Genomic DNA, 82,267 nt, shown 5'->3' with positions numbered 1-82,267 from the left:
TGAGGTTTCGTCCCATCCGTCACTTGCGCCTCGGCGCCGGAAGAATCGACCAACTGCCCGCCTCATAGCGACAACGGGCTGGCTCGCGCAGAGCCGGCTCGTGCCGCCTCTCGCAGGCTCAGTACGCGCTGATGGATCCGGTGCTCGGTGGATCGCGGGATGGACCGCGGCGCGTACCGGCCGCGGCCCACGCGCCTTACCCTTTCTCGGGCCATTTCCCATCGCAAGGCGTCCGAAATCACCTTCGACGCCCTACCGCTTACGCAAAAGCCCTGGGCGGTGAGGGCCTCGATCATTTCGCTGAGAGTCGCCGGTCCATTGTGTGCGAGGTGCATCGTCAGCACGTAACGCAGTTCGATTCCCTGAAGGTTCATCGTCGCACGATCGCATGCCGGTATGACATTCCGCCGTTGTCGCTAGGAGGCGGGCAGATCGGCGCTTCCTCCGGGACGAAGACGCCTGTGGCCCCTGTGACGTACCACGCGCAGGCCTGCTCCGTTGTCGCTAGGAGGCGGGCAGATCGGCGCTTCCTCCGGAACGGAGACGCCTGTGGCCCCTGTGACGTACCACGCGCAGGCCTGCTCCGTTGTCGCTATGAGGTGGGCAGATCGGCGCTTCCTCCGGAACGGAGACGCCTGTGGCCCCTGTGACGTACCACGCGCAGGCCCGCTCCGTTGTCGCTATGAGGCGGGCAGATCGGCGCTTCCTCCGGAACGGAGACGCCTGTGGCCCCTGTGACTCACCCGGCGATCGACAGCACGATGCCGTCCAGGATGTCGTGCTCGCTGACCGTCAGTTCGTCGATGCCGGCGCGGGCGCGCAGCTCGCGCGCCAACTCCTCGACTACGATCGCGCCGCCGCCGATCACGTCGGCGCGCCCCTCGTGCATCGGCCCCAAAGCAGCGCGCTCGGAGCGCGGCATGGCGATCAGTCGCTCGCACACCGCCAGCAGGTCTCGGCCCGAAACGCGCGAAAGATGAATGGCCGCAGAATCATACGTCGTCATGTTCTGGGCCAGCGCGGACAGCGTCGTCATCGTCCCGGCCAGCCCTACCCAGGTTCGCGCCCTCTCGACGGGCACCACGCCCAGCGCGACGTCGAGCCGCTCGCGCACCACCGCACGGGCCGCCGCCACCTCGTCGGGTGTCGGTGGATCCGAGTGCAGGCAGCGTTCGGTCAGCCGGACGCAGCCGATGTCGGCCGAGTAGCTCGCCGCCACGGTGTCCGCGCCGAGCACGATCTCGGTGGAGCCGCCGCCCAGATCGACAACGACGAAAGGACCTGAGGCAGGGTCCAATTCGCCGACGGCCCCGCGGAATGAAAGCGCGGCCTCCTCGGCGCCTGTGATCACCTCGGCGACCGCGCCCGGCACCACGGCGCCCAGCACGTCGGCCGTCATCGCGAAGAAGACGTCCCGATTGGCGACGTCGCGGGCCGCCGACGTCGCCACCATCCGCACCCGCTCGACACCGTGCCGCTGCAGCAGCGCGGCGTAATCGGCGAGCGCAGCGCGCGTCCGGGCAATCGCCTCCGGCGCGAACTCCCCCGTCGCGTCGACCCCCTGACCCAGCCGCACGATCCGCGTCTCGCGGTGCACGTCGCGCAGTCGGCCGTCGCGCACATCGGCGATCAGCAACCGGATCGAGTTTGTCCCGCAGTCGATTCCGCCGAGCCTGCTCACCACAGATCCGCCACCAGGATGCCGGCCATGGCGGGCTCGGGGGCCAGGATCGCGAGCGCCTCGTCACCGAGCGGGTTGCAGCCCGGCCCCTTGGCCAGCGAGTGCGCGATCAGCACGTGCAGGCACTTGACCCGGTCCGGCATCCCGCCACCGGAAAACGTCGTCCCCAATGGCTCGATCGCATCCCGTTCGGCCAAGTACGATTCGTGCGCCCGCCGATACGCGGCCGCCAATTCCGGGTCACTTCGCAGCCGCTCGGACATCTCGCGCATCAACCCGGTCGTCTCCAGCCTGCTCGCGGCCGCGGTGAGCACCGGATGCGTCAGGTAGTACAACGTCGGAAACGGTGTGCCGTCAGGAAGTTTGGGTGCGGTCTTCACGACACCGGGCTCGCCGTTGGGGCAGCGATACGCGATCTCGAGCACGCCTCTTGGCTCACGCCCGAGCTGACGCGCCACGGCCTCCAGGTCGGCACGATCAACCACCGGGCGCCGTAGGGCTCGGCGGCGGAACAGCGCCGGCGGGGCCCGGTTCGGGCGGCGGCACGTTGGCCGGCGGCAGGTGCGGCGCGTCGGCGATGGTGTGCCACAGCGACGTGTACCAGGGATCGGTGCTGGCGGGTTTCGCCCCCTGCCCCCCCGGCTCGGTGGGGGTCGCCGCCGTCGGCGGAAGCTGCACCTGGAACGGGATGTCGCCCGGCTTCACGAAGCCGAGCCGCTCGCGGGCCTGCGCCGCGATGTAGGCCGGGTCACCGAGTTTGGCCTTCCTCTGCTCGAGGTCGGCGATCTGGCGGCGCAGCGCGGCTTCGCTTGCGGTCAACTGATTCATCTCGGTGCGCTGGGCGAAATAGGTGCGTACCGGGCCGGCGATGGTCAGTGTCAACACGCAGACGACCGCCGCCAGCACCGCCGCCCGCCGAGCGGTGAAACCGAGCCGTTGCTCGGACCGCTGTTCGACCGACTCCGCGGCCTGGCGCTTGATGGGCTCGACGACATGCTCGAAAACCGTCCGGGGGCTGGCCTGCTTCGCGGTGACGGACGGCTTGGAAGACGGCTTGGCCGTGCGGCGGCGCCGAACCGGATCACCGGCCTTCCCCGGACGCGATGCCGGGGAGCGCCGTTTCGGATCCGGCTTGGCGGGCAAGCTATTTGGCCTCCGGCGCGTAGCGCGGGAAGGCCAGATCGCCGGCGTACCGGGCGGCGTCCCCCAACGCCTCCTCGATCCGCAGCAGCTGGTTGTACTTGGCGACGCGCTCGCTGCGGGCCGGGGCGCCGGTCTTGATCTGCCCGCTGCCGACGGCCACCGCGAGGTCGGCGATCGTGGTGTCCTCCGTCTCGCCGCTGCGGTGGCTCATCATCGTGCGGTACCCGCTGTGGTGGGCGAGCGCGACGGCGTCGAGCGTCTCGGTCAGCGTGCCGATCTGATTCACCTTGACCAGCAACGCGTTTGCGACGCCCTTCTCGATGCCCTCCTCGAGGCGTTCGGGATTGGTGACGAAGATGTCGTCGCCGACGATCTGCACCCGGTCACCGATCGACGTGGTCAGGGCCGCCCAGCCCTCCCAGTCGTCTTCGGAGAGCGGGTCTTCGATGGACACCAGCGGGTACGAACCGAGCAGCCCGGCGTAGAACTCCGCCATCTGCTCGGCGGTGCGGGTGCTGCCCTCGAAGGCGTATCCGGTGCCGTCGGTATAGAACTCGGTGGCCGCCGCGTCCAGGGCCAGCGCCACGTCGACGCCGAGCTTGAACCCGGCCGACTCGATGGCGCTGCCGATCAGGTCCAGCGCCGCGGTGGTGCCGGCCACGTCGGGCGCGAAACCGCCCTCGTCGCCCAGGCCGGTGCTCAGGCCCTGCTTCTTCAGCACCGACTTGAGCGAGTGGTACACCTCGGCGCCCCAGCGCAGCGCATCGCTGAAGCTCGGGGCGCCGATCGGGGCCACCATGAATTCCTGGATGTCGACCGCGGTGTCGGCGTGCGCGCCGCCGTTGAGGATGTTCATCATCGGCACCGGGAGGATGTGCGCGTTCGGCCCCCCGATGTAGCGGAACAGCGGGAGCTCGGCGGAATCGGCGGCGGCCTTGGCGACCGCCAGCGACACACCGAGGATCGCGTTGCCGCCCAGCCGGGACTTGTCGGGGGTGCCGTCGAGGTCGACCAGCGCCTGGTCCACCAACCGCTGATCGTCGGCGTTGAGCCCGATCACCGCCGGGCCGATCTCGTCCAGGACGGCCTGCACGGCCTTGTGCACGCCCTTGCCGCCGTACCGCTCACCGCCGTCGCGCAACTCGACGGCCTCGTGCTCGCCGGTCGACGCCCCGGACGGCACCGCCGCGCGGGCAAACGTCCCATCGATCAGGGCGATCTCGACCTCGACCGTCGGGTTGCCGCGGGAATCGAGGATCTCGCGGGCCCCGACCTGCTCGATAATCGGCACTGAGTTTCTCCTTGTGTTCCTAGCTGGTGCCGGCCTCGGGCCGCCGTTAGTAAAGCCTGCTACATCCTGCTACAGCGGGTGACCCGCCGCATAAGCGGTCGCCCAGTCGCGCACCGCACGCGCGTAGACGCCCGAATTGTTGTAGGCCCGCAGCGCGGTGATCCAGCCGCGCGGAGTCCCCAGATCCTTTCCCCGCCAGCACAGATAGCCCGCCGCCGCGAGCGCCGCGTCGTCGATGTTGTCCGGGCTGACGCGGCCGTCGTTGTGGGCGTCGACACCGTACAACCGCCAGGTCTCGGGGATGAACTGCATCGGCCCCATGGCCCGCACCACGCCGTCGTCGTCGGTCACCTGTTCCTCGCTGTCGACGATGCGCAGGGTGCCGCCGCTGCCGTCCAGCCGGACACCGCGGATCGGCGGGCTCACATCCCCGTTGGGCGCCAGCCGGGCGCCGCGGTAGGTGCCGTGATGGCTCTCGACCTGCCCGATGCCCGCCAGGGTGGTCCACGCGATATGGCACTTGGGGTTTTCGACCTCGGCGACCCGCGCCGCGTACGCGTACGCCTCCAGCGCGATCACGGGAATCTCGAGCGTCGCCGACCGCTGTTCGGCCCAGGCCCGCAGCTGGTCCGCGGGGCGGCCGCTGGCATGGGTGTCCACCGGCGGCACCGGAGCGCCCGCGGGCGGCGGCACGCCCTCCGGGATGAAGAGGCTGAGCTGCCACGTGCAGCTGGAGGCCATCAGCATCGCGGTCGCGCCGATCACGGCAGCCGCGCGCAACCAACGCCTCGGCGACACCATGCTGGTTAAAGCTCCCTCAACTCCCCTGCACCAACTTCGCACAACCATCGTCCCATGTGTTCCGGAGTTGCCCGGTCGCGTCGGGGCTCCCGGCGCAGGATTTCGGTTAATTATCGGTTAGCTGAAGCAGCTTTCGCGGTCAGACGCCCTCGGCCGCGTCGTCCGCCGCGGCAACACCGCGCGGCGCGTCCGATGGCCAGTGCTCCCGCCACTCCTCTTCGGTGACCTCCCCGAGGGGCGCCACGTCGAACTCCTCCGGGACGCCGCCGCCGCGGCGCGCCGCGGCGATGGCCCGTTCGACCACCCGGACCGTGTCGACGAACTCCAGAACCGCCGAGCGCAGCGCACCTTCCGCGTCACCGTCGGCCGACACCGAGATGGAGGTGATGTCGGCGGGTACGAGGTCGGCGGGCAGGCCGGCCTTCTCGGCACGCTGAATCACCTTCTGCGCCAGCGCCAATGCCGGCTGCCCGGTATGCACGTCGTCCATCACCGATTTCCGGGGCTTTTCGGCGGCCTTGCGCTCCTCCCACTGGGCCAACTGCTCTTCAAGTGAAATGGTTTGGCCCGCAAGCACACCCGGCACCCGATTGCCCAGCTTCCGCATCAGCGTGGCCGCGACGTCGTCGATGGTGAAGGGAAGCTGCGGCGCGTCCTCGGCGATGCGCGCATGAAAGAGCACCTGCAGCAACACGTCACCGAGTTCTTCGCGCAGCGCCTCCGCGCTGCCACTGCGAACCGCGTCCAACAGTTCGTAGGTCTCCTCGAGCAGGAATCGGCGCAACGAGTCGTGGGTTTGCTCGCTCTCCCAGGGTCCGGCGGTGCGCAGTTTGTCCATCATCGCCACGGCGTCGACCAGTCGTTCGCCGCGCGGGGTGTCCGGCGCCGAGATCAGCCGGGCCCCCGCCGCCAACCGGGCCGTGACGGCGGGATGGTCGGGGTCGGAGGACAGCAGGACCGGTGCCGGATCGTCGGGGTCCCCGGCATGCACCGGACGCGCCGCCGGCAGCGACCACGGCACCGCGACGGGCATCTCCTCGGTGTACTGCACCTCGCCGCTGAGATGCTCGATCGCTTCCACGGGGACCAGCGAGGGGCGGCGGGGGTCGAACAAGACGACGATGGAAGTCATCGCGCTCGTCGCTCCTCACTTCTCGCGGGCTCTGAGCTCGTTATATCAATGTCCGTCTGGGGCTTACCTTGCAGCGCCGTCACCAGGTTGGCCACCATCTGCACCAGCTCGACGTCACGGATGCGGGCCGCCCCGACGCCGCCGTCCCGCGGGATGGGAACCTGCACGGTCGAGGTCGTGGCGCGGTAGCTGGCCGCCGGATACATCCGCTTGAGCCGCACCTGGGCCGAATCGGGCAGCGTCATCGGCGACAGCCGTACGGTCGCCGCCGACGGGGCGGACACCTCGGTGATGCCGGCGGCGCGGCACAGCAGCCGCAATCGCGCGACCGCCACCAGGCGCAGGGCCGGTTCGGGCAGCGCGCCGTAGCGGTCGACGAGCTCGTCGATGACGGCGTCGACGGCCGCGTCGTCAGCGGCGGCCGCCAGCCGGCGGTAGGCCTCCAGCCGCAGCCGGTCGCTGGCGATGTAGTCCGGCGGCAGGTGCGCGTCCACCGGGAGGTCGATCCGCACGTCCTTGGGCTCCTCGGCGGTCGTGACGGTCTGGCCGTCGGCGGCCGCGCGGTAGGCCTCGACGGCCTCGCCCACCAGCCGCACGTACAGGTCGAATCCGACCCCGGCGACGTGTCCGGACTGCTCGACGCCCAGCACGTTGCCGGCGCCGCGGATCTCGAGATCCTTGAGCGCGACCGCCATGCCCGCGCCCAGCTCGTTGTTCTGCGCGATGGTCGCCAACCGGTCGTAGGCCGTCTCGGTCAGCGGCGCGTGCTGCGGATACAGGAAGTAGGCGTAGCCGCGCTCGCGGCTGCGGCCCACCCGGCCGCGCAGCTGGTGCAGCTGCGAGAGCCCGAAGGTGTCGGCGCGCTCGACGATCAGCGTGTTGGCGTTGGAGATGTCCAGCCCGGTTTCCACGATCGTCGTGCACACCAGGATGTCGTACTCGCGGTTCCAGAACCCCTGGACGGTGCGTTCCAGCCGGTCCTCGGGCATCTGGCCGTGCGCGACGACGACCCGCGCCTCGGGCACCAGCTCGCGAACGTGCGCGGCGGCACGGTCGATCGAGCTGACCCGGTTGTGCACGTAGAACGCCTGCCCGTCACGCAGCAGCTCACGGCGCAGGGCGGCCGCGACCTGCTTGTCGTCGTGCGGGCCGACATAGGTCAGCACGGGGTAACGCTCTTCGGGCGGGGTCAGGATGGTCGACATCTCGCGGATCCCGGCCAGGCTCATCTCCAGCGTCCGCGGGATGGGGGTGGCGCTCATGGTCAGCACGTCGACGTGGGTGCGCAGGCTCTTGATGTGCTCCTTGTGCTCGACGCCGAACCGCTGCTCCTCGTCGACCACCACCAGGCCCAGGTCCTTCCAGCGCACCCCGGTCTGCAGCAGCCGGTGCGTGCCGATCACGACGTCCACCGAGCCGTCGGCCAGACCCTCGATCACGGCGCGGGATTCGGTGTTGTCGGTGAACCGCGAGAGCCCCTTGACGGTCACCGGGAACCCGGCCATCCGGTCGGTGAACGTCTGCAGGTGCTGGTCGGCGAGCAGCGTGGTGGGCACCAGCACCGCGACCTGCTTGCCGTCCTGGACCGCCTTGAACGCTGCGCGCACCGCGATCTCGGTCTTGCCGTAGCCGACGTCGCCGCAGATCACGCGGTCCATCGGGATCGGCTTTTCCATGTCCGCCTTCACCTCGGTGATGGCGGTCAGCTGGTCGACGGTCTCGGTGAAGCCGAACGCATCCTCCATCTCGGCCTGCCACGGGGTGTCGGGGGAAAACGCGTGGCCGGGGCTGGCCTGCCGCTTCGCGTAGAGCGCGACAAGCTCGCCGGCGATCTCGCGCACCGCGCGGCGCGCCTTGGTCTTGGTGTTGGCCCAGTCGCTGCCGCCCAGCTTGGAAAGCGCGGGCGCCTGCCCGCCGACGTACCGGGACAGCTGGTCCAGGGAGTCCATCGGGACGTACAGCTTGTCCGAACCCCCGCCCCGCTTGCTGGAGGCGTACTCGAGGACCAGGTACTCGCGGCGGGCGCCGCCGACCGTGCGTTCGGTCATCTCGACGAACCGCCCGATCCCGTGCTGGTCGTGCACCACCAGGTCGCCGGCCGTCAGCGCCAGCGGGTCGACGGTGTTGCGGCGCTTGGCCGCCAGCCGCTTGCCCTCGACCGCGGTGGCCCGGCTGCCGGTCAGGTCGGTCTCGGTGATGACGACGAGGTTGGCGCCGGGGATGACGACCCCGTCGTGCAGCGGACCCTTGAGCACGCTGACGATTCCCGGTTTGAGCGTGGTGTCCGCCGCGTCCGGTTCCAGCATGGCGGCGGGCGTGTCGGAGTCGGCGAGCCGTTCGACGACCCGGTGGGCGGTCCCGGCGCCCGGGGCGACGACGGCGGCGTAGCCACCGGTCGAGACGTGCGCGCGCAGCATCGCGAAGATGCCGTCGATGTCCTGCTGGTGCCCGCGGGCCGACGGCGACGGCCGCACGTCCAGCTCCACCGCGGACTCGTCGGACAACTGGCTCAGCGTCCACCACGGGTGACCGGACTTCGCCGCCGCGGCGCGCACCTCGTCCAGCTCGGCGAACCCCGATCCCCCGAATTGCGCCACGTCGACGGGCGCATCGGTGCCCAGCGCCGCGACCGACCACGACGCCTCGAGGAATTCGCTGCCCGTCTTGATCAGGTCGGCGGCCCGGGTGCGCACCTTCTCGGGGTCGCACAGCAGCACCGGCGTGCCGGCGGCCAGTTGGTCGGTCAGCAGCACGTGTTCGCCGGGCCGCAGCACCGGCAGCAGCGCCTCCATGCCGTCGACCGCGATGCCCTCGCCCAGTTTGGCCAGCATGTCGGTGACGCTGCCGGTGATGGCGGGCTCCGTCCCGGAGTGCCGGGCGGCGAGCGCGGCGGCCCGTTCCCGCACCTCGTCGGTCAGCAGCAGCTCACGACAGGCCACCGCGATCACCGTGTCGACCTCGATCTCGGGTATCGAGCGCTGGTCGGCGACGGCGAACATCCGCATCTCGCTGACCTCGTCACCCCAGAATTCGATGCGCACCGGGTGTTCGGCGGTCGGCGGGAAGACGTCGAGGATCCCGCCGCGCACCGCGAACTCGCCGCGCCGGCCGACCATGTCGACCCGGGTGTAGGCCAGCTCCACCAGCCGGGCGACCACTTCCTCGAAGGCGATCTCCTCGCCGACGCGGAACGTGACCGGCTCGACCAGGCCCAGCTCCGGCGTCATCGGTTGCATCAGAGAGCGCACCGCGGTCACCACGACTCGCAGCGGCGGGCCCAACCGCGCGTCGTCGGGATGCGCCAGCCTGCGCAGCACCGTCAACCGGGCGCCGACGGTGTCGACGCCCGGCGACAGTCGCTCGTGCGGCAAGGTCTCCCAGGACGGAAAAGCCGCCACGGCATCGCCGAAGACCCCGCGCAATTCGGCGGTCAGGTCGTCGGCTTCGCGCCCCGTCGCGGTGACCACGAGCAAAGGCCCCAACCGCGCCAGCGCGCTGGCCACGAATAGCCGTGCGCTGGCTGGACCCACCAGGCGAAGCTCGGCCGGTCGCTCGGCCGCGCTTTCGATCAATTGCTGGAAGGTCGGCGCGGTGAGCGCCAATTCAACGAGCCCCGCGATCGGGGGTTCTGGGCGAGCAGGCCCCGGTGCGGTCATGATGAATCCATTCTAGGGGCGCCAAGATTCGTCAATATTGAGCCCGGTGCCGTCAAGGGTTCGTAAGGAAGACGCACCCCACGGCAAGTCGCCGAGCGTAACCACGCTGCGAAAAATCCAGCCAGATCTCGCAGTGGGCTTACGCTCGCGCAAGCGGCCGGTGCACCATCGGCATCAGCTGTCTTGCAGCCGGGGATCGGCCTCCAGATGGGTCAGCCCGTTCCACATCAGGTTGACCAGGTGCGCGGCGACCACTTCCTTCTTGGGCTCCCGGGTGTCCAGCCACCACTGCGCCGTCATCGACACCGAGCCCACCAGCGCCTGCGCGTAGAGCGGCGCCAGCTCCGGATCCAGGCCGCGGCGGGCGAAGTCGCCGGCCAGGATCGAGCTGACCTGGTTGACGGCGTCGTTGAGCAGGCTGGAGTAGGTGCCCGAGCTGATCGCGGCCGGTGAGTCGCGGATCATGATGCGGAAGCCGTCGGTGCGCTCCTCGACGTACGTCAGCAACGCCAGGGCGACGCGCTCGACCCGGACCCGGGACCGGTTGTTGGTCAGCGACGAGGTGATGCCGTCCAGCAGCGCCGACATCTCACGGTCGACGACGACGGCATACAGCCCTTCCTTGCCGCCGAAGTGTTCGTAGACGACCGGCTTGGACACGTTGGCGCGCAACGCGATCTCTTCGATCGAGGTCCCCTCGTAGCCGCGCTCGGCGAACAGCGAGCGCGCGATGCCGATGAGTTGTTGTCGGCGCTCGGTACCGGTCATCCGGGCGCGCGGCGCGCGGGCCTCCTTGTCCGGCTCCTTGTCGAGAACAGCCACGTCAATCAGCGTATAGCTTCGCCAGGGCCAAACCGGCCGTCTTTCCCTCGGCGCCGCGATCGGCCCGCGAACCGTCTAAAGTCTCTTGGTGGCGCGGGCCGATTGGCTTTGCGATCCGTCGTGGTGTAATCGGCAGCACCTCTGATTTTGGTTCAGATAGTTCAGGTTCGAGTCCTGGCGACGGAGCTCTGCTCCCTGAGGCGAGCGCGGGGCCTCCGCACGAATTCGGCGCGGTTGCAGTCCGCGGGCGCCCCGGTCGGCGAGTCGGATCGAAGTGGTCTTTGCGTCGACCTCAGGTGTGGTGCCACGCTTGACGGCGTGTCGTCGCAAGGAGACGACGGTCAAGCCGGGTGAGGAGAGTTGATGGCGTCTCGTGGTGATACCGCGGTCGTGGTGCTCGCGGCCGGGCCCGGCACCCGGATGCGGTCGGACACCCCCAAGGTGCTGCACACGATCGCCGGGCGCAGCATGCTGTCCCACCTGCTGCACGCGATCACCAAGGTCGCCCCGCAGCACCTGGTCGTCGTCCTCGGTCACGACCATCAGCGCATCGCGCCGCTGGTCGCCGAGTCCGCCGACGGCCTGGGGCGCGCCATCGAGGTCGCCCTGCAGGACCGGCCTCTCGGCACCGGCCACGCCGTCGGATGCGGCCTGTCCGCGCTGCCCGAGGACTACGCCGGCGTGGTCGTCGTCACCTCCGGGGACACGCCGCTGCTGGACTCCGACACGCTGGCCGACCTGATCGCGACGCACAACGCCGGATCGGCCGCCGCGACGGTGCTCACCACGACGCTCGACGACCCCACCGGCTACGGCCGCATCCTGCGCAACCAGGACAACGAGGTCACCGCGATCGTGGAACACGCCGACGCGACGCCGTCCCAGCGGGAGATCCGCGAGGTCAACGCCGGCGTCTACGCCTTCGACGTCGCGGCGTTGCGTTCCGCGCTGAGCCGGCTGAGCTCGAACAACGCTCAGCAGGAGCTGTACCTCACCGACGTCATCTCCATCCTGCGCGGCGACGGGCGGGCCATCCACGCCCAGCACGTCGACGACAGCGCGCTGGTGGCCGGGGTGAACAACCGGGTGCAGCTGGCCCAATTGGGCGCCGAACTCAACCGCCGGATCGTCGCCGCCCACCAAATGGCCGGCGTGACGGTGGTCGACCCGGCGACCACCTGGATCGACGTCGACGTCACGATCGGTCGGGACACCGTCGTCCACCCCGGCACCCAGCTGCTGGGCCGCACGCGACTGGGCGCCCACTGCGTCGTCGGCCCCGACACCACGCTCACCGACGTCACCGTCGGTGACGGCGCGTCGGTGGTGCGGACCCACGGCACGTCGTCGTCCATCGGTGCCGGCGCCACGGTCGGGCCCTTCACCTACCTGCGGCCCGGCACGGTGCTCGGCGACGACGGCAAGCTCGGCGCGTTCGTCGAGACCAAGAACTCCACGATCGGCACCGGCACCAAGGTTCCGCACCTGACCTACGTCGGCGATGCCGACATCGGCGAACACAGCAACATCGGAGCGTCCAGCGTCTTCGTCAACTACGACGGCACATCCAAGGCCCGCACCACCATCGGCTCGCACGTGCGCACCGGGTCGGACACCATGTTCGTCGCCCCGGTGACGGTCGGCGACGGGGCGTACACCGGAGCGGGAACCGTGGTGCGCGACGACATCCCGCCGGGCGCGCTGGCGGTGTCCGCCGGCCCGCAACGCAACATCGAGGGCTGGGTGCAGCGCAAACGGCCGGGCAGCGCCGCGGCCGAAGCGGCCGAAAAGGCGGCGAAGACCGACCAGGACACATCCGGGCCCGAATAGACATTGTGATTTTGCTATCTGGTAACCCGGCCGCATTTCCGTACCATTCGCTACGTACGATTGGCCATCCAATTTCGATCCGAACGGCGAGGGCAGTGCGTTGAGCCACGACTGGACCGACAACCGCAAAAACCTGATGCTCTTCTCCGGCCGCGCGCACCCGGAGTTGGCCGAGCAGGTCGCAAAGGAGCTCGACGTCCACGTCACCGCTCAGACGGCGCGGGAATTCGCCAACGGCGAGATTTTCGTCCGGTTCAACGAGTCGGTCCGCGGGTGCGACGCCTTCGTCCTGCAGTCGGCCCCAGCGCCGGTGAACGACTGGCTGATGGAACAGCTGATCATGATCGACGCCCTCAAGCGGGGCAGCGCCAAGCGGATCACCGCCGTCATGCCGTTCTACCCGTACGCCCGGCAGGACAAGAAGCATCGCGGCCGCGAACCGATCTCGGCGCGGCTGGTCGCCGACCTGCTCAAGACCGCGGGCGCGGACCGGATCGTGACCGTAGACCTGCACACCGACCAGATCCAGGGATTCTTCGACGGGCCGGTCGACCACATGCGCGGGCAGAACCTGCTGACCGGGTACATCCGGGACAACTACCCGGACGGAAACATGGTGGTCGTCTCCCCCGATTCGGGCCGGGTGCGCATCGCCGAGAAGTGGGCCGACGCGCTGGGCGGCGTCCCGCTGGCCTTCATCCACAAGACCCGCGACCCGCGGGTGCCCAACCAGGTGGTGTCCAACCGCGTCGTCGGCGAGGTGCAGGGCAGGACCTGCGTGCTGATCGACGACATGATCGACACCGGCGGCACCATCGCCGGGGCGGTCAAGCTGCTGCGCGACGAGGGCGCCGGTGACGTGATCATCGCGGCCACCCACGGCGTGCTGTCCGACCCAGCCGCGGAGCGGCTGGCGGCCTCGGGCGCACGCGAGGTGATCGTCACCAACACCCTGCCGATCGGCGAAGAGAAGCGTTTCCCCCAGCTCACGGTCTTGTCCATCGCGCCGCTATTGGCCAGCACCATTCGCGCCGTCTTCGAAAACGGCTCCGTCACGGGGCTGTTCGACGGAGACGCCTAGATGGCCCATACCGTCATCTACCACAACCCCAGGTGCAGCACGTCGCGCAAGACGCTGGACTTGTTGCGCGACAACGGCGTTGAGCCGACGATTGTCGAATACCTGAAGAACCCGCCCTCGCGTGCGGAACTGGTGAAGATGATCGACGACGCCGGGATCGACGTGCGGACCGCGGTGCGCAAGCGTGAATCGCTCTATGCCGAACTGGGCCTGGCCGACGCCACCGACGACCAGCTGCTGGACGCCATGGCCGAACACCCGATCCTGATCGAGCGGCCGTTCGTCGTCACACCGAAGGGCACCCGGCTGGCCCGGCCGGTCGACGCGGTCCGCGAGATTCTGTGAGACGTGGGTACGCGGCCGCGGCCATTGCGCTGACGCTGTCCGCGGTGGCGTGCGGCCCGAAAACACCCGATTATCAATCGATCTGGTCGACGACTCCGACGACGACCACCACCACGACGCGGGTCGAAAAGCCGGTGCCCCTGTCGCAATATCTGCAGAACATCGGCGTCACCGGGCAGCAAGTGGCGCCAGGCAACCTGCCCGACCTGACGGTGTCGATCCCCACGCCCCCGGGCTGGTCGGCGGCGAGCAATCCGCACATCGCGCCGGAGACGCTGATGATCTCCAAGGGCAACAAGTATCCGACCGCCCGGCTCGTGGTGTTCAAGCTGAACGGCGATTTCGATCCCGCGCAGGTGATCCAGCACGGCAACGACGACGCCCAGCTGTTCGAGAACTTCAAGCAGCTCGACGCCTCGACGACGCCCTACAACGGCTTTCCGTCGTCGATGATCCAGGGCAGCTACGACTTGGATGGCACACGGCTGCACAGCTTCAACCGGATCGTCATCGCCACCGGGTCGCCGCCCGCCAAGCAGCGATACCTGGTCCAGCTCACCATCACCGGCCTGGCCAACGAGGCCGTCGCGCAGTCCACCGACATCGAGGCGATCATGCGAGGGTTTGTCGTCGCGGCGAAGTGATTTCAGGCTATGGTCGGCGAGATTGCCCCCATGGTCGTGATCACGGCCCGAACCACAGCCCTGACGGCAATCTCGGCGCCATCAGGTGCAGTGCTGGTCCTTGATGAGCTGCACCCGCACGCGCAACGGCGACCGGCACCACGGCGGGAATCGTGATCGGTGCGAGGTCGACGTACCACTGCCCGTCGGGGAAGCGGTCGCTGAGATCGGAAGTGATCTCGATGGCAAGCCGCGTCTTGCCCACGCCGCCCGCCCCGGTCAGCGTCACCATGCGGTTGTCCGCCACGATATGTCGCAACTGCTCGATTTCTGCTTCGCGCCCAATGAAACTCGTCAATTGGGTCGGAAGATTGTGCGCGGCAACCGGATTGCCCACCCGCAGCGGCGGAAACTCGTTGACCAGGTCGGGATGGCACAGCTGCACGACTCGCTCGGGGCGCGGCAGATCGCGCAGCGGGTAGCTGCCCAGTTCGGCGAGCCATACGCCGTCGGGCAGACGATCCACCACCATCGATTCGGTCGCACCGGACAACACCGTCTGCCCGCCGTGCGCGAGATCGCGCAACCGCGCCGTGCGATTGATGGTCGGGCCGGCGTAGTTGGCGTCGTCGCGCAACTGGATCTCGCCGGTGTGTATCCCGATTCGAAGCCGGATGGGCGCCAGCGGGGCGCGCTGCACGGCCAGCGCGCACGCCACCGCGTCCGATGCGCGGGAAAATGCCGCGACGAAGCTGTCGCCCTCGCCCTGCTCGAGTGGGCGCACGCCGGCATGCGCATCGACCGCGTCGTTCACCGTCTTGTTCAGCCGGGCCAGCGCGGCGGTCATCTGCTCGGGCTGGGTTTCCCAGAGCCGCGTGGAACCCTCGACGTCGGCCAGCAGCAACGTAACCGTGCCGGTAGGCAGCAACTCGCTCACGCCCAACTCGTTCCAGTTCAGCGACGGCATCTCCGCGTGTTGGCTCATGGTAGCCAGCATCGCGGCCGCGAACCACGCAAACATCGGCCAGTGCGCGTAGATCTTCGCCGGGCATTGTGCGCGAACCTACGCGATGGGCCGCGCACATTTACGCGCTACGGCGGATGGTCTGGAGTCCCCGGCGCCGGATAGTCGACTGCCATGACCACTTTGATCAGCGACTGCCCGAGCGTCTTCGACGCCGGACTGCCCACCGTCGACTACGACCAGCTGACCGATCCCGACGAGGCGCACCGAGTGCTGGCCGACGCGCGAAGCCAGGCCCCGATCGCGATGGGCCGATTCGGGCCCGAGGTGCTGAGCTACGAACTGGTCCGCACGGTGCTGCGCGACAACCGGTTCGTCACCGCGCAGGGTCTCGGCCTCGACGCGCAAGGCGTCACCTCGGGTCCGCTGTGGGACCGGGCGACCGCCAATATCCTCGGCCTCGACGGGGCCGTGCACCATCGACTGCGCCGGCTGGTGTCGAGGGCCTTCGTCCCCCGCGCCGCCGAACGACTGCGCGACCTCGCCGCCGAAGTCATCGACGGCCTCGTGGACCCGTTCACCTCGACCGGGCGTTGCGACATCGTCGCCGACGTCGCCCAGGGCTACCCGACACCGGTCATCTGCGCACTGCTGGGCGCCCCGGCCCGGGATTGGCAGTTGTTCTCCAGCTGGGCCAACGACATCAAGAAGATCTTCGAATGGAACATCGCCGAGGACGAGCCGCTGATCCTGAGGGCATGGAGTGAGCTCGACGCCTATCTCGAAGGCCTGATCACGCGGCGCCGCGCGTCGCTGACCGACGACCTGATCTCCGATCTGATCCGCGCCGAGGACCCCTCTTTCCCCGGCGACCGGCTCACCCACGCCGAGCTGGTGATGCTCTGCGGCACGCTGCTCGGCGCGGGCACCGACACGACCCGCAACCAGCTGGCCGCCGCGGTCGAGGCGCTCTGCGCCCACCCCGACCAGTGGGCGCTGTTGGCCCGGCAGCCGGAACTGGCGCTGGGCGCCGTCCACGAGTTGATGCGTTACCGCCCAATCATTTTCGGAACCCTGCGGCGAGCCGCCGAAGACGTCGAGCTCGCCGGTGTGCGCATCCCGGCCGGCACGCTGGTGGCGGTCAACACCGCCGCCGCCAACCGCGACGCGTGCGTCTACGACGAGCCGGATCGGCTCGACATCACTCGTCGTGACGCCGCACCCATGCTGAACTTCGGTGGCGGCGTGCACTATTGCCTCGGCGCGCACCTGGCGCGGCTGGAACTGACCGAGGCCCTTCGGGTCATCACCGCCCGCATGCCCGACGCCCGTCAGACCGGCCCGAGCCCATGGCGGGGCATGGCCGGGATCACCGGACCCGTGCGCCTGCCCCTGGAATTCGAGCCTGGGCACTAGAGCACACTGGGGACCATGACGAACTGGACCGCCGCAGACCTGCCCTCGTTCGCCGGGCGCACGGTGATCATCACCGGGGCCAACAGCGGGCTCGGTGCCGTGACCGCCCGCGAGCTGGCCCGCCGGGGCGCGACCCTGGTCATGGCGGTCCGCGACGTCCGCAAGGGCGAGAAGGCCGCGCTGCAGATCCGGGGCACGCAGACGGGCCCGGTCGAGGTGCGCCCACTCGACCTGCAGAATCTGGCGTCGGTACGCGAATTCGCCGAGGGCGTCGACAAGGTCGACGTGCTGATCAACAACGCGGGCATCATGGCCGCCCCGTACGCGCAGACCGTCGACGGCTTCGAGAGCCAGATCGGCACGAACCACCTCGGGCATTTCGCGCTCACCAACCTGTTGCTGCCCAGGCTCACCGACCGGGTGGTCACGGTGTCGTCGATGGCGCATTGGGCCGGTCGGATCAGCCTCGACGACCTCAACTGGAAGACGCGGCGGTACTCGCCCTGGCTGGCCTACAGCCAGTCCAAGCTCGCCAACCTGCTGTTCACCAGCGAACTGCAGCGGCGCCTGGATTCGGCCGGCTCGACGCTACGCGCGCTGGCCGCCCACCCCGGCTATTCGCACACCAACCTGCAGGGAGCCTCGGGCCGCAAGCTGGGCGACGCGATGATGTCGGCGGTCACCCGCGTGGTGGCCACCGACGCGGACTTCGGCGCGCGCCAGACGCTGTATGCGGCGTCGCAGGACCTGCCGGGCGACACGTTCGTCGGGCCGCGGTTCGGCCAGCTCGGCCGCACCCAACCGGTGGCCCGCAGCCGGCGGGCTCAGGACCCGGCGACGGCCAGGGCGCTCTGGGAGCTGTCCGAGCAGCTCACCGGCACCAAATTCCCGCTCTGATACCCGGCGCCGCGCCGAGCGCCCGGCCGGCCGGGCACGTGACGCAGACCGCCGCAATTTCCGCTCTGAGGTGCGCATGCGTTAACCTGGCCGGGCGTCACGGCGAGGGTGGCTGGCCAGCCAGCACCGTTATCGACGGAGACCGACGAAACTGTCGCGACCCTGGCCGTGCCCCCACTGAACAGCACACAGGAGCGACACAATGGCCAAGTCCGCAGGCAACCAGCTCACCGCCACGGTGCGAACCGAGACCGGCAAGGGCGCGTCCCGCCGAGCCCGCCGCGAAGGCAAAATTCCCGCCGTCCTCTACGGCCACGGTTCCGACCCGCAGCACCTGGAGCTGCCCGGCCACGACTTCGCGGCCGTGCTGCGCCACGCGGGCACCAATGCCGTGCTGACCCTGGACATCGAGGGCAAGGAACAGCTGGCGCTGACCAAGGCGCTCGACATCCACCCGATCCGCCGCACCATCCAGCACGCCGACCTGCTGGTCGTGCGCCGCGGTGAAAAGGTCGTCGTCGAGGTCACCGTCGTCGTCGAGGGCGACGCCGTACCGGGCACCCTGGTAACCCAGGACACCAACACCATCGAAATCGAGGCCGAGGCGCTGTCGATCCCCGAGCACGTCACCGTGTCGGTGGAGGACGCCGAACCGGGCACCCAGTTCACCGCCGGCCAGATCGCCCTGCCACGGGGAGTCAACCTGATCTCCGACCCGGAGATGCTGGTGGTCAACGTGGTGGTCGCGCCGACCGCCGAGGACCTCGAGGAAGAGGGCGCGGGCGAGGTCGCCGAGGGCGAGGAAGCCCCCGCCGAAGAGGCCGGCGAGGCCGAGGCCCCCGCGGACGAGTCCGAGTAGGCGGACCGCAAGGTGGCCGAGCCGTTGCTGGTGGTCGGCCTGGGCAACCCCGGAGACAACTACGCCCGCACCCGGCACAACCTCGGGTTCATGGTCGCCGACCTGCTCGCCGACCGACTGGGCTCGAAGTTCAAGGTGCACAAGCGTTCCGGCGCCGAGGTGGTGAGCGGCCGGATGGCCGGGCACTCGGTCCTGATCGCCAAGCCGCGCTGCTACATGAACGAGTCCGGCCGCCAGGTCGGCCCGCTGGCGAAGTTCTATTCGGTGGCGCCGGCCGACATCGTCGTCGTGCACGACGACCTCGACCTGGACTTCGGCCGCATCCGCCTGAAGGTCGGCGGCGGCGAAGGCGGCCACAACGGGCTGCGCTCGGTGGCGGCCGCATTGGGCACCAAGGAGTTTCAGCGTGTCCGTATCGGGATCGGCCGACCGCCCGGCCGCAAGGACCCGGCGGCCTTCGTGTTGGAGAACTTCTCCGCGACCGAGCGAGGCGAGGTACCCACCATCTGCGAGCAGGCCGCGGACGCCACGGAGCTACTCGTCGAACTGGGGCTGGAGCCGGCGCAGAACCGCGTCCACGCCTGGTAAACGTTCCCGCCGCGTGGCGGTCGACGCGGCCTAGGTGACCAGGGTGGCGGAGTGCGACCGGCGCAGCTTGCCGGACGGCGTCTTCGGAATGGTGCCCGGCCCGAGCACCACCACGTTGCGTGGCCGCATGTCGACCTCCGACACCACCTCGCGGGCGACCTGGTGCTCGATGCGGCGCACCTCGGCCGGGTCCTGCCAGGCGTTGGACTCGACGGCGACGGCGAACGTCTCGCGGGAGTGGCCGGCGTCCAGGCGCACCGCCACCGCGCAACCGGGCCGCACCCCCTCGACACGGCAGGCGGCCCGCTCGATGTCGGTGGGATAGATGTTGCGGCCCGCCATGATGATGACGTCCTTGACGCGGCCGCACACCACGATGTGGCCCTCCTCGGTCATGTAGCCGAGGTCACCGGTGTCGTACCAGCCGTTCTCGTCCTGCGCCGGGATGAAGCCGCCCATCGTCAGGTAGCCCGGCGTCAGCGACTCGCCCCGCAGCTCGATCACGCCGACGCCGCGGGCGGGCATCACGTCGCCGTTCTCGTCGATGATGCGCGCCTCGAGGTCCTGCAGCAGCGGGCCGAGAGTGGCCAGCCGGCGGGTGTTGCCCTTGGTGGCCGGCACCGCGCGGCGCAGCGCCGCGAGCAGGTCGGCGTCGACCTCGTCGACGACCAGGCCGGCGTTGCATTCCGAGAACGACACCGCCAGCGTGGTCTCGGCCATGCCGTAGGCCGGCAGGATCGCCGACGGGCGCAAGCCGAACGGCTTGCCCGCGTCCAGCAGGTCCTCCACGTCGGCGGGCTCGACCGGCTCGGCACCCGACAGCGCGAAGCGCAGGGTCGACAGGTCGAAGTCGCCGGGCTTGGCGTTGCGGCGCAGCCGCTTGGCCAGCAGCGCGTAGGCGAAGTTGGGCGCCGCGGTCATGGTGCCCTTGTACTTGTCGATGAGCTTGGCCCACAGCAACGTGTCGCGCAGGAAGTCCATCGGCGTGACCTTGACGAGCTCGGCCCCGAAGTACATGGGGATGGTCAGGAAGCCGACCATGCCCATGTCGTGGAAGCAGGGCAGCCAGCTGACCATGACGTCCTTGTTGACGTCGTACTGGGCGCCGATGAACATCGCCTCGGCGTTGGAGTAGATGTTGCGGTGGGTGATCTGGACGGCCTTCGGGGAGCCGGTGGACCCCGACGTCAGCTGCATCAGCGCCAGGTCGTCCTCGCCCACCTCGACGGGGTCGATCGGATCCGACGCCAGCAGGTCGGCGACGGTGAGGACCTTGATGCCCTTCTCCTCGAGAACGGGGATCGCCACCAGGAAGGGCTCGGAGACGATCACGGCCTTGGCCTCGATCATCCCGATGACGTTCATCGTGTCTTCGGCCCACACGGCCAGGTCGGTGCGCGGCGTGGGCTGGTGCAGCATCGTCAGGCTGGCGCCGCGCATCCACAGGCCCTGCGCGGTCGGGGCGATCTCCACCGGGAAGCCGGCGAGGACACCGACGGCGTCGCCGAGGCCGATGCCGCCGGCGGCGAGGCCGCCCGCGATGCGGCGGGCGCGTTCGTGAACCTCGCCCCACGTGTGGCGGACCGGTTCGTGGGGTTCACCGGTGACCATGCCCGTCGAAACGGTGCGGGCATTGCGGTACATCTTCTCGGTAAACCTGCTCACACAAACCTCCTCGGTTCCGGCGCTTCCCCCAACGCCCGAGATTTCATATTCCGCCCACTGGGTGGCACTTCGCAGCAGGCTCGCAAACACAGTCGAGCAGCGGTTAGGTCTCGAATCGGCGATGAGCCGGCAACCCCGCGTGCGGTCGCCCGATATGCGCGCACCGGACCCGAAAAACGCCGGTGGGCCCGAAGCATCAGTCGTCCGCCGGGGACTCCGGCGGACGACGAAATTATGTGGTCTTGCTCAGCGCTACCCGTCACCGCGCATTATCTTAAACTCCTCTTAGGGAACAGCCCAAACGAATGCGTGTTTTGGGGCGATTTTCACACTTCGGTGGGGGCTGGAACGACGCGCGCCCCGGCCACCGGCCCGGTGGCGACCCGCACCGTGCGGCAGACACCCGCTCCGGACACTTCGGTGCCCACGTCGACGGCCGAGGCCGCCGAGGAGCACAGGAAGGCGCACGTCGGGCCCGAGCCGGACACGATGCCCGCCAAGGCTCCGGCCTGGACGCCCGCGCGCAGCGTGCGGCGCAGCTTGGGGTTCAGGCTCACCGCGGCGGCTTGCATCTCGTTGCCCAGCAGCGACGCCAGTTGTTCCGCGTCGCCCGCGGCCAGGGCCGCCAACACCGGTCCCGGCCCGGCGAACCGGGGCGGGTCGCCCGCCGTCCGCAGCCGGTCGAGTTCGGCGAACACCGCGGGGGTGAGCAACTCTCCGTCGGCGAACGCCAGCACCCAGTGGAAGGTGTTGCGGGACAACACGGTGGCCAACTCCTCGCCGCGGCCGGTGCCCAGCGCGGTCCCGCCGTGCAGCGCGAAGGGGACGTCGCTCCCCAGCCGCGCGGCCAGCATGCGCAGGTCGCGGCGGGGCACGTTGAGTTCCCACAGCGAGTTCATGGCGACCAGCACCGCCGCCGCGTCCGCGCTGCCGCCCGCCATGCCGCCGGCCACGGGGATGGACTTGTCGATCATGATCGAGACGTCGGGGGCGCGGCCGACGTGTTCGGCCATCAGCTCGGCGGCCTGCCAGGCCAGGTTGCGTTCGTCGGTGGGCAGTTTGTCGGCGCCCTCGCCGACGAGCTCGAGCGACAGCACGTCGGCGTTGCGGACGGTCACCTCGTCGAGCAGGGAGACGGCCTGGAAGACGGTGGTCAGCTCGTGATAGCCGTCCTCGCGGCGGTCGCCCACCTCCAGGTAGAGGTTGACCTTTCCGGGCACCCGAACGGTGACCGACCCGGTGGGCACCCACTGGGCGGCGGTATTGCCGTCAGACATGCCAGGCACCGCAGCAGACTATCGCTGCCACCGGCCAACCACACGCAGCGGCGCCGACGGTGCGGCGATCAGCTCGGCGATGCCGGCTGCTCGGTCGTGGTGTCGGCCGGCTCGTTCGAGCGTCGCAACAGGCGGACGAAGTCGTCGATGGACAGCGTCTCACCGCGGCGCGCCGGGTCGATGCTGGCCGCCAGCAGTCGGCTCGCCGACTCGTTGCCCGAGCCGGCCCACTCGACGAACGCGTTGCGGGCGGTCTTGCGCCGCTGCGCGAACGCGATGTCCACCAGCTCGAACACCTGGCGGCGGAAGGCGTCGTCGGTGGGCCATGGCGGAGTGGCGTGGCGGTCGATGCGCACGAGCCCGGAATACACGCGGGGAATCGGCCAGAAGACGGTCGGCGAGACCATGCCGCACCGGCGAACCGATCCGAAGTAGCGGACTTTCACGCTGGGCACGCCGTACTCCTTGCCGCCCGGCTCGGCGGCGAGGCGCTCGGCCACCTCCGCCTGCACCATGACGGTCACGGTCTGGATCGAGGGGAATTCGGCGAGCAGATGCAGCAGCGCGGGCACCGCGACGTTGTAGGGCAGGTTGGCGACGACCGCGTTGGGTTGCGCGGCCAGCTCGTCGGAGCGCAACGTCAACACGTCGCGGTTGAGCACGGTGAACCGCTGCACTTCGCTGTTCGAGTGCTCGGCGACGGTCTGCGGCAGCCGATCGGCGAGCACCGGGTCGATTTCGACGGCGGTGACGGTGGCGCCGCGATCCAGCAGCGCCAGCGTCAGCGAGCCCAGGCCGGGTCCCACCTCGAGGACGTGGTCGGACCGGCCGACCCCGGAGGTCGAGACGATCCGGCGGACCGTGTTGGCGTCGTGGACGAAGTTTTGGCCGAGGGATTTCCGTGGTCGAAGGTCAAGTTCTTTGGCAAGCCGCCTGATCTCGGTGCGACCGAGCAGCCGGATGGTCAGCTCGCACCAGCTCTTCCGCTGCACACGGGCCACGCGCCCCAACCCTGACGCTCGCGCGTCACCTCGGCGACCGCGATCTGCTCTTCGCGGGTCGCCAGGTCCGCGCGCGCGGCGAACCTCAGCCCACCGTTGCGCTCCCAGGTGCCCTGGTCGAACTGCACACCGCCGTAGTAGCCGTTGCCGGTGTTGATCGCCCAGTTTCCGCCCGCCTCGCAGCCCGCGATGGCGTCCCAGATGGAGCCGTTGGTGACCGGCGGCACGTCGGTGCCGGGCTTGGTGCCCACCCGCACCACGGCATCACGGGCCGGGGTGATGACCGTGTTGGCGATCGGCAGCCGGCCGGTCTCAACGCCGTTGACGGTGGCCACGGCGAACGTGACGTCCTGGGTGCCGGGGCTGCCCGGGTCTTCCACCACCTGGCGGCTCATGTTCATGTCCGGGTCCTCGACCCGACGGGCGTTCGGCTGCAACGGCATTCGCTCGGTCACCCGCTCGATCCGGTTGCGGGTCACCTGGATCTCCATGCCGTCGACGATCGGGGACGACGCGCTCGGCGTCGCCTGGTCGCCTTCCAGCAGCGGGGCGCCGGCGGCGCTCAGCAACGCCGCGACGTTGGGCGCGGGCAGGTGCACCGTGCGGGTCGCGCCGCCGTCGGTGATGCGGACCGTCTTCGCGCTGACGACGGGGAGCGCCATCCCGGCCAGCGGGACCCGGCTCCCGCGCGAGGCCGCGGCCGGGGCCGTGTCGGTCATGGCGAGTTGGGCCAGGGCCTCGTCGACGGTCGACGCCGTGGTCCAAACCTGCTTGGTGTCGTGACCGTCCAGCGAAATCTGCAGCGGCCGGCTGCGGCGCAACACGATGTTGGCGGCGTCGTGCACCTTGACATCCCCGGCCGGGGACAGGTCGTCACGCTCGTCGACGGCGAAGCCGTTCTCCTGCACGATGTCGATGACTCGCGACTTCATGGTCGTGACCCGCATCGCGATGCCGTCGACGGTCAGCGTCACCGTCTTGCATGCGGAGACCGCGAATCCGCCCGCGAACGCCAGAACCAGTAACAGTCCTCCGACGATGAGCCGCAACATCGGCGACGGTGTCTGATGAAGTTTTGTTAATACAGTCAACGTGCGTCTATCCCGACCACAGCAAGTACTCCAACGACCTAATCAGCACCTAGCGACAAATAAGGGCCCGTAGGCCCCCACCCTTTCGATCACAAGACGGTAACGAACCGGCCAAAGTTGAGCAACTCCGGCGCGAATTGGTTAACGCAATCGTCCCGTGCGGCGAGTTAACCGGGAGCCAGCCCGTAGACCCGCCGAGCGTTGCTCGTCGTGGCCTGCGCCAGCTCTTCGGCGGGACGGCCCACCAGTTCGGCGACCGCTCGGACAGTATAAGGAAGGCAATACGGCTCGTTCGGCGCGCCGCGGTACGGGTGCGGCGTCAAGAAGGGCGCGTCGGTTTCGACCAGCAGTTGTTCCAGCGGTATCAGCGGGACGGCTTCCCGCAGGTCGCGGGCGTTACGGAAGCTCGCGGTGCCCGACAGGCTGAGCAACCACCCGGCGTCCACGCAGCGGCGGGCCATCGCGGCGTCCGACGAGAAGCAGTGGAAGATCACCGTGTCGGGAGCGCCCTCGGCGGCCAGCACGTCGAGCACCTCGGCGTCGGCCTCCCGGTTGTGGATCATCAACGGTTTGCCGCACCGCTTGGCCAGGTCGATGTGCCAGGCGAAGGCTTCCCGCTGGGTGTCCGGCTGCGCGCACCCGTCGAGGTGCCCGGGCCAGTACAGGTCGAGGCCGGTCTCGCCGACGGCCACCACCCGGGGGTGCGCCACCAGCCGCTCGATCTCGCCGCGGGCGGCGTCGTCCAGCGCGTCGGCCCGGGTCGGGTGCAGCGCCACCGCGGCGTACACCCGCGGATCCCATTCGGCTGCCCGGGTCACCCAGGCCGCCGAAGCCAGGTCGTCGGCGATGGTGACCACCGTCCCCACCCCGACCGCCGCGGCGCGATCCACGATGGCGCGCACGTCGCCGGCGTCCCGCGCGCCACACGCGTCGAGGTGGGTGTGGGCGTCGACCAGGGGCGCCAGCGGCTCGGGTGCGGGCGGCACTTCGCGTTCACGGCGTTCTCGCGGTTTGGAGCTCACCGGCACACAATAAGGTGGACTCTCGATGAGGCCCTTCTACGTCACCACCGCGATCACGTACCCCAATGGCAATCCGCACGTCGGGCACGCCTATGAGTACATCGCCACGGACGCCATCGCGCGGTTCAAGCGGCTCGACGGATTCGACGTGCGTTTCCTGACCGGCACCGACGAGCACGGCCTCAAGATGCTCGAGACGGCGGCGGCGGAGGGCCTCCCGACCGCCGACCTGGCGCGGCGGAATTCCGATGTGTTCCAACGCCTGCAGGAGAAGCTCAACATCTCCTTCGACCGGTTCATCCGCACCACGGACCCCGACCACCACGAAGCGTCCAAGGAGATCTGGCGGCGGATGGACGCGGCCGGAGACATCTATCTGGACAGCTATGCCGGTTGGTACTCGGTGCGCGACGAGCGGTTCTTCGTCGAATCGGAGACCGCCATCGTCGACGGGACCAGGGTCGCCGTCGAGACCGGAACGCCGGTGACCTGGACCGAGGAGCAGACCTACTTCTTCCGGCTGTCGGCGTACACCGACAAGCTGCTGGCCCATTACGAGGCAAACCCGGACTTCATCGCCCCCGAAGTGCGCCGCAACGAAGTGGTCAGCTTCGTCTCCGGCGGCCTGCGCGACCTGTCGATCTCGCGCACGTCGTTCGACTGGGGCGTGAAAGTGCCCGACCATCCCGACCACGTCATGTACGTCTGGGTCGACGCGCTGACCAATTACCTGACCGGGGTGGGCTACCCCGACACCGATTCACCGATGTTCCGCCGCTACTGGCCCGCCGACCTGCACATGATCGGCAAGGACATCATCCGATTCCACACCGTGTACTGGCCGGCGTTCCTGATGTCGGCCGGGATCGAGCTCCCGCGCCGCGTTTTCGCGCACGGGTTCCTGCTGAATCGGGGCGAGAAGATGAGCAAGTCGGTGGGCAACATCGTCGACCCGGTGGCGCTGACCGAGACCTTCGGCGTGGACCAGTTGCGCTATTTCCTGTTGCGGGAGGTCCCGTTCGGCCAGGACGGCAGCTACAGCGAGGACGCCATCGTCACGCGCATCAACACCGACCTCGCCAACGAGCTGGGCAACCTGGCCCAGCGGTCGCTGTCCATGGTCGCCAAGAACCTGGACGGGGTGGTCCCGACGCCCGGGGAATTCACCGCCGACGACGCCGAGCTGCTGGCGACGGCCGACGGCCTGCTGGACCGTGTGCGCGCCGCCTTCGACGGTCAGGCCATGCACCTGGCGTTGGAAGCGATCTGGCTGATGCTGGGCGCGGCGAACCGATATTTCTCCGCCCAGCAGCCGTGGGTGTTGCGCAAGAGCGACTCGGAGGCGGACCAGAAGCGCTTCGCGACAGTGCTTTACACGACGTGCGAGGCGGTCCGCATCGCGGCGCTGCTGATCCAGCCCGTGATGCCCGAGTCGGCGGGCAAGCTGTTGGATCTGCTCGGCCAGGCGCCCGACGAGCGCAGCTTCGACGCGATCGGCAAGCGACTGGCCCCCGGTACGGCGCTGCCGGCGCCGACCGGGGTCTTCCCCCGTTACCAAGCCGACTAGCTGCCCCCGAGGCGGCCGCGAACGGTGACGCGGCCGTTGGCGGCGCGGTGCGCGACGGCATGCCCGGCCCGCTCGACGCTGGCAATTTTCCCGTCACCCTTCAGATGAAGATCGCCAGGCACAGCGCCGTGACGGCCAGGCCCTGCAGGGCGGCCCTGGCTGTGATTACCCCGTCCCAGTTGCGTTGCAGCGCACGAGCATCCGTCGGCAGCTCGGGCTGATCCGCGCCGGCGATCAGTTGGCGGTTGATCGGCGCGCTCACCCGCAGGTAGATCAGCAGCCACACCACCAGCACGACGACGGCGGCGCCGGCCGCGCCGGCTTGCGCCCAGCGGCCGGACGCCGCGGCGAATCCCGCGCTGATCGCCGCCGCCGCGATGCCGAGTACCCCGGGCACGGGCATCCTGGCGTCCCCGTAGCGATGGATGTTGCCCGACACCGAGAGCAGGGCCCGGTCGTCGACGCGGGCGAGCGCGGGCCTCAGCACCATCGCGCAGAACACGTCGGTGCCGTAGACCACGCCGGTGCCCAGCACCGCGATGACCGCGAACAATGTGGCGACCATGATGCACACTCCCGTCTCCGTAGGTGTTAGCAACGCTAACCCACGACGGGGCGGGCGTCAATAGCAACGCTATTTTCGTGTGCTGTCGCTAACCTTAGCGTCCATCGCGACCGACCGGCCCGCCGCCGGCCGATCACCGCCACGGCGCGCGCAAGCTTGCCGAAAAAGAGTGTTTTGCAAGGCGCCGACGACGCCGGTCCGAATATGTGAGTGGGAAGCCTCCGGCGAGCGAGGAAACGAACCGTGGCGCCAATCCGCGACGGGCATCTGCGCGAAGACCTGTGTATAGCCTATGTTATGCGCCATAATCGGCCGGTGGACCGACGACGCAATCGGCAACAGGGTGACTCGCCGATGACGACCCTGAAACAGCTGCCCGCACTTGTTGTGCTCGAGCGGATCCCGATCCCGGTGCTGGCCATCGAGAATGACGGCACCATCCTGTTTTCCAACGCCGCCTTCGCCGAGATGATGGGTTACGACCGCGAAGAGGTGCTGGCACTGAAGTTCCACCAGATCTTCCACCAGGCACCGGCCTCCGATTCGTTGTTATCGGTCGTTCATTCCCTGGCGAACATGGTGGTCGAGCTGGCGCACAAGGACGGTTCGGTCGTGCGCGCGATGATGAGCAAGTCAGCGGCGATGCGCGCCGACGACCAGTTCGTGCTCGCGGCGTTCCAGGATCTGACCGAGCAGTTGTGGCAGGAGGACCGCTAGCGGCGGCGACGCCGCAGGCCGGCGAAAACCGTCGGCCCGAAGTGGTCGAAGGACGAACCGCAGTGGGGTAGGCGAAAATTGTTGGCGCGCATTCGGTTCGCGCTCGAGTGCCGCGGGGATTCGCCGGCGTCGCGGCGCCTCAGACCCCGATGACCCCGCCCAGCCGGGCGACCGGGTCCACCTCGTCACGCGGAGACGCTAACGGCGCCGCCGAGATTCGCGCCTGGTGCGCCATAAGATCACCCCGCCGCCGACGATGGCCACAGCGATCCAGGCCGCGCCGAACCACCACAGCCAACCGAGGTCGGAGTGGCCCTGCGATCCCGCGGTCGGACCGGCCGTGGGTGTGTGCTCGACGGTCACCGGGTCCTGTCCTCCCGGCGCGGACACCACCGCGGCCCCTCTGAGCCGTTGCCACCGCTTGTTATCGCTACCGAGCCACCGCAGCAGCTCGTCGAGCTGTCCTGGTGCGCCGTTGGATGTCGCCACGAGAAGCGACCTGCCGCGGTTGAAAACCACTTGGAGAGAGGCGAACCGGAGATCGGGGTCGAGCGTGAGTTTTGCCGGCTTGCCGTCGGATTGGACAGCATTGACGGTGATGGGTCCGCTGGGCCCCGCCGACACCGGGAGCGCGACATTGGAGTGGTTCCACCCGTCGGCCGAGATCACAATTGCGGGGTCCGACGAGTCGATCGCCTGCTGTGGGGTCGTGACCGTGGTGTAGAGCGGCGTGGCGCTTATCCGCTGCAGGCCCACGACGATGTTGATCGCCCGCACGGTGTCGATCAGCGAGTGCGCCTCGATGCCCACCTGCATCCGGGGCATCAATGACTGCGGCACGGATTGGAAGCCGTCCGGCACCGGTGGGGCGGCCGGGCTGCTCTGTATTGTGCTGTCGCCGTTGATGTTCAGCGTCAGGAGCTGACTACCCGGCCCGGCGGTGTAGAAGTCGCCGCAGTGCCCGGTGTTGGCCGCGACGTCGAGGACCAGATCGATACTGGTGTATCGCTGCAGCAGTCGGTTCGGCACGTCGATCCAGCGGTCGATGGTGCCCTGGCCGTCGGTCGCCCAGTGGTCGATGGTCTCGGGGCCGATGGTCGCGGCGATCTGGCCGCCGACGTTGCCCGGCGTCGGGGTGTAGGAACCCTGCAGATGCACGCGCACGTCGTGCACCGATCTGGCGAACCGGGTTTGGTCGATGCCGATCGACACCCGCGGTTGCAGTGACGTCGAGTTGAGAACGGGCTGCGCTAAGTCGCGCAGCGCGACGCTGCCGCCGAGTTGCTGCACGTTCGGCTTGAGCTGGTCCACCGTCGCCTTGGAGGACAGGGCCAGCTGCGAGACGTCATTGAACAGCACTGCCGTGTTCGATTCGTCCGACTGACCGAGCGGTCCCGACATCAGCAACCACGGCACACCCGAGGCGCCCTGTAGCGAAAGCCCGTTGTCGGGGCCCTCTTTGACGACGATCTGCCGTTCCAGCGGCGCCGGCGGCGCCGGCGGTGCGGTCTGCCCCTCGGCCAGCGGGATCACGGCGATCTCGGGGGTCTGCCGACCGTAGTGCGCGGCCGTGGAGGCGGCCAGCTGGATCGCCGTATCGGACTCGTTCGGCGAGGGCGACGGCGGCAGGTAGATGGAAAGCTTGCGCAGCACCGGAGGCAGGAAATGCGCCACCGTGGTGGGCGGCAACTCGACGCCGGTGTAGGTGATCGACCCGTTGGTCAGGCGGAGCGGGCTCCACGGGTAGAGGCAGAATCCCTCCATTGGCACCAGGTAGGAGCGCAGCGTCACGGTCAGCCAATTGTCGTTGACCTCCGCGCCCGCCAGGGGAATGACGATCGGCGCCTGATCGGTGGAGGGCAGGTTCAGCCGCGCGATGGTGCGCTCGCCCTGCGTGACGGTGAGCACCCCGGACCGCAAATTGATCGGCATCTCGACGGTGGCGTTCATTGCCGTCGGTGTCAGGCCGTGCAGTACGGGCACGGTCAGCTGTTGGGTGCTCGTCACGCCCCAGAACTCCAGACTGGGTGCGGACCCGATGTCGGTAAGCGACAGGGTCGGCGAGTCCGCGGCGGTAGCCGGGTCGCCGGGCGCACCCCACGACGCCGGGGCGCTCATCACCAAAAACCCAACCACCGCGACCAGCGCGACCACTTTGCCCAGACGTCTCCGGTACATCACCGGAACAGTATGCATTGTGAGATGCGCGTCAACCGCAATAACTTGAATCGCCGTCTCGGCGGCCACGAAAGCGGGTGTGGCGCATCCGGCCCGACCGTCCGGCCGTGCAGCTCTAGCCGATCAGGGGTTCCGTGTCGGCATCGGGGCGGGCCGCGATGGCTGGGGCATGACGCATGACTTCGCGGCCGAGGAACTGCTGGAAATAGGGCAGCGACGCCTCCGTCACGGTGCCGGGCAGCAGAAGCTCCAAGATCTGACGCAGGCGGCTTCCGATGTCGACGGGTGTTCCCCTGCCGGGTTCACGACGGGTTATTGCATTGAATACCAACCGCGTTCCGAACATGGCTCCGACCAGGAATTCGGAGAGCACTTTGGGGTCGACCTCTTTGCGAAGGTCTCCCTCGCTGATGGCCCGCCTGGCCTCATCGGCGATCTTCGCCGCCAGGTCGGCATAGAAGTCCCCGGCGGCCTCGTTCAATCCGCTTAAGGCACAGGCCAATTGCTCGGCTGTGCGAACGGTCTTGTCCGAGTTCAGCACCACGACGATGGTGAAGGCGCCGTGCAGCAGGTTTTCCAGCCCCGGCGACGACGACTTGCACACGTTCCCAAACGCCGTGAGCAGCGTCTCGGAGCCTTCCTTGAGGATGTCGGACGCCAGCGACTCCTTCGAATCGAAGTGGTGGTAGAGGGCGCCTTTGGTCATCCCGGTCCGCTCGATGATCGCCCCCCACCCGGCGGCGGCGTACCCGACTTCCCCGAATACCTCTATCGCGGCGTCGATGATCTTCCGCCGAGTGGCTTCGGATCGGACCTGGCGCGGCATTGTCTTTGCACCTCCGGAGACGCGTCGGGTGCGCGGAGTCAATGATGTGGGCTCACATCCACCGCAGGACGTCCAACGTTAGCAGCCGCGGCCACGGCTGGTCGGCAGTCTGGTCAAGCTGGTCGGAGTTAAGGCTCGCCTTGGTCGCTCGAACTGGCGTTGACCGCGAGCGCCGCTCGCCGCCTTAGGAATTGGCTGAAGTAATCGGCCCGATCCGGTTGCAAGATCCCGCCCAAGATCAGCATCCAGCACTTTTCGAGGTCGCCGAGGAATCGTTCCGGGTCGTCCAGATTGCTGGTTTTGCGCAGCCCCATATGCAGGGACACCATCAGCCGTCCCACGGCGGCGGGATCGCAGCGCTCGTCGATGTCACCCTCGGTGATGGCTTGCTGGACGACTCCCGCTAGGGCTTCCACCCAGCCGGTCACCAACGTGTCCTGCAGACCACCCGACTGCCCGACCGACTCGATCAGATTCAGGCCGGCCCTGACCAGATCGGTCTTGATGTCTTGGACGGCGATCAGGTACGAGAAGTCGATAAGGGTTTCCAGGCCCGAAAGCCCCCGCGTCAATAGGTCTCCGACCGCGACGGTGGCCGCGGCGATCTGCTTGTCGATGAGCTCCACCGCCAGGGCGTGTTTGGACTTGAAGTGGAAGTACATCGCGCCCTTGGTCAGTTGGGCCTCGGCCAGGATGTCGTCAAGACCGACGTCGTGGTACGGCCTGCGCGCGAACTGGTGCGAGGCGGCGCGCAGGATCTGCCGACGCGTCGCGTCGGCTCGTCCATCGGTCGAGTGGGTAGTCATGGAATCTGCCAGCTCAGCTCTCGTCGGCCCGCCGGGTGTGACCCGGGCGCGGCGGCGTGGACCCGGCCGGGATGCCGGGCTCCGCGACGTTGGCGTGGACGATGCGACCGATCTCGCCGGGTGTTGCGACCCGGGCCTGGTCGATCGCCGTCAGGTTGATGAGCAGGGCATACACCTCGGTTCTTGGGCGGTCTTGAACGACACCGACCGGCCACCCCCGGGCAGTACATGGGCCACGTCTGAGGTTAGCAGCCACGGGCGCCCGGCTTGACGCTTGTGTAAATACCTGTAGTGCAGATCACACCCCTCTTTACAAACTATTAGTATGTTTCGTACGCTATTATCACAATGTCAGTTTGTAGGGTGGGGCGGCTCAAACTCCCGGTTCGCCCAGCTAAGCGCCAAGAACGGCCGATTTCGGCCCAGCCGCAGCAGGTAAGGAGACGCACATGCCGGTCGTGACCACGAGGCCACGCGCACTGGCGGCGTCAGCAGGTAGAAGACCCGGAAAGGGACAAAGGACCTTCGCCATCGCAGGCCAAATACTCTTCGGCACGGGTTCTCCTGTAATCCATACTTTAGGTATGTTCAACGCCGCCATCGCGCTCTTCGGGTACGGCCCGGCGATCAGCCGTTTGCGCACCGCCACCGGGACCGAGGTCTGACGTGATCGATTTCGGGGCGTTCCCGCCGGAGTTCAATTCCGCGCGGATGTATGCCGGCCCCGGGCCGGTTTCGCTGGTGGCGGCCTCGGCGGCCTGGGACGGCCTTGCCGCCGAATTGCATTCCGCCTCAAGCTGTTACCGCTCGGTGATCGCCGGATTGACGACCGGCCGCTGGTTGGGTCCCTCGTCGTTGACCATGGCGTCCGCGTTCGCTCCTTTCATGGCGTGGACCGCCGGCGCGGCCGCCCAGGCCGCGGAGACCGCCGGCCAGGCCAGGCTCGCCGTGGAGATCTACGAGGCCGCCTTCGCGATGACCGTTCCCCCGCCGGCCGTCGCCGCCAACCGCGTCCAGCTCGCGACGCTGGTCGCGACCAACTTCTTCGGCCAGAACTCGGCCGCGATCGCGGCCACCGAGGCCGAATACGGGGAGATGTGGGCGCAGGACGCGGCGGCGATGTACCAGTACGCCGCGGGTTCGGCGGCCGCGTGCGACGTGACACCGTTCAACCCGCCGCCCGACGTCGTCAACCCGGCCGGGGTGGCGAACCAGGGCAGCGCGTTGGCCCAGGCCGAAACGCTGGCGGCGACGCACACTTCCCTGTCGCACGTGATGTCCTCGGTTCCCAATGCGCTGCACGGGCTTTCGTCACCGATGACCGCCAGCACCAGCACCCTGGCCGATATCGGCACCGGCACCGCGGGCACCGCCGGTACCGCGACCAGCTCAGCGAGCTCGTCGCTGATGGACAGCCTCGCGTCCAGCCTGCCGAGCTCGCTGCCCACCTACTTCATGGCGGGCGCGACCCCGCTGTACGGAATGTCCTCCATCCTCGGCATGGCCCAGACCGCCCAGGGCCTGGCGAACGGGGCGATGCAGGCCGCGGGCACCGCGGCCGCCGGGGCGGCCAGCGCGGCGAGCACCGGTGCGGGCGCGCTCGGCTCGCTCGGATCCCTCGGTTCGGGCGTCGTCGGCAGTCTCGGCAGCGCGGCCTCGCTCGGGCCGCTGGCGGTTCCGGCGAGCTGGACGAGTGTGATACCTGCGGCACACAGCGCGGCCTCGGCGCTGCCGACGATCAGCCTCGCCGGCGCCAACACGCCGCCCAGCATCATGGGCTCGCTGCCGCGCCTGGCCGCCGCGTCGGGCAAGAACCTCGGCCCCCGGTACGGCGTTATCCCGACCGTGATGACGCGCCCACCCTCTGGCGGATACGCGTAGGCCATGACGCGACCGAAAACCACCCGTTACCCAAGGAGCGGTGAATGAAGTACACGCCCACCCAGATCGCCGGCGTGACGATCATTGACCTCGAGCCGCAACGCGACCATCGCGGCTTCTCTTCCCGTTCCTTTTGTGCCGACGAATTCGCCGACCGCGGGCTGAGTTTCGACGTCACCCAGACCAACATCTACTTCAATTACACCCGCGGCACCGTGCGGGGTCTGCACCACCGGGTGCCGCCCTACGCTCAGACCCAGGTGGTTCGCTGCACCCGCGGCGCGATCGCCGCCGTCGCGGTCGACATCCGCCCCGGCTCGCAGACCTACGGCGACCACGTCATGGTCGAGTTGAGCGCCGACAACTACCGGGCGCTGTTCCTGCCGCCGTTTGTCGCCCACGGCTTCCAAACGCTGATCGACAACACGGAAGTCAGCTACCAGGTCGGCGGGGAGCCCGCACCGTCCGACGCCCAGGGATTCCACTGGGCGGACCCGGAATTCGGGATCGTGTGGCCGCTGCCGGTCACCGTCATCTCCGAACAGGATGCCAGTTGGCCATCGCGAACGCCGAGCTTCGCTTCGATCGAGAGTGCAGCGTCATGTCTAACCCGTTGATGACCCAGGAATTGGTGGACATCGTGCACGCCGAACCCGGTCCGACCAAGCGGAAACCGGCCGCCATGGCGTCGCTGCCCAGCCGCCGGACCGGCGCCCTGCCCGCCACCCCGGCCGCGACACCCTCGACCGGTGGCAACGCCATCCGGCGTTGGCAGCACCAGTATTCGCACCACCTGCGCATCAGCGACACGGTGATCGTGTGCGCGTCGGTGCTCCTGGCGCAGTACGTCCGATTCGGCGAAATCGCCAACACCTCGGGTTACTCGGACGTCGCGATGACGATGCTGTCATTCCTCTTTGCGGCGCTGTGGCTGTCGTCGCTGGCGGTATTCCAAACGCGCTCACCGCGAGTCATCGGTGCCGGCATCGACGAGTACCGCCGGATCGGCAGCGCATCGTTCTGGACGTTCGGAATCATCGCGATGGTGACCTTGCTCGCCAAGGTCGACCTGGCGCGCGGATACCTGGCGATCGCGCTGCCGGTCGGCACCATGGGCCTGCTGGGCAGCCGCAGCCTGTGGCGCAAGCACATCCGGCAGATGCGCGCGAACGGCCAGTGCCAGACGACGGTACTGGCGATCGGCGACCGGAAGGCGGTGTCCCACCTCGCCCACGAACTCTCCCGCAACCCGCTGGACGGATACCTGGTGGTGGGCGTTTGCATTCCGGGCTACGGGCCACCGCGCGGCAACACCATCACCCTCGGCGGCCGTGCGGTGCCGATCCTCGGTGACGTCTCCCACGCCGTGGCCGCCATCCAGACCTGTGGCGCCGACACGGTGGCGGTCACCCAGACGGACCACTTCGGCATGCACGGGATCCGAGAGCTGATGTGGCAGTTGGAGACCATGGACGTCGACGTCGTGGTCTCGCCAGGAGTTATGGACGTGGCGGAAGCCCGCCTGACCCTACGCCCCACTGCGGGGATGCCGCTGCTGCACGTCGAGAAGCCGCAATACGAAGGCACGCAACGCTTTCAGAAGCAGGTGTTTGACTTCCTGTTCTCACTGGCGGCCCTGATCGCGACGGCCCCCGTCCTCATCGCGGCGGCCGTCGCCGTCAAGCTCACCAGCAAGGGCCCGGTGTTCTACTCCTCCGAACGGATCGGCATCGACGGCAAGCCCTTCAGGATGCTGAAGTTCCGGACCATGGTCGACGGTGCCGACACCCAGATCGAGCACCTGCTGGCGCTGAACGAGAGCGCCGGCGGCATGCTGTTCAAGATGCGCGAGGACCCGCGGGTCACCCCCGTCGGCAGGATCCTGCGCAGGTTCAGCATCGACGAACTGCCCCAGTTCATCAACGTGCTCAAGGGTGACATGAGCGTCGTCGGCCCGCGGCCCCCGCTGCGCCGAGAGGTCGAAAACTACGACGGCGACGTCAAGCGGCGACTGTTGGTGAAGCCGGGGGTCAGCGGGCTGTGGCAAGTGAGCGGCCGATCGGACCTCTCGTGGGAAGAGTCGGTGCGGTTGGACCTGTCCTACGTCGACAACTGGTCGATGTCGGGTGATCTCATGATCATCGCCAAGACGATTAAGGCCGTTCTCACCAGTCACGGCGCATACTAGGGAGTCATGACCGAGCCGACGACGCCCGAGGCGGTCGTCCCGTCGGTGCCGCTCTCCCGGATGGCTCACGCCTTCTCGATCCAACTGATCTGCCGCGCACTGGGAATGCTGGCCTCGGTGGTCTCCGTCGCCATGACCGCGCGCTATCTGGGTCCGGGTCGCTACGGCCAGCTCTCCATCGCGGTCGCGTTCGTGGGAATGTGGAACAGCTTCGCCGATCTCGGGGTCGCGACCGTGATCGTCCGCCGCGTCACCTCCGGCCGCGGCGACCTCGAACGACTGGTGCGCGTCAACAGCGGACTGGCCCTGCTCTACTGCGTCCCGCTCGCGGCGCTGGCTGCCGTCTCGGGGCTGCTCGTTTATCACGACTACGACGTGCGGGTCATGCTGGTGGTGCTGTCCGGTGGCCTGCTGCTGCAGACCATGACCACCCGCTTCGAGCCGGTGTTTCTGGCCACCGTCCGGTTCTCCGCGGTGGCCATCTCCGACGTCGTCGCCCGGACGGCCACCCTGGCCATGGTCGCGGTGTTGGTCTCCACGCACTCGAACGTCATCTGGTTCGCGGTGGCACAGCTCATTCCGCCGGCCGTGCAGCTGCTGATCCAGGGCGCCGCGGCGATGCGGCACATCTCGGTGCGCCCGGTGTTCGCCCTGCGCGAGGCCGCGGACCTGTTACGGGAAACCCTGCCCCTGATCGGATTCCTCGTCGTCGGAATCCTTTACACCCGCGCCGACGGCGTGATCCTGTCGTTGCTCAACACCCACTCCGAGGTGGGCGTCTATGGGCTGGCGTTGACGATCGCGTTCAACACCATCGTGGTGTCGCTGGTGTTCCTCAAGGCGACGCTGTCGACGGGCACCGAACTGTATGCGCGTGACGTGGCGGCGTTCGCCGCCTTCCTGCGTCGCAGCGTCGAGCTCATGTACTTCGCGGCGGTTCCCGTCGCGGTGGTCGGAGCGCTGCTGGCCGGACCGTTGATCGCGTTCTTCGGCGACAAGGCGTTCGTCGCACGGGGAACGCCGACGCTGGCGCTGCTGTTCATCGCGGCGGCGCTGCGGTTCGTCGGCGGCACCCTCGGTCAGGGTCTGGTCGCCAGCCACCACCAGAAGGTCTTGCTGTGGTTGACGGTCGCCACCCTGATCGTCAATGTCACGCTGAACCTGGTTCTCGACGGCCGTCTCGGCGCGGTCGGGCCCGGCATCGCGCTGGTGTGTACGGAATTCTTCAACATGCTGTTCAGCAGCTGGTGGCTGCACCGCCGGTGCGGTTACCGTACGCCGGTGAAGTTCTTGCTGCGCGTGCTGATCCCGACGGCCGCCAGTGTCGCGGTGACACTGCTGCTCGCGGGCCAGCATGTCGTGCTCATTCTGCTGGCCGCCGCCGCGGTCTACCTGGCCACCAGCGCTGCGGTCGGCCCGCTCAAATGGTCGTCGTTGGCGTCGCTGCGCAGCAAGCAGCTGGCGTGAATTCTCCACGGGTGCTTTGGCTTTCGCCATGGACACGTCCGGCGGTGCGGGTGCAGTCCGAAGCGCTGATTCGCCACGGGGCCGACGTGCTGCTCGTGACCTCCGACCGACACCCGGAGTCCGACGCCGCCCGTGAGTACGAGGTGGTGCTCGAGCCGCGATTCCTCTCGGCCAAGACATGGCCCCCGACGCTCAAGGCCTGGCGGCGGGTACGCAAGTTCCGGCCGGACGTCGTGATCGCCGAGCAGGTCCGCGATCCACGCTGGATCGCACTGGCCGGACGGACGCCACGCATCCAGGTGATCCACGACGACCGCCCCCATGACCCGGGAGAAGCGCTGCCGACATACGAACTCGCGGTTCTCGATCGCTGGGGTGCCCACTCGGCGGCCACCATCGCCTATTGCGACTACGTCGCGCGCGCGGTGGCGACACGACGCGACGTGATCGGCACGCCGGTGCACGTCGTACCGCTTGCCAGCGATCTCGATCTCGATCGGGTCCCTCCGTTCGTGGATGCCAAGGGGCGCCACGACTTTGTCATGTTCGGCCGGCTCAATCCCTACAAGAATGTGGACGTCGTGTTGCGCGCCTGGCAGTGCCACGTCGAAGGCGGCGGCTGGCGCGGTGACGACCTCATCCTGATCGGCGACGGAGCGCTGGACGCCGACGAGTTGCCCGCCCACACGCAGTGGCGTCGCGGCGGTTACCGCTACCGCGATGTCGTCACCACGCTGGCCGCCGCCAAGGGCTCGATCGCCCACTACCGGCGCGCCACCCAAAGCGGCGTGCAGGTCCTCTCGATGCAGTTGGGCGTCATGCCGATCGTCTCCACGGAGGGCGGGCCGCCCGAATACCAACCCCCGGACTTCCCCCCGATCGGCGTCGACGACGTTGCCGGACTGGCCGCCGCTTTCGACCGCCTGGCCGACCCGGCCACGGCGGCGCGGCAGGGAGCCACCGCGGCGCGCCACTACGAGCTCCATTGCGCCGTCGACCTTGTCGCGGAGCGCTTTCTGGAGGTCATCGACGAGGTGATGGGCCGTCGACGATGACCGGAAACCGAGCACACCACGGGTATCCGAACGCATGGACGCGAGAGGGATGGAAAACGTGAGCAGGTATCTGGTCACCGGGGGTTGCGGATTCATCGGGTCGTCGGTCGTCAACTCGTTGCTGGAGCGGGGCGCCGAGGTCTTCGTCATGGATGACCTTTCCCTCGGAAAAGACCGCTGGCAGAACGCACCCCGCAAGCCGACGCTGGTCGTCCGCGACATCCTCGATGCCGACGCCTGTGACGAGGTGTTGCGTGACATCAAGCCGCAGAACGTCATTCATCTTGCGGCGCAACACTTCGTCCCATGGTGCGAGGAGCACGTCTACGAGGCGTACACCCTGAATGTGCACGGCACGTTGAACGTGCTCGAGTCGTCACGGCGGCACGGGGTCCAGGCCTTCTTCTTCGCGTCGACCGGCGACGTCTACCATCCGAACTTCGTGCCCCACCGGGAAGTCGATCCGACCGGGCCGGTCTATGTGTACGGCCACACCAAGTTCCTGGCGGAGCAGTTGTGCATGCGCTATTTCGAGTCCACCGGATGTTTCCGCACGCTGGTGATCGGGCGGCTGTTCAACGCCGCCGGGCCGCGGGAAACCAATCCGCACATGCTGGCCGATGTCACCCGTCAGATCGCAGAAGAGGGCAAGCGCGAAGTGGAAGTCGGTAACCTCTGGCCACTGCGCGACTATGTGGACGTCGACTCGATGGGCGCCGTGATCGTCGACACCGTCTCGCGGGTCGAAGGATTGGAGATCCTCAACATCGGATCCGGCAAGGCGATCGAGGTCCGGGAAGCGTTGAGCATCATCGCGTCCGTGCTGCCGTTTCCCGTTGACTTCACCTCGGTGCCCGGGCGTCAGCGCCCCAACGACCGGCCGTTCCTGTGCCCGGACACACAACGGTTGCGCCGCACCATCGGCCGTGCCGCGGAGCCGTTCGGCCCGGCGACGGCGCGAAAGATCTTCGCCGAGTACCCGGATATCAAACTGGAAAGCGGCCGCGGTGCGCCCTGATTTCGCCCGCCCCCTGCGGGTGGCCCTGGTGGGCGACTACCCCACCGATGAAGGCGCGGCCGTGCAGAACGGGGTGCAGTCGGTGACATACACGTTGGCGCATGCGCTCGCGGCCCGTTCCGACATCGAGTGCCACGTCGTCAGCGCGATGAACGGCGTGACCACCACCTACCGCCGGGCCGGGGCGCTGCACGTTCACTACGTCAGGCGCCTGAACCTCCCGCGGCTGGTCACACTGCGCGTCAACGACGTGCCGCGACTGGCGGCGGTGATTCGTTCGATCGATCCCGATGTCGTGCATGGGCAGGGCCAGGATCGCCACGCGCTCGGCGCGTTGGCGAGCGGGGCGCCGACGATTATCACCCCGCACGGCGTGCTCTTCATCGAGAGCCGGTTACTGCAACGAAGCCGGTGGGATGCGTTGGGCGCCCTGAAGAAACGGGCCGTCGCCAACATGGAGCGTGAGGTGTTTCGCCGCGCCCGGGACATGATCGTCATCTCGCCGTACCTGGCGCAGGTTTACGGGCCGATGCTGACGGCGCGCTGCCGACTCATTGAGAACCCGATCCAGGACGACTTCTTCCGCGTACGGCGCGCACCGGAGCCCGGCCGAATGTTGTTTGTCGGGACGCTGGTGCCGCGCAAGAGTGTGGACCATCTCGTGCGCGCGATCGGCGAGGTCGCCAATGACCATGGCGCGGTTGCGAACCGGTCGTGGCCGGCAAGCCTGCAACTCAGGATCGCCGGACCGATTGCGGACCCGGCCAGCGAACGCGAAGTCCGGCGGGCGATAGAAGAATGCGGCCTGCGGGAACGGGTAACGCTGCTGGGGCCCATCAGCCACGAAGAACTGCTCGATGAATACGGGCGCGCCCAAGTGCTATTGATGGGCTCGCGCGAAGAGACCACTCCCCAAGCCGTCGCACAAGCGATGGCGTGCGGGCTGCCGGTGATCGCCTCCCGCGTCGGCGGCATTCCGGACATGGTCGAGGACGGCCGCACCGCCCTGCTCTTCCCGCATGGCGATGTCGCGGCATGCGCCGGACACATCCGCCGGATGCTGGATGACGACGCCTTCAGAACAAGCCTGGAACGCCGGGCCCGCGCCGAGGCGGAGAAGCGGTTCGACCCGAAATCGGTTGCGGAGCAGACCGTTCTGGCCTATCGGGAAGTCATCGCCCAAAACCGGCAGATCTGAAGTATTCGATCGTCAGTTTGACCCCATCTCCGAAGGGGACCACCGGACGCCAGTCGAGTTGCGACTCGGCGAGGGCGGTGTCGGGCTTGCGCTTCTTCGGGTCGTCCTCGGGCAGGGCCTGGAAAACGATCGAGGACGGCGATCCCGTCATCTCCTTGACGGCGCGCGCGACCTCGCGGACGGTCAGCTCGTCCTGGCTACCAAGGTTGACCGGTCCGGTGAAAGACGACTCGCTGGTCGCCGTCCTGACCAGGCCATCGATCAAATCGTCGACGTAGCAGAAGCTTCGGGTTTGGGTGCCATCGCCGAAGATGGTGATCGGTTCGCCCTGTAGTGCCTGCACGATGAACTGCGAGACGATCCGTCCATCCTGGGGATCCATCCTCGGGCCGTAGGTGTTGAAGATGCGGACGACCTTGATCCGAGCGCCGAAGCGGCGCGCGTATTCGAGCATCAGTGTTTCGGCGACCCGCTTACCCTCGTCATAACACGCCCGGGGGCCGAAGCAGTTGACGTTGCCCCAATAGCTCTCGGTCTGCGGATGAACGGTGGGATCGCCATAGATCTCGCTGGTGGAGGCCTGCAGCATGACAGCCTCTTTGCCGAGCGCCAGCTCGAGGACATTCCTCGTACCGAGGTAGTTGGTGTCCAGCGTGAAGACGGGATCGCGCTGGAATGCGAACGGCGAACCCGGGCAGGCCATGTTGAAAACGAGGTCCAGCGGCCCCGCCACCGCGGCCGCGTCCAGCGGGAGCCGTACATCGTGCTCGAAGAAGCTGAACCCCGGATCACCGTCGAGGTGGGCGAGGTTCTCGCGCCTGCCGGTATAGAAGTTGTCCAGGCCGAGCACCTCGATGCCGTCGCGGCGAAGGCGATCGCAGAGGTGGGATCCGAGGAATCCGGCGGCGCCGGTGACGAGGGCTCTCATCCACCCAGCCTAGTGGCGGCCCATGCCGTAGTACTCGAAACCCTCGGCCCGCAACCGCTTCGGGTCGTAGATGTTTCGACCGTCGAAGACGACGTGGCTCCGCATCACCGACTTGACGCGCTGCCACGACGGCCGCTGGAATTGCTTCCACTCGGTGACCAGGACGAGCGCGTCGGCTCCCTCGACCGCCTCGTACATGTTCCCCGCGTATTCGATCGAATCGCCCAGCTCCTCTTTGGCTCGCGCGGTTGCCTCCGGATCGAAAGCCCGCACGCTCGCGCCCATCTCGATCAACTTGCGGGCGACGACCAGGGACGGCGCTTCGCGTATGTCGTCGGTCTGGGGCTTGAAGCTGAGGCCCCAGAGCCCGATCCGCAATCCGGTCAGATCGGCCGCGGGCCGACCGTGACCGAAGTGAGTGACGATCTTGGAGACCAAGGTGGCCTTCTGCTCCGTGTTGACCTCGTCCACCGCACGCAGCAGGCGCATCTCAAACCCCATGCCCGCGGCGGTGTGTATCAATGCCTGGACGTCCTTGGGCAGGCACGAGCCACCGTATCCGACCCCGGGGAACAGGAATTCGTAACCGATGCGGCGGTCCGCACCGAGGGCCTCCCGCACGGCCGAAATGTCCGCACCGGCCGTCTCACACAAGTTCGAGATCTCGTTGATGAACGAAATCTTGGTGGCGAGAAAACAATTCGCCGCATACTTGGTCACCTCGGCGCTCTTGATGTCCATGACGATCAGCGGATGGAATGTGCGTAGGTATGGCTCGTAGACCTCGCGCATGATTTCCACTGCCCGCTTGGAGTCACTGCCGATGACCACGCGGTCGGGCTTCATGAAGTCGGTGACCGCGGTGCCCTCCTTGAGGAACTCGGGATTCGATACGACGTCGAACTCCTGCGAGGTCTTGGCGGCGATGATCTCGCGGACCTGGTCGGCGGTGCCCACGGGGACGGTCGACTTGTCGACGATGACCTTGTAGCGATCCAGGTATGTCCCGATGTCATCGGCCGCCGCGTGGACGTAGGACAGGTCGGCCTCGCCGTTCTCGCTCATCGGCGTCGCGACGGCGACGAAGATCACGTCACCGTGTTCGATCGCGCGCCGCCGGTCGGTGGTGAAATCGATGGACCCGTTCTCCCGGTTCCTGGCGATCAACTCGGACAAGCCGGGCTCATAGATCGGCACACCCCCGGCCAGAAGCTCGTCCACCTTCGCCTGGTCGATGTCGACGCACACCACGTCGTTGCCGCTGTCGGCCAGGCAAGCGCCCGTGACGAGGCCGACGTACCCGCATCCGATGACCGAGATCTTCACGACCACACCTTCGCTTCCCGACGATCGCCCAATAGTCCCGCATGCCAGCGGCCCACGCGCACTTTTCATCTAGCTTCGTCAACGATCAAGCCATTCTATTTCTCCGATTCTCCAACCTTGCCACCGACCGAATTCGGCGGCCGACCCGAGCGCACATCACCGGCTCTCGACAGCGGGAATCTTTGTCCAAATGGGTTTTTGGCGACAGCCCAGGTCGGATAGGGTGTTGTGCGTGCCTGAAGCGGATGCCGAGCGCGGCCGGACGCCATTTGCGGCAACCCGAGGGATTCTGCAAAACCTGGGTCATCGCGTCGGCGGCACCGCAAAAACCAAAGTTCGCTTATCGCTGATGAAGGCCGGCCGCCGAGTGACGTCCGGCCGGCTGGCGAATCTGCGTTCGGTGCTCAGCTACCTCGAGCTCGGTCATTGGCTGGCGCACGATTTTCCGAATCAAACGGTCGATGTCGTCGCCGACCAATTTGCCTTATTCGACCGGGCGCTGGCCAAGGTCCGGGGGCAGAATCCCCTGTACCTCGAATTCGGTGTGTTCGAGGGCGGCTCGATGCGGTGGTGGTCGCAGCACCTCCGGCATCCTCAAGCGCGGCTGGTCGGCTTCGACAGCTTCGAGGGCCTGCCGCAGGACTGGCGGCCCGGCCTGGGAGCCGGCCACTTCGACGTCGGCGGCGAGCCGCCGAAGATCGACGATGCCCGCGTTTCGTTCGTCGTCGGCTGGTTTGACGACAGCCTCCCAAAGTTCGACGTCCCCGAGCACGACCAGTTGATTATCAACGTCGACTGCGACGTCTACTCCAGCGCCGCCACGGTGCTGAATTGGGCGGAGCCGTTGCTCCAGCCCGGTTCGCTGATCTACTTCGACGAGTTCCCCGACCGCGATCATGAGATGCGGGCATTCAAGGAACTCATGGCCCGTTCGCCACGGGAGTTCCGCCCGCTGGCCACGGCGCGCGGTCATCACTGGCTGTTCGAGGTCGTCAAGTAACCCCACCCCGCTACGGCCCCCGTTTCCGTTGTCCGGAAATGAGATGGGCGATAGAGGGACTCAGCCGCGAAAGACCAACCGTGGGCGGCGCGAACCGACGTGCCTCAGCCGTCGGAGACCTCGGGCCGCGCCGATCGGGCACCGATGAGCCGCTCCGCAAGCCGCACACCCAGCGCTATCCCCAGCAGCGTCGGGTTGGCCTGGCTCGATGTCGGCAGGACCGAGGTGCTCGCGACGTACAGCCTGCGCACCCCGTGCACCTCAAGGTCCGGGTTCACGACGCCGCCGTCTGCGGTCGCAGACATCCGAGTTGTGCCGGCCTGATGAAAGCCGGCGTAACCGTGCATGAAATCGTGCACCGAGGCCTCGACGTCGTCGGCGAGCCACTCCACGTGCCCGACGCCGTGGCGGCGCAGGTGCTGGTCGATGAGACCGATTGCCTTGCGCACACTTTCGTAGTCGGCGTCGGAGAAACACATGTGGGTGCGTATCCGGCGCATGCCGAGGGCGTCGCGTTCGTCGGTCAGCTCGATGCGGCTGTCCCAGTGCGGAAGATGCTCTCCGTGGTAGTGCAGTAAGTACCGATTGCCCGACCCCTTGACGAAAAAGCCCGGCGCCTTGCGGCCCCGGCGCAGGAACCGCGCGTAGGAGAACCGGACCGCGAATCGGATGGATCCGAACAGGTCTCGGATGATGTTGCGTAGGTGCGCGGCGACGCGCGGCGGGCCCGCGGTCTTGGTGTGGGCCTCGCGGATGGCCGCCGCCAGCAGGAAACGCCCCAGCGGGGAGATCAACGTCAGGTAGACGCCCGAGAGGATTCCGCTGCCGTGCGCCGGATCGCTGATCGGCGGATTTACCATCCAGACAGCGGCGTTCGGCATTCCGAGCTCACGTTGCAGCCGTGGAGTGAAGGTGAAGCGGCGGCGGACGTAGACGCCCTCGCGGTCCCGCTCGTGTTCGTAGATGACGTCGTCGCGTGCGAAGTGTACGCGCGCGACCCTGGCCTCGACGTGCGACATGTACCAGCGCCCGAGGTGGCCGCCCGCGTTGCCCAGCCCGGCGGGATGATGACGATTCGACGCGAGCAGCAGGCGGGTGGCCTCCAGGCCACCGGTGGCAATGATGTAGTCCGCCGCGACGACTCTGCCCTCGCGTCCATTCAGCGTCTTGACGACGAGATGGTCGACGGCGTCACCTGCTTCGGTGGTCACCACCTCGGTGCACGTCAGGCCGGTCCACACCGTCAGGCCAGGGGTGTTGCGCAACTCGGCGCGGTATTCGCGCCCGAAACGTGTTGGCAACGACCAGCGTTCGAGATCGGTGGTGCGCACCTGCTCGTCGGGAAGCCCCACGACCAAATCCCGCTGCGCCAACTCCGGGATGTCGCGCGCATTGAAGACCGCCTGCCCGCATCCCGCCCAGTCGCAGGCCCGTTGCAGATACGGCTCGACATCGTCGAACCCGATCGGCCAGGGCGACTGCGCGGTGATGGGCCGATCCTCGAAGTCGATGGCGTCGAACTTGACACATCGTCCGCCCCACAGCGCCGAGGTTCCACCCACTTGGCGGCGAACGGTGACCTCGCTGCGCGAATGGAAGTAGTCGTCCTGGCGCGAGTCGAACGTCGCCAGCTCCTGGGCCGCGCGGTCCGTACGCTCCAGACCACTTTCGATCAACGCCACCTCGACGCCCGCAGCCGCGAGCTCCAGCGCGGTCGCGATACCAATCGGGCCCGCCCCGACCACCACGACATCGGTTCGGAGCGTCGTATCGGGAGCGAACTGCGCCGGACCGCGGATCACGCGGCGGGGCCCCGTCGGAACTGCTGGGCAAGAGCGAGAAAACGCGTCACGAGCCCCGGGTCCGGCGGCGACGAGACGGCTTCCGCCGCGTCGGCAACCCGCCGCGGGTCGGTGCTGCTGTAGAGAATCGCGCGACAACCCGTGGCCGTGGCCGCCGACGCGAGGATCAGCCTCGGCAACACGCCGGGGGCCAGCGGGTCGGCTTGGAGCGTTTCGGACCAACGTCGCGCCAGCCGTGTGTCGGCCCGCAACGCAGTCGAAAGCGCGGTGTACGGCCGGTTGAAGACGCCATACCCGAAGTCGGCGGGGCGGGGCGGCGGATCGAGAAGATCACCGCGGACCTGGCTGACGCCCCGCGGTGCGAATGCACCGGCGAAATCCACCTCGAAACCCTCGTCCTGGGACACACCCCAGGCGCGAATCTTGCCCTGCCGGTGAGCCTTTTCGAAGAACTCGCCGAGTTCATGGCTCGCGACGGTGTCGAAAGGCCTTGGGCCGTGCACGAACAAGACGTCGACGTAGTCGACGCCCAGCGCCGCCAGGCTCTGGTCCAGGCTCCGGGTCGCGACCGCCGCGTCGTAGCGCCGGGGGGTGAGGTCCGGTTCCTGTTGCCGCTTGACCGCGCGTCGCAGCGCCGGCGCTCTGCGCAGCACCGCGCGCGCAGGCGCCTGGAAGCGGCCGAGACGCCGGGCCGCCCCGCCGACGTCGATGCCGAACTTCGTCGCCACCGTCACCGATTCGCGATTCACGGTGCGCAGGAACACCCCCAGTTCGGACTCCGCCATGCCGAGGCCGTACATCCGCGCGGTGTCGAAGTGCGTGATGCCGTGCTCGACCGCGCTGGCCAGCACGGCCATCCGCTCCTTGCGGAACGGCGCCTGCATCAAACCCCCGCAGCCGAAACCGATCGCGCTGACCTTCAGCGCCGGCCCGCTGAGCTCAACTTGCTCCAACGCCGAGGCTCTCGTAGATCCGGCGAAGCTCGGCGCCGATCACCTCCGGGCTGCGCGTCGCCGCGATGTGCGCCTGCCCCTTGAGCCCGTCGCGCTCCGCCAGCTCCGGATCGCGGAGGTAACGACCGATCGCCGCCGCCAAAGCGGGTGGATCATCAACGGGGACAAGCATTTTCGGGTCAGGAACGATGCCCGGCGTGCCGGAGACGGGTGTCGCGACGGCGGGGCGGGCGCCGGCGAGGGCCTCCGTCACGATCAGCGGCATCGCCTCGGCGCGCGACGGCAGCACCACCACCCGCGCGGACCGGATCAACTCGGGAATCGCGTCCGGATGCACCGCGGGTTCCACCGAGAAGCGCTCCAGTCGCGGAGGCGTGTAGTCGTCGATGGGCCCGACCACCCGGCACTGGCCTTCGATGCCCTCGTCGAGCAGCAGCTGCCACGCCGCGGCGAGCGTGTCGACCCCCTTGCGCAGCCCGATCGTCCCGGCGAAGAGGGCGACCGGCGGTGTCGTGCTGGCCCCTGGCGCGTCCCAGTCGATCGGCGCCGGGTTCACCGAGATGGTGCTCGGTACTCGGGGGGCCAGCTCGGCAACAGTGGCCCGCGCGTCCTCCGAGAACACGATCAGGTGGTCAACGCGGCGCAGCGTGGCACCGATATAGCGGCGGTGCCGAAGGGCTTCGCGGGCGACGTCGGCGCCCTGCAGCGTCGCGACAATCCGCAAGCCCCGCGCCTTGGCCAGTCGAATCAGCGGTCCTTCGCGCAGCCACGCCCCGCCGTCTGAGATGTGGAAGTGCACGATGGTCGTGCGCGGTGCGCGGGCCAGCACGGCCGCCGCGCGCGCGGTCAGCAGGAAGTTCTTCGCGTGGTGCCGCCCTTCCCACGTCGACAGGACGCGGATGTCGTCCGCGCCCATCTTGTGGTCACGGATGACTCGAATCACGGTCTGCGTCCCGCCAAAGCTGTAAATGCCCGGCCCGACATGAATGACGGAGATCATCGCAGCCCGGAAATGGAAGCGCACAGCGGCGCGTGGCGGGGGTGGTCGAACAGAAGGACATTGCGCATTCGGCTAACTCCCAAAGTGATTGGCCACGGCGTCAAAGTACACCGGTCGGCTGCTCGAGGTGCGCACTTCAGCGGGCTCCGGATGGCGCCGCGAACACGGCAGCGTCGGGGCTGACCGGGGGGTTGGCGTCGCGCTGCCTGTCGCGCTGGTTGGCGAACCCCATCGCCGCACCTAGCGCGATGCCCAGCGCGAAGGCATCCGATGGCATCTCCGGCAACGGCCACACGACCGATATCGCGAGGAGGCCCGCGCTGACCGCCACGCTCACTTTCGCCGCCGCGGTCCGGCAGCGCACCGCTTTGATCAACGGGATCAGCGCGAAGACGACGAACGCCGTCATGCCGACCGCACCCGCTTTCGCCAGCCACCACAGATAGAAGTTGTGCGAGTAGGCGGGATAGAACTTCGCGGAGAACTCGTCTTCACCTTTCGGCGGCTGATACGCGTAACCCAGGCCATGGCCGAAGACGGGCGCCTGAGCGATCGAGCGGTTCAACAGGGAGTTCTCCCGCACCCTCTCCAGCGCCGATTCGTCCACGGCGAGCGCGCTCGACGAAACGCCGCCGAGCACCCGCTCGTTGAATGCGGTGAGCTGGTCGGCGAGCCACGCGCCGGCCTGCGAACCGTGCAGCAAGAACAGCAGTCCCGGCACCGACACCGCGATCACCGCCGCGAAGATCGCGACAACGACGGCGGTCCGGCGCAGGGTTGGGACGCTCAGGCTGATCAACAGAGCCACCCCTGCCGCCACCCCCATCGCGATGAGCGTGTTGCGGGAGAACGACAGCAGCGAAATGATCAGCGCGGGTGGGCCGAGGGTCAGCAGCGTGGCGGGTCTCAGGCAGCCGATGATGGCGGCGGCCACGAGCGCGCTCAGCGTCGCGGTGGCCGGGGATTGGGTGGTCAGGATGATCCGGACAGCCTGGTCGGCGCCGGTCACCGCCCCCAAACTTTCGGCCCTGCCTGCCAGCCGGATGGCATGCAGCGAACTCACGACCGCCATGCCCGCGGAAAACCAGAGGATGCCTGCGGTGACGCGGATCGACCACTTGATGTAGTCGCCGTACACCACCAACATGGCCAGCACGAAGCCCACGATGATCTCGAGCATGGACAGTGACTCGCGCAGCACGATGGTGGCGTCATGCCCGTTCTCGAATCCGGCCGCGGTCGACATCACGAGGACGATCAGGAACAGGGCCGGCAACCAGAAATCGGAGAACTTCGGTTTCACGATCGGGATCAGGTAGCCGATCGCCAGGATCGCCGCCAGCAGGTACAGGTAGATGACCGCGGGGCCGACGACCTTGCCGACGTGCAGGCCTTGGGGAAGCGCCGCGAACGCCCCCACCAACGCCACCCATACCATCGCCTCGGGTCTCACCCAGTAGACGACCAGGCAGAAGGTGGCGGCGATCAGCATGATGCCCTCGGTGGTGAGTCGCACCGAGAGCACACCGAACACGAAACATCCGAACAGGAACAGCGCCAGCGAAGCTGCGCTCATGGCCAGGCGATGCCGACTGCGCAGGTAGTAGATCACGTCGAGGGACTGGCCTTCGTCCGGTAGGCCTGGGCGGCGGCCCGGCGGTGTAGCGACAGCCTCGCGTCGGTCAGCACCGTGCCCACGACCACCGCGTTGGCCGAGCGCAGAGTCGCCAGCGCGTCCTTCAGTTCGTCGGTCGTCGTGCGTCCCGCCCGGACCACCAGCACCGTTGCCTGAACGGCGCCGGAGAGCAAGACCGCGTCGGCCGTCGCCAGCACCGGCGGTCCGTCGACCACGATCCGGTCGAATCGTGACGACAACTCGCCCAGCAAGCCGTCGAGCACTTCCGGCGGGTACGCGGAGCAGGGCAAGGTCTCCCGGCGGGTCGCGCGTGCCGCCAGGACGAACAGCCTCGGGAAGGGTGTCGGTTTCACGGCTTCGGCCGCGATCTCGGGGTTCGCCAGCGCGTTGGCCAAGCCCTCTCCCGATTCGACCTTCAGCGAACTGGCGATCACCGGACGGCGGGTGTCGCCCTCGATCACCAGCACGTCGTCACCGACTTCGGCGAACGCGCGGGACAGGTTGAGGACGGTCGTCGTCGTTCCCTCGCCGCCGAACGGGGACGCCACCAGGATCCGGCGACCGTCGGGGCCGATCGCCCTGCGCACCCGGGTTCGCATGTCCCGCACGGCGTCGTCGAACGTGACGTCGGTGCCGAAGCGCGGAGCGCCGCCCCGCCGTCGCGGCAACTCGCCGAGCGTCGGTAGGCCCGACAGCTGTTCCAGCTTTTCGCGGGTCCGCACGGTGCGATCGCTCGCCTCGCGGGTGAGCGCCACGGCCATGCCGAGAAGCAGGCCGGCGACCAGGCCCATCGCCATGTTGCGTACCGGCGCCGGGGTCACCGGGTGATCGGGCACCTGGGCCGGCTCTACCACCCGCGCCCGCGCCACCGGCAACGGCTTTCCGTTCTGCTCTTGCACGCCCGGGGTTTCCCGGGGCTGCCCAGGCGGCGTCGGCGCGTCCGTGGTTTCGGGTCGGGGGCCCGCGTTGGGGGCGTCCAGACGCGAAACTGAGCCCAGCGTGGGGATGATCGCGGCGAATTGGTCGGCCATCGCTCCCGCCAGCGCCGCCGCTCGTCTCGGCTCGGTGTCTTTGACGGTGATGGTGAACAGCTGCGACTTCGCGGTGTACTTCACCTGGGTTTGGGTCAGCAGGTCGTCGGCGGTGATCGGTAGCTGAAGCTGTTTGATCGCGCGGTCGGCCACCGTCCGGCCGCCGGCGATCTGGGCGTAGGACGACAGCCGTTCCTGCGCCGTGAGCGTGCCGTTGTACAGCTCGGTGAGGTCGGTCGCGCCGGAGAACGAGATCAGGACCGTGGTGGACGACTGGTAGTGCTTGGTCTGCAACGCCGTGATGGCCGCCGCGCCGACCGTACACGCCAGCACCGCTGCCGCCGCCAGCTTCCAGTGCGCGACGAGAATCCGGACAAAGGTACGGAAATCCATCGACCAACGGCCTTTCTGAAAGCTCTACGGCGCGAAAGCATCCATCCGGTCTGTTATCGGATGGGCAAAAACATTGAACATTATTGAAGCATCGTCATGCGGCATTTGCCCGAAAAGCGATTTGGAAGGCCGTCCCGACACGCAAAAACCCCGGCGGTGACCGGTCTAGGCGCTCTTTCACGGTCGGGGGCCGGCGGTCAGCACATCGCGCGATATGTTGACCGTCGCCAGTGGGTAGCCGCCCGAACCGTCACGTCCGTTGCGCGCCAGCTGCATGGGCGGGTAGTTCACCACGTGCGATGGGTCCGGCTTGTGCTGCTGCCATTCCACCGATGCCCGCAACGTGTAATTTCCGGGCGCCAACCCGGCGAGGTCGAGCGTGACGGACTCGGTAGACGACGCCGGGACCGGTTCGTTGCCGGGGTTGCCGCCGGCGTCGGTGTGGACCAGGTTTTTCAGGTTGACCGTCGTCGGAAGCGTGCGGACCACGGCGCCCGAGAAATTCACCAGTTGATAGCGGGGGGCCCATTTCTCGATCGCGGCGGCCGAACCGTAGTTGGTCCACGTCACGGCGAGCGTCGCCACACCGTCGTGTATCGGTTGCGGGGTCGGGCGCGCTTCGACCGAGTACCGATAGCCGGCGGCGACGTTCGCTTGCGCCCACACCAGATACAGCGACGGGTCCATCGGGGTCGACGATTCCGCGTCCGCGAAGTCGCAACTCGACGTCATCGCGACGTGATACTTGATGACGTCGTGCAAGGCCTTCTGGTAGTAGGACTGCGGCGAGGTGCCGTCCGGCAACAGGCACCATTCGGTGATAACCGGTGCGGTGAGCAGCCTGGCTTTCAGTTGGGCGATGACCGGATCCTTCTGCTGCACATACCGCGAGCCGTCCAATTCGACCCACCCGGGCAACGGCGCGATCACGCCCAGGCAGTCGGCCCGCACCCCCACCGGTGCGGCCAATTTCTTCGTGACCTCATCCGATAGCAGTTCGCGCACGATCTCCGGATTCAGCAGTGTCGTGATCAACTGCGTCCGCGGAAACGCGTTCACCGTCGCCGCCACCAGTTGCCGGATCGACGCGATCGTGATGCTCTGATCACGGAACTGGCTGTAATAGCCCAGCTTCGACATACTTTCGTCGGCCGAAGGACCGGGAGCGCCCAGCTTGTCGCGCAAATACGCGATGTGGTTCTCGCTCCAATCCCCGTAGCCGGAGAACTCGAACACGCTGAGCCGCTCGTCGCCGTCGTACCGTCGCCCGAGCGCGGCGAGCATTTGCCCGAAAGCGTCGAGGTATCTGGGGTCGTTCCACTTCGGGACCACCTGCGTCACCCCGGGCGTCCACCAAACCCGTTCCGGCCCGGGGTACTCGTTGGCGGCCGAACGCATCCACTCTGGGATCGCGATGTTCGTGTTGTTCGGAAACACCGTGTCACAACAGGAGTGGTAGGCAACGATGCGAAGGGTCATCCGCATGTTCCTGCCGGCCAACTTGTTCAGCGCGTCATCGATCACGCTGAAGTCGTATTTCTGGTCGTCGGAGGCGTCGGGGGGCAGCGTGCTGGGGTCCGCGGGCTGCAGCTGCCGCCAAGTGACCCGCAGGCTGGCGTCGTCCGACGCGGGCCAGGCCGGGTACCGCTGCTGGGCGGGATTGGCTTGTGGGAACAACGGGATCAGGAGATCTTCGTATTGGCCGCGGAGCGGATTCTGTACGTCCTGGACGGCCAGCGGTATCGCGGGACTGATTATCGCGGTCACGATCTCGGGGATTCCGCGACCACCACACCCGCTCAGCAAGAGCGTCGCGCAGACGGCGACGAACAGCGCGGTCTTCCTCAATGTCCGCGCCGCGTTGGCGAACACGGACGTCGGCGAGGTCGTCATTCCGCACACCGAACGTGGGCCCTCCATCAGCTTCAAGGACTGACACCTCTCCGGTCGCTGGCGCCCTCCACCCGAAGCGCACCACATGAAATCGGCAACGATGCAACGCTGCCCCACATCATCGGTCAATCATGCACATCTTCGGCGCATATCCCGGCCGTTGTTGAGTGGCGGCCGGCGCCGGCGGGTTGCCTCCGGGCACCGCCCGGCATGGCCACTCATATCGGTCGCGCGATCCACTAGGCTGATCCCTCCGGGAATCGCTCAGGAGACCGCACGATGCCTTTGGTTCGATCGGCCGCACGTCGGCTTTCGCCGGCGGTGAGGGCACTGGCGCCACGTTTCTTCTGGCGCCGGAAATACCGCATCCTGCAACGCCTTGGGGAAAGCCGGGCGGACATCCAGTTGGCGGTTTCGTTGTGCGACCCGAACCGGATCTCGCTGGACATCGGCGCCGACGTCGGGCAATTCACGATCGCCATGCTGGCGTCGTCGCGGTCGGTGATCGCGTTCGAACCCCGGCCGGCGCAAGCTCGCGATCTGGCCGCGATGTTCGGCGCCGCCGGCGTTCCCGTGCGGGTGGAGGCGATCGCGCTGTCTGACACTGCCGGCGTCGGCACGATGAGAGTCGTCGAATCCGAGCCGGGCCGCAGCACGATCGACACCACCAATGTCTTGAGCGACGTCGACAACGGCGGGATTCGCAGCATCGACGTCCCCATCAAGCGGCTCGACGACTTAAAGCTGCAAGACATCGGCATGATCAAAATCGACGTCGAGGGCCACGAACTCGCCGTATTGCGCGGCGCCACAGGCACACTCGCGCGTGACCGGCCCGCGATCATGGTGGAAGCCGAGCAACGCCATTACCCCAACGCGGTTGCCGAGATCACTGAGTTGTTACGCCAGTTCGGCTACTCCGGGTATTTCGACCTCGATGGCGTTCGGCGGCCGATCGACGATTTCGACCCGGGCGAGCACCAGGACCCGTCCAACGCCGGCGACCGGGAGAACGACTGGGCGCCTCGCGGGGTCTATGTCAACAACTTCGTCTTCATCCCGCAGGAAGGGTGAGCGGTAGGCCGCACCGGCTTCGCCGGCGCGACGCTAGACGGCGCCCGTCGGCAGCGCCTTGCGGCCGGTCAAAAACGGCAACGCCAGCCAGCGCGCGGACAGCAGAGCCTCCATCGCATCCGCGGGAACGGGGCGCGATAACAGGAAACCCTGCGCCCGACGACACCCGTGCTGAATCAAAGTCATTGCCGCGACGGGTGTTTCGACTCCCTCGGCCACCACGTCCAGGCCGAACGCCTCGGCCAGCCCGATGATGGCGCGCACGATCGCCAGATCCCCGGCGTTGTTACCCAAGTCCCGCACGAACCCGGTGTCGATCTTGAGCATGTCGACGGGCAGGGATTTGAGATGCGACAACACCGCGTAGCCGGTACCGAAGTCGTCAATGGCCAGCTGGACGCCGATTTCCTTGAGCTCCGCCAACGTCTTTCGCGTGGTGTCGATGTCGTGCACCACGGCACGCTCGGTGATCTCCAGACACACCGAGGCGGCGTCGAGGCCGAACTCGTCGATGGTGTTGGCGACATCGCGCACGAACCCCCGGGTGATGAGCTGCAGCGGCGACACGTTGATTCGCATGACGGTCCCCCGGCCGACCCCGTTCGCCTGCCAGCGACTGAAGTCGGCGCAGGCGGTGCGCATCACCCAGCGGCCCAATTCCATCGCCAGGTTGGTCGATTCGGCGATTCCGATGAACGAATCCGGCAGCAGCAACCCCCAGATTGGGTGGCGCCAGCGCACCAGCGCCTCGGCGCCGACGATGGCGCCGGTCGACAGGTCAACCTCCGGGAGGTAGTGCAGCAGCAGCGCTTCGCTGCCGATGTCGCCCTGCAGGTGCAGCTCGATGTCGTTGCGGAACGCGCGCTTGAGCGACATGTCATCGGTGGACACCGCGATCTGGTTGCCGCCGCCGCGCTTGGCCGTCAGCACGGCTTCGTCGGCGCGGCGGAGCAGGTCGGTGCAGTTGTCCCGTCCCGGAAACCCGACCGCCAGCCCGATGCTGACGGTGCGGCTGATCACGTGGCCGCCGATGGCCAGGCGCTCGCACAGCATGACCGAGAGCCTGCGGGCGAACGACTCCGCGTCCTCGTCCGACATCGGCTGGTCGGGCACGACGACGAACTCGTCCCCGCCCAGCCGGGCGATCGTGCAGCTGGGAGCGCAGATTTTGATGCGCTGCGCGAAGACCCTGATGAACCAGTCACCCGCGGTGTGACCGAGGTAGTCGTTGATCGGCTTGAGCCGGTCGAGGTCGAGATAGAGGACCGCGACGGGTCCGGGCCGCCCGGTCATCAGCCGTTCGGTCAGGTGCGCGACCAGGGCGCGACGGTTGAACAGCCCGGTCAGATCGTCGTGCTCGGCGAGATAGCGGAGCTTGTCTTCGGCGGCGATGCGGGCTTGCAGCTGCGCGAACAGCGCGGCGACGGCCTCGAGCGTGTTGATTTCCTCTTGCTCCCACTTGCGGGCGCCGAATTTGACGAAGCCGAGCAGGCCGGTGGTTGTCTCGCCCGAGACCAGCGGGGCGGCGGCCACCGACGGTGAGGCGGCCACTTTGCCCCCGCCCATCGGGCGGCGGAAAAAGCGTTTGGATTGGGCCGGCCGGATCACCACCGGCTTGCGCCCCTCCTTGCACTGCGCGAGCACCGACTCCGCGATGTCGAGCTGGGCGAAGGCCGTCGGATCCGGGTCGGAGGCGTCGGTTCGCGGCGGCCACTCGGCGACCAGCGTCGACGCTCGGGTGTGCGGGTCGAGATGCCGCAAGAAGCTGGCGTCCACGTCGAACTGCTCGACCAGCTGCGCGAGCACCTTCTCGCTGACCAGGTTGGCCGTGGCCGCGGTCGCCTCCATCAGCTGCGTGGCGACGGAGGTGACGACCAAGTCCAGACTGCGCGGCACGGTCTCCTCCGATACGGGCGTGCATCCCTTCGACGGTTGCCCGATCGGGGGATGTTGTGCTGGCGAATCCCGTCGACCGCGCGCCCATGCGCATCGGCGGGGCCCTCTGGTTCGTTCGACGGGGCTATCCGGACCCGGGCAGGTCAGGATGGGTATTGGTGAGCAGAACGTATCACGCAGGCGCCGCCGGAGCCGGGCTAACGAGCAACTTGCGGCCCGGCGCCGCTGCGCGTCATTGGCCGTTGGCCGCCGCGTCGCTGGCGATGTCCAGTGTCGCGATCGGATACAGGCCGGAACCGTCGCGGCCGTCGCGGGCCAGCGCCATCGGCGCGTAGTTCACCACGTGCGAAGCGCCCGGCTTGTGCTGCTGCCATTCCACGGACGCCCGCAATGTGTAGTGTCCGGGCGCCAGGCCTGTGACGTCGACGCGCACCGACTCCGTCGTCGACTCCGGGACGGCCTCCTCGCGTGACGGGCTGGAGTCGTCGTGGACCAGCGACTTGAGATTGACCGTCCCGGCGATGGTGCGGACCACAGCTCCGGAGAAATCGACCAGCTTGTATCCCGGCGTCCACTGTTCGGTGGCCGCCGCGGAACCGTAGTTGGTCCAGACAACCGAGATGGAAGCGGCCTTACCGGCAATGGACTGCGATCCCGGCTTGGCCTCCACCGAATATCGGTAACCGGCGGCGGTGTTCGCCTTGGCCCACAGCAGATACAGCTTGGGATCCATCGCCGACGTCGCATCCCGGTCCGGGAAATTCGCGCTCGACGTCATCGAGACGTGATACCTGACGACGTCGTGCAGGGCCTTCTCGTAGTAGGACCGCGGGTCGGCGCCCTGCGGCAGCCGGCACCACTGGCTGATCACCAGCGCCGAGGTGAGCCGCTGCTTGATCGCGTTGACGGCCGCGTCGTTGAACCGCACATAGTGCGAGTCGCTGGACTCGGCCCATTCCGGCAGGGGCGACTGCACGCCGAGGCAATCCGCGCGGACGCCGACCGGAGCGGACAGCTTCTTCGTCACGTCGTCGGCGAACAACTCGCGGACGATTTCCGGATTCTCGGCGGTGGTCACCAATTGGGTATGCGGGAACGCGCGCACGTTCGCGTCCACCAGCTGCGCGATGGACGCCTTGGTGATGGTCTGATCGCGAAACTGACTGTAATAACCCAACTTCGGCTGGCTGTCGTCCGGCGTGGGCCCCGGCGCGCCGAGCGCGTCCCGCAAGTACGCGATGCTGTTCTCACCGAAATCGCCGTACCCGGAGAACTCGAAGACGCTGAGCCGCTCGTCGCCGTCGTAGCGCCGGCCGAGCGCGGCGAGCAGCTGGCCGAAATTGTTGAGGTAGTCGCCGTCGTTCCAATTCGGCACCACCTGCGTGACTCCGGGTGCGGAACCGTTCGGCGGCGCGGGATAGCTGGTTGCCGCCGAACGGATCCAGTCCGGAATCGCGATGTTGGTGTTGCCCGGATAGGAATCGTTGCAACAGGATTTGTACGCGTACACGCCCAGGATCAGCCGCATGTTGCGGCTGCCGAGTTTCGTCAGCGCGTCGTCGATCGCGCTGAAGTCGAACTTGCGGTCGTCGGGGGCGTCGGGGGGAAGCGTGTGCGGGTCGACGGGCTGCAGCTGCCGCCACGAGACCCGCAAACTCGCGTCGTACGACGCGGGCCACGCCGCGTACCGCTGCGCGGAATTCCCTTGCGGGAAAAGCGGATTCATGCCCTCTTCGTATTGGCCGCGCAACGGGTTGGGGATCTCCTGAGCGGCGGGCGGAATGGCCGGACTGACCATGGCGGAAAGTGGCCCGGGATCGCTTTTGCCGCCGCATCCGCTCAGCACCATCGCCGCGCACACGACAGCGGCCAGCGCGCTCTTCCTCGACTTCACGGTTGTTTCTCCCAAGACACGCCGATGCTCACTGAAGTGGCCCCATATTGCCTGGGTTATCTGGTGCGGGTCTCCGACGCGGGGCAGGTCACCAATTGGCGTAGCGCAGCCTAGCACGCACGACCCGGCCCTCCCCCGGTCTCACGGCCGTCCGCGTGAGACGGGTCACAATGTGGGCGGCCCTGTCACGCTCGAGGGGCCCGCGGTGTCTCAAGGGCATCAGACCCGAGAGAACAGGAGACAGCAATGACCGAGGTGGCCCCGCAGAAAACTCATGTCGTGGTGGTCGGGGGCGGATACGCCGGCACCATGGCCGCCAACCGTCTACGGCAGCGTCGCGACATCGACATCACGCTGGTGAACGCCCGCCCCGTCTTCGTGGAGCGGATCCGCCTGCACCAGTTGGTCGCCGACACCGGCGCCGCGACCGCCGACTACGCGACGCTGCTCGGCGACGGGATCCGGTTGGTGGTCGACACCGTCGACCGCATCGACGCCGGCGCCCGGCGCCTCCTCCTGTCGTCGGGCGCGGAACTGAACTACGACTACCTGATCTATGCGGTCGGCAGCACCGGCGCGAGCCCCGCGACCGTGCCCGGGTACGCCGACTTCGCCTACCCGATAGCCGACCTGGAAAGCGCGCAGCGGTTGCGCTACGCGCTCGCCGACCTGCCGCTGGCCGCGCCCGTCACCGTTGTCGGCGCCGGGCTGACCGGCATCGAAACGGCCTCCGAGCTGGCCGAACGGGGCCGGCAGGTGACCCTGGTGTGCGGCGGGCCGCTCGCCCCGTCGCTGAGCAGGCGCGGCCGCCGGTCGGTCGCCAAGCGACTGCGCGGCTTCGGGGTCAACGTGCTGGAATCCGTGGCGGTGACCGAGGTGCGCTGGGACGCGGTGGTGTTGAGCGACGACGCGGTGCTGCCGAGCGCGGCGACCATCTGGACCGCGGGCTTCGCCGTGCCGGACCTGGCCGCCCGCAGCGGCCTGAGCACCGACCCGATTGGCCGGCTGCTCACCGACGAGACGCTGACCTGCGTCGACAACCCCTACGTCGTCGCGGCCGGTGACGCCGCGGCGCCGTCGGGTCAGCCGCTGCGGATGAGCTGCCAAGCCGCCGAACCGTTGGGGGCGCAGGCCGCCAACACCGTGCTCAGCCGCATCTCCGGAACCGCCCCCGCCCCGCTCAACCAGGCCTTCGTCGGTCAGTGCATCAGCGTTGGCCGCACCTACGGCACCGTGCAGTTGGCGCACACCGACGACACCCCGGTGAACGTGGCGATCGGCGGCCGGACCGCGGCGTCGATCAAGGAGGCCATCTGCAAGGGCACGCTGTGGGCGATCCGGCGCGAGGCCGCCCAGCCCGGCTCCTACCTCTGGCTCAAGGGCGGCAAGCGGCCCGCGCAGGCGCCGGCCGCGGTCGCGTTGCCATGACGCACGCGCCCGACCACGCCGAACGGTTCACGGTGCTGCGGCCGCTCCTGTTCACCATCGCCTACGAGATGCTGGGCTCGGCGACCGAGGCCGACGACGTGCTGCAGGACAGCTATCTGCGGTGGGCGGCGGTCGACCTGTCGACGGTGCGCGACACCAAGTCCTACCTGGCCCAGCTGGTGACCCGGCAGGCGCTCAACGCACTGCGCGCCGACGCGCGCCGCCGGGAGGAGTACGTGGGCCCGTGGCTGCCCGAGCCACTGCTGCTCGACGAACAGGATCCCTCGGCGGATGTCGTTCTGGCGGAATCCATATCGATGGCGATGCTGGTCCTGCTGGAAACGCTGAGCCCCGACGAACGGGCCGTGTTCCTCCTGCGGGAGGTGTTCGGCTTCGACTACGGCGAGATCGCGGAGGCGGTGGGCAGGCCGGCGCCGACCGTGCGGCAGGTGGCGCACCGGGCGCGCGAACACGTACGGGCACGGCGGAAAAGGTTCGACGCGGCCGACCCGCAACGCAACGCGGAGCTCACCGCCCAGTTCCTCCAGACGGCCGCCAGCGGCGACGTCCAGACGCTGATGACGCTGCTCGCCCCCGACGCGACCTGGACGGCGGACAGCGGCGGCAAGGTGAGCGCGGCCCGCAGGCCCGTGGTGGGCGCCGAGCGGGTGGCCCGGGCCATCGTCGGCCTGATCCGCAAGGCGACCGAGCTCGCGGAATTCCGGGTGGAAATGGTGAACTGCAACAGCGCCCCGGCCGTCTTGCTCTACCTCGGCGATCACCTTGAAGGGGTGATCACGCTGGAGATTGCCGACGCCTTGATCACCAACTTCTATGTGACGCGCAACCCGGACAAGCTGGCGGCCCTGGCGACCGCCCGGGACGTCAGCCGCGGGTAGCTCCGGCCGGTCCAAGGCGCCCGCAGTGCGAAAACCCGCCCTTCTGTCAAGCTAGGGCGGTGCGTATCGACCGGCTCGGCGACCTTGGCGCCGCACCCCAGGTGCTGCGCGCCGTCGGTGACGCCACGGCACGCCTCGGCCTGCCGCCGCCGGCCGCGCTGACCGGCGACTGGTTCGACTCCCTGGCGGTGATCGCACCGAGCGTGTCGGCACAGCCGGTCGACCTCGATGCCGCCTTCGCCGTCCAGCAGAACCCCCACACGGTCGACCCGAAGGCGGTGGGTGGCGGCTGGATCGGTTACCTCTCCTATCCCGATCCGGGCGCCGACGACCGGGCGAACCGCATCCCCGAAGCCGCCGGCGGCTGGACCGACTGCGTGCTGCGCCGCGACCGGGACGGGCAGTGGTGGTACGAAAGCCTCTCCGGGGCGACCATTCCCGACTGGCTGGCCGCCGCCCTGGCCACCGCGCCTTCGCCGGTCCGCGACTGCCGCATCGACTGGCGTCCGGCCGACCGGGCCGCACACCGCGACGGCGTGCTCAACTGCCTGGAGGCCATCCGCGCCGGCGAGGTCTACCAGGCGTGCGTGTGCACGCAGTTCACCGGGACGCTCAGCGGCGCCCCGCTGGATTTCTTCGCCGACGGCATCGCCCGCACCTCCCCGGCGCGGGCGGCCTACGTCGCCGGGACGTGGGGCGCGGTGGCGTCGCTGTCGCCGGAGCTGTTCCTGCGGCGGCGCGGAACGCTCGTGACGTCCAGCCCGATCAAGGGCACCCTGCCCCTGGACGCGTGGCCGTCGGCGCTGCGGGCGTCGGCGAAGGAGGTCGCGGAGAACATCATGATCGTCGACCTGGTGCGCAACGACCTGGGCCGGGTGGCGATCGTCGGCACGGTCACCGTGCCCGAGTTGTTGGTGGTGCGGCGCGCCCCGGGCGTGTGGCACCTGGTGTCCACCGTGTCGGCGCGGGTGCCCGCCGAGCTGCCGACGTCGGCGCTGCTGGACGCCGCCTTCCCGCCGGCGTCGGTCACCGGCACCCCCAAACACCGGGCGCGCCAGCTGCTTTCGCGATGGGAGCCGCACCGTCGTGGAATCTATTGCGGCACAATCGGTTTAGCCTCTCCCGTGGCGGGTTGTGAGCTGAACGTCGCCATTCGCACGGTCGAGTTCGACGCCGACGGTGGCGCCGTGCTGGGCGTCGGCGGCGGTATCACCGCCGACTCGGATCCCGACGCCGAGTGGGCCGAATGCCTGCACAAGGCGTCGCCCATCGTCGGGCAGCCCCGCATCGCGGCCGCATTCTCGGCCCGCTGACCCTCACGCGCGACGGGACTGCAGGACCGCGTCGTAGAGCTGGCGCGAGCGCACCCCGGGATGCTCTGCGGCCACCTCACCGCAGGCGTCCTTGACGCGCGCGCCGCCGGCGACCAGCTCCTCCACCCGCGCGACCAGCGACGGCAGGTCGGCGCTCGGGGTGGCGCCGGCCAGCACGACGGTGACTTCGCCGAGCACCCCGTCGTCCGCCCACGCCGCCAGCTCGTCGAGCGACCCGCGCACCACCTCCTCGTGCACCTTGGTCAGCTCCCGGCAGATCGCCGCCCGCCGGGCACCGCCGAGTTGGTCGACGGCGTCGCGCAAACACGCGGCCAACCGGCGCGGGGATTCGAAGAACACGCAGGTGCGCCGCTCGTCGGCCAGCGAGTCCAGCCAGGCCCGCCGCGCGGCCCTCTTGCGGGGGGCGAAGCCCTCGAAGCAGAACCTCTCCGCGGGCAGCCCGGACAGCGCCAGCGCGGTCATCACGGCCGACGGGCCGGGCAGGCACGTCAGCGGGATCCCCGCCTCGACGCACGCCGCAACCAGGCGGAAGCCGGGGTCGCTGATCAGCGGCATCCCGGCGTCGCTGACCACCAGCACGGTCGCACCGGCTTGCAGCGCGCTGATCAGCGGTTCCACCCGGGCGGCCTCGACCCGGTCGAACAGGCTGATCACCCGGCCGGTGATGGTCACCTCCAGGGCCTTCGCCAGCGTGCGCACCCGCCGGGTGTCCTCGGCGGCCACCACGTCGGCGTGGGCGAGGGCGTCGATCAGGCGGGGTGAGGCGTCCGACGGCTGGCCCAACGGGGTCGCGCCCAGCAACAGGCGGCCGGTGGTCATGACGGACAGCCTACGATCGACACCGATGTCCGCCCCGCCCCGCGAAACCTTGGACGCCGGCCAGGAGCGTGTCGTGCCCGTGGTCAGCCCGGGGCCGACAGTTCCGGTGGCCGACTTCGGTCCCACCGATCAGATTCGCGGCTGGGTCGTGACGGGCGTGATCGCCGTGCTGGCAACGATCAGCCGGTTCCTCAACCTCGGTTCGCCGACCGACGCCGGCACGCCCGTCTTCGACGAGAAGCACTACGCGCCCCAGGCCTGGCAGGCGCTGCACAACCACGGGGTGGAGGACAACCCGGGGTTCGGCCTGGTGGTGCATCCGCCGGTCGGCAAGCAGCTGATCGCGACCGGCGAGGCGATCTTCGGCTACACCGGCGTCGGCTGGCGGTTCACCGGCGCCCTGCTGGGCGTGGTGCTCGTCGTGCTGGTGACGCGGATAGTCCGGCGGATCAGCCGCTCCACGCTGGTCGGCGCGATCGCCGGGATTCTGGTGATCTGCGACGGCGTCAGCTTCGTCACCGCGCGGACCGCCCTGCTCGACGGCATCCTCACCTTCTTCGTGGTCGCGGCGTTCGGCGCGCTGATCGTCGACCGGGACCAGGTGCGCGAGCGCATGCACGTCGCACTGCTTGCCGGGCGCGCCGCCGAGACGGTGTGGGGTCCGCGGCTCGGGGTGCGGTGGTGGCGCTTCCTGGCGGGCGTCTTGCTCGGATTGGCTTGCGGGACAAAGTGGTCCGGCCTGTATTTCGTGCTGTTCTTCGGCGCGATGTCGTTGGCGTTCGACGTGGCGGCGCGGCGCCAGTACCAGGTGACCCGTCCGTGGGTGGGGGTCTTGCGGCGCGATCTGATCCCCACCGCTTACGCGCTGGTGTTCATCCCGTTCGCGGTGTATCTGGCCAGTTACGCGCCGTGGTTCGCGTCCGAGACCGCTATCGATCGGCATGAGGTGGGCCAGTCGATCGGCCCCCACTCGGTTGTCCCGCTGCCGGATGCCATCCGGTCGCTATGGCATTACACCGCCAAGGCTTTCGACTTCCACAAGAGCCTGACCAACGCGGCCGGCAACTACCACCCGTGGGAGTCCAAGCCGTGGGCCTGGCCGATGTCGTTGCGGCCGGTGCTCTATGCGATCGATCAGCAGAACGTGTCCGGTTGCGGTGCGCAGTCGTGCGTCAAGGCGGAGATGCTGGTGGGCACCCCGGCCATGTGGTGGCTGGCGGTGCCGGTCCTGATCTACGCGTGCTGGCGCACGTTCGTCCGCCGCGACTGGCGTTACGCCGTTGTGCTGACCGGTTATTGCGCCGGGTGGCTGCCCTGGTTCGCCGACATCGACCGGCAGATGTACTTCTTCTACGCGGCGACGATGGGGCCGTTCCTGGTGATGGCCATCGCCCTGATATGCGGGGACATCCTCTACCCGCCCGGGCGACCCCGCGGCCTGAGCTCGGAGCGGCGCACGCTGGGGCTGATCGCGGTCTGCCTTTATGTGGCCGTCGTGGTGACCAACTTCGCCTGGCTGTTCCCCGTCCTCACCGGGCTGCCGATATCGCAGCAGACGTGGGACATGGAGATTTGGCTGCCCAGCTGGCGCTGACCCCTTTGGCTTGGACGGCTATCTCGACGTCTAGCGCACCGGATCGCGGGCCACGGGACAGGACATGCACCGGGGACCGCCGCGGCCGGTGCCCAGTTCGGAGCCCGCGATCGTGAGCACCTCGATGCCCGCGTCCTGCAGGCGGGCGTTGGTCTGCGCGTTGCGCTCGTAGGCGACGACGACGCCGGGCGCCAACGCCAGCGTGTTGTTGCCGTCGTCCCACTGCTCGCGTTCGGCGACGATGGGGTCCAACCCGGTGTCGATGACGCGCAGCCGGTCGATTTCCATTGCCTTGGCGGCGGCCTCCAGGAACGGCGCCTCGTCGCTGATGGCGACGCCGGAGGGCGTGCGCTCGATGGTGAACGCCGAAAGCGTGTCGACGACGTTGGCGTACATCACCACGGTGTCGGTGTCGACCATCGTGCACACCGTGTCCAGGTGCATCTGGGCGCGACGCTGGGCGATCGGCACGGCGAGCACCTTGCTCGCCAGATCGTCGTCGAACAGGCTGCGCGCCAACGCTTCCGCACCCGCGGGGGTGGTCCGCTCGCCGACCCCGACGGCGACGACACCGGGCGCGAGCAGCAGCACGTCACCGCCCTCGACGGGCGCGGTGCGCGACTCGTAGGCGCGCCGCACCCCGGTGAACCGCGGGTGATGGGCGTAGATGAGATCGGTCAGCGACGCCTCGCGCACCCGGGCGCGCAACGCCAGCGTGGGAATCACCACTCGGGGGCCGATCCAGATCGACGAGTCGCGGGTGAAGACCAGGTTGGGCAGGGGCTCGATGACGAAGTCCGCCCCCTGGTGCATGCGCAGCACCAGCGACACGTCGGTCCGGATGTCCGCCGGCAGTTCGTTGAACGTCATGCCGGACATCAGCACGTGGGCCAGCCTGTCCGCGTCGAGTCCCCGGAGGTAGCCCGAAAGGGCTTGCGCCAACGGCACTCCGAGCCGGCGCGCGTCGACCGCGGCGGCCACGCCCTGCATCCGGGCGGCCCCACTGTGGGTCAGGGCCTCGGCCAGCAGGTCGGCCAACAGCAGCACCTCCACTCCGCGGGAGCGCAGCAGCTCGGCGAACTGGTCGTGTTCATCTTGCGCGCGGGCGACCCAGGGCAGCCCGTCGAAGAGCAGCTGATCCATGTTGCGCGGATTGAGCCGCCGCAGCTCCCCGCCGGGGCGGTGCAGGATGACGACGCGCAGCGCTCCCACCTCGGAATTGGTGCCCAGCTCGACCACACCCACAACGGTAGCGGCGGCGGACCCGGCCGTCCCGGCGCCCGGGCACTCGAACGGGTGTGCGATAGACTGGGCGTCGTGGAGATGGCGGTACAAGGCTCCCTGTTCCAGCACACCGAGCGCAGGCAACTCGGTGAGGGCGCCTTTATCGAAATGCGCGCCGGCTGGCTGACCGAGGCCGATGAACTGCTCGACGCCCTCCTGACCGCGGTGCCCTGGCGGGAGGAACGCCGCCAGATGTACGACCGGGTGGTCGACGTGCCGCGGCTGGTGAGTTTTCACGACCTCACCCTCGACGAGCCGCCGCATCCCCTGCTGGCCCGGCTGCGACGCCGGCTCAACGACATCTACGCCGGTGAACTCGGCGAGCCGTTCACCACCGTCGGGTTGTGCTGCTATCGCGACGGCTCCGACAGCGTCGCCTGGCACGGCGACACCATCGGCCGCAGCAGCTCCGAGGACACCATGGTGGCGATCATCAGCCTGGGCGCCACCCGCACGTTCGCCATGCGGCGGCGCGGCGGCGGCCCGTCTTTGCGGCTGCCGCAGGCCCACGGGGATCTGCTGGTGATGGGCGGATCCTGCCAGCGCACCTGGGAGCACTCCGTGCCCAAGACGTCGACGCCGGTGGGTCCGCGCATCAGCATCCAATTCCGCCCGCGCGGCGTGCGCTAGGCCTGAGACTGTTGGATCGCTGGACGGGATTGCGCCGTCGCGCGCTCATCGTCGTCGCGCTAGCTGCGGACCGCCTTCACCGCGCTCACCAGCAAGTCCCGGGCGCGCTGGGTATCGACCGGCGCGACGGGCTGCCCGGGGATCACCAGCGGGTTGGCCGTGACGATCACCTGATAATCGCCGAATTGGGCTGAATAGTCGTAGAGTTCGCCGGTGCGCGGGCCGCCTGCGACCAGCGCCTGCAGGACGCGGTGCACCCCGAGCGTGTGGGTCCCGTCGATCTGCGGCGCGTCGACCACCTCCATGCCGCCCCGCAGCTGAGGTCCGGAGAACGCGACCTTGGCGCAGTCCTTGCCGGGATCGTTGAACGGCAACGCTTTCGACGTTTCCACCGCGATGACCACGAACCGATTGCCCTTGCCCTCGGCGGAGACCGCGGCCATGTTGCCCTGCAGGTCCGGCGGCATCTCCGGGCCCGTCGCCGCCTTCGCGCAGTTGGCGGGGTCGAACGTCAGCCCCTCCGGGAGCTTGCGGCCGGACAACACCTTGGGATCGATCCCGCGCTCACCGATGTCGGTGACCTTGAAGTCCGGCCCGAAGCTCGACTTCACCTCGGAGACCCTCTTGATGTCGACTTTCGTCGAGGTCGCCTCGCCCGACGAGCAGCCGGCGAGCACACCCACCGCCGCGACCGTGACCGCCACCTTGAACACCGTGGCTAATCTACCCAAGGCCAATGCGTCAACTGCGCAACGCGGACACCGTTTTGACGAGCAGATCGGCGGCGAATTGCGGTGGCAGCGCGGGCACCACCGAGCCGGGATCGGTGGTCAGCGTGGTGAACGCGTAGAAGTTTCCCAGGTATGCCGTGAAGGTGTATGTGCGCGAATCGATCTCGGTGCCCGACTCCACCGAAGACTTGACGTCGGCCACCATCCCGACGGTCGGGACGCCGTCGATGTGCGGGGCGTCGGTCAGGTGCACGGTCGCGGTGGTGCGCCCGGCGGTCATCGTCCACTGACCGCACGCGGCCATCACGCCGTCGGGCAGGTCCACCGGCCCCGGCAAAGCCACCACCACGGCGTCGACGATGCCGCCGCTGCCCGACCCGGATACCCCCTGGGCCGTCTGATCACCCCCATTGCCGGGATCGGCGAGCTGTCCGCATTGCGCCGGCCTCGCCTTGGTGTCCAACGCCTCCGGCCCGAGGCTCCAGATCACCCGGGGTGACGCTGAGCTGGGGATGCCGGTGCTCGCCTCGTACCCGGGCGGCAACTCGCGAACGACGCGCTTGATGTTCGCCGGGTTGACCGCCTTCGGCGCCGGCGTTTTCGCGGGCGCCGGCGAGGTGACGGGCGCGGGCGCGTGGCCACACGCGGCCACCGCCAGCGCGAGCGCGAACACCGGGCCGATCCGCAACGGGCTCAGCCGACCACCTCGATCATCTGGCGGGCGACGTGCTCGATCTGGGCAGCCACGTCGCGCCGGAACCCGTGGTCGCGCCGGCGGGGCACGTCGATGACGGTGGTGATGACGCCGATGTCCTCGCGCTGCCAGACCGCCCCGTAGTGGTCCATGATGGTGCGCATCGGGAGATTGTCGGAAAGCATTCGCGCGGAGAACCTTTCGACCCCGGCGACCCGGGCGGCGATCGACAGCGCGTTGACCAGGAAGGTGCCGATCCCGCGGCCCTGGTAGGCGTCGGCGACGGTGAACGCGATCTCGGCGACGCTGCGGTCGGCCTCGTCACGCACGAAACGGGCGTCGGCCACCGGGTCGCTGCCGTCGATCACCACCCAGACGAAGTGGTCGACGTAGTCGACCTCCGACAGATAGTGCATCAACGCCGGGGTGGGCAGGCGCGGCGTCATGAACCGCCGGTAAAGCGTCTCGCTGGAAAACTGGATGTGCCCGTGCACGGTGCGCTCGCTGTCACCGGGCAGCACCGGCCGCAGCATCAGGTGCGTGCCGTCGCGGACCCGGATCGGGATCGGTGTGATGAACGCGGCGAGCCGCTGGCGCACCGTGCGCAGTAGCCGCTCCATCACCCCGGGGATGTGCACCATGCGGACGAACGCGTCGTTGTCGCCGATCCAACCGGTCAGCGGTCCGGCGGTGGTGACCGTCGCGGTCCGCGGGATGTGCCGCAGCAGGGCGATCTCCCCGATCAGCATGCCGGGAAACGCGTGCTCGACGATGACTACGCCGTCGTCGCCGACGTGGGTGATCTCGACGATGCCCGACGAGATGAGCAGGAAGGACACGGCCTCCTCGCCCTGCTTCATCAGCACTTGCCCGGACCCGGCGCGCAGCGGCTGCAGGGAGGCTGCCAACGGCGCGAGATCGGAGGTGGGACATCCCTCGAAGATGTCCATCGTCGCCAGCTCGTCCGCGCGCGCGCCGGTCAAGGCCACTGCGATAGCCCGCCGATCACACGGCCGTGGCGTGGGTCTATGCCTCGCGGTGACCGCCGCTGTGCCATGACCTGCCCGCCTGCGTTGCCGTCGTCTACCCCGCCAGTCCCGAAACTTCCGACGCGGTCGGATGTTGCCCAGGTTATGGGCTCGGTTCCGGGCGCGGCAAGGACGCGCGGCCGATACGTCGCGAAGGCGCGTCGGCCGGTCGGTCGGCGATGTCGCGGGGCATGATGATCGGGTGAGCGCAGCCCGCCGAAGTTCACCGAGGCTGACCGGTGCGGGCCCGCGAAAAATCCAGGTGGGCGGTCTCTGGTTCGACGCCCTGACCGAAGGGCAGGTCGTCGAGGCGGTGCGCGCCGCCTGGGCCGCCGGCCGCGGCGGCTCGATCGTGCCGGTGAACGTCGATGTGGCCCTGATGGCCGCCCGCGACCGCGACCTCGCCGACCTGATCGCCCGCGCGACCCTCGTGGTTGCCGACGGGATGCCCCTGGTGTGGGCGGCGCGGGCCAAGGGCGACAAGCTGCCCGAGCGCGTCGCCGGCTCCTCGCTGATGTTTCCGTTGAGCGCCGCGGCGGCCGCCGACGGCAAGTCGGTGTACCTCATCGGCGGCGCCGAGGGCGTCCCGGAGCGGGCGGCCGAGGCGCTCGTCGTGCAGTCCACCGGCCTGCGCATCGCGGGCACGTGCTCGCCGCCGTTCGGGTTCGACCAGACGGAGGAGGGGGCGCGGCGCGCGGGGGCCGCCGTCGCGGCCGCGGCCCCCGACCTGGTCTTCGTCGGCCTGGGCTTCCCCCGGCAGGAACGCCTCATCGAAATGCTGCGCGCCGAGCTCCCCGGCGCCTGGTGCCTCGCCTGCGGCGGCGGCATCGCGATGACCGCCGGGGTCGTCCGCCGGGCATCCCCCGTCCTGCAACGGCTGGGATTCGAGTGGGTGCACCGGCTGGCGCTCGAGCCGCGCCGCCTCGCCCGCCGATACCTGCGGGACGACCTTCCGTTCGCGCTGGCGCTGGTGATTCGTTCTGCGGCGCAACGATTTACGTGGGACTAGATTCCTTCGCACCCAGGATGAGTCGCACGGCGGCGGCGAGGTCGTCGACCACCACGTCGGCGCCGTAAGCCTCTCCGCCGCCGGGGCGCAGCAGGACGGTCGCCGCGCCGGCCGCCCGGCCCGCAAGCACATCGGTCTCGCTGTCGCCGATCATCACCGACTCGGCCAGCGCGAACCCATGCTCACGTGCCGCGCGCACCAGCATGCCCGCACCGGGCTTGCGACAGTCGCAACTGTCCGCCGCGTGCGGACAGTGGTACTCGGCGTCCAGTCGGGCGCCCTCATCGGCCAGGAGTTGTTCCAACCGGTGCTGGACGGCGGCGAAACGCGCCGCCTCCGCGGCCGGTTCGGACAGCCATCGTTGGTTGGTCACCAACACGGTGCGCAGGCCGGCCGCGTTCAAGGCGGCCACCGCCCGGGCCGCCCCGGGCAACAACACCAGCTCGTCGGGCGACCTGACGTACTCGCCGTCGGCGGCCTTGACGTTGATCGTCCCGTCCCGGTCCAAAAAGACAGTGCGGACGTTCCGCAAATCGAGCATCCAGGTCGGCCTCAGGAGGGCCGGGGAAACAGCGCCGCTTCGACCATCTCGCAGATGGAATGGCCCAGGTGCAGGCAGGCCTCCTGGACGCGCCCGGTGTTGTCGCTGGGCACCCGGATGCACAACGCGGCGACGTCGGCCACCTTGCCGCCGCGCGCCCCGGTGAGCGCCACGGTGGTCATCCCGGCACCCGCGGCGGCCTCCAGCGCGCGAACGACATTCGGCGAATTGCCCGACGTGGTGAGGCCGACCACCACGTCGCCGGCGCGGCCGGCCGCGAGCACCTGGCGGGCGAACACCTCGTCGTAGGAGTAGTCGTTGCCGATCGCCGTCATCGCCGCGGTGGAGTCGGGCAAGCTGATCGCGGCCAGGCCCGGGCGGTCAAATGCGAAGCGGCCCATCAGTTCCGCGGCCAGATGCCCCGCGTCTTGGGCGGATCCGCCGTTGCCGAAGAAGATCACCTTGCCGCCGGAGCGCAGCGAGGAGATGATCAGCCGCGCGATTTCGACGGTCTGGGTCGCGATGGCCCCCGACAGCATCTGCTGCTTGACCGCGATCGTGTCCGCCAATCGCGCCTGGACCAGCTCGACGCTCGGCGCGACGACATCCGAGCTGCTCATGCCTGCCATGTGGTCAGTCCTTTGCTCTCAAAGGCGAATTCGGTGATCGTCGCCCCGGCCGACTCGAGGGATTCGATGAGGCGATGCTTCTTCGCGAAGTCGCAGAACAGCAGGATGTAACCGCCGCCGCCCGCCCCGGTGATCTTGCCGCCGAGTGCGCCGTTGCGCAGGGCCAGGTCGTAGAGCTCGTCGATGCGTTCGTTGGTGATGTAGGGCGACATGCGCTTCTTCTGCGTCCACGCCTCGCCGAGCAGCGCGCCGAATTCGTTCAGCTTGTTGGTCAGCAGGGCGGCCTTCATGGCGACCGCCAACTCCTTCTGCGCCCGCAGTCCCGCCAGGGTGTCGTCGGCGCCGGTCGTGGCGCGCCGCGTCTGGTCCTCGATGACCCGCGCGGAGTCCCGCGTGATGCCCGTAAAGCACAGCAGCAGGCTGAGTTCCAGCTCGAACGCGGTCTCCTCGCGGATGCGCAGGGGGTTGACGATCACGCGGTCGGTGAACTCGATGAAGTTGAATCCGCCGAACGTCGCGGCGTACATGTCCTGCATGCCGCCGGTGATGCCCAGGTCCTCACGCTCGATGGCGCACGCCAGCTGCGCCGTCTCGTATTCGCCCATCGGCACCCGGTAGTGCTCGGCGAGCAGGCCGGTGAGCGCGACCATCATCGTCGACGACGAGCCCAGCCCCGAGCCCGGCGGGACGCTCGACCGCAGCACCAGGTCGTAGCCGTCGGTGCCGTCCTTGCCGAACCTGCGCACGGCGGCCTTGATCAGGTCCAGGCTGCCGTCGTAGAGGATCTCGCTGTCGAGCGTCATCTCGTGGGTGGTCTTGAAGTCCACCGACTCGATGGTGACCCTGCGGTCGGTGCGCGGGGAAAGCGAACCCTGCGCGTAGCGGTCGATGGTCGCCGACAGGACGCAGCCACCCTCGGTGGTCGGGAAGGGTGGCACGTCGGTGCCGCCCCCGGCGAACGAGATCCGCAGCGGCGCGCGGGCGCGGATTCGGGGCAAGGAATTCACTGTCGACGTATATCCGCTCAGCCGGCCGACGCGCGTCCCGCGATCGTCGGCGAAATGTGCGCCACGTGCCAACCCCAATGCGTCGAACCCTCACGAAGAGCCCTAGCGTAGCAGTCGGATCGGCAGAAAATCGGGATTCACCTGCGGATTGCGCCCAACCGTCCACGCCTTCACGAAAGCGATGAAATGAGCCAGGATGCAGTCGAATTGACCCGCGGCCTCCTCACCGAGACCGCCACGCTGCGGCACGGTTTCCTCGACGTACTGGGCGAATCGACGAGTTCGCCGGCCCCGACGTTCGCCCAGCGGGCCATGAACAGCCCCCTCGTCGCGACGGTCTACGAGCGGCTGTGGCGGCCGACCGCCTTCTACGTCGCCAGCGGCGTAACCACCGGCGCCGAGCAACGCCGCGCGGCGTCGGCGCTGAAGCTGTCCAGCGCGGAAAGATTGCTCGATGTCGCTTGCGGCCCAGGCAATTTCACCGGCTCCCTGGCCGCGCAACTATCGGATGGCGGCCTGGCCGTCGGCTTCGACATCTCCGAGCCGATGCTGACCCGCGCCGTTCTGGACAACAGCACCCCGCGCACCAGTTATGTCCGCGGCGACGCCCGGGCGCTGCCGTTCGCCGACGAGACGTTCGACGCGGTCTGCTGCTTCGGCGCGCTGTATCTGATGCCCGAGCCGTTCGGGGTGGCACGCGAAATGGTGCGGGTCTTGCGACCCGGGGGGCGGATCGCGATCCTGACCAGCTACACCCCGGACCTGCCCCCGATCCGGTACGCGATGAACAGCGGCGCGCGCGTCATCGGGCTGACCATGTTCGACCGGCACGCCTTCGTCGACCTGTTCTCGTCGGCCGGCCTGGTCGACGTCGAGCAGCAGACCCAGCGCGCGCTGCAGTTCGTCGTCGCCGCGAAGCCCGCCCGACCGGGCTAGGACGCCACCTTGCCCACGCCGAGCACCCGGACGACCGGTGTCCCCGCCTCGCACTCCAATACCCACGGTTCGCCGCCATCGACGGGCTCGGAGGTGAGCGTGAACATCACCGGCTGACCGCTGCGCTGCGTCATCTGCGTGCATTCCACCCGGAACAGGCGATAGTCGCCGTCCCGATCGATGGCGAGAGAGAACCCGGGCCGCACCGACTCGACCGGCACCTTCTGCAGGTAGTAGTCAACGTTCATCCGTCGACCGTATGGCCGCCGGGACGGCGCGCCGCGTGCCGCCACGCGGCTCTTAGGCAATGTTCAGGCAAATTTTGGGACGCCATTAGGGTTCGCCGCGGGCGTGCGCGCCGGGCTGCATGACGAACTCCACGACGATCGCCGCCATGTCGTCGATCGCGGTGCGGAGCATGACCTCGTAACCGTGGGTGCTCAGCGTGGGCAGGCAGAGCAGGCCTGCACGCGGCGTCAGCCCGTTGGCCTTGGAGTGCGACGCGTCGGATTCGAAGGCGCCCAGCACGGCGGCTTGCGGCGACAAACCCAAGTCGGTGGCGATGCCCATCAGCCGGTCAGCGACGTCCTTGTCGTAGACGCACAGCGCGTCGCTGTAGCCGATGATCGGGCCGCCGCTGACTTTGGTGCCGTACTCGCGCTCGGTGGGGCCGACCTCCAGCGCGAGGGTAAGGGTGCCGGGCAGCGATCCGCTTGCGTAGGTGCCCCCCACCCCACCGATCTCCTCGTTGGTGGTGAACACGAGATAGACGTCGTCAACGGGTCGTTGGCCGCGCTCGCGCAGCACGCGCGCGGCACGCAGTAGGGCGGTCACCGCGGCGCGGTCGTCGAGGAAGTAGCAGCCCAGATAGTCGCCGACCTCGACCAGCGTCCGTTTGCTGCGGTCGACGCACACGCGGGTGCCCGGGCGCACCCCGGCGGCGTCGAGGTCGTCGGTGCTGCGGCCGGTGAAGACGTACACGTGGTCCCAGTCCAGCGCTTTGTCGCCCTGGTCGGGCTTGGTCTGCCAGATCCGCTGGCTCTCTTGGGTGGTGTGTTCCGAACCCAGCGTGAGGACCCCGGTCAACGTCTCGTTCTCGCCGAGGATGCCGACCGGCCCGAGGCCGAAGTTGCCCGGGTACATCGTTCCGAGCTGGGTCAGGTGCAGCGTGCCGTCGGGCTCCACCCGCTTGACGAGCATGGACAGCTCGTCCATGTGCGCCATGACCCGCGTCGCGACGCCGGGTTCGGCCGCCGAGGACACCCGGTGACGGTGCCCGTGCCCGGCGCCGGTCGGGGGATCGGCACCGATGTAGCCGATCAGGTTGCCGGCGTCGTCGGTCCACATGTCGTCGACGACGGGCCGCAGTTCACGGGCGCAGACGGCGCGGACGTCGGCTTCCTGGCCGCACGGCCCGTAGGCCCACAGCAGTTCCTGCAACAGCTCGTCGGTGGCGCTGTCCTCGCGGGTCGCCATGGGGTCCTTTCGTTTCGCGGCCTGTCGCAAGGATCAGTACCCCGCTCCCATGGCGGGCAATCGCGCTTACGCGTACGCGAGCTCCAGTCGTTCGAGGCGCCGCACCAGCAGGCTGGGCAGCCACTTCCCCACATCGGCGGCCGTGTCGCACTCGAACAGATCCGGTCGGATCCCCTCCGGCGGTTGATCCTCAACCGGGCAGCACGCCGGATCCGGCCGACCTGCACTCCTCGCCGGTGCTCAGTCATCTCGCCGCGGAACTCGCGCGAATTGCCGACGTCCTCGGCGCGGCGCAGTGGATCGTCCGCGTGGGCTTGTCCCCTTGTTTGCTAACCGCTCGTGGACAACCGTGCCGGACGGAGGGTCTTGCATCGGTTCGTGGCGCCCGGTTGCCGAACGCTCATCGATTGGCTGACGCCCGTCATTGACGACCGTCAGCGACACGTCATAGGCTGCGGCCATGCGGCCTCTGCAGGCTTCTTCCGGTTCAGCGGGCGTGCGGGAGGCTCGGCGCTTGGAAACCCGGGCGCGCCTGTTCGACGCCGCGCTGGCCGAGATCAGGCAGCGCGGCTTGGCCGCCGCCGATGTCAGCGCCATCGCGGCCACGGCGGGCGTGGTGCGGGGAACGTTTTATTTCCACTTCCCGACGAAGGAGCACGTGCTCGCCGAGCTGGAGCGTGACGAGGAGAGGCGGATCATCAGCGAACTCGGCGACGCCAAGGGCGATTTGGCCGCGATACTGTCGGACGTCGTATCGCGGATATTGGATGCCGAAAATCGTTTGGGCGCAGCCGTTTTCCGCGACATGCTCGGTCTGCACTTCTCGCCGTCGCGTCCCGTTGAAGAAGAGCTGGCGCAGCACCCAATCGCACAATTCCTGGCGGGCGTGATCCGCCGTGCGCAAGACGCGGGACAAGTCTCGGCCGACGCGGACGCCACGGAACTGGCGATGTTCTTCCTCACCGGGCTCTTTGCGCTGCTCGCCATCGGATCGCACGACCCTGCGCTGTTAAGTCGTTACGTGTCAACGAGTGTCAACGGAATGGAGAAACGATGAACAGCACGAGCATCGAGGGATATCGCGATTTCCTGGCTAGGCGCGACGGCGAGGCCGACCTGCTCAACAGGCGGCTGGCCAATCGCGAGCGGTTCTTCGACCAACTGGAAGCCAATCCGGTCCGGTCGGCCCACCCGGTCGATCAACAAACCTTCCTTCGCAACCTGCGCCGCCGGCGGCCGGAGGCCGGGCTGGACCGAAAGATGCTGTTCCTGCTGGCGACGGCCAAGCTGAATCAGGCGGAGCGGTTCGGCGTCGGGCTCGGCGAAACCTACGGGCGCAACAGCGATAAGAATCTGCCGCCCGAAAACGTCTACATCGAACTGGAGGAGCACTACCACACCCGGCTGCTGGCTTATGCGCTCGACGTCTTCGGCCTGACCTTCCAAGTCGCCCCTCCCCCGTTCGTCATGCGCCAGTTCGTCAAAACCGGTGTGTTCGTTCCGGAGCGGCTGAGCTTTGCGTTCGTCGGAGCCGGCGAAATGGCGGGCTGCATCATGTTCGACGAATTACGCCGCGCCGGCAGGGAACTGTTCGCCGACGAACCGGAAGTCTGCGAGCGAATCGAACTCCTATACCGCGAGATCCTCACCGACGAGATCGGCCACGTCGGTTACTGCGCCTCGCGCTGCACCGCCGGCGAACGGGCGATCATGCGCCGCATCTACCCGCTGATCGGCCGCCTCTTCGCCCGGCAGACCGCCGAAATCAGTCTTCTGATCGACCCGAAAGTGTTGAACGCCCGGCTCGACCGGCCCTTCGACGTCGACGAACTCACCACCGGATTGGGCAACGAAACGTACCTCGTCGCGCATCCGTGATGGGGTTGACTCCTTCGCCGCGTCGCATGGCGCGTAGTTGGCGGGAGGGACTGAGGTGGGGAAACCTCGAGTTACCGCCCTCTTCTTGAGCGGTGACCGCCTGGCCTCAGCTTGTTCCTTTGGGACTCTGTTCAGTCCCTTCCTCGGTTGAGCCTGCCACTGTCGGCCGCGAACAGATAGTGCTGATCGCTTACTGGCCGGTTTCTTCGCTGACTGGACGGAGCGGGTGCTCGCCGTGCCAAGGAGCCAAACCGCCGCAATAGGTGGTCGCCGATGCCATCCTCTTGGGTATGTCGAAGACGCGACACGTTGTCCTGATTCACGGCAACTGGTCACGCGGGGAACAGTTGGCGGGCGCCCGCGCCGCGTTCCAGGACCGCGGTTACACCGCCCATACCCCGACGCTGCGGCATCACGAACTGCCCATCCACGAAGGCGCCGGCAAGGTTGCGTCGCTAAGCCTGCAGGATTACGTCGACGACCTAGTCGCATTCGTCGCTTCGCTCGATAGCGCACCACTGTTGGTCGGCCACTCGATGGGCGGCCTGCTTGCCCAACTGGTCGCGGCACGCACCCCGCACGTCGGGTTGGTCGCCGCGTGTCCCGCCCCCGCCGCGGGCATCGGCGGTTCGACTCCGGCTAACAGGCGGATGTCGGCGCCGTGGTTTTTGCGCTCGCGCGCGTGGGCCAAGCCGGTGCCTCCTCCCCCGTTCGACCGATTCCGCCAGTGGGTGGCCAACGCCCAAACGGAGGACACCGCACGCGAGATCTATGACGGCCTGGTTTGCGAGTCCGGCCGAGCGCAATGGCAGATGCTCCTCGCGACACTCAGGCTCTCCAAGAAGACCCGTGTACACGCCTCCGCCGTGACCGCTCCGGTGTTGGTCATCGGCGGCGAAAAGGACTTGATCGTTCCGGCAGAGGTGTTGCGCAAAACAGCGGCCCAATATCGGCTCGCCGAGGTAGTCGAAATACCCGGCTCCGACCACATGGTCTTTTCCGGGGCTTCCCTGCCGGCAACCATGAGCCACATCGACGCGTGGCTGACAAAGCACAAGCTGCACGCCAACGCGCCAAACTAGGCTGATCGATCGCCTCGACGAGGCACCCTAACCGTGCAAACTGTGTGGAGCTAAGGGGATTCGAACCCCTGACCTACTCGATGCGAACGAGTCGCGCTACCAACTGCGCCATAGCCCCTGATCGCTAGCAGGCTACCAGCCCCGGGCCGAACCACCGAAATGCGAGCACTACTCGCCGACGGCCCGCGGCAGGTCCCTGGACCAGCCGTAGTTGCGCATCGGCATCGAGTAGTCCAGGTGCTCGAAGATCGGGTCCTCGTCGTCGATCTCGAGAACCACCGCCCCCGGCCGCCGCAGCCGCGACGGGACCACGTCATAGTCGCGGTCATAGGCGTTCTCCACGCCCATCCGCGCCCGCGCCATCCGCTGCATCCGGCGGCGGCGCACCTTCTCCTCGATGCGGGTCTGGCGCCGCAGGTAGGCCAGGTACATGAGGGTCACGGCGGTGGCGCTGCCGCACGCCCACCAGGCGGTCGGCGAAATCTTGAACGCGGCCGTGGCAGTGCCGACCAGGACGACGGCCATCACCATCAACACGCGCTTGCGGAAGGCGTACTTGCGCGCGCTGACCGCGGCGGCGGTCTTGGTGTCGAAGCGACGGCGCCGGGAGGCGTTCCGGGGGACGGGCGCCGGCGTCTCGTCGTCGTCGGCCTCGGCTTCCGGCTCCAGACCCGAAGAGTCGTCGACGTATTCGAAGCCCTCGTCGCTTTCGTCGCCGGCGTGGGCGACCACGTCCGTGTCGGAGTCCTCGTCGTCCTCGTCGGCCTCTGGTTCCTCCTCGACGGCCGCTTCGACGCCCGCCGGCAGCGCCTGTGAATCCTCGACCACATCGACGTCGAGGTAGTCGGGCTCGGAGAGCTCGGGCGTCGCGATCTTCATGACGACGGGGCGCGCGGCGCGTAGCTCCTCGGTGTCGTGCTCTTCGTCGTCCTCATCCTCGGCGATGTCGAGGTCGTTTTCGGCCGACTCTTCCGGCGGCTGCCAGTTGGGATCGCTGCGATGACCCGCGGCCGGGCCGCTGCGCTTGATCAGGCGGGAGTTCGCGCCGCCGTTGAGGACCCGGGTCGCCAGGGCGACATCGCTGGTGCGACGCACGGCGTCGCGTTTGCTGACGAGCATGGGCACCAAGACGAACAGCCAAAGCACCACGAGCGAGATCCACAACAGTGACTGCGGAATGCTTGGCATGACGACCTGCTCTCTTCGGTTCCGATTCCGCGAAGCCCCTCGGAGGCCAGCGCGGCCGGGTCTAGGTGACCAGGACAATTACACACCTGTAATTTGCCTCTCACAAGCACCACGAGTCACTCGTGTCGCGGTAGCCACACAGCGGTCAAGGAGCTAGCCGCGCGGCCGGGTGCCACAGAGGGACGGCGCGGTCACGCCCAGCTGGCGTGTCCGCCCCGGACCAGCGTCGATGCTACCGATCCGGACACCTCTTCGACCGTGATGGCCATCAACAGGTGGTCCCGCCACGCCTTATCGACCTCGAGGTAACGCTGCAACAACCCCTCCTGGCGGAAGCCGACCTTCGCCAGCACGGCCCGGCTCGCGGCGTTCTCGGGCCGCACCGTGGCCTCCACGCGGTGCAGCATCACCGGACCGAAGCAGTGGTCGAGGCCCAGCGCCAGCGCGGCCGTGGCCACCCCGCCGCCGGTCGCCGACCGCGGCACCCAGTAGCCGATCCACGCCGACCGCAGCGCCCCGTGAGTGACGTTGCCAATGGTCAACTGGCCACAGAACCGCCCGTCGAGCTCGATGACGTAGGGCAACATGCGGCCCGCGCGGGCCTCGGCGCGCAGGCCGGAGCACAGCGCCGGCCACGCGGCGACGGTGTGCCGGCTCGTCCAATCGCTCTCCGCGCTCGGCTCCCACGGCTCGAGATGGGCGCGGTCGGCCAACCGGATGCGGCTCCACTGCGCGCCGTCGCGCATCCGCACGGCTCGCAGCCGGACCACTCCCGCCGGGACCCGCAACGGCCCCACGTCCAGCGGCCAACCCGGATGACGGGCGTTGGTGCGCAACAGGTTCACGAGCTTGCGGAGTCGTTGCACTTAACCGCGCTGAGCCAGGAAGGCGACATCGACGATTTCGCCGGTGCGGATCTGTTCGGCACCGCTGGGCACCACCACGAGGCAGTTCGCTTCGGCGAGGGTGGCCAGCAGGTGGGAAGACGCCCCGGGCGGCCCGCCCAGTGCCTGCACCAGGTATTCACCCGTCTCCTGGTCGCGCATCAGCTGACCCCGCAGATAGCCCTTGCGGCCGGCGACCGACGTGATCGGCGACAGCGTGCGGGCCTGCACGATCCGGCGCATCGGCTGACGCTTGCCCAGCGAAAGCCGGATCAGCGGCCGCACCATCACCTCGAAGACCACCAGCGCGCTGACCGGATTGGCGGGCAACAGAAACGTCGGGACGCCGTCGCGGCCCAGCTGCCCGAAGCCTTGGACGGATCCGGGGTGCATGGCGACGCGGACGACCTCCATCTCCCCCAGCTCGGAGAGCACCGACCGCACCGACTCGGCCGCGGCGCCGCCGACCCCGCCGGCGATCACCACCACCTCGGCGCGGTTGATCTGGCCCTCTACGGTGTCGCGGAATTCCTTGGGGTCGTTGCTGACGATGCCGACGCGGTTGACCTCCGCACCGGCATCGCGGGCCGCCGCCGCCAGCGCGTAGGAGTTGACGTCGTAGACCTGGCCGTTGCCGGGGGTGCGCGAAATATCGACCAACTCACCACCGACGGCCAACACCGTCACCCGGGGCCGCGGATGCACCAGCACCCGCTCGCGGCCGACCGCCGCGAGCAGCCCGACCTGGGCCGCGCCGATCACCGTGCCGGCGCGCACCGCAACGTCACCCGGCTGCACGTCGTCGCCAGTCCGGCGCACGTACGCACCCGACGGCGCGCCGCGCAGGATCCGCACTCGCTTGCTCCCGCCGTCGGTCCAGCGCAACGGGATCACCGCGTCGGCGAGCGTGGGTAGCGGGGCTCCCGTGTGTACTCGGGCGGCCTGGCGCGGTTGCAGGCGGCTGGGTGTGCGCGCGCCGGCCTCGACGGTTCCCATCACCGGCAGGACCAGGCCCTCGCGCCGGTCTTCGTCCAGCTCGGCGTCGCCGGGCGGCGGCTCAGGCAAGCTGTCGGCACCCACCTCGCCGATGCCCAGCACGTCGACGCTGCGCACCGCGTAGCCGTCGATCGCGGCCTGGTCGAAGCCGGGCATGGGCCGCTCGGTGACAACTTCCTCGGCACACATCAATCCCTGCGCCTCGGCGATGGCCACCCGGATGGGCCGCGGGGCCACCGCGGCGGCGGTTATCCGGGCCTGCTGCTCCTCAACAGAACGCACAGCGCGCCTCTCTGCCCTCTTTGCCCTGGCGGGCTCTGCCCTCTACTGCCCTGACGGGCGCCGTCCTGGGCCGGGCGTATCGGCCGGCTACTTCTCGGCCAGGCCTAACCGCGCCACCAACCATCGCCGCAAATCGGGGCCGTAGTCGTCACGATCCAATGCAAAGTCAACCGCAGCCTTGAGGTAGCCGCCGGGATTTCCCAAGTCGTGTCGAGATCCACGGTGCACGACGACATGCACCGGGTGGCCCTCCGCGATGAGCAACGCGATGGCGTCGGTGAGCTGGACTTCACCGCCCACCCCGCGGTCGACGCGGCGCAACGCGTCGAAGATCGCGCGGTCGAGCACGTAGCGGCCCGCCGCGGCGAACAGCGACGGGGCGTCCTCGCGCTTGGGCTTCTCCACCATGCCGTTGACCTTCAGCACGTCGGGGTTGTCGTCGCCGGGCACCGGCTCGACATCGAAAACCCCGTAGGCGCTGACCTCTTCGGGCGCCACCTCGATGGCACACAACACGGTGCCGCCGTATTGCGCGCGCACCTTCGACATCGTCTCCAGCACGCCGGTCGGCAACACCAGGTCGTCGGGCAGCAGCACCATCACGGCGTCGTCGTCGGGCGTCAGGGTGGGCTCCACGCAGCCGATGGCGTGTCCGAGGCCGAGCGGTTCGGCCTGCACGACGGACTCGACCTTGATCAGCTGCGGCGCCCGCCGCACCTTGTCGAGCATCGCCTTCTTGCCGCGCGCCTCCAGCGTCCCCTCGAGGACCAGGTCCTCGACGAAATGCGCGACGACGCCGTCCTTGCCCTCGGAGGTGATGATCACCAGCCGGTCGGCGCCCGCCTCAGCCGCCTCGGCGGCCACCAGCTCGATGCCGGGGGTGTCGACGACGGGCAGCAGCTCCTTGGGCACCGTTTTCGTCGCGGGCAGGAAGCGGGTACCAAGACCGGCGGCGGGCACGATCGCCGTGTGTGGGACCACCACTTTTGGGCTTGACATTGTTCACACGATAACCCGGCGCCGGTTTGCCGAGTCGATGTGGCGCGGCCAAAGACCCGGCTGGAATGGTTGACCCATGGCGACCACCGGGAAGGCCGCGTTGCGGGCCCAGTTGCAAGCGGCCCGCCGCCGCGTTGCCGACGATGTGCGGACCGAGGAGGCCCGGATGTTGAGCGGGCGACTGGACGGCTTGCAAGGCGTCGTGAGCAGCGGTGACACGGTGTGCGCGTACGTGCCGGTAGGCGCCGAACCCGGGTCGATAGACATGCTCGACGTGTTGCTGCGGCGGTCCGGGCGAGTGCTGCTGCCGGTTGCGCGCACCGCCGCCGACGACGCGCCGTTGCCGTTGCGTTGGGGCGAATACCGGCCGGGCACCCTGACGGCCGCGCGGTGGGGATTGCTCGAGCCGCCCGAGCCGTGGCTTCCGGCCTCGGCGATCGCCGAGGCGAGCCTGATCCTGGTGCCGTCGTTGGCCGTCGACCGCTCCGGCGTCCGACTGGGTCGCGGTCGCGGGTTCTACGATCGCTCCCTGGGCCGCCGGGACCCGCACGCGCGGCTGGTCGCGGTGGTGCGCGACCCGGAGTTGGTGGACCACCTGCCCGCCGAGCCGCACGACATTCCGATGACCGACGCCCTCACGCCGCGACGGGGACTAGTCGCCCTCAATCTGGGGTAACAGTTCGGGAATGAGTGACATCACGTGGCGGTTCTAGCACTTGAGACGCTAGAGTGCTAACAGACTTTGCAATCATCCGGAGGTTTTCGTGCCGACTTACAGCTATCAGTGCACCGAGTGCGGCGATCGCTTCGACATCGTGCAGGCCTTCACCGACGACGCGCTGACCACGTGCAAACGCTGCTCCGGGCGGCTGCGCAAGCGCTTCAACTCCGTCGGCGTGGTGTTCAAGGGCAGCGGCTTCTACCGCACCGATAGCCGGGAGTCCGGCAAGAAGTCCACCAGCTCGACCAACGGCTCCTCGTCGAGCGACTCGGGCTCCAACGGCGCCTCGAGCGACAAGTCATCCGGGTCGAGCGAGAAGTCGAGTTCGAGCGAGAAGTCGACCAGCAGCTCCGCGCCGTCCACCGCGGCCGCCTCGAGCTAGCCGGTTATCCACAAACGCTTCGCCGACGGCACTCGGCGCTGACCGCCGTGCGCCTACCGTGGCGGCGTGGGCGAACCGTCGCTGAACCCAAACCTGTTCGGCCGCCTTTTATTGCTGCGTCCGGACTGGACGCGCACCGTGCTGGCGCGGCGAGTCGCGGCGGGCGGACTGGTGATGTTGGCCGGCGCGGCGGCGCTGCGTTCCCATCCGGCCGGTGACTACGCGGAGGTGGTGGTCGCCGCGCACGATCTTCGGCCCGGCGCCGCGTTGACGTCGGCCAGCGACCCATCCGGAATGGTTGCGGCCAAACGCTTTTCGAGGCGAACATCGGCGGGTGTC

Annotated in this window: 74 protein-coding genes, 2 tRNA genes and 2 pseudogenes; 33 read left to right on the top strand and 45 right to left on the bottom strand. The window is 68.4% G+C overall.

Going from position 1 to position 82,267, the window contains the following annotated elements; genetic code table 11:
• Positions 1-62 precede the first annotated feature (62 nt).
• From A5681_RS27855 to A5681_RS20620, 9 genes are all read right to left on the bottom strand, one after another.
• Positions 63-374, bottom strand: a complete 312-nt coding sequence (locus A5681_RS27855) for a hypothetical protein (protein WP_082968462.1) — start codon at positions 372-374, stop codon at positions 63-65.
• 365 nt (positions 375-739) lie between these two features.
• Positions 740-1,684, bottom strand: coding sequence for a Ppx/GppA phosphatase family protein (locus A5681_RS20655; protein WP_067279504.1), 945 nt, complete (start codon positions 1,682-1,684; stop codon positions 740-742).
• Entirely contained in the window at positions 1,678-2,166 is a 489-nt protein-coding gene (locus A5681_RS20650) for a DUF501 domain-containing protein (protein WP_067279501.1), read from the bottom strand. The genes A5681_RS20655 and A5681_RS20650 overlap by 7 nt, the downstream gene beginning before the upstream one ends.
• Complete coding sequence (locus tag A5681_RS20645; protein WP_067279498.1) at positions 2,159-2,824, bottom strand: FtsB family cell division protein; 666 nt, start codon at positions 2,822-2,824, stop codon at positions 2,159-2,161. The genes A5681_RS20650 and A5681_RS20645 overlap by 8 nt, the downstream gene beginning before the upstream one ends.
• Position 2,825: 1 nt before the next feature.
• On the bottom strand, positions 2,826-4,115 hold the full coding sequence (gene eno / locus A5681_RS20640) for a phosphopyruvate hydratase (protein ID WP_067279494.1): 1,290 nt from the start codon (positions 4,113-4,115) through the stop codon (positions 2,826-2,828).
• 69 nt (positions 4,116-4,184) lie between these two features.
• Complete coding sequence (locus A5681_RS20635; protein ID WP_156670230.1) at positions 4,185-4,913, bottom strand: lytic transglycosylase domain-containing protein; 729 nt, start codon at positions 4,911-4,913, stop codon at positions 4,185-4,187.
• Between the two features lie 142 nt (positions 4,914-5,055).
• The gene (locus A5681_RS20630; RefSeq protein WP_067279488.1) at positions 5,056-6,048 is read right to left on the bottom strand and encodes a nucleoside triphosphate pyrophosphohydrolase; all 993 of its coding nucleotides are present in this window, start codon (positions 6,046-6,048) and stop codon (positions 5,056-5,058) included.
• Complete coding sequence (mfd, locus tag A5681_RS20625; protein ID WP_067279486.1) at positions 6,045-9,704, bottom strand: transcription-repair coupling factor; 3,660 nt, start codon at positions 9,702-9,704, stop codon at positions 6,045-6,047. The genes A5681_RS20630 and mfd overlap by 4 nt, the downstream gene beginning before the upstream one ends.
• Positions 9,705-9,878: 174 nt before the next feature.
• Positions 9,879-10,472, bottom strand: a complete 594-nt coding sequence (locus A5681_RS20620; protein WP_156670229.1) for a TetR/AcrR family transcriptional regulator — start codon at positions 10,470-10,472, stop codon at positions 9,879-9,881.
• 168 nt (positions 10,473-10,640) lie between these two features.
• Here A5681_RS20620 and A5681_RS20615 point away from each other — a divergent pair.
• The 5 genes from A5681_RS20615 to A5681_RS20595 all read left to right on the top strand — a co-directional run bounded on the left by A5681_RS20615 (position 10,641) and on the right by A5681_RS20595 (position 14,426).
• Positions 10,641-10,712, top strand: a tRNA-Gln gene (locus tag A5681_RS20615).
• Between the two features lie 177 nt (positions 10,713-10,889).
• Entirely contained in the window at positions 10,890-12,356 is a 1,467-nt protein-coding gene (gene glmU / locus A5681_RS20610) for a bifunctional UDP-N-acetylglucosamine diphosphorylase/glucosamine-1-phosphate N-acetyltransferase GlmU (RefSeq protein ID WP_067279476.1), read from the top strand.
• A 100-nt stretch (positions 12,357-12,456) separates the two neighbouring features.
• Positions 12,457-13,437 (top strand): ribose-phosphate diphosphokinase, encoded by a 981-nt coding sequence (locus A5681_RS20605; RefSeq protein ID WP_067279458.1) that lies wholly within the window; start codon positions 12,457-12,459, stop codon positions 13,435-13,437.
• On the top strand, positions 13,438-13,782 hold the full coding sequence (gene arsC / locus A5681_RS20600; RefSeq protein WP_067279455.1) for an arsenate reductase (glutaredoxin): 345 nt from the start codon (positions 13,438-13,440) through the stop codon (positions 13,780-13,782). It abuts the gene before it with no gap.
• On the top strand, positions 13,779-14,426 hold the full coding sequence (locus tag A5681_RS20595) for an LpqN/LpqT family lipoprotein (protein ID WP_067279450.1): 648 nt from the start codon (positions 13,779-13,781) through the stop codon (positions 14,424-14,426). The genes arsC and A5681_RS20595 overlap by 4 nt, the downstream gene beginning before the upstream one ends.
• Before the next feature lie 118 nt (positions 14,427-14,544).
• On the opposite strand, the pseudogene A5681_RS20590 reads toward A5681_RS20595, so the two are convergent.
• A pseudogene (locus tag A5681_RS20590) lies at positions 14,545-15,402 on the bottom strand (adenylate/guanylate cyclase domain-containing protein); the annotation flags it as partial.
• Positions 15,403-15,543: 141 nt separating this feature from the next.
• On the opposite strand from A5681_RS20590, the gene A5681_RS20585 reads away from it, so the two are divergent.
• The 4 genes from A5681_RS20585 to pth all read left to right on the top strand — a co-directional run bounded on the left by A5681_RS20585 (position 15,544) and on the right by pth (position 19,129).
• Positions 15,544-16,785 (top strand): cytochrome P450, encoded by a 1,242-nt coding sequence (locus A5681_RS20585; RefSeq protein WP_067279443.1) that lies wholly within the window; start codon positions 15,544-15,546, stop codon positions 16,783-16,785.
• 15 nt (positions 16,786-16,800) lie between these two features.
• Positions 16,801-17,682 carry an oxidoreductase gene (locus A5681_RS20580; RefSeq protein WP_067279440.1) on the top strand — a complete coding sequence of 294 codons (882 nt, stop codon included), beginning with the start codon at positions 16,801-16,803 and terminating at the stop codon, positions 17,680-17,682.
• 202 nt (positions 17,683-17,884) lie between these two features.
• Positions 17,885-18,541 (top strand): 50S ribosomal protein L25/general stress protein Ctc, encoded by a 657-nt coding sequence (locus A5681_RS20575; RefSeq protein WP_067279437.1) that lies wholly within the window; start codon positions 17,885-17,887, stop codon positions 18,539-18,541.
• Positions 18,542-18,553: 12 nt separating this feature from the next.
• On the top strand, positions 18,554-19,129 hold the full coding sequence (gene pth / locus A5681_RS20570) for an aminoacyl-tRNA hydrolase (RefSeq protein WP_067279434.1): 576 nt from the start codon (positions 18,554-18,556) through the stop codon (positions 19,127-19,129).
• 30 nt (positions 19,130-19,159) lie between these two features.
• Here the strand turns inward: pth and A5681_RS20565 are convergent, their stop codons facing one another.
• From A5681_RS20565 to A5681_RS20545, 5 genes are all read right to left on the bottom strand, one after another.
• Positions 19,160-20,794: a fatty acyl-AMP ligase gene (locus tag A5681_RS20565; protein ID WP_067279543.1), complete on the bottom strand. Its 1,635-nt coding sequence runs from the start codon at positions 20,792-20,794 to the stop codon at positions 19,160-19,162.
• A gap of 326 nt (positions 20,795-21,120) precedes the next feature.
• Positions 21,121-22,071, bottom strand: a complete 951-nt coding sequence (locus A5681_RS20560; RefSeq protein WP_067279428.1) for a 4-(cytidine 5'-diphospho)-2-C-methyl-D-erythritol kinase — start codon at positions 22,069-22,071, stop codon at positions 21,121-21,123.
• Between the two features lie 68 nt (positions 22,072-22,139).
• Entirely contained in the window at positions 22,140-23,072 is a 933-nt protein-coding gene (rsmA, locus tag A5681_RS20555; protein WP_067279425.1) for a 16S rRNA (adenine(1518)-N(6)/adenine(1519)-N(6))-dimethyltransferase RsmA, read from the bottom strand.
• Positions 23,036-24,163, bottom strand: coding sequence for a resuscitation-promoting factor (locus tag A5681_RS20550; RefSeq protein ID WP_197498667.1), 1,128 nt, complete (start codon positions 24,161-24,163; stop codon positions 23,036-23,038). The genes rsmA and A5681_RS20550 overlap by 37 nt, the downstream gene beginning before the upstream one ends.
• A gap of 167 nt (positions 24,164-24,330) precedes the next feature.
• On the bottom strand, positions 24,331-25,191 hold the full coding sequence (locus A5681_RS20545) for a TatD family hydrolase (RefSeq protein WP_067279420.1): 861 nt from the start codon (positions 25,189-25,191) through the stop codon (positions 24,331-24,333).
• A 19-nt stretch (positions 25,192-25,210) separates the two neighbouring features.
• On the opposite strand from A5681_RS20545, the gene metG reads away from it, so the two are divergent.
• Positions 25,211-26,752 carry a methionine--tRNA ligase gene (metG, locus tag A5681_RS20540; protein ID WP_067279416.1) on the top strand — a complete coding sequence of 514 codons (1,542 nt, stop codon included), beginning with the start codon at positions 25,211-25,213 and terminating at the stop codon, positions 26,750-26,752.
• Between the two features lie 100 nt (positions 26,753-26,852).
• Here metG and A5681_RS20535 read toward each other — a convergent pair whose 3' ends face one another.
• Positions 26,853-27,326, bottom strand: coding sequence for a DUF1772 domain-containing protein (locus A5681_RS20535; RefSeq protein ID WP_082968461.1), 474 nt, complete (start codon positions 27,324-27,326; stop codon positions 26,853-26,855).
• Between the two features lie 345 nt (positions 27,327-27,671).
• On the opposite strand from A5681_RS20535, the gene A5681_RS20530 reads away from it, so the two are divergent.
• The gene (locus A5681_RS20530) at positions 27,672-28,034 is read left to right on the top strand and encodes a PAS domain S-box protein (protein WP_067279411.1); all 363 of its coding nucleotides are present in this window, start codon (positions 27,672-27,674) and stop codon (positions 28,032-28,034) included.
• 198 nt (positions 28,035-28,232) lie between these two features.
• Here the strand turns inward: A5681_RS20530 and A5681_RS20525 are convergent, their stop codons facing one another.
• From A5681_RS20525 to A5681_RS27220, 4 genes are all read right to left on the bottom strand, one after another.
• A complete protein-coding gene (locus tag A5681_RS20525; RefSeq protein ID WP_067279407.1) occupies positions 28,233-30,230 on the bottom strand; it encodes a hypothetical protein in 1,998 nt (665 codons plus the stop codon).
• Between the two features lie 97 nt (positions 30,231-30,327).
• Positions 30,328-31,038, bottom strand: coding sequence for a TetR/AcrR family transcriptional regulator (locus tag A5681_RS20520; RefSeq protein ID WP_067279404.1), 711 nt, complete (start codon positions 31,036-31,038; stop codon positions 30,328-30,330).
• Positions 31,039-31,166: 128 nt separating this feature from the next.
• A complete protein-coding gene (locus A5681_RS20515; protein ID WP_067279400.1) occupies positions 31,167-31,844 on the bottom strand; it encodes a TetR/AcrR family transcriptional regulator in 678 nt (225 codons plus the stop codon).
• Between the two features lie 13 nt (positions 31,845-31,857).
• On the bottom strand, positions 31,858-32,019 hold the full coding sequence (locus tag A5681_RS27220; RefSeq protein ID WP_156738075.1) for a hypothetical protein: 162 nt from the start codon (positions 32,017-32,019) through the stop codon (positions 31,858-31,860).
• A 491-nt stretch (positions 32,020-32,510) separates the two neighbouring features.
• Between A5681_RS27220 and A5681_RS20510 the strand changes: the two genes are divergently transcribed.
• The 7 genes from A5681_RS20510 (at position 32,511) to A5681_RS20480 (ending at position 40,651) form a co-directional block, all read left to right on the top strand.
• Positions 32,511-33,725 (top strand): PPE family protein, encoded by a 1,215-nt coding sequence (locus tag A5681_RS20510; protein WP_067279396.1) that lies wholly within the window; start codon positions 32,511-32,513, stop codon positions 33,723-33,725.
• A gap of 44 nt (positions 33,726-33,769) precedes the next feature.
• The gene (locus tag A5681_RS20505; protein ID WP_067279393.1) at positions 33,770-34,342 is read left to right on the top strand and encodes a dTDP-4-dehydrorhamnose 3,5-epimerase family protein; all 573 of its coding nucleotides are present in this window, start codon (positions 33,770-33,772) and stop codon (positions 34,340-34,342) included.
• Between the two features lie 65 nt (positions 34,343-34,407).
• Complete coding sequence (locus tag A5681_RS20500; protein ID WP_067279534.1) at positions 34,408-35,913, top strand: sugar transferase; 1,506 nt, start codon at positions 34,408-34,410, stop codon at positions 35,911-35,913.
• Between the two features lie 6 nt (positions 35,914-35,919).
• Positions 35,920-37,380: an oligosaccharide flippase family protein gene (locus A5681_RS20495; RefSeq protein ID WP_067279389.1), complete on the top strand. Its 1,461-nt coding sequence runs from the start codon at positions 35,920-35,922 to the stop codon at positions 37,378-37,380.
• Positions 37,381-37,391: 11 nt separating this feature from the next.
• Positions 37,392-38,435 carry a glycosyltransferase family 4 protein gene (locus A5681_RS20490; RefSeq protein ID WP_067279386.1) on the top strand — a complete coding sequence of 348 codons (1,044 nt, stop codon included), beginning with the start codon at positions 37,392-37,394 and terminating at the stop codon, positions 38,433-38,435.
• Positions 38,436-38,493: 58 nt separating this feature from the next.
• A complete protein-coding gene (locus tag A5681_RS20485; RefSeq protein WP_197498666.1) occupies positions 38,494-39,453 on the top strand; it encodes an NAD-dependent epimerase/dehydratase family protein in 960 nt (319 codons plus the stop codon).
• A 28-nt stretch (positions 39,454-39,481) separates the two neighbouring features.
• The gene (locus tag A5681_RS20480) at positions 39,482-40,651 is read left to right on the top strand and encodes a glycosyltransferase family 4 protein (protein WP_197498665.1); all 1,170 of its coding nucleotides are present in this window, start codon (positions 39,482-39,484) and stop codon (positions 40,649-40,651) included.
• Here the strand turns inward: A5681_RS20480 and A5681_RS20475 are convergent.
• On the bottom strand, positions 40,626-41,579 hold the full coding sequence (locus tag A5681_RS20475; protein WP_067279376.1) for a UDP-glucuronic acid decarboxylase family protein: 954 nt from the start codon (positions 41,577-41,579) through the stop codon (positions 40,626-40,628). The genes A5681_RS20480 and A5681_RS20475 overlap by 26 nt on opposite strands.
• Before the next feature lie 9 nt (positions 41,580-41,588).
• A complete protein-coding gene (locus tag A5681_RS20470; RefSeq protein WP_067279532.1) occupies positions 41,589-42,905 on the bottom strand; it encodes a UDP-glucose dehydrogenase family protein in 1,317 nt (438 codons plus the stop codon).
• A 349-nt stretch (positions 42,906-43,254) separates the two neighbouring features.
• Here A5681_RS20470 and A5681_RS20465 point away from each other — a divergent pair, with 349 nt between their 5' ends.
• Positions 43,255-43,905 carry a class I SAM-dependent methyltransferase gene (locus tag A5681_RS20465; RefSeq protein ID WP_067279372.1) on the top strand — a complete coding sequence of 217 codons (651 nt, stop codon included), beginning with the start codon at positions 43,255-43,257 and terminating at the stop codon, positions 43,903-43,905.
• 104 nt (positions 43,906-44,009) lie between these two features.
• Here the strand turns inward: A5681_RS20465 and A5681_RS20460 are convergent, their stop codons facing one another.
• From A5681_RS20460 to A5681_RS20435, 6 genes are all read right to left on the bottom strand, one after another.
• Complete coding sequence (locus A5681_RS20460; RefSeq protein ID WP_067279369.1) at positions 44,010-45,707, bottom strand: GMC oxidoreductase; 1,698 nt, start codon at positions 45,705-45,707, stop codon at positions 44,010-44,012.
• Positions 45,704-46,630, bottom strand: coding sequence for an aldo/keto reductase (locus tag A5681_RS20455; protein ID WP_067279525.1), 927 nt, complete (start codon positions 46,628-46,630; stop codon positions 45,704-45,706). Before A5681_RS20455 ends, A5681_RS20460 begins: the two co-directional genes overlap by 4 nt.
• A gap of 16 nt (positions 46,631-46,646) precedes the next feature.
• Positions 46,647-47,660 carry a glycosyltransferase family 4 protein gene (locus A5681_RS20450; protein WP_067279522.1) on the bottom strand — a complete coding sequence of 338 codons (1,014 nt, stop codon included), beginning with the start codon at positions 47,658-47,660 and terminating at the stop codon, positions 46,647-46,649.
• Positions 47,661-47,796: 136 nt separating this feature from the next.
• Entirely contained in the window at positions 47,797-49,236 is a 1,440-nt protein-coding gene (locus A5681_RS20445) for an O-antigen ligase family protein (RefSeq protein ID WP_197498664.1), read from the bottom strand.
• A gap of 32 nt (positions 49,237-49,268) precedes the next feature.
• Positions 49,269-50,720 (bottom strand): polysaccharide biosynthesis tyrosine autokinase, encoded by a 1,452-nt coding sequence (locus A5681_RS20440; RefSeq protein WP_067279362.1) that lies wholly within the window; start codon positions 50,718-50,720, stop codon positions 49,269-49,271.
• 177 nt (positions 50,721-50,897) lie between these two features.
• The gene (locus tag A5681_RS20435) at positions 50,898-52,613 is read right to left on the bottom strand and encodes a hypothetical protein (protein WP_231996380.1); all 1,716 of its coding nucleotides are present in this window, start codon (positions 52,611-52,613) and stop codon (positions 50,898-50,900) included.
• Between the two features lie 279 nt (positions 52,614-52,892).
• Between A5681_RS20435 and A5681_RS20430 the strand changes: the two genes are divergently transcribed.
• Positions 52,893-53,687 carry an FkbM family methyltransferase gene (locus tag A5681_RS20430; protein WP_067279359.1) on the top strand — a complete coding sequence of 265 codons (795 nt, stop codon included), beginning with the start codon at positions 52,893-52,895 and terminating at the stop codon, positions 53,685-53,687.
• A 33-nt stretch (positions 53,688-53,720) separates the two neighbouring features.
• On the opposite strand, the gene A5681_RS20425 is transcribed toward A5681_RS20430, so the two are convergent.
• Complete coding sequence (locus tag A5681_RS20425) at positions 53,721-55,583, bottom strand: putative bifunctional diguanylate cyclase/phosphodiesterase (RefSeq protein WP_067279356.1); 1,863 nt, start codon at positions 55,581-55,583, stop codon at positions 53,721-53,723.
• A 232-nt stretch (positions 55,584-55,815) separates the two neighbouring features.
• Positions 55,816-57,432, bottom strand: coding sequence for a hypothetical protein (locus A5681_RS20420; RefSeq protein WP_231996381.1), 1,617 nt, complete (start codon positions 57,430-57,432; stop codon positions 55,816-55,818).
• A gap of 291 nt (positions 57,433-57,723) precedes the next feature.
• On the opposite strand from A5681_RS20420, the gene A5681_RS20415 reads away from it, so the two are divergent.
• From A5681_RS20415 to A5681_RS20405, 3 genes are read left to right on the top strand one after another with little or no spacing between them, the layout of a single operon-like run.
• Positions 57,724-58,905, top strand: coding sequence for an NAD(P)/FAD-dependent oxidoreductase (locus A5681_RS20415; protein ID WP_067279352.1), 1,182 nt, complete (start codon positions 57,724-57,726; stop codon positions 58,903-58,905).
• Positions 58,902-59,804, top strand: a complete 903-nt coding sequence (locus tag A5681_RS20410) for an RNA polymerase sigma-70 factor (protein WP_067279346.1) — start codon at positions 58,902-58,904, stop codon at positions 59,802-59,804. Before A5681_RS20415 ends, A5681_RS20410 begins: the two co-directional genes overlap by 4 nt.
• A 59-nt stretch (positions 59,805-59,863) precedes the next feature.
• A complete protein-coding gene (locus A5681_RS20405) occupies positions 59,864-61,117 on the top strand; it encodes an aminodeoxychorismate synthase component I (protein ID WP_067279343.1) in 1,254 nt (417 codons plus the stop codon).
• Between the two features lie 3 nt (positions 61,118-61,120).
• Here the strand turns inward: A5681_RS20405 and rsmI are convergent, their stop codons facing one another.
• Entirely contained in the window at positions 61,121-61,957 is an 837-nt protein-coding gene (rsmI, locus tag A5681_RS20400; RefSeq protein ID WP_067279339.1) for a 16S rRNA (cytidine(1402)-2'-O)-methyltransferase, read from the bottom strand.
• Between the two features lie 25 nt (positions 61,958-61,982).
• Between rsmI and A5681_RS20395 the strand changes: the two genes are divergently transcribed.
• Positions 61,983-63,551 (top strand): dolichyl-phosphate-mannose--protein mannosyltransferase, encoded by a 1,569-nt coding sequence (locus A5681_RS20395; protein WP_067279336.1) that lies wholly within the window; start codon positions 61,983-61,985, stop codon positions 63,549-63,551.
• A gap of 30 nt (positions 63,552-63,581) precedes the next feature.
• Here the strand turns inward: A5681_RS20395 and arcA are convergent, their stop codons facing one another.
• Entirely contained in the window at positions 63,582-64,796 is a 1,215-nt protein-coding gene (arcA, locus tag A5681_RS20390) for an arginine deiminase (RefSeq protein WP_067279333.1), read from the bottom strand.
• Between the two features lie 72 nt (positions 64,797-64,868).
• Between arcA and A5681_RS20385 the strand changes: the two genes are divergently transcribed.
• On the top strand, positions 64,869-65,465 hold the full coding sequence (locus A5681_RS20385) for an alpha-ketoglutarate-dependent dioxygenase AlkB (RefSeq protein ID WP_197498663.1): 597 nt from the start codon (positions 64,869-64,871) through the stop codon (positions 65,463-65,465).
• Between the two features lie 59 nt (positions 65,466-65,524).
• Here A5681_RS20385 and A5681_RS20380 read toward each other — a convergent pair whose 3' ends face one another.
• Genes A5681_RS20380 through A5681_RS20370 form a run of 3 tightly spaced genes read right to left on the bottom strand, consistent with a single transcriptional unit; the run spans position 65,525 to position 67,840 of the window.
• Complete coding sequence (locus A5681_RS20380; protein ID WP_067279325.1) at positions 65,525-66,178, bottom strand: DUF5642 family protein; 654 nt, start codon at positions 66,176-66,178, stop codon at positions 65,525-65,527.
• Positions 66,179-66,206: 28 nt separating this feature from the next.
• Positions 66,207-66,893: a DUF5642 family protein gene (locus tag A5681_RS20375; RefSeq protein ID WP_067279321.1), complete on the bottom strand. Its 687-nt coding sequence runs from the start codon at positions 66,891-66,893 to the stop codon at positions 66,207-66,209.
• Positions 66,890-67,840 carry a GNAT family N-acetyltransferase gene (locus A5681_RS20370; protein ID WP_067279514.1) on the bottom strand — a complete coding sequence of 317 codons (951 nt, stop codon included), beginning with the start codon at positions 67,838-67,840 and terminating at the stop codon, positions 66,890-66,892. The genes A5681_RS20375 and A5681_RS20370 overlap by 4 nt, the downstream gene beginning before the upstream one ends.
• Before the next feature lie 280 nt (positions 67,841-68,120).
• Between A5681_RS20370 and A5681_RS20365 the strand changes: the two genes are divergently transcribed.
• Positions 68,121-68,927, top strand: a complete 807-nt coding sequence (locus tag A5681_RS20365) for a WecB/TagA/CpsF family glycosyltransferase (RefSeq protein ID WP_231996379.1) — start codon at positions 68,121-68,123, stop codon at positions 68,925-68,927.
• Here the strand turns inward: A5681_RS20365 and A5681_RS20360 are convergent.
• Genes A5681_RS20360 through A5681_RS20350 form a run of 3 tightly spaced genes read right to left on the bottom strand, consistent with a single transcriptional unit; the run spans position 68,914 to position 71,104 of the window.
• Positions 68,914-69,468, bottom strand: coding sequence for a D-glycero-alpha-D-manno-heptose-1,7-bisphosphate 7-phosphatase (locus A5681_RS20360; RefSeq protein ID WP_067279318.1), 555 nt, complete (start codon positions 69,466-69,468; stop codon positions 68,914-68,916). The genes A5681_RS20365 and A5681_RS20360 overlap by 14 nt on opposite strands.
• An 11-nt stretch (positions 69,469-69,479) precedes the next feature.
• Complete coding sequence (locus tag A5681_RS20355; RefSeq protein ID WP_197498662.1) at positions 69,480-70,097, bottom strand: D-sedoheptulose-7-phosphate isomerase; 618 nt, start codon at positions 70,095-70,097, stop codon at positions 69,480-69,482.
• On the bottom strand, positions 70,085-71,104 hold the full coding sequence (locus tag A5681_RS20350; protein WP_067279311.1) for a GHMP kinase: 1,020 nt from the start codon (positions 71,102-71,104) through the stop codon (positions 70,085-70,087). Before A5681_RS20350 ends, A5681_RS20355 begins: the two co-directional genes overlap by 13 nt.
• 186 nt (positions 71,105-71,290) lie before the next feature.
• Here A5681_RS20350 and A5681_RS20345 point away from each other — a divergent pair, with 186 nt between their 5' ends.
• Positions 71,291-72,040: a class I SAM-dependent methyltransferase gene (locus tag A5681_RS20345; protein ID WP_067279307.1), complete on the top strand. Its 750-nt coding sequence runs from the start codon at positions 71,291-71,293 to the stop codon at positions 72,038-72,040.
• Here A5681_RS20345 and A5681_RS20340 read toward each other — a convergent pair.
• Together A5681_RS20340 and A5681_RS20335 are read right to left on the bottom strand one after the other, a co-directional pair.
• Positions 72,037-72,288, bottom strand: a complete 252-nt coding sequence (locus tag A5681_RS20340; RefSeq protein WP_067279304.1) for a hypothetical protein — start codon at positions 72,286-72,288, stop codon at positions 72,037-72,039. The two genes, A5681_RS20345 and A5681_RS20340, sit on opposite strands and share 4 nt — an antisense overlap.
• Positions 72,289-72,373: 85 nt before the next feature.
• Positions 72,374-73,516: a M42 family metallopeptidase gene (locus A5681_RS20335; RefSeq protein ID WP_067279301.1), complete on the bottom strand. Its 1,143-nt coding sequence runs from the start codon at positions 73,514-73,516 to the stop codon at positions 72,374-72,376.
• 460 nt (positions 73,517-73,976) lie between these two features.
• Here A5681_RS20335 and A5681_RS20330 point away from each other — a divergent pair, with 460 nt between their 5' ends.
• From A5681_RS20330 to A5681_RS20320, 3 genes are all read left to right on the top strand, one after another.
• Positions 73,977-74,573, top strand: coding sequence for a TetR/AcrR family transcriptional regulator (locus A5681_RS20330; protein ID WP_067279298.1), 597 nt, complete (start codon positions 73,977-73,979; stop codon positions 74,571-74,573).
• Positions 74,570-75,394, top strand: coding sequence for a hypothetical protein (locus A5681_RS20325; RefSeq protein WP_067279295.1), 825 nt, complete (start codon positions 74,570-74,572; stop codon positions 75,392-75,394). The genes A5681_RS20330 and A5681_RS20325 overlap by 4 nt, the downstream gene beginning before the upstream one ends.
• Before the next feature lie 290 nt (positions 75,395-75,684).
• Positions 75,685-76,476, top strand: a complete 792-nt coding sequence (locus A5681_RS20320) for an alpha/beta hydrolase (RefSeq protein ID WP_067279291.1) — start codon at positions 75,685-75,687, stop codon at positions 76,474-76,476.
• Positions 76,477-76,521: 45 nt separating this feature from the next.
• Here the strand turns inward: A5681_RS20320 and A5681_RS20315 are convergent.
• From A5681_RS20315 to A5681_RS20295, 5 genes are all read right to left on the bottom strand, one after another.
• Positions 76,522-76,594: transfer RNA gene (locus A5681_RS20315), tRNA-Ala, on the bottom strand.
• A 50-nt stretch (positions 76,595-76,644) separates the two neighbouring features.
• A complete protein-coding gene (glpR, locus tag A5681_RS20310) occupies positions 76,645-77,664 on the bottom strand; it encodes a gephyrin-like molybdotransferase receptor GlpR (protein WP_067279288.1) in 1,020 nt (339 codons plus the stop codon).
• Positions 77,665-77,855: 191 nt separating this feature from the next.
• Complete coding sequence (locus tag A5681_RS20305) at positions 77,856-78,509, bottom strand: GNAT family N-acetyltransferase (RefSeq protein WP_197498668.1); 654 nt, start codon at positions 78,507-78,509, stop codon at positions 77,856-77,858.
• Between the two features lie 21 nt (positions 78,510-78,530).
• Positions 78,531-79,826 carry a gephyrin-like molybdotransferase Glp gene (gene glp / locus A5681_RS20300; RefSeq protein WP_067279285.1) on the bottom strand — a complete coding sequence of 432 codons (1,296 nt, stop codon included), beginning with the start codon at positions 79,824-79,826 and terminating at the stop codon, positions 78,531-78,533.
• An 87-nt stretch (positions 79,827-79,913) separates the two neighbouring features.
• The gene (locus tag A5681_RS20295; RefSeq protein ID WP_067279282.1) at positions 79,914-80,825 is read right to left on the bottom strand and encodes a UTP--glucose-1-phosphate uridylyltransferase; all 912 of its coding nucleotides are present in this window, start codon (positions 80,823-80,825) and stop codon (positions 79,914-79,916) included.
• A gap of 76 nt (positions 80,826-80,901) precedes the next feature.
• Here A5681_RS20295 and A5681_RS20290 point away from each other — a divergent pair, with 76 nt between their 5' ends.
• The 3 genes and pseudogenes from A5681_RS20290 to A5681_RS20280 form a co-directional block, all read left to right on the top strand.
• Positions 80,902-81,501: a 5-formyltetrahydrofolate cyclo-ligase gene (locus A5681_RS20290; RefSeq protein ID WP_067279278.1), complete on the top strand. Its 600-nt coding sequence runs from the start codon at positions 80,902-80,904 to the stop codon at positions 81,499-81,501.
• 88 nt (positions 81,502-81,589) lie between these two features.
• Positions 81,590-81,928 (top strand): FmdB family zinc ribbon protein, encoded by a 339-nt coding sequence (locus A5681_RS20285; protein WP_067279274.1) that lies wholly within the window; start codon positions 81,590-81,592, stop codon positions 81,926-81,928.
• 66 nt (positions 81,929-81,994) lie between these two features.
• A pseudogene (locus tag A5681_RS20280) lies at positions 81,995-82,267 on the top strand (hypothetical protein); the annotation flags it as partial.

Origin of the sequence: Mycobacterium scrofulaceum (assembly GCF_001667885.1) — a bacterium.
GTDB classification, from domain to species: Bacteria; Actinomycetota; Actinomycetes; order Mycobacteriales; family Mycobacteriaceae; genus Mycobacterium; species Mycobacterium scrofulaceum_C.
The sequence above is the reverse complement of the archived record's forward strand: the minus strand, read 5'-3'. Positions and strand labels throughout refer to the sequence as shown.

What these genes read in the sequence shown, in the direction of transcription:
- A5681_RS27855 (WP_082968462.1), bottom strand. Translation starts at nt 374, where the DNA reads ATGAACCTTCAGGGAATCGAACTGCGTTACGTGCTGACGATGCACCTC.
- A5681_RS20630 (WP_067279488.1), bottom strand. Translation starts at nt 6,048, where the DNA reads ATGACTTCCATCGTCGTCTTGTTCGACCCCCGCCGCCCCTCGCTGGTC.
- mfd (WP_067279486.1), bottom strand. Translation starts at nt 9,704, where the DNA reads ATGACCGCACCGGGGCCTGCTCGCCCAGAACCCCCGATCGCGGGGCTC.
- A5681_RS20620 (WP_156670229.1), bottom strand. Translation starts at nt 10,472, where the DNA reads ATGACCGGTACCGAGCGCCGACAACAACTCATCGGCATCGCGCGCTCG.
- glmU (WP_067279476.1), top strand. Translation starts at nt 10,890, where the DNA reads ATGGCGTCTCGTGGTGATACCGCGGTCGTGGTGCTCGCGGCCGGGCCC.
- arsC (WP_067279455.1), top strand. Translation starts at nt 13,438, where the DNA reads ATGGCCCATACCGTCATCTACCACAACCCCAGGTGCAGCACGTCGCGC.
- A5681_RS20585 (WP_067279443.1), top strand. Translation starts at nt 15,544, where the DNA reads ATGACCACTTTGATCAGCGACTGCCCGAGCGTCTTCGACGCCGGACTG.
- A5681_RS20580 (WP_067279440.1), top strand. Translation starts at nt 16,801, where the DNA reads ATGACGAACTGGACCGCCGCAGACCTGCCCTCGTTCGCCGGGCGCACG.
- A5681_RS20575 (WP_067279437.1), top strand. Translation starts at nt 17,885, where the DNA reads ATGGCCAAGTCCGCAGGCAACCAGCTCACCGCCACGGTGCGAACCGAG.
- A5681_RS20560 (WP_067279428.1), bottom strand. Translation starts at nt 22,071, where the DNA reads ATGTCTGACGGCAATACCGCCGCCCAGTGGGTGCCCACCGGGTCGGTC.
- metG (WP_067279416.1), top strand. Translation starts at nt 25,211, where the DNA reads ATGAGGCCCTTCTACGTCACCACCGCGATCACGTACCCCAATGGCAAT.
- A5681_RS20530 (WP_067279411.1), top strand. Translation starts at nt 27,672, where the DNA reads ATGACGACCCTGAAACAGCTGCCCGCACTTGTTGTGCTCGAGCGGATC.
- A5681_RS20525 (WP_067279407.1), bottom strand. Translation starts at nt 30,230, where the DNA reads ATGCATACTGTTCCGGTGATGTACCGGAGACGTCTGGGCAAAGTGGTC.
- A5681_RS20520 (WP_067279404.1), bottom strand. Translation starts at nt 31,038, where the DNA reads ATGCCGCGCCAGGTCCGATCCGAAGCCACTCGGCGGAAGATCATCGAC.
- A5681_RS20515 (WP_067279400.1), bottom strand. Translation starts at nt 31,844, where the DNA reads ATGACTACCCACTCGACCGATGGACGAGCCGACGCGACGCGTCGGCAG.
- A5681_RS20505 (WP_067279393.1), top strand. Translation starts at nt 33,770, where the DNA reads ATGAAGTACACGCCCACCCAGATCGCCGGCGTGACGATCATTGACCTC.
- A5681_RS20500 (WP_067279534.1), top strand. Translation starts at nt 34,408, where the DNA reads ATGGCGTCGCTGCCCAGCCGCCGGACCGGCGCCCTGCCCGCCACCCCG.
- A5681_RS20495 (WP_067279389.1), top strand. Translation starts at nt 35,920, where the DNA reads ATGACCGAGCCGACGACGCCCGAGGCGGTCGTCCCGTCGGTGCCGCTC.
- A5681_RS20475 (WP_067279376.1), bottom strand. Translation starts at nt 41,579, where the DNA reads ATGAGAGCCCTCGTCACCGGCGCCGCCGGATTCCTCGGATCCCACCTC.
- A5681_RS20465 (WP_067279372.1), top strand. Translation starts at nt 43,255, where the DNA reads ATGAAGGCCGGCCGCCGAGTGACGTCCGGCCGGCTGGCGAATCTGCGT.
- A5681_RS20450 (WP_067279522.1), bottom strand. Translation starts at nt 47,660, where the DNA reads ATGATCTCCGTCATTCATGTCGGGCCGGGCATTTACAGCTTTGGCGGG.
- A5681_RS20445 (WP_197498664.1), bottom strand. Translation starts at nt 49,236, where the DNA reads ATGAGCGCAGCTTCGCTGGCGCTGTTCCTGTTCGGATGTTTCGTGTTC.
- A5681_RS20440 (WP_067279362.1), bottom strand. Translation starts at nt 50,720, where the DNA reads ATGGATTTCCGTACCTTTGTCCGGATTCTCGTCGCGCACTGGAAGCTG.
- A5681_RS20435 (WP_231996380.1), bottom strand. Translation starts at nt 52,613, where the DNA reads ATGACGACCTCGCCGACGTCCGTGTTCGCCAACGCGGCGCGGACATTG.
- A5681_RS20430 (WP_067279359.1), top strand. Translation starts at nt 52,893, where the DNA reads ATGCCTTTGGTTCGATCGGCCGCACGTCGGCTTTCGCCGGCGGTGAGG.
- A5681_RS20420 (WP_231996381.1), bottom strand. Translation starts at nt 57,432, where the DNA reads ATGGTGCTGAGCGGATGCGGCGGCAAAAGCGATCCCGGGCCACTTTCC.
- A5681_RS20415 (WP_067279352.1), top strand. Translation starts at nt 57,724, where the DNA reads ATGACCGAGGTGGCCCCGCAGAAAACTCATGTCGTGGTGGTCGGGGGC.
- A5681_RS20410 (WP_067279346.1), top strand. Translation starts at nt 58,902, where the DNA reads ATGACGCACGCGCCCGACCACGCCGAACGGTTCACGGTGCTGCGGCCG.
- rsmI (WP_067279339.1), bottom strand. Translation starts at nt 61,957, where the DNA reads ATGACCACCGGCCGCCTGTTGCTGGGCGCGACCCCGTTGGGCCAGCCG.
- A5681_RS20395 (WP_067279336.1), top strand. Translation starts at nt 61,983, where the DNA reads ATGTCCGCCCCGCCCCGCGAAACCTTGGACGCCGGCCAGGAGCGTGTC.
- A5681_RS20370 (WP_067279514.1), bottom strand. Translation starts at nt 67,840, where the DNA reads ATGGACATCTTCGAGGGATGTCCCACCTCCGATCTCGCGCCGTTGGCA.
- A5681_RS20360 (WP_067279318.1), bottom strand. Translation starts at nt 69,468, where the DNA reads ATGCTCGATTTGCGGAACGTCCGCACTGTCTTTTTGGACCGGGACGGG.
- A5681_RS20355 (WP_197498662.1), bottom strand. Translation starts at nt 70,097, where the DNA reads ATGGCAGGCATGAGCAGCTCGGATGTCGTCGCGCCGAGCGTCGAGCTG.
- A5681_RS20345 (WP_067279307.1), top strand. Translation starts at nt 71,291, where the DNA reads ATGAGCCAGGATGCAGTCGAATTGACCCGCGGCCTCCTCACCGAGACC.
- A5681_RS20340 (WP_067279304.1), bottom strand. Translation starts at nt 72,288, where the DNA reads ATGAACGTTGACTACTACCTGCAGAAGGTGCCGGTCGAGTCGGTGCGG.
- A5681_RS20335 (WP_067279301.1), bottom strand. Translation starts at nt 73,516, where the DNA reads ATGGCGACCCGCGAGGACAGCGCCACCGACGAGCTGTTGCAGGAACTG.
- A5681_RS20330 (WP_067279298.1), top strand. Translation starts at nt 73,977, where the DNA reads ATGCGGCCTCTGCAGGCTTCTTCCGGTTCAGCGGGCGTGCGGGAGGCT.
- A5681_RS20325 (WP_067279295.1), top strand. Translation starts at nt 74,570, where the DNA reads ATGAACAGCACGAGCATCGAGGGATATCGCGATTTCCTGGCTAGGCGC.
- A5681_RS20320 (WP_067279291.1), top strand. Translation starts at nt 75,685, where the DNA reads ATGTCGAAGACGCGACACGTTGTCCTGATTCACGGCAACTGGTCACGC.
- glpR (WP_067279288.1), bottom strand. Translation starts at nt 77,664, where the DNA reads ATGCCAAGCATTCCGCAGTCACTGTTGTGGATCTCGCTCGTGGTGCTT.
- A5681_RS20295 (WP_067279282.1), bottom strand. Translation starts at nt 80,825, where the DNA reads ATGTCAAGCCCAAAAGTGGTGGTCCCACACACGGCGATCGTGCCCGCC.
- A5681_RS20290 (WP_067279278.1), top strand. Translation starts at nt 80,902, where the DNA reads ATGGCGACCACCGGGAAGGCCGCGTTGCGGGCCCAGTTGCAAGCGGCC.